Origin of the sequence: Halolamina pelagica (assembly GCF_900115675.1) — an archaeon.
GTDB lineage: Archaea > Halobacteriota > Halobacteria > Halobacteriales > Haloferacaceae > Halolamina > Halolamina pelagica.
In genome coordinates, this window is the sequence record NZ_FOXI01000002.1 from 276,522 (window position 1) to 386,818 (window position 110,297).

At 69.8% G+C, this 110,297-nt stretch carries 113 protein-coding genes and 1 other RNA gene (2 of these 114 cut by a window edge); 50 read left to right on the plus strand and 64 right to left on the minus strand.

What is annotated here, in order from left to right; all coding sequences use genetic code 11:
- A protein-coding gene (locus BMZ83_RS04055) for a DHH family phosphoesterase (protein ID WP_074875893.1) crosses the window boundary here: on the plus strand, window positions 1–1,362 show its 3' portion. 579 nt of this gene lie to the left of the window's left edge; only the last 1,362 of its 1,941 coding nucleotides appear in the window; its start codon lies off the left edge, out of view; its stop codon occupies window positions 1,360–1,362.
- Between the two features lie 57 nt (window positions 1,363–1,419).
- Here the strand turns inward: BMZ83_RS04055 and BMZ83_RS04060 are convergent, their stop codons facing one another.
- On the minus strand, window positions 1,420–3,138 hold the full coding sequence (locus tag BMZ83_RS04060; RefSeq protein ID WP_079990106.1) for a phospholipase D-like domain-containing protein: 1,719 nt from the start codon (window positions 3,136–3,138) through the stop codon (window positions 1,420–1,422).
- A 48-nt stretch (window positions 3,139–3,186) separates the two neighbouring features.
- On the minus strand, window positions 3,187–3,474 hold the full coding sequence (locus BMZ83_RS04065; RefSeq protein ID WP_074875895.1) for a DUF7111 family protein: 288 nt from the start codon (window positions 3,472–3,474) through the stop codon (window positions 3,187–3,189).
- A 90-nt stretch (window positions 3,475–3,564) separates the two neighbouring features.
- On the opposite strand from BMZ83_RS04065, the gene BMZ83_RS04070 reads away from it, so the two are divergent.
- The gene (locus BMZ83_RS04070; RefSeq protein ID WP_079990107.1) at window positions 3,565–4,317 is read left to right on the plus strand and encodes a DUF7547 family protein; all 753 of its coding nucleotides are present in this window, start codon (window positions 3,565–3,567) and stop codon (window positions 4,315–4,317) included.
- On the opposite strand, the gene BMZ83_RS04075 is transcribed toward BMZ83_RS04070, so the two are convergent.
- Window positions 4,318–4,728 (minus strand): OB-fold domain-containing protein, encoded by a 411-nt coding sequence (locus BMZ83_RS04075; protein ID WP_074875899.1) that lies wholly within the window; start codon window positions 4,726–4,728, stop codon window positions 4,318–4,320.
- Window positions 4,725–5,891: a thiolase domain-containing protein gene (locus BMZ83_RS04080; RefSeq protein WP_074875901.1), complete on the minus strand. Its 1,167-nt coding sequence runs from the start codon at window positions 5,889–5,891 to the stop codon at window positions 4,725–4,727. Before BMZ83_RS04080 ends, BMZ83_RS04075 begins: the two co-directional genes overlap by 4 nt.
- 85 nt (window positions 5,892–5,976) lie before the next feature.
- Between BMZ83_RS04080 and BMZ83_RS04085 the strand changes: the two genes are divergently transcribed.
- From BMZ83_RS04085 to ffs, 3 genes are all read left to right on the plus strand, one after another.
- Window positions 5,977–6,396, plus strand: coding sequence for a DUF7548 family protein (locus BMZ83_RS04085; RefSeq protein ID WP_074875903.1), 420 nt, complete (start codon window positions 5,977–5,979; stop codon window positions 6,394–6,396).
- A gap of 44 nt (window positions 6,397–6,440) precedes the next feature.
- On the plus strand, window positions 6,441–7,163 hold the full coding sequence (locus tag BMZ83_RS04090) for a hypothetical protein (RefSeq protein ID WP_218144677.1): 723 nt from the start codon (window positions 6,441–6,443) through the stop codon (window positions 7,161–7,163).
- A gap of 76 nt (window positions 7,164–7,239) precedes the next feature.
- An RNA gene (gene ffs / locus BMZ83_RS04095) (signal recognition particle sRNA) lies at window positions 7,240–7,552 on the plus strand.
- Window positions 7,553–7,645: 93 nt separating this feature from the next.
- Here ffs and BMZ83_RS04100 read toward each other — a convergent pair.
- Entirely contained in the window at window positions 7,646–8,791 is a 1,146-nt protein-coding gene (locus BMZ83_RS04100) for an NADH:flavin oxidoreductase/NADH oxidase (RefSeq protein ID WP_074875905.1), read from the minus strand.
- 134 nt (window positions 8,792–8,925) lie between these two features.
- Here BMZ83_RS04100 and BMZ83_RS04105 point away from each other — a divergent pair, with 134 nt between their 5' ends.
- From BMZ83_RS04105 to fer, 3 genes are all read left to right on the plus strand, one after another.
- Window positions 8,926–9,759, plus strand: coding sequence for a hypothetical protein (locus BMZ83_RS04105; protein ID WP_074875907.1), 834 nt, complete (start codon window positions 8,926–8,928; stop codon window positions 9,757–9,759).
- Window positions 9,760–9,816: 57 nt separating this feature from the next.
- Complete coding sequence (locus BMZ83_RS04110) at window positions 9,817–10,866, plus strand: hypothetical protein (protein WP_074875909.1); 1,050 nt, start codon at window positions 9,817–9,819, stop codon at window positions 10,864–10,866.
- Between the two features lie 80 nt (window positions 10,867–10,946).
- Window positions 10,947–11,600 carry a ferredoxin Fer gene (fer, locus tag BMZ83_RS04115; RefSeq protein ID WP_074875911.1) on the plus strand — a complete coding sequence of 218 codons (654 nt, stop codon included), beginning with the start codon at window positions 10,947–10,949 and terminating at the stop codon, window positions 11,598–11,600.
- A 1-nt stretch (window position 11,601) separates the two neighbouring features.
- Here fer and BMZ83_RS04120 read toward each other — a convergent pair whose 3' ends face one another.
- Window positions 11,602–11,964 carry a hypothetical protein gene (locus BMZ83_RS04120; RefSeq protein ID WP_074875913.1) on the minus strand — a complete coding sequence of 121 codons (363 nt, stop codon included), beginning with the start codon at window positions 11,962–11,964 and terminating at the stop codon, window positions 11,602–11,604.
- 127 nt (window positions 11,965–12,091) lie between these two features.
- On the opposite strand from BMZ83_RS04120, the gene BMZ83_RS04125 reads away from it, so the two are divergent.
- Together BMZ83_RS04125 and BMZ83_RS04130 are read left to right on the plus strand one after the other, a co-directional pair.
- Window positions 12,092–12,436, plus strand: coding sequence for a cupin domain-containing protein (locus BMZ83_RS04125; protein WP_074875916.1), 345 nt, complete (start codon window positions 12,092–12,094; stop codon window positions 12,434–12,436).
- A gap of 50 nt (window positions 12,437–12,486) precedes the next feature.
- A complete protein-coding gene (locus BMZ83_RS04130; protein ID WP_074875918.1) occupies window positions 12,487–12,684 on the plus strand; it encodes a heavy-metal-associated domain-containing protein in 198 nt (65 codons plus the stop codon).
- Between the two features lie 6 nt (window positions 12,685–12,690).
- Here the strand turns inward: BMZ83_RS04130 and BMZ83_RS04135 are convergent, their stop codons facing one another.
- On the minus strand, window positions 12,691–13,770 hold the full coding sequence (locus BMZ83_RS04135) for an FtsZ/tubulin family protein (protein WP_074875920.1): 1,080 nt from the start codon (window positions 13,768–13,770) through the stop codon (window positions 12,691–12,693).
- A 186-nt stretch (window positions 13,771–13,956) separates the two neighbouring features.
- Window positions 13,957–14,220 (minus strand): HalOD1 output domain-containing protein, encoded by a 264-nt coding sequence (locus tag BMZ83_RS04140; RefSeq protein WP_241729546.1) that lies wholly within the window; start codon window positions 14,218–14,220, stop codon window positions 13,957–13,959.
- A gap of 205 nt (window positions 14,221–14,425) precedes the next feature.
- Here BMZ83_RS04140 and BMZ83_RS04145 point away from each other — a divergent pair, with 205 nt between their 5' ends.
- Genes BMZ83_RS04145 through BMZ83_RS04155 form a run of 3 tightly spaced genes read left to right on the plus strand, consistent with a single transcriptional unit; the run spans window position 14,426 to window position 16,296 of the window.
- Window positions 14,426–15,511: a putative sulfate/molybdate transporter gene (locus BMZ83_RS04145; RefSeq protein WP_218144678.1), complete on the plus strand. Its 1,086-nt coding sequence runs from the start codon at window positions 14,426–14,428 to the stop codon at window positions 15,509–15,511.
- Between the two features lie 45 nt (window positions 15,512–15,556).
- Window positions 15,557–15,877, plus strand: coding sequence for a rhodanese-like domain-containing protein (locus tag BMZ83_RS04150; RefSeq protein ID WP_074875924.1), 321 nt, complete (start codon window positions 15,557–15,559; stop codon window positions 15,875–15,877).
- A gap of 2 nt (window positions 15,878–15,879) precedes the next feature.
- Window positions 15,880–16,296 carry a desampylase gene (locus tag BMZ83_RS04155; protein ID WP_074875926.1) on the plus strand — a complete coding sequence of 139 codons (417 nt, stop codon included), beginning with the start codon at window positions 15,880–15,882 and terminating at the stop codon, window positions 16,294–16,296.
- 78 nt (window positions 16,297–16,374) lie between these two features.
- Here the strand turns inward: BMZ83_RS04155 and BMZ83_RS04160 are convergent, their stop codons facing one another.
- Window positions 16,375–16,776 carry a hypothetical protein gene (locus BMZ83_RS04160; RefSeq protein WP_074875928.1) on the minus strand — a complete coding sequence of 134 codons (402 nt, stop codon included), beginning with the start codon at window positions 16,774–16,776 and terminating at the stop codon, window positions 16,375–16,377.
- Window positions 16,777–16,821: 45 nt separating this feature from the next.
- The gene (locus tag BMZ83_RS04165; protein WP_074875930.1) at window positions 16,822–18,456 is read right to left on the minus strand and encodes a thiamine pyrophosphate-binding protein; all 1,635 of its coding nucleotides are present in this window, start codon (window positions 18,454–18,456) and stop codon (window positions 16,822–16,824) included.
- A 109-nt stretch (window positions 18,457–18,565) separates the two neighbouring features.
- Between BMZ83_RS04165 and BMZ83_RS04170 the strand changes: the two genes are divergently transcribed.
- On the plus strand, window positions 18,566–20,833 hold the full coding sequence (locus BMZ83_RS04170) for an AAA domain-containing protein (RefSeq protein WP_074875933.1): 2,268 nt from the start codon (window positions 18,566–18,568) through the stop codon (window positions 20,831–20,833).
- Window positions 20,834–20,854: 21 nt separating this feature from the next.
- On the opposite strand, the gene BMZ83_RS04175 is transcribed toward BMZ83_RS04170, so the two are convergent.
- From BMZ83_RS04175 to BMZ83_RS04195, 5 genes are all read right to left on the minus strand, one after another.
- Entirely contained in the window at window positions 20,855–21,655 is an 801-nt protein-coding gene (locus tag BMZ83_RS04175; protein ID WP_074875935.1) for an aldo/keto reductase, read from the minus strand.
- 67 nt (window positions 21,656–21,722) lie between these two features.
- Complete coding sequence (locus BMZ83_RS04180) at window positions 21,723–22,157, minus strand: cytidine/deoxycytidylate deaminase family protein (protein WP_074875937.1); 435 nt, start codon at window positions 22,155–22,157, stop codon at window positions 21,723–21,725.
- Between the two features lie 35 nt (window positions 22,158–22,192).
- Window positions 22,193–23,491 (minus strand): Asp-tRNA(Asn)/Glu-tRNA(Gln) amidotransferase subunit GatA, encoded by a 1,299-nt coding sequence (gene gatA / locus BMZ83_RS04185; protein WP_074875939.1) that lies wholly within the window; start codon window positions 23,489–23,491, stop codon window positions 22,193–22,195.
- Window positions 23,491–23,778, minus strand: a complete 288-nt coding sequence (gene gatC / locus BMZ83_RS04190) for an Asp-tRNA(Asn)/Glu-tRNA(Gln) amidotransferase subunit GatC (protein WP_074875940.1) — start codon at window positions 23,776–23,778, stop codon at window positions 23,491–23,493. The genes gatA and gatC overlap by 1 nt, the downstream gene beginning before the upstream one ends.
- Before the next feature lie 125 nt (window positions 23,779–23,903).
- Window positions 23,904–25,064, minus strand: a complete 1,161-nt coding sequence (locus BMZ83_RS04195) for an acyl-CoA dehydrogenase family protein (RefSeq protein ID WP_074875941.1) — start codon at window positions 25,062–25,064, stop codon at window positions 23,904–23,906.
- Between the two features lie 150 nt (window positions 25,065–25,214).
- On the opposite strand from BMZ83_RS04195, the gene BMZ83_RS04200 reads away from it, so the two are divergent.
- Window positions 25,215–25,541 (plus strand): hypothetical protein, encoded by a 327-nt coding sequence (locus BMZ83_RS04200; protein ID WP_074875943.1) that lies wholly within the window; start codon window positions 25,215–25,217, stop codon window positions 25,539–25,541.
- A gap of 27 nt (window positions 25,542–25,568) precedes the next feature.
- Here the strand turns inward: BMZ83_RS04200 and BMZ83_RS04205 are convergent, their stop codons facing one another.
- Window positions 25,569–26,552 (minus strand): transcription initiation factor IIB, encoded by a 984-nt coding sequence (locus tag BMZ83_RS04205; RefSeq protein WP_049981489.1) that lies wholly within the window; start codon window positions 26,550–26,552, stop codon window positions 25,569–25,571.
- Between the two features lie 342 nt (window positions 26,553–26,894).
- Window positions 26,895–27,803: a DUF7260 family protein gene (locus tag BMZ83_RS04210; protein ID WP_074875945.1), complete on the minus strand. Its 909-nt coding sequence runs from the start codon at window positions 27,801–27,803 to the stop codon at window positions 26,895–26,897.
- A 113-nt stretch (window positions 27,804–27,916) separates the two neighbouring features.
- On the opposite strand from BMZ83_RS04210, the gene BMZ83_RS04215 reads away from it, so the two are divergent.
- Window positions 27,917–28,237, plus strand: a complete 321-nt coding sequence (locus tag BMZ83_RS04215) for an EthD family reductase (protein WP_074875947.1) — start codon at window positions 27,917–27,919, stop codon at window positions 28,235–28,237.
- Window positions 28,238–28,240: 3 nt separating this feature from the next.
- Here the strand turns inward: BMZ83_RS04215 and BMZ83_RS04220 are convergent, their stop codons facing one another.
- The 4 genes from BMZ83_RS04220 to BMZ83_RS04235 are packed head-to-tail and all read right to left on the minus strand — an operon-like array spanning window position 28,241 to window position 33,152.
- Entirely contained in the window at window positions 28,241–29,548 is a 1,308-nt protein-coding gene (locus BMZ83_RS04220; protein WP_074875949.1) for a DUF5305 domain-containing protein, read from the minus strand.
- Between the two features lie 54 nt (window positions 29,549–29,602).
- Window positions 29,603–30,760, minus strand: a complete 1,158-nt coding sequence (locus tag BMZ83_RS04225) for a signal peptidase I (RefSeq protein WP_074875951.1) — start codon at window positions 30,758–30,760, stop codon at window positions 29,603–29,605.
- 21 nt (window positions 30,761–30,781) lie between these two features.
- Entirely contained in the window at window positions 30,782–31,624 is an 843-nt protein-coding gene (locus BMZ83_RS04230) for a hypothetical protein (protein WP_074875953.1), read from the minus strand.
- A gap of 46 nt (window positions 31,625–31,670) precedes the next feature.
- Window positions 31,671–33,152: a PGF-pre-PGF domain-containing protein gene (locus BMZ83_RS04235; protein ID WP_074875955.1), complete on the minus strand. Its 1,482-nt coding sequence runs from the start codon at window positions 33,150–33,152 to the stop codon at window positions 31,671–31,673.
- 491 nt (window positions 33,153–33,643) lie between these two features.
- Here BMZ83_RS04235 and BMZ83_RS04240 point away from each other — a divergent pair, with 491 nt between their 5' ends.
- Together BMZ83_RS04240 and BMZ83_RS16745 are read left to right on the plus strand one after the other, a co-directional pair.
- On the plus strand, window positions 33,644–34,213 hold the full coding sequence (locus BMZ83_RS04240) for a DUF7344 domain-containing protein (protein ID WP_074875957.1): 570 nt from the start codon (window positions 33,644–33,646) through the stop codon (window positions 34,211–34,213).
- Window positions 34,210–34,758, plus strand: coding sequence for a hypothetical protein (locus BMZ83_RS16745; protein WP_074875959.1), 549 nt, complete (start codon window positions 34,210–34,212; stop codon window positions 34,756–34,758). The genes BMZ83_RS04240 and BMZ83_RS16745 overlap by 4 nt, the downstream gene beginning before the upstream one ends.
- A 16-nt stretch (window positions 34,759–34,774) precedes the next feature.
- Here BMZ83_RS16745 and BMZ83_RS04250 read toward each other — a convergent pair whose 3' ends face one another.
- From BMZ83_RS04250 to BMZ83_RS04265, 4 genes are all read right to left on the minus strand, one after another.
- Complete coding sequence (locus BMZ83_RS04250; protein ID WP_074875961.1) at window positions 34,775–35,980, minus strand: CaiB/BaiF CoA transferase family protein; 1,206 nt, start codon at window positions 35,978–35,980, stop codon at window positions 34,775–34,777.
- A gap of 86 nt (window positions 35,981–36,066) precedes the next feature.
- Window positions 36,067–36,759: an HAD family hydrolase gene (locus tag BMZ83_RS04255; RefSeq protein ID WP_241729547.1), complete on the minus strand. Its 693-nt coding sequence runs from the start codon at window positions 36,757–36,759 to the stop codon at window positions 36,067–36,069.
- Window positions 36,760–36,784: 25 nt separating this feature from the next.
- Complete coding sequence (locus BMZ83_RS04260) at window positions 36,785–38,083, minus strand: erythromycin esterase family protein (RefSeq protein ID WP_074875963.1); 1,299 nt, start codon at window positions 38,081–38,083, stop codon at window positions 36,785–36,787.
- Window positions 38,084–38,341: 258 nt separating this feature from the next.
- Complete coding sequence (locus BMZ83_RS04265) at window positions 38,342–38,536, minus strand: cold-shock protein (RefSeq protein WP_074875965.1); 195 nt, start codon at window positions 38,534–38,536, stop codon at window positions 38,342–38,344.
- 234 nt (window positions 38,537–38,770) lie between these two features.
- Between BMZ83_RS04265 and BMZ83_RS04270 the strand changes: the two genes are divergently transcribed.
- Together BMZ83_RS04270 and BMZ83_RS04275 are read left to right on the plus strand one after the other, a co-directional pair.
- Window positions 38,771–39,856, plus strand: a complete 1,086-nt coding sequence (locus BMZ83_RS04270; RefSeq protein ID WP_074875967.1) for a LeuA family protein — start codon at window positions 38,771–38,773, stop codon at window positions 39,854–39,856.
- A 59-nt stretch (window positions 39,857–39,915) separates the two neighbouring features.
- On the plus strand, window positions 39,916–40,848 hold the full coding sequence (locus BMZ83_RS04275) for an acetamidase/formamidase family protein (protein ID WP_074875969.1): 933 nt from the start codon (window positions 39,916–39,918) through the stop codon (window positions 40,846–40,848).
- 22 nt (window positions 40,849–40,870) lie between these two features.
- On the opposite strand, the gene argF is transcribed toward BMZ83_RS04275, so the two are convergent.
- From argF to BMZ83_RS04330, 11 genes are all read right to left on the minus strand, one after another.
- Complete coding sequence (gene argF, locus BMZ83_RS04280) at window positions 40,871–41,800, minus strand: ornithine carbamoyltransferase (protein ID WP_074875970.1); 930 nt, start codon at window positions 41,798–41,800, stop codon at window positions 40,871–40,873.
- Window positions 41,801–41,813: 13 nt separating this feature from the next.
- Window positions 41,814–42,920 (minus strand): [LysW]-lysine hydrolase, encoded by a 1,107-nt coding sequence (locus BMZ83_RS04285; protein WP_074875972.1) that lies wholly within the window; start codon window positions 42,918–42,920, stop codon window positions 41,814–41,816.
- Entirely contained in the window at window positions 42,917–44,059 is a 1,143-nt protein-coding gene (locus tag BMZ83_RS04290; protein WP_074875974.1) for an aspartate aminotransferase family protein, read from the minus strand. The genes BMZ83_RS04285 and BMZ83_RS04290 overlap by 4 nt, the downstream gene beginning before the upstream one ends.
- Window positions 44,056–44,955 carry an acetylglutamate/acetylaminoadipate kinase gene (locus BMZ83_RS04295; protein WP_074876171.1) on the minus strand — a complete coding sequence of 300 codons (900 nt, stop codon included), beginning with the start codon at window positions 44,953–44,955 and terminating at the stop codon, window positions 44,056–44,058. The genes BMZ83_RS04290 and BMZ83_RS04295 overlap by 4 nt, the downstream gene beginning before the upstream one ends.
- On the minus strand, window positions 44,946–45,992 hold the full coding sequence (argC, locus tag BMZ83_RS04300; RefSeq protein ID WP_074875976.1) for an N-acetyl-gamma-glutamyl-phosphate reductase: 1,047 nt from the start codon (window positions 45,990–45,992) through the stop codon (window positions 44,946–44,948). The genes BMZ83_RS04295 and argC overlap by 10 nt, the downstream gene beginning before the upstream one ends.
- Entirely contained in the window at window positions 45,989–46,891 is a 903-nt protein-coding gene (lysX, locus tag BMZ83_RS04305) for a lysine biosynthesis protein LysX (RefSeq protein WP_074875978.1), read from the minus strand. Before lysX ends, argC begins: the two co-directional genes overlap by 4 nt.
- Entirely contained in the window at window positions 46,891–47,061 is a 171-nt protein-coding gene (lysW, locus tag BMZ83_RS04310; protein WP_074875981.1) for a lysine biosynthesis protein LysW, read from the minus strand. Before lysW ends, lysX begins: the two co-directional genes overlap by 1 nt.
- Before the next feature lie 276 nt (window positions 47,062–47,337).
- The gene (argH, locus tag BMZ83_RS04315) at window positions 47,338–48,828 is read right to left on the minus strand and encodes an argininosuccinate lyase (RefSeq protein WP_074875983.1); all 1,491 of its coding nucleotides are present in this window, start codon (window positions 48,826–48,828) and stop codon (window positions 47,338–47,340) included.
- Complete coding sequence (locus tag BMZ83_RS04320; RefSeq protein ID WP_074875985.1) at window positions 48,829–50,061, minus strand: argininosuccinate synthase; 1,233 nt, start codon at window positions 50,059–50,061, stop codon at window positions 48,829–48,831.
- A gap of 282 nt (window positions 50,062–50,343) precedes the next feature.
- Window positions 50,344–51,603 (minus strand): aminotransferase-like domain-containing protein, encoded by a 1,260-nt coding sequence (locus tag BMZ83_RS04325; RefSeq protein ID WP_074875988.1) that lies wholly within the window; start codon window positions 51,601–51,603, stop codon window positions 50,344–50,346.
- A gap of 87 nt (window positions 51,604–51,690) precedes the next feature.
- Window positions 51,691–52,647, minus strand: a complete 957-nt coding sequence (locus BMZ83_RS04330) for a calcium/sodium antiporter (protein WP_074875990.1) — start codon at window positions 52,645–52,647, stop codon at window positions 51,691–51,693.
- A 177-nt stretch (window positions 52,648–52,824) separates the two neighbouring features.
- Here BMZ83_RS04330 and BMZ83_RS04335 point away from each other — a divergent pair, with 177 nt between their 5' ends.
- Entirely contained in the window at window positions 52,825–53,061 is a 237-nt protein-coding gene (locus BMZ83_RS04335; protein ID WP_074875992.1) for a hypothetical protein, read from the plus strand.
- A 122-nt stretch (window positions 53,062–53,183) separates the two neighbouring features.
- Complete coding sequence (locus BMZ83_RS04340; protein ID WP_074875994.1) at window positions 53,184–53,732, plus strand: hypothetical protein; 549 nt, start codon at window positions 53,184–53,186, stop codon at window positions 53,730–53,732.
- On the opposite strand, the gene BMZ83_RS04345 is transcribed toward BMZ83_RS04340, so the two are convergent.
- The 3 genes from BMZ83_RS04345 to serA form a co-directional block, all read right to left on the minus strand.
- Window positions 53,729–55,123: a M20/M25/M40 family metallo-hydrolase gene (locus BMZ83_RS04345; RefSeq protein ID WP_074875996.1), complete on the minus strand. Its 1,395-nt coding sequence runs from the start codon at window positions 55,121–55,123 to the stop codon at window positions 53,729–53,731. The genes BMZ83_RS04340 and BMZ83_RS04345 overlap by 4 nt on opposite strands.
- A 113-nt stretch (window positions 55,124–55,236) precedes the next feature.
- Window positions 55,237–55,728, minus strand: coding sequence for a molybdopterin-dependent oxidoreductase (locus BMZ83_RS04350; RefSeq protein ID WP_074875998.1), 492 nt, complete (start codon window positions 55,726–55,728; stop codon window positions 55,237–55,239).
- 90 nt (window positions 55,729–55,818) lie between these two features.
- Entirely contained in the window at window positions 55,819–57,393 is a 1,575-nt protein-coding gene (serA, locus tag BMZ83_RS04355; RefSeq protein ID WP_074876000.1) for a phosphoglycerate dehydrogenase, read from the minus strand.
- 164 nt (window positions 57,394–57,557) lie between these two features.
- On the opposite strand from serA, the gene serB reads away from it, so the two are divergent.
- Window positions 57,558–58,196 (plus strand): phosphoserine phosphatase SerB, encoded by a 639-nt coding sequence (gene serB, locus BMZ83_RS04360; protein ID WP_074876001.1) that lies wholly within the window; start codon window positions 57,558–57,560, stop codon window positions 58,194–58,196.
- Between the two features lie 219 nt (window positions 58,197–58,415).
- Complete coding sequence (locus BMZ83_RS04365) at window positions 58,416–59,540, plus strand: MBL fold metallo-hydrolase (protein ID WP_074876003.1); 1,125 nt, start codon at window positions 58,416–58,418, stop codon at window positions 59,538–59,540.
- Between the two features lie 59 nt (window positions 59,541–59,599).
- On the opposite strand, the gene BMZ83_RS04370 is transcribed toward BMZ83_RS04365, so the two are convergent.
- Window positions 59,600–59,818: a YgaP-like transmembrane domain gene (locus BMZ83_RS04370; protein ID WP_074876006.1), complete on the minus strand. Its 219-nt coding sequence runs from the start codon at window positions 59,816–59,818 to the stop codon at window positions 59,600–59,602.
- Between the two features lie 245 nt (window positions 59,819–60,063).
- Here BMZ83_RS04370 and trxA point away from each other — a divergent pair, with 245 nt between their 5' ends.
- Window positions 60,064–60,420 carry a thioredoxin gene (gene trxA / locus BMZ83_RS04375; RefSeq protein WP_074876008.1) on the plus strand — a complete coding sequence of 119 codons (357 nt, stop codon included), beginning with the start codon at window positions 60,064–60,066 and terminating at the stop codon, window positions 60,418–60,420.
- Window positions 60,421–60,486: 66 nt separating this feature from the next.
- On the opposite strand, the gene BMZ83_RS04380 is transcribed toward trxA, so the two are convergent.
- Window positions 60,487–61,662 carry a pyridoxal-phosphate-dependent aminotransferase family protein gene (locus BMZ83_RS04380; protein WP_074876010.1) on the minus strand — a complete coding sequence of 392 codons (1,176 nt, stop codon included), beginning with the start codon at window positions 61,660–61,662 and terminating at the stop codon, window positions 60,487–60,489.
- Between the two features lie 113 nt (window positions 61,663–61,775).
- On the opposite strand from BMZ83_RS04380, the gene BMZ83_RS04385 reads away from it, so the two are divergent.
- From BMZ83_RS04385 to BMZ83_RS04395, 3 genes are read left to right on the plus strand one after another with little or no spacing between them, the layout of a single operon-like run.
- Window positions 61,776–62,087, plus strand: a complete 312-nt coding sequence (locus BMZ83_RS04385) for a thiamine-binding protein (protein WP_074876012.1) — start codon at window positions 61,776–61,778, stop codon at window positions 62,085–62,087.
- A 51-nt stretch (window positions 62,088–62,138) separates the two neighbouring features.
- Entirely contained in the window at window positions 62,139–63,074 is a 936-nt protein-coding gene (gene mch / locus BMZ83_RS04390) for a methenyltetrahydromethanopterin cyclohydrolase (RefSeq protein ID WP_074876014.1), read from the plus strand.
- A 3-nt stretch (window positions 63,075–63,077) separates the two neighbouring features.
- Window positions 63,078–63,584, plus strand: a complete 507-nt coding sequence (locus BMZ83_RS04395) for a hypothetical protein (protein WP_074876016.1) — start codon at window positions 63,078–63,080, stop codon at window positions 63,582–63,584.
- Here BMZ83_RS04395 and BMZ83_RS04400 read toward each other — a convergent pair.
- Window positions 63,581–63,982, minus strand: coding sequence for a hypothetical protein (locus BMZ83_RS04400; RefSeq protein WP_074876025.1), 402 nt, complete (start codon window positions 63,980–63,982; stop codon window positions 63,581–63,583). The two genes, BMZ83_RS04395 and BMZ83_RS04400, sit on opposite strands and share 4 nt — an antisense overlap.
- 45 nt (window positions 63,983–64,027) lie before the next feature.
- Complete coding sequence (locus tag BMZ83_RS04405; RefSeq protein ID WP_074876027.1) at window positions 64,028–65,686, minus strand: GTPBP1 family GTP-binding protein; 1,659 nt, start codon at window positions 65,684–65,686, stop codon at window positions 64,028–64,030.
- 284 nt (window positions 65,687–65,970) lie between these two features.
- Between BMZ83_RS04405 and BMZ83_RS04410 the strand changes: the two genes are divergently transcribed.
- Window positions 65,971–66,339, plus strand: coding sequence for a winged helix-turn-helix transcriptional regulator (locus BMZ83_RS04410; RefSeq protein WP_074876029.1), 369 nt, complete (start codon window positions 65,971–65,973; stop codon window positions 66,337–66,339).
- Here the strand turns inward: BMZ83_RS04410 and BMZ83_RS04415 are convergent.
- Window positions 66,336–67,313, minus strand: a complete 978-nt coding sequence (locus BMZ83_RS04415; RefSeq protein ID WP_074876032.1) for a sensor histidine kinase — start codon at window positions 67,311–67,313, stop codon at window positions 66,336–66,338. The two genes, BMZ83_RS04410 and BMZ83_RS04415, sit on opposite strands and share 4 nt — an antisense overlap.
- A 125-nt stretch (window positions 67,314–67,438) precedes the next feature.
- Between BMZ83_RS04415 and BMZ83_RS04420 the strand changes: the two genes are divergently transcribed.
- The 3 genes from BMZ83_RS04420 (at window position 67,439) to tpiA (ending at window position 69,348) form a co-directional block, all read left to right on the plus strand.
- Window positions 67,439–68,050: a class I SAM-dependent methyltransferase gene (locus BMZ83_RS04420; RefSeq protein WP_206674347.1), complete on the plus strand. Its 612-nt coding sequence runs from the start codon at window positions 67,439–67,441 to the stop codon at window positions 68,048–68,050.
- A gap of 68 nt (window positions 68,051–68,118) precedes the next feature.
- Window positions 68,119–68,643 (plus strand): multiprotein bridging factor aMBF1, encoded by a 525-nt coding sequence (locus tag BMZ83_RS04425; RefSeq protein ID WP_074876034.1) that lies wholly within the window; start codon window positions 68,119–68,121, stop codon window positions 68,641–68,643.
- A 60-nt stretch (window positions 68,644–68,703) separates the two neighbouring features.
- Window positions 68,704–69,348, plus strand: a complete 645-nt coding sequence (tpiA, locus tag BMZ83_RS04430; protein WP_074876036.1) for a triose-phosphate isomerase — start codon at window positions 68,704–68,706, stop codon at window positions 69,346–69,348.
- 24 nt (window positions 69,349–69,372) lie between these two features.
- Here the strand turns inward: tpiA and BMZ83_RS04435 are convergent, their stop codons facing one another.
- From BMZ83_RS04435 to BMZ83_RS04450, 4 genes are all read right to left on the minus strand, one after another.
- Window positions 69,373–69,654 (minus strand): hypothetical protein, encoded by a 282-nt coding sequence (locus BMZ83_RS04435; protein WP_074876038.1) that lies wholly within the window; start codon window positions 69,652–69,654, stop codon window positions 69,373–69,375.
- Complete coding sequence (locus BMZ83_RS04440; protein WP_074876040.1) at window positions 69,654–70,634, minus strand: hypothetical protein; 981 nt, start codon at window positions 70,632–70,634, stop codon at window positions 69,654–69,656. The genes BMZ83_RS04435 and BMZ83_RS04440 overlap by 1 nt, the downstream gene beginning before the upstream one ends.
- A 118-nt stretch (window positions 70,635–70,752) precedes the next feature.
- Entirely contained in the window at window positions 70,753–72,090 is a 1,338-nt protein-coding gene (gene dinB, locus BMZ83_RS04445) for a DNA polymerase IV (protein ID WP_074876042.1), read from the minus strand.
- Window positions 72,091–72,158: 68 nt separating this feature from the next.
- Window positions 72,159–73,454, minus strand: a complete 1,296-nt coding sequence (locus tag BMZ83_RS04450; protein WP_074876044.1) for an NUDIX domain-containing protein — start codon at window positions 73,452–73,454, stop codon at window positions 72,159–72,161.
- A gap of 109 nt (window positions 73,455–73,563) precedes the next feature.
- Here BMZ83_RS04450 and BMZ83_RS04455 point away from each other — a divergent pair, with 109 nt between their 5' ends.
- Window positions 73,564–74,793 (plus strand): MFS transporter, encoded by a 1,230-nt coding sequence (locus BMZ83_RS04455; protein WP_074876046.1) that lies wholly within the window; start codon window positions 73,564–73,566, stop codon window positions 74,791–74,793.
- Window positions 74,794–74,854: 61 nt separating this feature from the next.
- Window positions 74,855–75,835 carry a DUF7351 domain-containing protein gene (locus tag BMZ83_RS17085; protein WP_074876048.1) on the plus strand — a complete coding sequence of 327 codons (981 nt, stop codon included), beginning with the start codon at window positions 74,855–74,857 and terminating at the stop codon, window positions 75,833–75,835.
- 26 nt (window positions 75,836–75,861) lie between these two features.
- On the opposite strand, the gene lrpA1 is transcribed toward BMZ83_RS17085, so the two are convergent.
- From lrpA1 to BMZ83_RS04480, 4 genes are all read right to left on the minus strand, one after another.
- A complete protein-coding gene (gene lrpA1, locus BMZ83_RS04465; RefSeq protein ID WP_074876050.1) occupies window positions 75,862–76,290 on the minus strand; it encodes an HTH-type transcriptional regulator LrpA1 in 429 nt (142 codons plus the stop codon).
- A 101-nt stretch (window positions 76,291–76,391) separates the two neighbouring features.
- Window positions 76,392–77,330: a thiamine pyrophosphate-dependent enzyme gene (locus BMZ83_RS04470; protein WP_074876052.1), complete on the minus strand. Its 939-nt coding sequence runs from the start codon at window positions 77,328–77,330 to the stop codon at window positions 76,392–76,394.
- 3 nt (window positions 77,331–77,333) lie between these two features.
- Window positions 77,334–79,223: a 2-oxoacid:acceptor oxidoreductase subunit alpha gene (locus tag BMZ83_RS04475; RefSeq protein WP_074876055.1), complete on the minus strand. Its 1,890-nt coding sequence runs from the start codon at window positions 79,221–79,223 to the stop codon at window positions 77,334–77,336.
- Window positions 79,224–79,364: 141 nt separating this feature from the next.
- Window positions 79,365–79,586: a hypothetical protein gene (locus BMZ83_RS04480; protein WP_074876057.1), complete on the minus strand. Its 222-nt coding sequence runs from the start codon at window positions 79,584–79,586 to the stop codon at window positions 79,365–79,367.
- A 134-nt stretch (window positions 79,587–79,720) separates the two neighbouring features.
- Between BMZ83_RS04480 and BMZ83_RS04485 the strand changes: the two genes are divergently transcribed.
- Both BMZ83_RS04485 and BMZ83_RS04490 read left to right on the plus strand, forming a co-directional pair.
- On the plus strand, window positions 79,721–82,480 hold the full coding sequence (locus tag BMZ83_RS04485) for a PKD domain-containing protein (protein WP_074876060.1): 2,760 nt from the start codon (window positions 79,721–79,723) through the stop codon (window positions 82,478–82,480).
- Entirely contained in the window at window positions 82,481–83,077 is a 597-nt protein-coding gene (locus BMZ83_RS04490; RefSeq protein ID WP_079990108.1) for a CAP domain-containing protein, read from the plus strand. It abuts the gene before it with no gap.
- On the opposite strand, the gene aroC is transcribed toward BMZ83_RS04490, so the two are convergent.
- The 4 genes from aroC to BMZ83_RS04510 all read right to left on the minus strand — a co-directional run bounded on the left by aroC (window position 83,074) and on the right by BMZ83_RS04510 (window position 88,435).
- Window positions 83,074–84,240, minus strand: a complete 1,167-nt coding sequence (aroC, locus tag BMZ83_RS04495) for a chorismate synthase (RefSeq protein WP_074876064.1) — start codon at window positions 84,238–84,240, stop codon at window positions 83,074–83,076. The genes BMZ83_RS04490 and aroC overlap by 4 nt on opposite strands.
- A gap of 94 nt (window positions 84,241–84,334) precedes the next feature.
- The gene (locus tag BMZ83_RS04500) at window positions 84,335–85,603 is read right to left on the minus strand and encodes an alkaline phosphatase family protein (RefSeq protein ID WP_166623254.1); all 1,269 of its coding nucleotides are present in this window, start codon (window positions 85,601–85,603) and stop codon (window positions 84,335–84,337) included.
- Between the two features lie 81 nt (window positions 85,604–85,684).
- Window positions 85,685–86,989, minus strand: a complete 1,305-nt coding sequence (aroA, locus tag BMZ83_RS04505) for a 3-phosphoshikimate 1-carboxyvinyltransferase (protein ID WP_074876069.1) — start codon at window positions 86,987–86,989, stop codon at window positions 85,685–85,687.
- Between the two features lie 180 nt (window positions 86,990–87,169).
- A complete protein-coding gene (locus BMZ83_RS04510; protein WP_074876071.1) occupies window positions 87,170–88,435 on the minus strand; it encodes a Zn-dependent hydrolase in 1,266 nt (421 codons plus the stop codon).
- A gap of 108 nt (window positions 88,436–88,543) precedes the next feature.
- Here BMZ83_RS04510 and BMZ83_RS04515 point away from each other — a divergent pair, with 108 nt between their 5' ends.
- The 5 genes from BMZ83_RS04515 (at window position 88,544) to BMZ83_RS04530 (ending at window position 95,430) form a co-directional block, all read left to right on the plus strand.
- The gene (locus BMZ83_RS04515; protein WP_074876073.1) at window positions 88,544–91,399 is read left to right on the plus strand and encodes a DEAD/DEAH box helicase; all 2,856 of its coding nucleotides are present in this window, start codon (window positions 88,544–88,546) and stop codon (window positions 91,397–91,399) included.
- A 53-nt stretch (window positions 91,400–91,452) separates the two neighbouring features.
- Window positions 91,453–93,723 (plus strand): AAA family ATPase, encoded by a 2,271-nt coding sequence (locus BMZ83_RS04520; protein ID WP_074876075.1) that lies wholly within the window; start codon window positions 91,453–91,455, stop codon window positions 93,721–93,723.
- An 89-nt stretch (window positions 93,724–93,812) separates the two neighbouring features.
- Window positions 93,813–94,022, plus strand: coding sequence for a hypothetical protein (locus BMZ83_RS04525; RefSeq protein ID WP_074876077.1), 210 nt, complete (start codon window positions 93,813–93,815; stop codon window positions 94,020–94,022).
- A gap of 102 nt (window positions 94,023–94,124) precedes the next feature.
- Complete coding sequence (locus tag BMZ83_RS16750) at window positions 94,125–94,274, plus strand: DUF7550 family protein (RefSeq protein ID WP_166623255.1); 150 nt, start codon at window positions 94,125–94,127, stop codon at window positions 94,272–94,274.
- Between the two features lie 73 nt (window positions 94,275–94,347).
- Entirely contained in the window at window positions 94,348–95,430 is a 1,083-nt protein-coding gene (locus BMZ83_RS04530; RefSeq protein WP_074876079.1) for an enolase-like domain-containing protein, read from the plus strand.
- A gap of 12 nt (window positions 95,431–95,442) precedes the next feature.
- Here BMZ83_RS04530 and BMZ83_RS04535 read toward each other — a convergent pair whose 3' ends face one another.
- From BMZ83_RS04535 to BMZ83_RS04550, 4 genes are all read right to left on the minus strand, one after another.
- Window positions 95,443–96,645 (minus strand): hypothetical protein, encoded by a 1,203-nt coding sequence (locus BMZ83_RS04535; protein WP_074876081.1) that lies wholly within the window; start codon window positions 96,643–96,645, stop codon window positions 95,443–95,445.
- 43 nt (window positions 96,646–96,688) lie between these two features.
- Window positions 96,689–97,915: a DUF4157 domain-containing protein gene (locus BMZ83_RS04540; RefSeq protein WP_074876083.1), complete on the minus strand. Its 1,227-nt coding sequence runs from the start codon at window positions 97,913–97,915 to the stop codon at window positions 96,689–96,691.
- A 51-nt stretch (window positions 97,916–97,966) separates the two neighbouring features.
- Window positions 97,967–100,129, minus strand: coding sequence for a phosphoribosylformylglycinamidine synthase subunit PurL (purL, locus tag BMZ83_RS04545; protein ID WP_074876086.1), 2,163 nt, complete (start codon window positions 100,127–100,129; stop codon window positions 97,967–97,969).
- A 78-nt stretch (window positions 100,130–100,207) separates the two neighbouring features.
- Complete coding sequence (locus tag BMZ83_RS04550) at window positions 100,208–101,059, minus strand: ZIP family metal transporter (RefSeq protein WP_074876088.1); 852 nt, start codon at window positions 101,057–101,059, stop codon at window positions 100,208–100,210.
- Window positions 101,060–101,205: 146 nt separating this feature from the next.
- On the opposite strand from BMZ83_RS04550, the gene BMZ83_RS04555 reads away from it, so the two are divergent.
- Window positions 101,206–101,889, plus strand: a complete 684-nt coding sequence (locus BMZ83_RS04555; RefSeq protein ID WP_074876090.1) for a PHP domain-containing protein — start codon at window positions 101,206–101,208, stop codon at window positions 101,887–101,889.
- Between the two features lie 20 nt (window positions 101,890–101,909).
- Window positions 101,910–103,001, plus strand: coding sequence for an asparagine synthase C-terminal domain-containing protein (locus BMZ83_RS04560; RefSeq protein WP_074876175.1), 1,092 nt, complete (start codon window positions 101,910–101,912; stop codon window positions 102,999–103,001).
- Here BMZ83_RS04560 and BMZ83_RS04565 read toward each other — a convergent pair whose 3' ends face one another.
- The 3 genes from BMZ83_RS04565 to BMZ83_RS04575 all read right to left on the minus strand — a co-directional run bounded on the left by BMZ83_RS04565 (window position 103,002) and on the right by BMZ83_RS04575 (window position 105,884).
- Window positions 103,002–103,469, minus strand: a complete 468-nt coding sequence (locus BMZ83_RS04565; protein ID WP_074876093.1) for an NUDIX hydrolase — start codon at window positions 103,467–103,469, stop codon at window positions 103,002–103,004.
- A 127-nt stretch (window positions 103,470–103,596) separates the two neighbouring features.
- Window positions 103,597–104,493, minus strand: coding sequence for an alpha/beta fold hydrolase (locus BMZ83_RS04570; protein WP_074876095.1), 897 nt, complete (start codon window positions 104,491–104,493; stop codon window positions 103,597–103,599).
- Window positions 104,490–105,884 (minus strand): FAD-dependent oxidoreductase, encoded by a 1,395-nt coding sequence (locus tag BMZ83_RS04575; RefSeq protein ID WP_074876097.1) that lies wholly within the window; start codon window positions 105,882–105,884, stop codon window positions 104,490–104,492. Before BMZ83_RS04575 ends, BMZ83_RS04570 begins: the two co-directional genes overlap by 4 nt.
- A gap of 211 nt (window positions 105,885–106,095) precedes the next feature.
- Between BMZ83_RS04575 and BMZ83_RS04580 the strand changes: the two genes are divergently transcribed.
- From BMZ83_RS04580 to BMZ83_RS04595, 4 genes are all read left to right on the plus strand, one after another.
- Complete coding sequence (locus tag BMZ83_RS04580; protein ID WP_074876099.1) at window positions 106,096–106,302, plus strand: hypothetical protein; 207 nt, start codon at window positions 106,096–106,098, stop codon at window positions 106,300–106,302.
- A gap of 42 nt (window positions 106,303–106,344) precedes the next feature.
- Window positions 106,345–106,572, plus strand: coding sequence for a DUF7123 family protein (locus tag BMZ83_RS04585; protein ID WP_053947813.1), 228 nt, complete (start codon window positions 106,345–106,347; stop codon window positions 106,570–106,572).
- A gap of 61 nt (window positions 106,573–106,633) precedes the next feature.
- A complete protein-coding gene (locus tag BMZ83_RS04590) occupies window positions 106,634–107,068 on the plus strand; it encodes an SRPBCC family protein (RefSeq protein ID WP_074876101.1) in 435 nt (144 codons plus the stop codon).
- A 29-nt stretch (window positions 107,069–107,097) separates the two neighbouring features.
- Window positions 107,098–107,904: a carbon-nitrogen family hydrolase gene (locus tag BMZ83_RS04595; RefSeq protein ID WP_074876177.1), complete on the plus strand. Its 807-nt coding sequence runs from the start codon at window positions 107,098–107,100 to the stop codon at window positions 107,902–107,904.
- A 238-nt stretch (window positions 107,905–108,142) separates the two neighbouring features.
- On the opposite strand, the gene gfo6 is transcribed toward BMZ83_RS04595, so the two are convergent.
- Entirely contained in the window at window positions 108,143–109,243 is a 1,101-nt protein-coding gene (gfo6, locus tag BMZ83_RS04600) for a D-xylose 1-dehydrogenase Gfo6 (RefSeq protein WP_074876103.1), read from the minus strand.
- Between the two features lie 133 nt (window positions 109,244–109,376).
- On the opposite strand from gfo6, the gene BMZ83_RS17320 reads away from it, so the two are divergent.
- The 3 genes from BMZ83_RS17320 to BMZ83_RS04610 form a co-directional block, all read left to right on the plus strand.
- Window positions 109,377–109,508, plus strand: a complete 132-nt coding sequence (locus tag BMZ83_RS17320; RefSeq protein ID WP_255458107.1) for a hypothetical protein — start codon at window positions 109,377–109,379, stop codon at window positions 109,506–109,508.
- 93 nt (window positions 109,509–109,601) lie between these two features.
- Window positions 109,602–109,877: a hypothetical protein gene (locus tag BMZ83_RS04605; RefSeq protein ID WP_074876105.1), complete on the plus strand. Its 276-nt coding sequence runs from the start codon at window positions 109,602–109,604 to the stop codon at window positions 109,875–109,877.
- A gap of 71 nt (window positions 109,878–109,948) precedes the next feature.
- Window positions 109,949–110,297, plus strand: the 5' end (the start) of a protein-coding gene (locus tag BMZ83_RS04610) for a DUF7351 domain-containing protein (RefSeq protein ID WP_074876107.1). The gene runs 539 nt beyond the window's last position; the window shows 349 of its 888 coding nt (coding positions 1–349); the start codon lies at window positions 109,949–109,951; its stop codon lies beyond the right edge, outside the window.

Below are 110,297 nucleotides of genomic sequence, written 5' to 3' on the forward strand. Positions count from 1 at the left end.
GGCGTCAAGCAACTGGAGGTCGAGGACGTGACCGTACTGGACGGCGAGAAGGCTGACGCGGCCCGCGAACGCCTCGACGAGGCCCGTACCGAGCGCGCCGGGCCCGAGAGCGTCGAGCCGCTGGTCGAGTGGCCCGCGTTCGAGAAGCTCCACGGCGATCTCGAGGACCTCGCGCGCCTGCTCCGCCGGACGGTGCTGGAAGGCCGCCCGATCCGGGTGCGTCACCACGCGGACGGCGACGGGATGTGCGCCGCGATTCCCGTCCAGCGCGCGCTGGAGAGCTTCATCCAGGAGGTCCACGCCGACCCCGACGCCGGCCGCCACCTGCTGAAGCGGCTCCCCGCGAAGGCGCCGTTCTACGAGATGGAGGACGTGACCCGGGACCTCAACTTCGCGCTGGAGGGCCGGGCCCGTCACGGCCAGCAGCTCCCGTTCCTGCTGATGCTCGACAACGGGAGCACCGAGGAGGACACCCCGGCGTACCGCAACCTCGCACACTACGACATGCCCATCGCCGTCGTCGACCACCACCACCCGGACCCGGAGGCGGTGAACCCGCTGCTCGACGCCCACGTCAACCCCTACCTCCACGACGAGGACTACAGCATCACCACGGGGATGATGTGCGTCGAACTCGCGCGGATGATCGACCCGGGGATCACCGACGCCCTCCGGCACGTGCCGGCGGTCGCCGGGGTCTCGGACCGCTCCCGGGCCGACGCGATGAGCGACTACGTCGAACTCGCCGCCCAGGAGGGGTACGACCGTGACGACCTCGACGACGTGGGCGAGGCGCTCGACTACGCCGCCCACTTCCTGCGGTACTCCAGCGGCCACTCGGTCGTGAACGACGTGCTCAACGTCGGGTGTGACGACCGGGATCGCCACGAGGAACTGGTCGACTTCCTGTCCTCGCGGGCCGCACGCGACGTCGACGAACAGCTCGACGCCGTCGAGAACCACGTCGAACACGAGACGCTCGAGAGCGACGCCCACCTCTACCGGATCGACCTCGATCAGTGGGCCCACCGCTTCACCTACCCCGCGCCGGGCAAGACCACCGGTGAACTCCACGACACCAAAGTCGAGGAGACGGGCGATCCCGTGATCACGATCGGCTACGGGCCGGACTTCGCCGTCCTCCGGAGCGACGGTGTGCGGCTGGACATCCCCCAGATGGTCGAGGAACTCAACGAGGAGCTGCCCGGCGCCGGCGTCTCCGGCGGCGGCCACCTCGTCGTCGGCTCGATCAAGTTCGTGAAGGGGCGGCGCGAGCAGGTGATCGACGCGCTGGTCGAGAAGATGGGCGAGGCCGAGATCGACGAAGCGCTCTCCTCGACGGCCGCCGCGCTGGACGACTGACCCGGCCGGCGAGGGTCGCCCGGACGGGAGGACTGAGACCCGCTCAGTCACCGGGTATCACCCCTCCCACTTCTCCACCGCCGCGAACGAGAGCGACCGCGTCGCGACGAGTCCGGCGACCAGCACCGCGGCGACGGCGCCCGCGGCGAACAGCCACGTTCTCCCGCCCCCACGTCCGCCCGCCCAGTCGGCGTCGAAGCTCTCGCGGTAGTACGCGACCGGTTCCGGTCCGTGCAGCGCGAGCGCAACCTCGCGGTTCCGGGTCGCGCTGTTCTCGTTCCAGTTGAGCGAGCCGACGACCGCGAGGTCGTCGTCGACCAGCAGCCCCTTCGCGTGGATCTTCTCGTACCGGCCGCCGGGTTCGGCGACGCGAGCCGATAGCGGGGCGTCGTTGCGCGCGGCCCAGTCGTTCAGCCACGAGACCAGCGCCTCGTTCTCCTCGGCAACGTACCAGGCCCCCGAGAGAAGGATCCGGACCTCGACGCCGCGCTGGGCCGCCCGAAGCGTCGCGCGGACGAGCGCGTTGTCCTGACGACCCAGGCTCGGCTGGAGCACGTCGACGCGCGCCTCGGCCGCGTCGATGGCCGCGATCAGTGTGGACTCCGCGTTGCCGGGCGCGGTCAGGAGCGTCACGTTCGTCGCCGTGACGTTGGCCGGAGCCTGCTCGGTGGGGTAGCTCCCGTTCGCGGCCGGGATCGACTCGAACTGTCGGTTCCGGCGGAACGTCTCCCACGCGCTGGTGTCGGCCGCGTCAGCGTCGTTCCGGAACAGGGTAGCGAGTTCGTCGGCGGTCGTGCCGTTTTCGACGCGGACCCCCCACCCGCGACTCGACGCGCCGCCGACGCCCGCTGGCTTCCAGTTCTCGGAGAGCACGAGCGCCTGCCCGTCGGCGACGGCGTACTTCGGGTGGTGGTAGCTGAATCGGTTGGCGCCGACCCCGACGACGCGAACGTCGACGCCCGCGGCAGTGAGGCGGTCGAGCAGGCGTGCCTGGCGCGCCGAGGGGCCCTCGACCGGTTCGGCCTCGACCAGCACCCGCACGTCGACGCCGCGTGACGCCGCGGCGAGGAGTGCGTCGGCGACGCGCTCGGAAGTGAACGTGTAGCCTGCGAGCAGCAGGCGCTCGTTCGCGCTCCGGAGCGTCGAGAGCGGCACCTCGGGCGAATCTGGGAGCAAGAACGCGGTGGCGTTGGCTGGGCCAGTCGCGATCGGCGATCGCGGGTCGAGGCCGCGCGGACGCCACTCGTCGACGGCGGGGAGATAGCGCTCGCCCTCCTCGGTCTCCTCGTAGCGGACGCGGTGGACGGTCTCGTTGTCGCGTCGGAGCACGACCGTCTCGCCCGTGTTCGCCAGCGCGAACGAGCCCTCGACGATCGCCGTCTCGGCGCCGACGTGATCGCCGACGATCACAGGCTCGGGGGTGACGAGGACCCGTCCCGACCGGTTTCGCAGCCGGACCGTCGATTCGCCGTCGGAGACGCTCCAGTTCCCGACGTGAGGGAGTTCGACGATGACGTACTCGCCCGTGTCGCCGTTCCGGACTGGGTCGGGGTAGAGTTCGAGGACGACGGCGGAGCCGTTGGAGGTGTTCCCGGCCCCGACAGGTGGGGGCGAAACGGGCGCGGAACCGCTTGGGGCGCCGTCGGCGGCGACCCCGCCGACGCTCGCGAGTGCGAGTACGAACGCGAGACCGAGGAGCAGACTCGCGACGGGAGTCAGCCACTGACGGGACTCGCGTCCCCGGCGGCGGTCGCTCGAGTGGTGCTGTCGCGCCACGGGCGGGGTGGTCCCCCGATCCTTGATAAACTCTCGCCGGACCGATCGCTACATCCCCATGTCCGCGGCGGGATCGGGGACGGGGAGGTCGTCGACGCCCACGCCGAGCAGTTCCGCGACGTGGTCGAGCGCCATGTCGAAGCCGTAGTAGCGTTCGAGTTCGTCGCCTCCGGGGCCGGTCCTGACTTTCAGCATCGCGTAGCCGTCGACGTTCTGGGCGATCGAGGCAGTCCGCCCCTCGCGCTCGAAGTCGAGTCGGCGTTCGCCAGCTTCCTCGACGTACCGGGCGGTCACGTCGCCCGCCGTCAGTTCGGTCGCGCCCTGGTGGTCGGTCATGGCCGGCGGTTCGGGAGCCCGCGAGTAAGAACCCTCGGTGTCGGCGTCCCGCGGTGCAGGCTTATGGGTCGGCGGCCCCTACGGGGAACTATGACTGACCGCCGCGACCCCGATTCGGAGGAGCTACGGGAGCTCCTCGCGGACCTGGAGTCGACGCTCGTCGACCTCCGCAGCGAGGTGGACGACGACCGACGCGACGTGCCGCGGATCCCGCGCGGGCTTCCGGGCGGCGGCCGACCTGCCCCCCGACCGCCACGACTCCGTGAGGTGCTGCGCTTCACCGAGGAGTACACCATCCCCACGCTCGTCTCCATCCTGGAAGCGAACATCCGACTGCTCCAACTCGGCGGGGCGGCGCTGCGCGCGCTCGACCCGGAGCGCTCGGCAGTCCCCGGTGGCGTTGAGGGTGACGGCGCCGTCAGCCGCGCGCTCGACGCCGGTCGCGGGCTCTCGGCCGACCGTCTCGCGAACAGCCTCGACGAACTGAACGACGCACTCGCGGGGACCGAGGCGCCCGACCCCGAAGCTCGGGAACTCCTGGCCGAGGCCGAGTCGCTCTCCGCGGAGATCCAGGATCGTCTCCGGGAGGCGGGCGACCGCGTCGACGGCGCGCGTCCGGAGCGGGCGGCCGAGCAGCCGGACGACGCCGTCCACATCGACGGTGCGGACGCGAGCGGGGATGACCGACGCGAAGCGGACACGACCGATGAATCCGCGGAATCCCCGGGGCCGGACGTCGACGCCGAACTCGACTCGATCCGGGAGGAGGTCAGGGGAGCGGACGAGGGGAACGGTGGCGAGAGCGAAGGGGACGACGACGCCGACGGGACGGCGCCGGAGTAGCTACTCCTCGACGGGGCGGAACCGGAACCCGTCCCACGCCTGACTCTCGGGCTCGCGGATCCCCGCCTCGGGGTCGCGGAGTTCCTCGACGTGGACGGGTTCGACCGCGTCGCCGATGTCGATGTCCCCGGTTTCGAGTTGCCCCAGCGCGCGGACCGGCCGGCCGTCCACGTCGAACTCCACGATCGCGAGGTGGTTGGGCTGGCGAACGCCCGGCGGCGTCGCCGTCGACGTGGTCCAGGTCACCACCTCGGCGGTGTACTCGCTGAGGTCGACGGTGCCGACCGGCTCCTCACCGTCCGGTCCCCGCGGGTGGCCGGGGTAGGTGACGCTGCCGTCGGGGTAGCGGTACGCGGTCATCTCCGGGTGGCCGGTCTCTGCGTCGGTCGTGTCGTCGTTCTGGTCAGTCATTCTGCCTCCGGGGTTTCGAGGATGGTGGTGGTCACGCAGTTGCCGAAGCCGCCGACGTTGCAGGCCAGCCCGACTTCGGGCTCGTCGAGCTGGCGGTCGCCGGCCTCGCCGAGTAACTGTTCGTACACTTCGACGGCCTGTGCGACGCCCGAGGCGCCGAGGGGATGGCCCTTCGACTTCAGGCCGCCGGAGGTGTTGATGGGGAGGTCGCCGTCGCGTTCGGTCCGGCCCTCCTCGATGGCCTTCCAGCCTTCGCCCTTCTCGGCGAAGCCGAGGTCCTCGAACTGGAGGAACTCGAGGATGGTGAACATGTCGTGGAGTTCCGCGAAGTCGACGTCCTCGGGGGCGCGGTCGGCCATTTCGTAGGCCTGCTCGCTCGACTCGACGACGCCGCGCATCGTCGTCGGGTCCGCGCGCTCGTGGACGACGTGAGTGTCCGTCGCGCCCGCGACGCCGCTGACCACGACGTACTCGTCGGTGATCTCCCGGGCCACTGACTCGGGACAGAACAGCAGCGCCGCCGACCCGTCGGTGATCGGACAGAAGTCGTAGAGCCGCAGGGGGTCGGCGACGATGGGCGATTCGAGGACGGTGTCGAGGTCGACCTCCTTCCGGAACTGCGCTTTGGGGTTGTCGACGCCGTTCTCGTGGTTCTTGACCGCGACCTTCCCCAGGCTCTCCCGGGGCGCGCCGTACGAATCGAGGTAGAGCCGTGCGGTCAGGCCGGCGAAGGAGGGGAGCGTGACCCCGTGTTTGTACTCCACCGGGTGGGTGAGGGAGGCGATCACGTCCGTCGCCTCGCCCGTCGTCTTGTGGGTCATCTTCTCGCCGCCGACCAGGAGCGTGGTCTCGCTGGCGCCGGAGGCGACCGACTGCCACGCGGCGTAGATGCCGGCGCCGCCCGAGGAGGAGGTCTGGTCGATCCGGGCGGTGTAGGCCGGCTGGGCGGCGAGGTCGTGGGCGAGCATGTTCGGGACGCCCGTCTGTCCCTCCAGTTCGCCGCTGGCCATGTTCGAGACGTACAGGTGGTCGACGGCATCGGCGTCGACGCCGGCGTCGTCGAGACACTCGGCGCCGGCCTCCGCGAGCAGGTCGCGGAGCCACTCCCCCTCGCGGTCGCCGAAGGGGGTCATCGACGCGCCGACGATGGCGACTCGGTCCATACCGGGGGGCCGGCCGCGGGTCGCTTACGCGTTTCCCTTCGCGGAACACGAGCGATTTATGGCCGCGCCGGCGCCACCACCGGCCATGAACCTCTCCGACCCCGCCGACGCGGGGAAACTCGCCGCGGTCGTCGCCGCCGCAGTCGCGGTCGTCGTCTTCGCGCCGCTGGTGCTGGTGACCGGGACCGGGGCCACCATCGGCGCCTACTACGCGGCCGGCCCGTTCGGGCTGACCGCGGTGGGCCTGCTCGCGGTCGTCGCCGCCGTCGTGTTCCTCTCGGTCGGGCAGCCACACACCGACGCGCTGACGCTCTCGGGCGTCGGCGCCGTCGTCGCGCTGGGCGTCGTGCTGACCGCCGTCGCGTGGGTGCTCACCCTCGACTCGACAGTCCTGTTCGGCTTCCCTGTGGAATACGCCTGGATCGAGAACCACCGCTGGGCCGTCCTCGGCGGGGCGATCGTGCTGACGGCTGTCTCGGGGCTGCAGGCCCGGACGGTGCTGTGAGTCGTGACCGCGACCGTTATCCTCCCGACTGATCTACCCCGACCGTGACCGACTGGCCACCGGTGGACCCGACCGACGCCGAAGCGATCGCCGAGCAGCGCGACGAGGTCGTCGCCGCCGTCACCGACCACGCCGGGGGGATCGCCTACCAGCTCGCCCGCCTGCAGGGCGGCGACTACGGCCGCGAGACGTTCGAGACGCCCGGCGGCGAGTGGACGGTGAAACACGAGGCCGGCGAGCTCGACTTCCTCAAGTTCGACCCCACGAGCGGCTCGGCGGTGTACGTCGTCTCCACCAAGCGCCAGCCCGACCCCGAGCCCCTCGCCGCGGCGCTTTCGGACTACGCGGCGTTCGTCGATGCCTACCACGAGTACGTCCAGGCGGCCGAGGAGACGCTCGCGGACGTGACGACCGATTTCCCGGAAGCCAGAACGACCGAGAACGCCGTCGCCGAACGCCGACGCGTGCTCGACCGCGTCGAGGGGGTCTGCGACCGGATCGCGGGCGAACTCCGCCGCTTCGAGGGCGGCGACTACGGCACGTACGCCGAGCGGATCGACGGCCTGCGCTGGGAGCTCAACTGGGACCGTGACGGCGTCTCCTACCTCCGTGTCGGGGGCAGCGACGGGGTCTATCTCGTCTCGCAGTACCAGCCGCCCGCGGCCTCGGACGTGCGCCGGTTCGTCCCGAAGTTCCCGGCGTTCGTCGACGCCTACAACGAGCACGTCGACGAACTGGAGGCGACGCTCGAACCCGTCGAACTCTGAGTGCCAGCGGTCGACGCGGCGTCCCGCGTGGGGATCTCTGTCCCGAAAGGGCCTTATGTCCCACCGCATTACTAGTAGGTGGACTAGGTCGGGCGGTTAGGCCCCGCTCGTCACCCCCGAGATAGTCTTCAGGGGGGACCGAACCCCGGGCTCGTCCGGTCAGACCGACGCGGGCCTCGGGAGCCGACGTCGAAGCCTCGTCCGCCGGGGACAGCGGTCCGCGACGCTCGCCCGCAGGGGCGATCCGCCGCGGTTCATCGACGACACTGGGTCAGGCGCGGAAGCGAGCAGCCCACCGTCGGACGCCCGTCGCTCGTCGGGCCGCGGGGTGGAGGAGGCAACCGAGACTCCCCGTGTCGGAACGCCGGGCAACCCCGGCCCGTCCGCCATTCATTCCGTTCTCAGTTCCCGAGCCGACGGCTCGCCGTTCACACGTCAAAGAAATCGTAGACTGTTGGGAAATTCTGAACTGTGCAGGCCGCTCAGGCCCGCTTGTACTGGTCCGGCCACTCCGGCGCGTTCTCGGCGTCGAGTTCGCGGCCCGCGTGCAGCGTGAAGTACGGGTCCCGGAGGTGTTCACGGGCAAGCAGCACGGCGTCGGCGCGCTCGTTGCCGACCAGCGCCTCGGCGTGGGTCGCGTCGGTGATGCCGCCGACGGTGCCGACCGCGATCCCGTCACTGCCGGCCGCCAGTTCGTCGCCCGAAAGGGTCTGGTCCTCCGCGGCCAGCGTCTCGCGGATCGTTTCGGCGTACTGGACCTGGTAGCCCGGGCCGGTCCGGGGGAGCTCCTGGTCGGGGTGGATGCCCCCGGAGGACACGTCGAGGAAGTCGACGCCGATCTCCCCGAGTTCGCTCGCGAGGCGGGCCGACTGCGCCACGTCCCACGAGTCCCGGTCCCGGAGCCAGTCGGTCGCGGAGATCCGTACGAAGATCGGCTTCCCGTCCGGCCAGACCTCGCGGACGCCCTCGCAGACCTCCCGGAGGAGCTTCGTCCGGCCCTCGAAGTCGCCGCCGTAGGCGTCGTCGCGGTCGTTGCTCACCGGCGAGAGGAACTCGTGGAGCAGGTAGCCGTGGGCGGCGTGGATCTCCGGCACCTCGAAGCCGGCGTCCAGCGCGTACTCGGCGGCGTCGACGAAGGAGTCGATCACGTCCTCGATGTCGTCCTGATCCATCCGCTCGGTCGGCGCCGTGTTCGCTCCGTCGCGGGGGTAAGGTTCGTCGGAGGGGCCTTTGGGCGTCCAGCCGCCCTCGTCCTCTTTCACGAGGCGGGGGCCGTCCTCCCACGGCCGGCGGGTGCTGGCTTTCCGGCCGGCGTGGGCCAGTTGGATCGCCGGAACGCTGCCCTGCTCGCGGATGAACTCGGCGGTCGGGGCGAGCGCGTCGGCGTGCTCCTGGCTCCAGATGCCGAGGTCCTCCGGCGAGATGCGCCCGCGGGGCTCGACGGCGGTCGCCTCGGCGATCACGACGCCGGCGCCGCCGACGGCGCGGCTCCCGAGGTGGACGTGGTGCCAGTCGGTCGCCAGCCCGTCGCGGTCGTCACAGGAGTACTGGCACATCGGCGACACAATCACGCGGTTCGGGATCGTCGTCTCACGCAGCGTGAGCGGTTCGAAGAGTGAAGCGTTCACGGCTGACCGTTCGCCCGCGCGGGAAAAGCGCTGTCGGCTCGTGTCCGGATTGCCGATTTTCGCCGACTGCGAGCGCCGTCGGCGCACCGTGCCGGATTCGGGAGCTTTTCACCGACGCCGCGGGGAGAGGGGGTATGGCACTATCCACGGCGGAGATCATGGAGATCAGTCTGGACCTCGTCGGCTGGGACGAGGTGCCGGCAGACAGCGGGATCCACGTCTCGGGCGACGACCTCGAAACCGCGCTGGTCGGGATCGACCTCGAGTCGCCGGAGATCCAGCTCGCCGAGCGCGAGGGGTACGACCTCGTGCTCGCCCACCACCCGCCGGGCGGCGATCCGCGCGTCAACTTCGCCCCAGTCCTCGACAAGCAGGTCGAGTTCATGACCGCCCACGGCGTTCCCGAGGAGCGCGCCGAGGAGGCGGCGTCGGGCATCATCTCCGGCATGGAGCACGCGGGCCACAGCGCGAACTACCGCCACGACCCCTCCATGGCCGAGCATCTCGACATCCCGTACATGAACGTCCACCTCGCGCCGGACGAACTCGGGCGCCGCCGCTTCCGCGAGGTCGCCGACGACCTCGATGACGACGCGACGGTCGGCGAGTTCGCCGACGAACTCGGCGAGATCCCGGAGATCGAGGAGGCCATCACCGACGTGGAGCTCCGGCTCGGCGAGCGAGACAACGACCTCGGCGAGGTCGCGATCCACCACGCCGCGGGCACCAACGGCGGCAGCGACGTGGCCAGCGCCTACTTCGACCACGGCGTCGACACCGTGCTCTACATCCACGTCGGCGCCGGCGACACGGCGGAACTCCGGGAGGAGTACGGCGACACGGGGAAGAACCTCGTCGTCACCGGCCACATCGCCAGCGACGCGATCGGGATGAACGAGTTCATCGACGCGCTCGAGGCGGAGGGCCTGGACTGCGACACCGTCTCGGGCTGTGGCATCGGCCGGTAGGCCGCGCCGTCTGCCGGGCGTAACGTTATAGGTCGCGCTCGAGTATCCGGTGACGTAATGGGGGAACGCGGGAACGACGGACCGTCGAACGCGACGGAGCCGCGACCGATCGGGGGGAACGACTCTGCCGAACAGCACGCGTCGACCGAGAGTGACGCGTCGTCGCCGACCGACGACGAGAGCGACCGGCTTGCGGCGCTCGAAGCCCGCATCGAGCGGCTCGAGGCCGGCAGCGACGACCGAGCCAGTGAGCGGCGGGACGAGCGCGTCGCCGACCTCGCCGAGGAGGTGGCGGCGCTCCGTGAGACCACCGACCGACTGGAGTCGACGCTCTCGGACGCCGTGGACGAACTCGACGCGATCCGGGGATCGGAGTACGGCGCCGTCGACGAGAAGCGCGAGCGGCAGTTCGAGACCGCCGTGAAGTCGATGGTGGCCTTCCACCAGCTCGCGACCGAGGTGCTCGACGTGCGCGTCGAGAACTACGAGCCCGCCGCCGGCCACGCCGACGCCGAGCGGGTCGAGGCAACCCGGGAGCGGATCGCGGACGCACTCGGCGTCGGCCAGCGCGTCGGCGCCGACGACAGGCTCGAACTGGACGACGAGGCCGACTGGCCCGACCCGGAGGAGGCCGCCAACGGGGGCCGCGTGTTCGGTGGTGACGACGGTGGACTCGCCGCCGAAGACACCGTCGACGCCGCCGACACGACACCGGAGTCCGAGGCGCCGGACACCGGCGTCTATCCGCCGATCGGCGGGAGCGAAGGCGCGTCGGGAACCGACGACGATGCGGGATCGGGCCAGGACGAGCCGGCCGAGGGGGGCTCCTTCCCGCGGAGCCTCCGGCCCGACGACGGTGACGAGGCCGGGAACCCGTGGCGCCTCACCGGCGTCGAGCCGGCGACCGCGCGGGACGTTCGCGACACGGTTCAGGCGTCGCGAGCCTCCGGGGACACGTCCGCCGACGCACCCCCCGAGGGCGAGGCGTTCGCCCGGATCGTCGGTGACGCGCCGACCGGAGGGACGGGGCGGTCGACACCGCCGAGTGATGCGGGGGTTCCTGGGGCCGTCGACGACCAGCCAGTCCCGACCGACGACGACGACTGAACCCCGCGATCCCACACGCGCGGTGGCGGTCCGAACCCCGGTTTCGTTCTGCTTAACTCCGCGGACGAGCAAACCCGCGTGTGGATCCCTTCGACGTGCTCGGCGTCGATCCCGACGCCGACGACGCCGAGATCTCCCGGGCTTACCGTCGACGCGTGAAGGAGACGCATCCGGACCAGGGTGGCTCCCGCGAGGCGTTCATGCGACTGCAGCAGGCCTACGCCGCGGTCCGGGACGGGACCGTCGAGGTGAACGAGGACGGGTCGATCACCGAGACGACCGACGGAGACGATTCTGCAGCCACCAGCGAGCCACAGGGTCCCCCGCCGGGCACGTCGCGGATGGAGTACCTCGACTACGAGGTGTTGGCCGACCACGGCTGGGAGATCGACGACGACGACCTGTTCGAGGTGGCGTCGAACGCCGACTTGGGGCCGGGCGAGTACGGCCGCCTGCTCGTCGACCACGAGGAGACGCTGCTCGAGGCCGCGGAACGCTGCGGGTTCGCGTGGCCGTACGCCTGTCGCGGCGGGGCCTGTGCGAACTGCGCGGTGCTGCTCCGGGAGGGGGACGTCGAGATGGCACAGAGCCACGTGCTCCCTGAGGGGATGGTCGACGAGGGGATCCGCCTCTCCTGTCTCTGTCGGCCGCGGAGCGACGAGCTCCAGGTCGTGTACAACGTGAAACACCTGCCGGGGCTGGACGAACTCCGCCTGCCCTCCCAGCAGTTCTGAGCTACCGGCGCCCGCCGGCGGGGTGTTTCCGCCGCCGTTCGACGGCCGGGTTCGTCCACGCCCAGTCGGCGTCGACGTGGTCGAACGCGCGGGCGGGGTCGTCGACGGCCTGGCCCAGCGGGCGGGCGCTGCCCAGGTCCGGGCCGACGTCGGTGATCCGGACCGCCGCGACACAGCGCGTGCGGTCGGAGTAGTACACCGCCTCGTCGGCGCCGGCCAGCACGCCGACGAGCGTTCGGTTCCCAACGTCGGCGTCGAACAGCAGGTCGGCCGTGCGCTTGCGGACGCTCACGTCGGGGGTTCGCGGGCGCAGCGCCCGGACGAGCGCGTCGAACGGCGTCGTGGTACGCGTTCGAGTAGCCATACACCACCCTCGGGAGCACAGCCTAAAGGGAGTGAGCCATCCCCGGAGTGAAAGTGAAGGGAACGGCGAAAGTGAACGCCCCTGCCGGACGCACAACAGTGATGTGCCCGCCCGCCGACTACGGGACATGGAGTACGTAGCGTTCGACGACGCCGAGACGTACGAACCCGACGAGGGCTGGCAGCGCCGCGCGCTCGCCGGCAGCGACCAGTTCACCTTCGAGTGGTTCGAGAAGCCGCCGGGGCACTCCTCGCCGATGCACGACCACGAGAACGAGCAGGTGTGCGTCTGTCTGGCGGGTGAGCTCACGGTCCACACCGAGGCGGAGTCGGTGACGCTGTCGAAGAACGACTCGGTCCACCTCGAGTCCTGGGAGTCACACCGCGTCGAGAACGCGAGCGACGAGCGCGCGGTCGGGTTGGACGTGTTCGCGCCCGGTCGGGGCTTCGACTTCTGGACGGATCGGGAGTAACCACCTCGGCGACCGAAACGTTCTCCACCGCTCCGCCCCTTCCGTTCGCTATGGCACAGACGACTCTCTCCGTCGAAGGGATGGCGTGTGGAAGCTGCGAGGAAACAGTCGAGGACGCGGTCGGGGCGCTCGAGGGCGCCGAATCAGTCGAGGCGGACAACACGACCGACACGGTCGAGATCGAGGGCGACGTGGACACCGACGCGGTTGCGGACGCGATCGAGGACGCCGGGTACACGGTCGCCTAACCCCTATCAGTCGTTTTCTGCGGACGCAGCACCGGCCTCCATCAGCGACGCGACTCGGTCGGGCCGATCCATGCCGGCACAGACCGACAACACGATCAGGTCCATGCCGTCCTCGATCGGCGTGTCACCGCCGCGGACCCCGCCGCCCCCGATCGCCTCGTCGAGGCTGCGGCGGGCGTCGACGATGGCCTCGCGGTTGAGCCACGCCGGCGGCCCCATCGTGACCAGCAGCGCCCGCGTCGAACGCGAGAGGTTGGCCTCGGCCGAGCGGTGACGGAACAGCGAGCGCCGGACCGCGGTCTCGATGGTGCTGTAGCTCTCGATCCCGTCCGGCGCCTCGGCCTTCGAGAGCAGTCGGTCGAGAAGCGAGGGCGGCTCCCTGACCTGTTCGCGCCAGTGGCCGACCGTGGCGTAGCCGCCCTCGCCCAGCGTGGCGATGATCTCGCTGGCGTCGACGACGCTCTCGCCGACCGCCGCGGCGTCGGCGGCTTCCCCCGCGCCGAACAGCGCGCCGGTCCACTCGGCGATCGTCCCGTTGGCAGTCTCGTAGGCGGCAGCGGCCTCCGCGTCCGGCGGACGCTCGGCGGGCGCGTCGAGTCCGGCGTTGTCGAACAGGAGCTGTGTGTCGGCTGTGGCCTCGAGGCCGCGGAGGCCGGCCCTGGCGTTGGCGGCGGCCGCCTCCTCAGCGCCCGGGAGGACGGTCAGCGCGTACACCGGGCGATCGACGGCGTCCCTGAGCGTGTCGATCAGTATCGGTGCGGCGCCCGCGCCGGTCGCCCCGCCGACGCCGACGGGGACGAGCACGGCGTCGGCCGTCGAGGGGACGGCGTCGGTGGCCGCCCGGCTGAGCTCCCGGACGTTCGACTCCGCGGCCGCGCGGACGGCCGCCGCGTCGCCGGTCGATCGCGAGGTGGTGCCGAACGCGTGGCGGTGCTCCCGGGGGACGTCGAGGTCGGCGAGCGATTCGGGGTCGGTGTCGAAGGCGGCGACGGCGGCCACGAACGGACGTTCGTCGGGTTCGGCGGCGGCCAGCGCCGCGGCCAACCGTCCCCCCGCACCGCCGACGCCGAGCACGGCGAGTTTCACGCTTCGAGGTTACGCGCCGAGGGCATAGTTGCTTCGTCGCACAGCCCGGCGCCGGCGATCCGGACGCCCCGGCCCGCTCGTGTGGGGTCGGGGCACGAGAGGGATCCGACGGCTACCGGGGGTTCTGGACGGACACGCCGGGACGGTCGCCCGAACCGGCGGACGGCTCCAAGCGGTCGAAGCCGCTCAGTCGGAGACGGAAGCCGACTCCGCACAGCGGTAGCCGACGCCGTCGGGGTCGACGGTGATCGAGCCCTCATCGGTCACAGTGACCGTACAGCCGGCGTACGCGAAGACGACGTGCCCGCGATTCATCCCGTCGACGACGCCCGCCAGCGCGTCCGGATCGATCGCGTCGTACAGCGGCGGCAGCTCCAACGGGTCTGTTTCCGTCGTTGTCGCGACCGACTTCACGACCCGATCGACGACCGATTCGGGATCTCCCTCCATATGGGGTACCATCACACACACCGCCAAAAACACCCGTCAGACATACATAAATGATCTCATACTTGTTCGCCGTCCGAGCCGGGATCAACGCCGTTTAGAACCGGCATCACGGTCGGCAGACGTAACTACCCAGAGTTGACGACGGGAACGTCCGAGATGCCAGGGTCCGAACGTTGATACGGGTGGACTCGAAAGGAGTGCAGTAGTGGAAACAGCCACCCGAATCTCGCGCTGGCGAGAGCTCTCTCTCTCCCACCGCGAGCTGGCCGGCGCGTTAGGGGATTCGGTTACTGTCCTCCCCATCGTCGTCGCGGTCGGCGCGCTCACGGAGCTCTCGCTGGCGCGGATGCTGCTCGGGTTCGGCGCGTTCCAGATCGTCTGGGGGCTGTGGTACGGGCTCCCGATCTCCGTCGAGCCGATGAAGGCGCTGGCGGCGCTGGCCATCGGCGGCGTGCTGGGCGTCGACGAACTCCTGATCGCCGGGCTGCTCGCCGGAGTCGTCCTGGTCGGCGTCGGCACGACGGGCGCGTTGAGCGGGCTCGCGCGCTACGTCGGCGAGCCGGTCACCCGCGGCATCCAGCTGGCGGTCGCGCTGATCCTCCTGGAGACTGGGCTCGAACTCGGGCTCGGCGACCCGACGCTTGCACTCGCCGGCGTCGCCGCGGCGGGGATCGTCGTCATCGCGGGCTACAGGCGCGCGAGCGCCCTGGTCGTGCTCGCGCTGGGGCTGGCTGTCGCGCTCGCGAACACGGGCGTCCCCGCGCCGTCGCTCCCCTCGCTGGGGCTCGCGTTCCCGGATCCGAGCGGGCTCACCCGTGCGGCCGCCGAGGCGACCGCCGCGCAGTTGGCGATGACCGTGGGCAACGCCGCCGTCGCGACGTCGCTCCTGCTCTCCGAGTACTTCGACGCCGACGTGACGCCGGACGAACTCGCGACGAGCATGGGCGCGATGAACCTCGCAGCGGTCCCCTTTGGCGCGCTCCCGATGTGTCACGGCAGCGGCGGCGTCGCCGGCAAGTACGCCTTCGGCGCGCGGACTGCGGGCGCAAACGTCCTGCTCGGCGGGATCTACGGCGTCGCCGCGCTGGGGACGGCCGTGGTGACGGCGTTCCCGATGGCGGTCCTGGGCGTCGTACTCGGGCTCGTGGCGCTCGAACTCGGCCGGTCGGCGTTCGGGAGCGACCACCTTCCCACGACGATCGCGGTCGGCGCGATCGGACTCGCGACGAACGTCGGCCTCGCGTTCGTCGTCGGCGTCGGCTGGTGGGTCGCCCGGGATCGCCTGCTGTAACCGGTGCCGAAAGCCGCATGGGCCTCGACGGCGTAGCCGCCGGTAATGGCCGACGAACTCGCTCCCGAGGAGCTCCGGCGGAAACTCGAGACCGGCGACGAGCCACAGGTGATCGACGTGCGCGAGCCCGCGGCGTTCGAGCGGGGGCACCTGCCCGGCGCCGAGAACGTCCCGATGACCGAACTCCCGACCCGGATCGACGAGATCGAGTTCGACGACGAGGTGGTCGTCGCCTGCGAGATCGGGCAGGCGTCGCTGCAGGCGGTCCGGCTGATCGAGAGCTTCGAGGGCGCCGAGGGGTCGTCGGTCTGGAGCCTCCAGGGCGGGATGGAGACCTGGGACGGCGAGGTCGAGGCCGACGCCTGAGCGTGCTGGTGCTCTCCCGGGCGGCCTACGACGAGATACTCACCCACGCCGAGGCCGGCGGCGCCGCGGAGGTCTGCGGCGTGCTGGCGGGTGAACGGACCGACGACGGGACGGCACGCGTCGACGCGGTCCACCGCGCCGAGAACGTCGCGGACCACCCCCGGACCCGCTACCGGATCGACCCCGAGGAACAGCTGGCGATCATCGAGCGGATCGAGGACGCGGGCCGGGAGGTGGTCGGCTTCTACCACAGCCACCCGGAGGGCCCGCCGGTTCCCAGCCGGACCGACGCCGAGCGCGCGGCGTGGCCGGGCTACTCCTACGCGATCTGTGTGCCCGGCGACCGACCGTATCTGGGTTCGTGGCGCTGGACGGGGGAGCAGTTCGATCGAGAAGCGGTGGCGCTGCGGCCCGAGTAGTCCGCTCGCCCTGTGCGGCCGAAAGCGTGCCGCCCAGCGCGTCAGTAGTCCTCGTCGGCTGACCGCGTGCCGACGGGATCAGTACTCGTACAGCGACACCACGAACGGCAGCTTGTTGTACATCATCACCGCGATCGGGATGCCGACGATGCTGAGCGTGAACGCGTAGGCGACGGCGGTCCAGAGCCCGCTGGCCCACCAGCCGACGAGCAGGAACCACGCCCCGCGGACGACGAGTCCGTAGCGCTGCTTCCCGGGGTTGCCCTCGGTGTCGACGAAGTCACGCTCCTTCAGCGAGAGCACCTTCGGCGTCGCGTTGATCATCTTGATTCCCAGCGGGAGGCCGACGATGGTGACGTTGAGGAACCACGCGATCCCCAGCCAGATCCCCGTCGCCCACCAGCCGATCAGCAGGAACCAGGCCGCCCGGACCGGGAGGGAGGGCGGCTCGTCGCGGGAGCCGTCGGTTGTCGAACTCATACCTGAACCGAGGCGGCTCGCGGGGAAAGCCCTGACGGCGCCCGGTTAGTTCCCCGAGAGGTAGTCGCTTGCCTGCGGTTCGGCGGGATCGGTCGGCACCTCGACCAGCCGCGGTTCGTCGGCGTCGACGGCGTCGGCGACGGCCTCGCGCACCTCGTCCGGCGTCTCGGCCCGAGTCGCGCCGACCCCCATCGACTCCGCGAGCGCGACGAAGTCGATCGGCGCGTCGCCCCACGCGTACGTGCCCTGGGGGAGCCCGTGCTCACGTTCCGCGCCCTCGCTGATGATCGCGTAGTCGTCGTTCCGGAAGACCACCGTCGTCACCGGCAGGCCCTCCGCGACGGCGGTGTGGAGCTCGTGGACCGCCATCATCAGCCCGCCGTCGCCGGTCAGCGCGACCACGTCGCTGTCGGGGTTTGCGGCCTGCGCGCCCAGCGCCGAGGGGAGGCCGCTCCCCATCGTCGCCCACGAGCCGGGGTTGACGTAGGATCGCGGCCCCATCGCGGGGAAGGTGGTGAGCGCCCAGATCCGGAAGCCGCCGGCGTCGGCGGCGACGACGGCGTCCTCGGGGACGCCCTCCCGAACGGCTCGCAGTGCGCCGGGGGAGGTGAGCGGCGGTTCACCCTCCACCAGGTCGTCGACGCGACGCGAGACCGACTCCCGGAGCCGTGACGCGACTGCCTCGGCCTCGTGGTCGGAGATCGGGAGCTTGCCGTTCAGCGCCGCGAGCGTCGGCTTGGCGTCGGCCACGATCCCGACGGCCGGGTCGTAGTTCGTCCCCAGGTCGTCCGGCGAGAGCGTGACGTGGATCAGCTCCCCGGGGATCTCGAGGGTCCGTCCCCGGGTGACCAGCTCGTCGAAGTCGGTGCCGACCGCGAGCACCGCGTCGGCCTCGGCGACGTACTCGTGGATCTCCGGGGTGGTCGCGCCACAGAGCACGCCCGCCGAGAGCGGGTGAGTCTCCGGGAGCACGCCCTTCCCCTTGTACGTCGTCAGCACGGGGGCGTCGTAGCGCTCGGCGAGGTTGCGCAGTTCCTCGCTCGCGTTCGCAGTCCGGACGCCCCCGCCGGCGATGATCGCGGGCGCGTCGGTGTCGGCGAGGGTCTTGGCTGCGTCGGCGACGCTGGCGGCTGGCGGCCGGACTACCTCGCCTTCCCCGCCGTCGCCGACGCCGCCGTTCGGGGTCGCCGCCGGGAGGTACGACTTCGGGATTCCGAGTCGGACTGGGCCCTTCGGCGCCGTGGTCGCCGTCTCGACGGCGCGTTCGACCTCCGCGAGCACGCCCTCCGGGTTCTTGACCACGCGGTTGGCTTTGGTGACGGTGTCGTACGTCTCGGGCGGGGTCTCGTGGATGCCGTCGCGGCCGCGGACCTCGGGGTCGGTCTCGACGGCGATGTGGACCAGCGGCGTGTTGTCGTTGTACGCGTTCTTCAGCCCGTTCATCGCGTTCATGTCGCCCGGGCCGGGGACGACGACGGTCGCGGCGGGCCGACCGGAGATCTCGGCGTACCCCCACGCCTGCTGGGAGACAGCCGTCTCGTGGCGGGCCATCACGAACCGCACGTCGTCGCGGCCGTCGATGGCCTCGTTCAGCGGCAGCGTCTGCTTGCCCGGGATGCCGAACACGGTGTCGATCCCGTTGTCGACGAGTCGGTCGATGACGGCGGCGGCGAGAGTCATGCTTGGGTGTGGCGCACGGGGAGGGGAAAACTGTATCTCACTTCGAGCGACGATCGGCCGGCGCCGTCGACCCGTACTTTATCACTGAACACGCCCCACCTCCACCCGAATGCCGGATCTCCTCGACGCGGCCGTGGCCGCCTTTCTCGGCGACGACGGCGCATCCCTCCACACGACGACCGGGGTCGACCCGCTCCCCGACGACGCGGACGAACCGCCGATCCGGGACGCACGGGAACGCCTCGAGGCGTACGACTCGCTGGTCACCGACGACGGAACCGTCCTGCTCCCACTCCACGGGACCGATTCCGCGGAACTGACCGGCGAGTACGTTGAGTACCGCCCGAGCGGCCTCGCGCCGTCGTACGTCTACCACGACGCGAGCAAGGGCAAGCAGGCACGGCTGGACCCGGGCGCGATCGGGGACACCACGCTCGGCTGGCAGCTCCGCTTCTGGACCGGCGCGTTCGAGCCGTCGACGGAGCCGACCTACGTCGGGAAATCGGACGCCGAATCGGCGGTCCGTGCCGACCCGGTCCGGACGATGGACGCCGACGAGCGTGCGGCCTTTGCCGACGAACTCGTCGGCACCGTCGAGGAACTCCGCGAACGTGACCGCGAGGACACCCGGGAGATGCTGGCCGAACGAGGGTATCGACACGTCTGCCGGACGGAAGGCGGGATCCGGGAGACGATCTACACCGGCCAGCGCGTCACGGACTCGGACGGCACGGTCGACGTGTTCACCATCCCCGAGGAGGACGACCAGCGGCGCTTCGACATCCCCGGCGAGCACGGCATCTACCCCGACTCGGAAGTGCTCCTGTTGCCGAACCCCGACGCCTCGAACGTCTGGGTCGACGTGGACGACACGCCGTTCCCGGCCGAGGCACGGGTCGCGACCGTCGACGACGGCGCGGTCGGGCTCTCGTTTTTCGAGGATCGCGGCCCGGGCTCCGCGGAGCTCCGGCGCTATCTCCGGGACGACCGTGCGGTGTTCTCGGTGCTCGCGCTGCTCAACGGCGTCCCGTACGACCGCGAGCGGGCAGGGATCCAGGCAGTCCGAGATTCCCCCGAGAAGTGGGACGTGCTCACCGGCCAACGGCCGCTGGGGTTCACACCGGAGTTCACTGTCGATCTCGACACCGAACTCGCCCTCAACGAGTTTCAGGAGACCGCCGCGAAGCGGGCGCTCCGGGCACGGGACGTGTACTGTATCCACGGGCCGCCGGGGACGGGGAAGACCCGGACCCTGATGGCCGTCGTGCAGCAGGCGGTCGCCGACGGCCAGCGCGTGCTCGCCTGTGCACACTCGAACCAGGCGGTCGACAACCTGCTCGTCGGCGCCAGTTCGCTCGCCGACCCCGACCCGGGGACGCTCCACGCGATGGCCGTCGACGACGACCGCGAGGAGATCGACATCCACCGCGTCGGCCACACCGAGAGCGAACTCATCGAGGAGCGGTACACCGAGGGCGTCGTCGCCGGGGCGGACGTGGTCGGGGCGACGACCAGCATGGCCAGCCAGTTCGACGCCGACGAGTTCGACATCGCAGTGCTGGACGAGGCAACGCAGGCGTCGATCCCGGCGAGCACCATTCCCTACGCCTGCGCCGAACGACTGGTGCTCGCGGGCGACCACAAACAGCTCCCCCCGTTCGCGTCGGACGAACTCCAGCAACGGGAGGTCGAGGTGTCGCTGTTCGAGCACCTGCTGGAGACGTACGACGACGGCGTTCGGACGATGCTCCGCCGCCAGTACCGGATGCACGAGGACATCGTCGCGTTCCCGAACCGGGCGTTCTACGACGGGGACCTGGAGACCGCCGAGCGAAACCGGGAGTGGACGATCGACGGGATGGACTCGCTCGTCGCCTACGACATCGCGGAAGGAGAGGAGCGCACCTCGGGGAAGTCGTACCGGAACCCGGCCGAGGCCGAGATCGTCGCCGAGGAAGTGGCGGAGTTGCGAGAACGGGGTGTCGCCCAGTCGGATATCGGCGTGATCACGCCCTACACCGGACAGATCGGCTGTATCCAGAACGCGCTGGCCGACCGCGACGTGCGGACGCGCGGGATCAAGGTCAACACTGTCGACTCCTTCCAGGGCAGCGAGCGGGCGGTGATCCTGCTGTCGCTGGTTCGCTCGAACGACCGGAACGCCTCGGGGTTCCTGACGTTCGGCGACGAGGGGAAACGCCGACTCAACGTCTCGCTGACCCGGGCGAAGCGCCGACTGGTTGTCGTCGGTGACTGGGAGACCCTCGGCACGGTCGGCGACCACCAGTCCCCCGAGGAGTCCTGTGCCGACGTGTACGCGGCGCTCGGAGACGCGTTGTCGCTTCGGCGCCCCTCGATCCAGGGGCCGTCGCAGTGAGAGATCGGGCGACGGTCGTCGCTACTGGTTCCAGGCCGCGGCGTCGGGGTCGACCAGCCGACGCTCCTCCTCGATGCCGTCGATTTTGGCCACGTCGTCGTCGGTCAGGTCGAGTTCGGTGGCCTCGACGTTCGCGCGGATGTGGTCGGGGTCGGTCGACTGCGGGATCGGCACCAGCGCCTCCTTCTCGACCGCCCAGGCGATGCAGACCGCCGCGGGCGTGGTGTCGTGGCGCTCGGCGACCGCCTGCAGCTCGGGCGTGTCGAAGATCTCGCCCTGGCCGAGCGGGCAGTAGCCGACGACGGTGTGGCCGTGCTCGGCGGCGTACGCGCGGAGTTCGTCCTGCTGGAACAGCGGGTGGCACTCCACCTGGTGGGCGGCGATGTCGGCGTCGAGGATCTCCCGGGCCTCGTCCAGCAGCGCCGGCGTGAAGTTCGAGACCGCGACGTTGCGGGCGACGCCCTCGTCGTGGAGCTCCTGCAGCGCGCGCAGGCTCTCCTCGGGCTCGTAGGCGCCGGTCGGCCAGTGGACGTACAGCAGGTCCACCGCGTCGACGCCGAGCCGGTCGAGGCTGTCCCGGCTGGTTCGCTTGGCGTCCTCGTAGCCCAGGTTGTCCGGCAGGATCTTGCTCGCGAGGACGACGTCATCGCGGTCCACCCCGGAGAGGCGGATCCCCGCACCCACCGCGGGCTCGTTGTCGTACATCTGTGCGGTGTCGACGAAGCGGTACCCGGCGTCGAGCGCGGTCCGGACGGCGTCGGCGCAGTCGTGGCCCGTGGCGCCGGAGGTACCGAAGCCGATGTCGGGAAGGTCGAGACTCATGGCTGTGGGCGCGTCATCGAGTCGGCGGGGTAAAGAACTCCGTTTCGCGGCGGATTTCGGCGGTGACTCACCACGGTCTGACCGGGAGCAGGTCGTCGGCACGAACGGTCCGAACTTCGTCCTCGACGGGGACGACCACCCGCATATCGGGGTTGTAGTCCGCGAGCAGCTCCCGGCAGACGCCACAGGGCGGGATCGGCCGCTGTTCGTCGGCGTCGTGCGCCGGCAGCGGGTACGCCACGGCGACGCAGGCCTCGATGTCGTCGTGTGCGTGGCCGTCGGCGATGGCCGCGCTCACGGCCCCTGGTTCCGCACACGTCGACGCGCGACCGATGCTCGCCGGGAGGCTGACGCCGTCGTAGCAGTCGCCGTTGGCGGTCCTGACGCTGGCGGCGACGATGTGTGCACCGTCGAAAAATTCCGGGTCGAACGTCTCGCGGTTCAGGTCGGTTGCGTGCTCGAGGAGGGCGTCGTCCCTGTCGCTGAGGGGAGCAGTCTCCATGCGGGAGAAGTCCCCGGCCCACGCAAGTGCCTTGGCTACTCCAGCGCGCTCGCGGCCCGCACGATGGTCTCCTCGCCGTACTTCGGGCCGATAAACTGGAGTCCGACGGGGAGGCCGTCGGCCTCGCCAGCCGGAACGGAGATGGCCGGCAGGTCCGCCAGGTTGACCGGCACCGTGTTGGCGTCCGCGAGGTACATCGTCCGCGGGTCCTCGAGCCCCTCGCCGAGTTCGAACGGCGGCACGGGCATCGTCGGCGACGCGAGCACGTCGGCCTCGTCGAGCGACTCGTCGAAGTCCTGCTTGATCCACGCCCGGGCGTCCTGTGCCTTCCCGTAGTAGCGGTCGTGGTAACCAGCCGAAAGCGCGAACGTGCCGAGCAGGATCCGGCGCTTGACCTCCGGGCCGAACCCCTCCTCGCGGGCGGTCGCGAACGCCTCGTTCCAGTTGCCGGCCTCCGAGAGGTCGTCGTAGTCGCCCGCCTCGACCGCGTTCAGTCCGTACCGCGTGCCGTCGAAGCGCGCGAGGTTCGAGGAGGCCTCGGACATCGCGATCACGTAGTACGCCGCGACCGCCTTCTCGACGGAGGGCATCGACACCTCGACGTACTCCGCGCCCTGATCCTCGAGCTCGTCGATGGCGTCCCAGAACGTCTCGACGACGCCCTCGTCGGCGCCCTCGACGAGTTCGACCGGGACGCCGATGGTCATGCCGTCCACGTCGCCGTCCGCCGCGGCGGCGTAGTTCGAGTCGTCGCCCTCGTCGACGGTCGTCGCGTCACGCGGGTCCGAACCCGCAATCACGTCCAGCAGGCCTGCCGCCGCCTCGACGGTCGGCGCGATCGGGCCGATCTGTTCCAGCGAGTTCGCGTAGGCGACGAGCCCGTAGCGGGAGACCAGTCCGTAGGTGGGCTTGATCCCGACGACGCCGCAGAACGCGGCGGGCGCACGGACCGAGCCGCCGGTGTCACTCCCCAGGGCGAGGTCGGCCTCGCCCGCGGCGACCGCCGCCGCGGAGCCGCCGGAGGAGCCGCCCGGCACGCGGTCGGTGTCGACGGGGTTCAGGGTCGCGCCGAAGTGGGAGGTCTCGGTCGTCGTCCCCATCCCGAACTCGTCCATGTTCGCCTTCCCGTTGATCGTCGCGCCGGCGTCCTTCAGGCGTTCGACCACGGTCGCGTCGTAGGGCGGGACGTACCCCTCGAGCATCTTCGACCCGCAGGTGGTCGCGACGCCCTCCGTGGAGATGTTGTCCTTGACGGCGACGGTCTTGCCCGCCAGCGGGCCGTCGTCGGCGCCGTCGATGCGCTCCTCGGTGATGTAGGCGTTGAGCTCGGCCATTACGACACCCGTGGCCCCTTGAAGTAGCCGTCCTCGGTCTCGCTGGCGTTGCTGAGTGCTTCCTCCTGTGTGAGACCGTCCTCGATCTCGTCGGCACGCATCACGTTCACGAGGTCGGGTTCGCTCTCGACCTCGGGCACCTCGTCGAGGGTCTCGAAGTCCGCGAGCACCGCCTCGAACTGCTCGGCGAACTGTTCGACCTCCTCGTCGTTCAGGTCCACCCGCGCCAGGTCCGCGACCCGCCGGACCTCGTCTGCAGAAACCGCTGGCTCGTCTCCGTCGCTCATACCCTCCGGTCGCTCCGGACCGGGAGTAAGGGTTTCGGTGGGGCCCGAGCCCGCTGCCGGCCTCGGCCCCCAGCCGGCGGCAGCGGTAGGGGCGGCGTCGATTCAGGAGAGACCGTGTCGCGGCTTCAGAGCCCGATCTCGCGGCCGATGACGAGGTGCTGGATCTCGCTGGTCCCCTCGCCGATCTCCATCAGCTTGGCGTCGCGGTAGAACCGCTGCGGGGCGAAGTCCTCGGTGTAGCCGTAGCCGCCGAGGGTCTGGACCGACTCCTCGGCGACCTCGCGGGCGGCCTCGCTGGCGTCGAGTTTGGCGAGCGCCGACTCGCGGCTGACGGACTGGCCCTGATCGTACGCCCACGCCGCCTTGTGGGTGAGCAGGCGGGCCCGCTCGATCTTCCGGTGCATGTCGACGACCTTGTCCCGGATGGCGTCGAACTCCGAGATCGGCTGGCCGAACTGCTCGCGCTCGGTGGAGTAGTCCCGCGCGGCCTCGTAGGCGCCCTGTGCCACCCCCGTCGAGAGCGCGGCGATGCTGATGCGACCGCCGTCGAGGGTCTTCTTCGTCTGCTCCCAGCCCTCGCCCTCCTCGCCGAGCAGCCGGTCCTCGGGGATGCGCACGTCGTCCAACTGGATCTCGCAGGTCGGCGAACAGTTGAGTCCCATCTTGTCCCAGACGGTGGTGATCTCGAACCCGTCGTCGTTCTCGGGGTCGACGATGAACGTCGAGATGCCGTCGTAGCCCGCGTCGGGGTCGGTGACTGCCTTCACGAGCACGCTGTTCGCGACGTTGGCGTTGGTGATGAACTGTTTCGTCCCGTTGAGCACGTACTCGTCGCCGTCCTTCACGGCCATCGTGTCCATGTCGGAGGCGTCGGAGCCGCTCCCGGGTTCGGTGAGCGCCCACGCACCCATCCCCTCGCCGGCGGCCAGCGGTTCCAGCCACTCCTCCTTCTGCTCCTCGGTGCCGAACATCTCGATCGGCTTGGAGCCGAGCGAGACGTGGGCGGCGTAGGAGAGGCCGATGCCGCCGGAGACGCGGCCGAGTTCCTCGGTGACCAGCGCGTACATCAGCTGGTCGCCGCCGAGGCCCCCGTGTTCCATCGAGACGGGGACGCCCATCATGTCCAGCTCGCCCAGCTGTTCGAAGATCTCCTCGGGGAACCGGTGTTCGTTCTCGATCTCCTGTGCGATGGGTTCGATCTCCGCCTCGCAGAACTCCCGGACGGTGTTGCGGATCATCCGGTGTTCCTCGCTGTCGACGACGTCCAGCAGTCCCTGCTCGCTCATGCACGGGCGTACGAGCGAAGGGAGCAAAAACCCCGCCGGTCCGCGGGCGCCGACATCGTCACCGGCTGATCCCCGACCCGGACTAGCGGCGGACTGTGTCTGCTCGGACCCAAGCGGACGCTTAACTGTCGCGCGAACGAGTGACTCGCTGTGCCCTCCGAGTCCCCTCGCTCAGACGACGACAGGTCGGTCCCGTCCGACCCGACCGACGCCGCCGCCGGTATCGACCAGGAAGCGCTGTACGGCACCGTCAGACGGGCCGTCGAGGACGCCATCCTCGACGCCGTCGGGACGATGCTGGCGGTCGCCGTCGGCACGGCGATCGGGATCGCGGGGGCCAGTTTCCTCCTCCGGACGGCTACGGACAGCGGGCTGTCGGTCCCGGTTCTCGCCGCCGGGGTCTGGCTGACCGCTATCGGGTTCTACGTCGTCGCCTCGACCCTCGGCGTCGTCCAGCCGGTACGGGATTGGTTCTGAGAAGTCAGTGACGCGTCCCCACCCGTCTCAGGGCATGTGGATGCTCTCCTCGGCCTCCAGCAGCTCGTGGTAGCGGTTGCGGATGGTGACTTCGCTGATGTTCGCGACCTCGCTGACCTCCGACTGGGTCACCTTCTCGTTGGTCAACAGCGACGCGGCGTAGACGGCGGCGGCCGCGAGGCCGACCGGCGACTTGCCCGAGTGGACCTCCTGTTCCTTCGCGGTCTGGAGGAGCTGCCGGGCGCGGCGCTCGGCCTCGTCTGAGAGGCCGAGGTCGCTCGCGAAGCGCGGGACGTACTGTTCGGGGTCGGCGGGCTGGATCTCCAGCTTGAGTTCTCGAACGACGTAGCGGTAGGTGCGGGCGATCTCGTCCTTCTCGACGCGGGAGACCGCAGAAATCTCGTCGAGGCTGCGGGGCGTGCCGGCCTTCCGGGCGGCGGCGTAGAGGCTGGCCGTCGAGACGCCCTCGATGGAGCGTCCCGGCAGGAGGTCCTCGGAGAGTGCGCGGCGGTAGATGACGGAGGCTGTCTCGCGGACGTTCTCCGGGAGGCCGAGCGCGGAGGCCATCCGGTCGATCTCGCCGAGCGCCTGCTTGAGGTTCCGTTCCTTCGAGTCACGGGTCCGGAACCGCTCGTTCCAGGTTCGGAGCCGCTGCATCTTCTGTCGCTGGCTGGCCGAGAGCTGGTTGCCGTAGGCGTCCTTGTCCTGCCAGCCGATGTTCGTCGACAGCCCCTTGTCGTGCATCATGTTCGTCGTCGGGGCGCCGACGCGGGACTTCTCGTCCTTCTCGCGGGAGTCGAACGCGCGCCACTCGGGACCGTGGTCGATGCTGTCCTCGTCGACCACGAGACCGCAGTCCTGACAGACCGTCTCACCGTGTTCGGTGTCGGTCGCGAGACTGCCGCCGCACTCCGGACACTGGAGCTCGTCGACGGACTCCTCCTCGGTCTCTTCCTCGCTCTGTGCGGCCTCGGCACGCTCACTGGTGTACGCTTGTACTTTGTCGCTCATTGGATGTGGGTGGGGGGAGAGACAGATGCGTCTGGACTGCAGTCGTCTCACTTCCGGGTAACGCGCCGAGGGTTTTAAATCTACTGGCTCATTTCTCCCACGGAATCTGGGGTATGAAGTCGAAAGAACGGCTGAAACGGCCGAATTTTCGAATTACCCGGAACGCGGGCCGTCCGGCGGATCAGTCGGCGTCGATTACTTGAGGGTTTCGTCCCGAGTAACCGCACCCTTTATTGAGCGTTTCGCCCGGAGGAACCGGCGTAGCTATCCGCGGACGCGGCCGGTTGGCGGCGGCTGCCGGTGGGTATGGCGCTGGTCTCGAAACGGCGAGGCCGGCGGGGGTCAGGCCTGAGCGGTGAGCGCGGTGGTGAGCCGGTGTTCGACCGCGTCAATCCGCTCCAGTACGCGCGTCCCGTCGGCGAGAACGGGGTAGGTGGCGTCGATGTCCTGGTAGAGGTACCGGTAGACGGATTCGCTGTCCCGCCGTTGCCAGCCGAACGCGATGCCGTCCTGGATCTGTTCCTGCCGGCGGTCGAGCGTCGACGCCAGCGAGTCGCGGGCGGTTTCGAGGCGCTCGTAGCGCTGCTGGAGGTCGTCGAACGAGCGCCGGCGGAGCCGCCGGCCGTCGACGGCGTCACAGCGGGCGGCTGCGTCCTCGAGGGCGGTGCCCGCCTCATCGAGCCGTTCGCGCTCCCGGTCGAGCGTATCGAGATACCGATTCCGGCTGGCCAGTCCCTCCCGTGCGCTCGCGATCACGGCTCCCTTGACCCGTGGTGAGAGCGCGTCGTTGGCCAGCACTGCGCTGGCGACGCCGTCGCCGAACTCGTTGGCGATGTTGACGGGGAACGACTCGTCGTAGTCACGGTCGTAGTGGGGCACGTCCATCACCGTCTCTCGGTAGGCGGTCCGCACCTCCCCCATCCCGCCGGCCCGTCCCGTCGTCGCGCCGACGACGCCGACGCCGCCCGCCTCAACGGTCGACTTCGGCCCGGACGGCGAGAGCTGTTCGACCCGCGAAACGAAGGCCTCCAGGGCGTCCTGCTCGGCGGTGATCGCCTCGTACTCCACCCGGAGCGCCTCGAGCGCCGCCCGCACGTTGGCCCGCGGGGCGAACAACAGTCCCGTCGCGAGGCCCGCCCACAGCACGAGCCCCACGAGCGAGCCCGCGAGTGCTTCCAGACAGCCGAACGCACCGCTGCAGGCTGCCACCTCCCCCTCGATCCTCGGCGCGAGACTGTACGAAGCGGGCATCTGGTGTGTGAAGAATCACCGTGGAACTACTTGAAACAATCGACTCCGGCGACGATCGACCGATGGCGGCCGGACCGACAGACCGAAGGTCGCCCCCGCCGGCGTGTCCGGGCATGGTCAAGATGGTCGTCCTGCTGGTCCGGAAGGAGTCACTCAGCTACGAGGAGTTCCTGACCCACTGGGAGGAGGAACACGTGCCGCTGGTCGAGGAACTCCCGGGCGTCGAGCGCTACGTCACCTCCCACCCGACCGACCCCGAGAAGAGCGCGTACGACGGCGTCGCCGAGGTCTACTTCGAGGACATGGGGACGCTGGGCGCCGCGTTCGAGTCCGGCGCCGGCGAGGCGCTGCTGGCCGACGCCGAGGCGTTCTCCGATCAGGACGTCGGCGAAGTGCTCTACATGGAGGAGGAGACGCGGTTCGTCGCGGAGTAACCCTCACTCGCCGGACGGGTTGTCGGCCGTCGATTCGTCCCCGGCCCCTGACTGCTCCGCGGCGGTGTCGGCGGCGCCGTCGCCGGTGGCCGCATCGTCGTCGACCGCACCCCCAGCGGCCGACTCATCCCCGCCGTTCTCCGAGCGCCCGTTCTCGCCGGGGGCGATCGACACGCCCGCGACGTCGGCGAGCGCCTGGTCCCCCTCGGCTGTCCCGCCGGACTCGGTCTCGCCGTCGCGCATCTCCGCCCGCGCCAGCCGCGGCGGGTCGTAGACGACGGCCAACTGCTCGGTCAGCGCGTAGAACCGCCCCGAGCCCGGGTCCTCGACGACGCCCGCCCCGGCGTCGATGGCGAAGTCGACCACGTCCTCGAGCGACTCGGCCTCCGCCTGTGTCCGCCCGTCCAACTCGGGCGAGAGGCGGGCGCGCACGATCCACTCGTCGAACTCCGCACGGTCGTCGCGGAACGCCAGCAGGTCACGCTCGGCTTCGGAGAGGCTGAACGTGTCCCGGCGGCGGCCGACAGTCAGCGCCGCGAGCCCCGCAGCGCCCACGAGGAACAGCAGCGGCCCGCCGAGCGACCAGAACGGCCCGTACTCTTCGGTCGTACTGACGGTCCGCGTCGTGGTCATCGGTTCGCTGCCGGCCTCCTCGGGACCGACCGTGTACGACTGGCCGTCCACGGAGACCGGAAGTCGGTGCGTGAAGGAGAGGTCGGCCGACCCTCCGTCGACGGTTCCCGCGACCCCCACGTCGACTACCACGAACGTGGATATCTCCCCCTGTGTGTCACCCAGCGCGGACTGGATCGCCGACCGGCGCTCGGCCACCTCGGTCGCGTTCAGCGCGAAGCCGAGGCCGACCGACTCGCCCGGCGCGACCGAATCGACACTGGTCGAGTCGAGCCCGGTCCGATCCCGCCAGTAGACCGTCCCGTCGCTGCTCGACTGGATCACCAGCGACGCGTCCAGGGTCACCGACGCCGACGCCGCGTCCCGGCCCGTGTAGGTCAGCACGTACTCGCCGTCGAGTTCCGGCGACACTTCGGTGTAGTACGTCGAGCGGTTCGAGAGCGTCGAGCCGACCGGGAAGACCGGGTTCTCGCCGGTCACGTCGGCGGCGTGGTGGAACGTCCCGTCGGCCGCCCAGTGCGTCCGCTCGACCTGCTCGCTCGTCCGTCCCGGATCCACGTGGGCAGTGTACGCCGCGGCCCCGCCGACGAGCGTGAGGGCGACCAGAACCGCCGCCAGCACGACGAACCACGATCCCACGATCGCCCGTCCCCGGAGTCTGCTCCTCCCCTCAGTCATGGGCGTGGTTGTGGGATGACGTTACATAGGCCTATTGGTCAACCGACAGGACCGTCACCGCGTGAGATACCGGAGCAGCCGACGCCACGTCGACCGGTCGTGGCGTGAACTCCGGTTCCGAACTCTGACGCGGCGGCCACCGAGCACGACCAGCCCCAGCAGCGCGACGACGCCGGCGAGTCCCGCGTCGATGACCAGGATCGGGAGCCACGGGTGTACGTCGTACAGCGCGTCGATCACCGGCGCCGGAAGCAGCGCGAGGTAGCGGTGTTCGATCACGAACCGGCGGTAGTAGCCGGTTTCCGGCGGCGCCGTCAGCGTCATCTCGACGGTGGCCTCGCTCCGGCCGCCCACGCGGACGCGCTCCGGGTCGATGGCGACGCCCTCGCTCCCGGGTTCGACGTAGGCCACGACGGGCACCAACCCCGCGTTCGGCACGGTGTAGGGGAGCGTCGCCGATCCGCCCTGCTCGATCACGGTCGGGTTCTCCGAGGCGAACTCCGCGCTCACGACCCCGAACTGCTGGGTTCCGGCCGGCACCACCATCGCGGCCGTCGCCGCCGTCACGAGCACCGCCGCGAGGACGAGGACGACGACCGCGGGCGAGACCCCCTGCTGCCGACTCCGGTCACGCTCGCGCTCGCGGTTCCCGCCGGCGACGAGGTCGTAGAGGTACAGCAGCATCGAGAGCCCGAGCAGCAGGTACGCGAGGCCCTGTGTCCCCATGAACGCCCGGGAGCCGGTCAGCACGGCGAGTCGCTGTTGGACCGTCGTAAAGGCGCTCTGGAGCCCGGTAACCAGCGTCCCGAGGTTGGGGATCACCACGACGCTGCCGCCGATCTGGAGGGCCTCAGCGACGATTTGGCCCTCCTTCACCGGCGGTTCGTCGCCGTCCTGGTCGGTGAATGGGTTGGCGTCACCCCGCGTGATGTACCCCCGTTCGGTTTCGCCGACGACGCGGTGGGTCGTCAGCCCCCCGCCCTGCAGCTCCTCGGCACGGAACACGATCACGTCGCCCTCCTCCACGTCGCCGGCGACGGCGGCGGGGACGGCGACGAACCCGTCGCCGGGTTCGAGCGTCGGCTCCATACTCCCCGTCTCGACGTAGCCCAGCAACACCGGCGTGCCGAGCACCTGGCCGAGCAACAGTGACGCGACGACGAGTACGACCGCCGCCTCGGCGCCGAGGGTCAGGAGTCGTCGGGGAGACATCAGGCCAGCTGAACTGTTGCGTTAGTCTGACAAAAACCCTCGGTCGGCGGCGCCGTCGACCACGCCGGCCACGACCGCGCTGTAGGGGACGATGAACCCCAGGCAGAAGCCGAGCAGGTGGAGGTAGACGTTCACCACCCCACCGTCGGCCGTGACCGTACTGAACCCGACGTACTGGTACCCCAGCAGCGCGACCGCGCCGAGCACACCGGCGTCGAGCCACCCCGCCTGAACGTTGACGGGAGGGTCGCCCCTGGGCGACCGGCGGGCCGCGATCACGTAGACGGCGGCGAGGACGACGCTCGCGACGCCGACGCCGCGTGCGGTCCCGCTCGGGAGCGCAACGACCGAGATCGCCACGATCGCCGCGAAGAACACGGCCGGGGCGTCCCGAACGCGGATCCGCCTATCGAGCCGCGCGCCGTAGGCCACGAGCACCAGCGCGAGCAGCCCCGAAAACGCCATGTTCACCCCCGAGAGGCCGTATCCGACGGCGTTCCGTGGCACCGCGAGGTTCAACCCGGAAAGCACGGGGGGGAACGCCACCAGAAACGTCGCGGCGGTGATCCCGAACAGCCGCCGATAGTCCGCCAGTCCGGCGAGCACGTACGCGAACCCGGTCACCAGCACGTAGCCGAGCAGGTTCGCGGCGAGGTGGCCGGGCTCGAAGTGGACGACGTGCGCGGTGTAGGCGGTGAGAATCGAGGGGTCCCGGTAGGCGAACGCCAGCGACTCCCGGCGCTCCGCCGGGAGCGCGAACGTTGCGAGTGCCAGGGCAGGAACTACCGAAAGGGCGAGACAGTCCCGGAGTCGGACGGCGTCACGTAGCGCCGCGGTGAACGACCTGTCGCCCGGCCGAACCATGTCTCACCGAACGACCCACCTTATGAAAAGGCTACCTCCTGGGGAGTCATGGCCGCGGCGTGCGTCGGGCCAACACCAGAACCACGGCGAGGAGGGTGAGTAACCCGACCAGCCCTAGCAGGCTCTGTAAGCCGAAGCCGCCGGGCTCCGCAACCGGTGACTCGGTCGCGCTGTCGGTCGACGCCGGCGATTCGGTCGCGCCGTCGGTCGATACCGGCGATTCGGTCGTGTCGTCGGTTCCCGTCTCGCTCCCGGCGTCCTCGGCGGCGACGCTGAATGTCCCCGTCTCGACGCCGTCGACGGTGACGGTGTACTCGCCCGTCTCGTTCCGCACGACCGGGAACGCGACTGTCTCCGTCGCGCCGGCCGCCACACCGACCGTTCGCACGGCGGCGACGTCCTCGTCGATCCGCACCGTGACGGTCCGCTCGCCGGCGAGCGAACCGGTGTTCGAGACCGACGCCGTCACGGTGACGGGTTCGCCGGGGGCGACGGTCGTCGCGGAGAGGTCGGCGTCGGCGACGGCGATCCGGGGGCGCTTGACGGCGATCACGAACGTCGTCACCTCGGACGTCTCCGACTCGAAGGTGAGGCGGCCGTCGCGTTCGCCGGTCATCGCCACGTCTAGTTCCGTGAGCGTCCCGTCGGCGGCACGGTAGACGGCGAGGTTCTCCGGGTCGATATCCCGGTCGTCGAAGTACGTCGCCGGGACGCTGAACTCCATCGTCGCGCCGGAGACGTTGCCGGTGTTGACGGTCATCCGGACCGCGCCCAGCGGTTCGGCGCCGGCCTCGACGACGACCGACTCCGCCTCACCGACGTTCGTGGTCTCCGCAGTCACCGAGTACGATCTGTCGGGGCTCGTCGTCGAAAGCCGGTCGAGGGTGAGTTCGCCGGCGCTGTCGAGCGCCAGTCGGCTGGCGTTGAACTCGGTCGTACTCCCCGGCTCCGCACTGAGGACCGTGAACCGCCGCGAGTGCTCGGTTGGCGCCACCGAGCGCTTCGAGAACGCCTCGACCCCCGCAGTGAGGGCCGTGTCGGCGTCGGCCGTGACGGGCTCGGCCACCCGCGAGTGGATCGTGATGTCGTCGACGAAGCCGTCGGTGGATCCGGTCGTGTCGACCGTGAGCGAGACGGCGACCGACTCGTTCGGCGCGAGGGTGACGTTGTTCGTCTCGGACTGGATCGGCTGGCCGTCGGCGGCGAACGTCACCGCGTCCGAGCCGTGTGTCAGCCAGACGTGTGCGTACTGGGAGCCGTTGTACCGGATGCGGAACACGTCACGGATGGTCGTCCTGCCGTCGGCGTTGACACCGTCGCCCTCGAGATCGGGATTGGCCGGCGAGAGGTCGACGACCAGCTCGTCGTCGGCGTCGAGGTAGGCGTAGTCACTGCTCGGTGCGAGCGCCACGTCGTCCCCCAGTCGGTCGCTCGGCCCGGCGAACAGCGGCGAGGCTGCCGACGGGAACGCGAAGGTTCCCGCGAGGACGAGCGTGATCACGAGCGCGAGCGTTCGGCGGTCTGTCACTGTCGGATCGTCTCCTTGTTGTGCACGTCCGAGTCCCGCGAGCGGGTGGACTCATCTCTCAATTAACCGGCACGTACTGTAGTATTGGTACTGCTGAACTCGTTCAGGGAATGCTTGTTCCACTGCTCGTCCCGACCGCGATGGTCGGATCGTCGACGACTGGCGGGAACGACGACGGTGAAACCTTCACTTACAGCTACAAGTGAACGACGGGCGTCTGACGTTCTATGAGCGGAGCTTCGCGTACAACAATCCCGGCGGCGTCCATGGATTTCGGCCGAAATCGCCGTTAGTATCAGATTAGGATACAAGATGGCAAAACCGAAATATACCGTTCAGGGGCTTCCTGAGGCCGCTTCCGGAATTTCTCGACTTTATCACTAGCCCACCTATTTACTAAACTATACCTAGTGTTTATGTGGCACTACACTAACACTCTTCATGTGTCATCTTCAACACAGAGTCGGCAACAGGGGGAGGTTGCCGGTGGGGTGGTCTCGGGATCGGTCGGGACGGATTCCCCGGACCTCTCCGACGACGAGCTGTTCGAGGTGCTCTCGAACCGCCGTCGTCGATACACCGTCCACGCCCTGGAGGAGACAGATGGCGCTGCAGAGATCGGCGACGTAGCCGAACAGGTCGCGGCCTGGGAGTACGACGTCGACGTCGAGGAGGTGTCCTACGAGGAGCGCAAGCGGGTGTACACGGCGCTCCAGCAGTCTCACCTCCCGATGATGGACGAGGCGGGCATCGTGGAGTTCAACAAGGACCGCGGGCTGGTCGAACCGACGGAGTCGCTGAACGACATCGAGGTGTACATGGAGGTCGTCCAGGGTAACGAGATCCCCTGGAGCGTCTACTACCTCGGGCTCTCCGGGGTCGCTGCCACACTCACGGCGGCGGTGTGGCTCGACGCCTGGCCGTTCGCGCTCCTCCCCGACATCGCGTGGATGACTGCACTCACGGCCATGTTCGCCGTCTCAGCAGTCGCCCACACCTACTTCGCCCGCGGACAGCGCATCGGCGAGACGGACAAACCGCACGAACTCAGAAGAGAATGAACTACCGACGCGCGGTCAGTGTGCTGCTCGCAGTGACGGCGGCGACGATGCTCGTCACGGGGAGCTTCGGCTTCACCAGCGTCAGCGCCGACCGCGGCGTCTCGGTCGCCGTCGTCGAGTCCGAGAACGCGTACGTGGGCGTGTCCGTCTGTGAGAAGGACAACGGCACCGGTAACGGCTCGGACCCGGTCAAGGTGACCGTCACGAACCGGTTCTCCGAACCGTTCACGGTCGACGAGATCAGCTGGAGCGATTCCGCTCACCAGAGCAAGGACCGGTTGAACCCCAAGAAAGGAACCCTGGCTCCCGGCGAATCGCGGACGTTCAACAAAACCTTCGGTGAGCAGGAGGTGACCGTCGAGGTGACCGGGGGGCTCGACGCCACCGTCACCGCGGAGGTCGGCGACCGATGCAACAGCGCCAACGAGGAGGGAACGGGAACGCCCACCGAGACGGCGACCCCGACTTCGAACGAGACTGCCACTGAAACGGCAACTCCGACGCCTGACACGACGGAGACACCGACGCCGACCGACGACGCCTGATTCGCCTCCCGACCGTTCAGACCGCGCCGTCTTCCTGCAGTCGTTCGATCTCCTCGTCGCTGTACCCCAACTCCGCGAGCACTGCCTCGGTGTGCTCGCCAAGCAACGGCGGGTGTCGTCGCGCGGTCGCAGTGTAGTCCTCGAACTGCATCGGCGATCCCGGGAGTTCGACCTCGCCGGCGGTCGGGTGAGAGACGCGCTGGCGCATCCCGCGCGCCTCGGCCTGCGGGTCGTCGAACGCCTCGAGCACGTCCCGGATGCGCCCGACAGGCACGTCGTTGGTCCGGAGCAGGTCGACGACCTCGTCGACGGTCTCGTCGGCGAACGCGTCGGTCAGGATCGACTCCAGCTCGTCGCGGTTCTCGACGCGTTGCTCGTTGGTCTCGAAGCGCGGGTCGTCGACGAGATCCGGGCGGTCGAGCGCCTGACAGAGGCGGTACCAGATGGCCTGGCTCGCGCAGGCGACGACGACGTAGCCGTCAGCCGTCTCGAACGCCTGATACGGCGCGATGTTGGGGTGTCGGGAGCCCATACGTTCGGGCGCCTCACCGGAGGCGAAGCCGTCGGTCGCCATGTAGGTGAGCCAGCCCAGCAGCGCGTCGAACAGCGCCACGTCGATGCGGTCGCCCCCCTCGTCCGCGAACTCCCGGCGGAACAGCGCCGCCAGGATCGACTGCGTGGCGTACATCCCCGCCGCGAGGTCGGCGACGGCGACCCCGACGCGGACCGGCGGCCGCCCCTCCTCGCCGGTGATGCTCATCATCCCGGCCTCGGCCTGCATCATCAGGTCGTACGCCGGCCGCTCGGCGAGCGGCCCGTACTGGCCGTATCCCGTGATGGAGCAGAACACCAGTCCGGGGTTCTCCTCGCTGAGCGTCTCGTAGTCGATGTTCCACTCCGCGGCCTTGCCGACCCGGAAGTTCTCCAGCACCACGTCGGCCTCGGCGGCGAGATCACGGAACGTCTCGCGGCCCGCCTCGCTGGCGAGGTTGAGCGTGATGGACCGCTTGTTCCGATTGATGCTGGCGTAGTAGGAGGCCACCTCGTCGCCGAAGGCCGGCGGGGTCCAGTGGCGGGTCTGGTCGCCGCCGTCGGGTCGTTCCACCTTGATCACGTCGGCACCGAGGTCGCCGAGTTGCATCCCGCAGAACGGGCCGGCGAGCACGCGCGAGGCGTCGAGCACGGTGACGCCGTCGAGCGGGCCGGTCGGATCGTCGGTCATGCCCCGACGCCGGCGGCCCAGCGGCTTAGTGGTTCCCACATTACTGGCGCACACCAACGATGGGGCGGACCCCTTCCCGAGGCACCCTACCGGTCGACGACGCTGGTCCCGGCCAGTCGGTCGGGCAGCGGCCGCAAATCGCCGTCGACAGGGACGTAGCGCCCACCGTGGCGGTCGATCCCGCCGTCGGCGTCGCGATCGTCGCCGACGTGGACCAGTGCGTCGACGCCAACGCCGAGTTCGACAGCGATCGCGCCGAACGCGCGGCGGTCCGGCTTGCGCCATCCCACGTCGACGCTCGTCACGACCGCGTCGAACTGGTCGAGGAGGCCGACCTGCGAGAGCGTCCGGGGGACGAGGCCCGGAACCGAACAGTTCGAGAGCACGCCCGCCGGCGCGTCGACGGCGGCGAGCCCCTCCTCAGCTCCCGGAAGCACCGCGGCGTCGCGATCGAACGCGTCCAGCACGGCGGCCTCGACCGCCGAAGGTTCGGCGTGGATGCCGCGACTCGAGAGTGCCTCTCGGGTGTGAATCGGGAGCGAAAGCTCGGCTCCTTCGGGACAGTCGACGTGGCGTTCGGCGTACGCGGATTCCCAGTCCGCCGGCACGGTGACGCCCCGCTCGGTCAACTGGGTCGCGATCGCCCGGGCCGGGCTGGGCGGGCGGGGCACCGAGACGAGCGTTCCGAAGCAGTCGAACGACGCCGCACTGCCGTCGGCAAGGTGGTCGTCGCTCGCCGATCGGTCCACGTCGGCGGCCGACGCCCCATCCTCACTCATCACTCGGGTTCGGGCCCGGAGTCCGCTAAGCGTTTTGGCCCCGGGTCTCCCCGATCGGTCGGGTCGGGGTCGACTCCGGCAGGACGAGCAGCCAGTCGTACGATGCCGGCAGAACCGTCCAAGCGAAGCTCCCCCCGTCGCCGGCGTCGGGATCGAACACTGAGCCGACGTAGCGTGTCCGTCGCTTCGAGGTCAGCCACCCGTCCAGACGCGGGTCGTCGGCTCCGCCCCGGAGGTCGAGCAGGTACGGGGCGTCGTCGACCGCGGCGAACGCCGCCGTCGCGCTGTCGGCGGGAGGTTCGCCAACGGTGAAGGTTTCGACGTCACCGCTCCCGACCCCGACAGCGCGGAACGAGCCACTCGCGAAGTCGAACCCCACCGGTCGGTAGTCGTCGCCGAGTTCGCGGGCGAGTCGGTCGCCCATCGTCGTCACGTCCTCCCAGGGCGTGCCGTCGTCGAACGTCCCCCGCTGGACGTGGCCGTCGTGGGCCCAAAGCGCGACCCCTGCACCGGAATCACGCTCCAGGGCCCACAGCGCGTTTTCGGCCATGAACCGATCCCGCGCCGCCATCCCGTCCGGGTGGGGGCCGGGCTCTCGATGTCGGATCCGTGCCCACTCGCAGGCCTGCCCGACCACGCGGCAGAGATGGCTGGCGGTCTGCCACGCCGTTGCCGACGACGCCGCCTCGTACGGGTCGCGGTTCGCGTCGAGTCGGGCAGCGAGAGTTGCTGTGGCCGCGGCCACCGCCTCCAGCGTTCGCTCGCGCTCGTCAGCGTCGTCGGGGAGCGTGGCGTCGGCGACGGTCTGGAGTGCCTCGCCTTGGGCGGCGTCTGGATCGACGCGTTCGAAGTACGCCCGCAGCGGCTGGACGGGCGCCGCCGGCGTACTCAAGTCGACGCCCCGGATCCGGACCTGGTCCGGGAGCTGTCGTTCCGCGTTGAACTCCCGGAGCCAATCGAGCAGCCCGCGGACGGACTCGGTCTGCCACTGCCACATGTCGAGTTCGGCGAGCGCCGAGTCGGCGTCAGCCGCGGTACCGACGACGGGGTCACGACCGTCTCGGACGTAGGCGTCAAGCACCGTCGCCGCGGCGGCGTCGGCCTCGAACGCGATCGTCCGGAACCCCAGCTCCGTCACGAGTCGCTTCACCAACCCGTGTTTGGTTGTGAAACACTCACGCGTCCCGTGGGTCGCCTCCCCGAGGCCGACGATCCGTGCGTCGTCGACGGACCGCGCAACTTGTGGCGGGAACGGCGTCGACGCTGTCGGCGCGATGGATACGGCGTGCTCTCGGAGCGCCCGTCCGATCCGGTGGCCGACCATACAACCCCACTGTGACCACCGCTTCAAGAACGATCATGGTTTGGAGCAGCGGGGTGAATCACGCCAACATTTACCACTCCCCACGCCACATACTGAGTCGATGGTCGGTTCCCAGTTCGTCTGTCGGGAGTGTTCTCGGACGGTGAGCAACCGCTCGTACCGGGCGCTCTGCCCGGACTGCGGCGGCGACCTCGGTCGACGGCGACGGGCCTAACGGGTGCACTTGGCCGTCGGACCGAAGAAACCGGTCGGCCGCCGCTACAACCGTTCCAGGTTCGTCGCGCGCGGCCCCTTGTCCGCCTGTTCGATCTCGAACTCGACCTCCTGGCCTTCCTCGAGGTCGGGGCCGCCGACGTCCTCCATGTGGAAGAACACGTCGTCGTCCGCGCCCTCGGTCTCGATGAAGCCGTACCCTCCGGTGTCGTTGAAGAACGCAACCTTGCCTGTCGCCATCGCTATCCCCGTCGGATCGGTTGTGCGTTCTTGGACATATATGTGTGGGTGAGTGGCACGGGTTCGTTGCGTGGCCCGGTATCAAGACTGAAGTGGGTCCACAGCCTCGAACGGGGTAATGTACCGTGCCAAGATCTACCTCAACTTGGACGCCGGATGCATCCCGAGCAGGGTGACCGACGCGCTGGGCGACGAGGCCGCGGAGCGCCAGCGACGCCGTGAGGCCAACGCGGCATGACCGGGACGAAGCTCCTCGACCTCACGCTACGGGAGGGCGAACAGCGCCCCGGCGTGGAGTATTCCGTCGACCGGAAAGTCGCCGCCGCGCGCGAACTCGACGAGCTGGGGGTCGACTACCTCCAGATCGGCTTCCCGGTCGCCGGCGAGCGCACCCGAACGGTCTGTGACCGCCTCGATATCGCGGCCGACATCACCGGGCTCGCCAGGGCCATCCCGAGCGACGTGGAGGCAGCGCTCGACGCCGGCGTCGACGTGGTGGACCTGTTCGCCCCGACCAGCGACGCGCAACTGGACGCTGTCCTCGGCGCCTCCCGTGAGTCGATGGTCGAGTCCGTACGGGAAGCCGCCGAACTCGCCCGGGAGGGCGGCGCCGACGTGCAGTTCACCGCGATGGACGGCTTCCGCACCGATCCGGGCCACCTCGACGACCTGTTCGCCGCCGTCGACGCCGACTGGTACACGGTCGCGGACACGGTGGGCTCCCGAACCCCGGCGGGCGTCGAGCAGTTCCTCGCCGACCTCGACACGGACCTCGCCGAGGTCGGGGTCCACTTCCACGAGGACCTCGGCGTCGGCACCGCGAACGCGCTGGCGGCGGGCCGCGCGGGCGCCGGAAAAGTCGACGTGTCCGTCGGCGGCATCGGCGAGCGCGCCGGCAACACGCCGACCGAGGAGTTCGTCGCCGCCGCCGCGGTCGGCGAGGAACCGATCGAGCTCGCGGTCGACGAGTCCCGGCTGTTCCCGGTCGCCAAGCGCGTGCTGGACGCGCTGGGTGAGGACGTGGAACCGACGAAACCGCTGCTCGGCGACGAGGTGTTCTCCCACGAGTCCGGCCTGCACACGGCCGCGATGCTCGACGAGCCGTCGACGTTCGAACCGTTCGACCCGGCCCGCTTCGGCGGCGAGCGTCGACTCCTGTTCGGGGGGAGTACCGGCCGGGGCGCCGCTCGAAAGCTGCTCGAACGCGCCGGCCGAGAGCCGACGGACGCGCGAGTGGAGGCGCTGCTGACCCGGCTCGCGGAACTGGACGGGGAGGCCGGCGTCGACGAGGCCGTGGAGCTGGCCGCGAAGGTCGACTGAAGCCGCCGAGTTCGCCCGCCGACCCCACCTTTTTGCTGGCGCGAGCCGACTGGGCCCCCATGGCCAGAGAGACGATCAGCGACGACACCCACGGCGTCGTCTACGAGTTCGCGCCCGAGATGGACCCGGTCCGGACGGTCGAACCCGACACCAGCCTCACCTTCGAGACACGGGACAGCCTGAACGGCGCGATCCAGAGCGACGACGACCTGCTCGACCAGATCCCCGAGGAGGTCAACGCCGCCACCGGCCCCGTCGCCGTCGAGGGCGCCGACCCCGGCGACGTGCTCCGGGTCGAGATCGAGGACGTGCGCCTCGCTGAGGATCGCGGCCGCGTCGTCACCACGCCGGGGTTCGGCCTGATGCAGGACGACGAGGACGTGGAAGCGCCGTTCACCCGGATCACGCCCGTCGAGGACGGCGGGAACTACGACGACGGCCGGCCCCGGGTCCGGTTCGGCGAGCGAGCGATCCCGGCCGATCCCTGTATCGGCACCATCGGCGTCGCCCCCGCCACGGAGTCCTACACGACCCTCGTCCCGCACGACCACGGCGGCAACCTCGACACCAACGACGTGACCGCGGGCTCGGTGCTCTACCTCCCGGTGTTCCAGTCCGGCGCGATGCTCGCGATGGGTGACTCGAAGGCGGTGATGGCCGACGGCGAGATGTGTGGGACGGGCGCCGAGATCGCGACCGACGTGGACGTGACGCTCGACGTGGTCTTCGACCCCGAGTTCGACCTCGAACGGCCGCTGATCGACACCGGCGACCAGTGGAAGACCGTCGCCAGCGCCGAGACGGTGGAGGAAGCCGCCAAGCTGGCCCACAAGGACGCGATGAAGCTGCTCTCGAAGGAACACGGCTACAGCCTGACCGAGGCCCACACGTTCGGGAGCCTCGTCGGCGGCCTGGAGATCTCACAGGTCGTGGACCCGCTGGTGACGGTGCGGAACGCGATCCCGGACGAGCACGTCTCCTCGCCGTTCTGAGTCGGTTCGCGGTCTCCGACCTCTATTCGCCGAGTAGTTCCAGCAGCAGCGCCTGCTGGGTCGGCTTGCGGTTGCCGGCCTGCTGCCAGACGACCGACTGCTCGCTCTCCAGCGCGTCGTCGGTCACCTCCTCCCCGCGGTTGGCTGGGAGGCAGTGCATGAGCTTCGCGCCGCCACCGAGCAGATCTTCGCCGACCTGGAACCCCTCGAACGCTGGCAGCTTCTCCGCGCGACTCTCGCCTTCGCCCATGCTCATCCACACGTCGGTGTAGATCGCGTCGGCGCCGGCGACGGCCGCCTCGGCGCTGTCGAACAGCGTGGGCTCGCCGCCCGCAGCACGCGCGGCCGCGACGGCGTCGTCGTCGACGCCGTACCCCTCCGGCGTCGCCACGCGCAGGTCCACGCCCGCGAGCGCACAGCCGACGACGAGCGAGCGTGCGACGTTGTTGCCGTCGCCGACCCACGCGAGCGTCACGTCCGAGAGCGAGCCGCCGGACTCGGCGGCGAGCTCACGCAGCGTCAGAAGGTCCGCGAGCGTCTGGCAGGGGTGGGCGCGCTCGGTCAACGCGTTCACCACCGGCACGTCGGCGTGTGCGGCCAGTTCCGTCAGGTCGTCGTGGCTGTTCAGCCGCGCCACGATGGCGCCGACGTACTGTGAGAGCGCGCGGGCGGTGTCCTTGATCGGCTCGCCGTGGCCGAGGTGGATGTCGTCCTGCCCGAGGAACGTCGGGTGGCCGCCCAACGCCGTCACGCCGGCCTCGAAGGAGGTCCGGGTGCGGGTCGAGGGTTTCTCGAACACCATCGCCACGGTCCGGTCGTCCAGCCGTGCGGCTTCCTCGCCGGCCTTGATCCGGGCTGCCCGGTCGAGCAGCCGCGAGAGCGCCGCTGGCGAGAGCTGGTCGATCGTGAGGAGATCCGTCGGGAACGTGGGTTCGGTGTCGTTGTCGTACATCGGTCTGAATCGGTCAATCGGTGAGCTGCGCACAGGCGGTCGTCAGGACCGTCACCGCGCGGTCGAACTCGGCGAGCGGGAGGCGCTCGTCGGGCGCGTGGTCCAACTCGGCGTCGCCGGGGCCGTAGGTGACCACAGGCACGTCCCAGGCATCGGCGTAGAGGTTCGCGTCGGCGGTCCCGGTCTTGTGGAGGTGGGTCGGCTCCCCGCCGGCGTCGCGGATCGCCTTCCGGAGCGCCGCCGGCAGCACACCGCGGGGCGAGGCGACGTGGGGCGGGATCGACTGCCCCCACGCGACTTCCCCCGCGTCGAGGCAGTCGTCGACGAGTGCACGAACCGAGTCCGGCGTCTCGCTGGCTGGGACTCGGAATCGCGTCGCCATCGACGCAGTGACGGCCGAGCCGTCGGCAGCGAGACCGCCGTCGACGGACGCCGCGGTGGCGGTGATCGTGTCGAAGCCGCCCGGTTCCGCCTGTCCGTTTGCGTCGTCGACGGCGGCACGCACTCGCTCCCACCACGCCGTCGCGTGGTCGATCGCGTTCGCCTCGGGGCGCGCGCCGTGGCCGGCGGGGGTCGACGCCGCGTACTCGCCGCCGACGATGCCGCGGTAGCCGAGCGTGATCGCCTCCCAGCCCGACGGTTCCCCGTTGATCACCGTTTCCGGCGCCTCGCGGTCCTCGATCAGGTAACGTGCGCCGCGGGAGTCGGTCTCCTCGCCGACGACGCCGACGAAGGAGGCGCCGGTTTCGACCGCGGCGACGGCCATCGCAGCCAGCGGGCCCGTCGCGTCGACGCTGCCGCGCCCCCAGAGAACGGGGCCCGCAGCGCCGAGTTCCTCGTCACCCTGCTCGACGCGGACCGGAACGTCGCCCGGGACGGTGTCGACGTGGGAGGTCAGCAGCACCGAATCGTCGCCCGGGGCGCGGACGTTCCCGGCGTCGTCGACCCAGACCTCGCGGCCGCGGTCCTCGAAGAACGCTGCGAGACGACTCCCGGCCGCGGATTCCTCCCCCGAGGGCGACGGGACCGGGACGAGGTCGGCCAGCAGTCGGCGACCAGGGGTGTCGAGCACGCCGTCGGCGCCCGGGATCTCGGTGTCGAGGGGGGCGGAGACGGTCACGAGAGCACCTCCACGAGGCTCGCGACCACGCTGTCGGCGTCTCCCTCGTCCACCGTCAGCGGCGGGAGCAGGCGCACGACCGAGCGACCCGCGGGGAGCGCGAGCACCTGCTCGGAGAGCGCTAGATCGCGCAGGACGCGCATCGACCCGCGCTTGACCTCGATCCCGATCATGAGGCCCTCGCCGCGCACCTCGCGCACGGGGAGGTCGTCGGCGTCGACGGCCGCGCGTAGTTCCGTACGGAGGTACTCCCCGACTCTGGCGGCGTTCTCGGGGACGGACTGCGCCTCGATCTCGGTCAGCGTCGCGCCCGCGGCGGCGGCGACGACGGGGTTGCCCGCGAACGTCGAGCCGTGGTTCCCGGCGCCCTCGGCGATCCAGTCCGCACACAGCGTGACCCCCAGCGGGAGGCCCGAGGCGACGCCTTTCGCGGCGGTCAGCACGTCCGGAACGACGCCGGCCGACTGACAGGCCCACATCGTCCCGGTTCGGCCGAGGCCGGTCTGGATCTCGTCGAGGACGAGCGCCGCGCCCGCCGCCTCGGTCGCCTCGCGAGCAGTCTGGAGGTACGAATCGCCCGCAGGGTGGACGCCCCCCTCACCCTGTATCGGTTCGAGGAAGACCGCCGCCGTCTCGTCGTCGACGGCGTCGGCGAGCGCCTCGGCGTCGCCGTAGGGGACGAACTCGACGCCGTGCGGGAGCGGGCCGAACGGGTCGCGGTACTCGTCCTTCCAGGTCAGCGAGAGCGCGCCCAACGTGCGGCCGTGGAACGCGCGTTTCGCGACGACGACCTTCTCGCGGCCCGTCGCCGAGCGCGCGAACTTCAGCGCGGCCTCGTTTGCCTCGGTGCCGGAGTTGGGGAGCCAGACTTTCGAGAGGTCGCCCGGACCAACGTCGGCCAACTGCTCCTGTAGCGCGGTGCGTGCGGCGACTGGGTAGGAGCCCTGTACGTAGAGCAGGTCCTCGGCCTGCTCGGAGATGGCGTCGACGACCGCCGGCGGCGAGTGCCCCAGCGGCGTGCAGGCGTAAGAGGCGCCGAAATCGAGGTACTCGGTGCCGTCCGCGGCCGTGAGCGTCGCGCCCGCGCCGGACTCGATCTCGATGGGCTTCTCCGAGAAGACGAACCCCTCGCCGGTCACGCCGACTCACCCCCAGTCGTCGCTGTCGTGTTGTCGGCGACGGCCGCGGGGTCCAGCCACGTCCCGTGCCCCTCCAGCGCGGCGAGCAGGGGTTTGCGGAGCGTCGCGTCGGAGACGACGACGCCGGCGGCGCCGCCGGTCAGCGCCTCCTCCGCGGCGTGGACCTTGCGGCTCATGAACCCCGCCGCGGCCGCCTGGACGGCCTCGAATTCCGCCGGCGTCGACGCCTCCTCGATGAGGGTGTCCGGATCGTCGGGGTCCTCGTAGACGCCCGCCACGTCGGTCAGGAGCACTAACTCCGCGCCGAGCTCGGCCGCGAGCAGCGCGGCCACGCGGTCGGCGTCGGCGTTGGCGGCGGTGCCGTCGTCGGCCAACATCGGCGGCGAGACCGTCGGCACGTAGCCGTCGGCGAGCAGGTCGGTCAGGAGGCCGGCGTTGACCGACTCGGGCTTGCCAGCGTGATCGCCGCGGCGGATCTTCCGCTTGCCGTCCTCGACGACCCGGACCGCGGACTTGCGCGGGCCCGTGACGAGGCCGCCGTCGACGCCAGAGAGCCCGACTGCGTTGACCCCCGCGGCGCGGAGCTCCGTTACCAGTTCGGTGTTGAGCTTGCCCGGGAGTACCATCGAGAAGACCTCCAGGGTCTCCTCGTCGGTGAAACGCCCCGAGACGCCCGCGGGGGTCTCGACGTACTCGGGCTCCTTCCCGAGTGCGTCGAGCGTGTCGTCGACGGCCGTTGAGCCGCCGTGGACGACGACGACCTCGCGGCCGCTGGCGACGATGTGGGCCACGTCCTCGATCACGCCCGCCGGATCGACTGCGCGGGCGCCGCCGATTTTCACCACGAGCGGGGGCTGCTCTGGGCCAGCGGCCGCGTTGGACTCGCTCACGGCGATCCCACCGGGTGGAACCCCGTCTGTGTCAGGCCGGCCGTCTCCTCGAGGCCGAACGCGAGGTTCGCGGCGTGGACCGCCTGCCCAGCCGCGCCCTTCATCACGTTGTCGATGGCCGCGAAGGCGACGACGCGCTCGCCGTCCGCCGCGAAGCCGACCTCCGCGAGGTTCGTGCCGGCGACCGACTTCGGCTCGGGGTAGCGATAGACGCCGCCGCCGCCCGCGACGAGGCGGACGAACGGCTCCCCTTCGTAGGCGTCGCGGTAGGCGCTCCAGAGGTCGGCCGTCTCGACGCCGCCCTCGACGCTCGGGCCGGTCGGGAACGTGTGACAGGTCGCGGCGGCGCCGCGGACCATGTCCACCGCGTGGACCGTGAAGGAGAGCGAGAGGCCCAGTTGCTCCTCGATCTCTGCCTCGTGGCGGTGGCCCGTGGGCGCGTACGGACGGACGACACCCGAGCGCTCCGGGTGCGATGAGGCCGCGCCGCCGCCGGCGCCGCCCTCGGAGGAGCCGACCTTGAGGTCGGCGACGACCTGGTCGTCCGGCTGGAGCAGGTCGGCGTCGACGAGCGGCTTCAGCGCGAGCATCGTCGCCGTGGCGTTGCAGCCGCCGGAGGCGACGATGTCGGCGTCGGCGAGCCCTTCGCGGCCCAACTCGGGGAGCGCGTAGGTCGCGCCATCGAGGTACTCCGGCGCCGTGTGTCCGTCGTACCACTCGTCGTAGGCCGCCTCGGTGCCCAGGCGGAAGTCCGCCGAGAGATCGATCAGGCGCTCGGCGGCGCCGAGGTACGACTCGACGTTGGCCATCGAGACGCCGTGGGGCGTCGCCGCGAACAGTGCGTCGACGCTCTCGAGGCCCTCCGGGTCCGAGAACCGCAGGTCGAGTTCACGCAGGTTCGGGTGAACGTGGCCGACCGTGCGGTTCTCGTACTCGCGGGAGGTCGCCTGCACGACCTCGAACTCGGGGTGGGCCGACAGCAGGCGGAGCAGTTCCCCGCCCGCGAAGCCGGAGGCGCCGACGACGCTCGCGGTGAGCGTCACGGCTGTACCTCCGCCGGCGTGGCGTCGGTCCCGACCTCGGAGTCGGCGACTTTCGCCTCCAGCCAGTCGATGACCGTCGTCGCAACGTCCACGTCCACGGCGGCGTTGAGCGCCTTGAACTCGACCGTGTGGTTGACCTCGTGGACGGTGTACTCGTCGCCGCCCTCACCGCCCAGTTCCATCAGGTCGACGCCAAGCAGTCCGCCGCCGACCGCTTCGCTGGCCTCGCGGGCCAGACGCTCGACTTCGGAGTCGAGCTCGAACGACTCGGTCTCGGCGCCGGCCGCGGCGTTGGTGAGCCAGTGGTCGGAGCTGCGGCTCATCGCCGCCACGGGCTCGCCGTCGACGGTCAGCACGCGCAGGTCGCGGCCGGGCTTGTCGACGAACTGCTGGACGTAGAAGACGCTGTGTTCGTAGTGGCCGAGCGTCTCCTTGTGTTCGAGCACGGCCTCCGCGGCCGAGCGCGATTCGAGTTTGGCCATCAGTCTGCCCCAGGACCCGACGACGGGCTTCAGCACGCAGGGGTAGCCGAACGCCTCGATCGCCTCCAGCGCCGACTCCGTCGTGAACGCGACGGTGGTCTCCGGCGTCGGGATCCCGGCCTCCGAGAGCGCGAGTGTGGTCTCGACCTTGTCCGAGCAGAGCTTCGCGGTCTCGGGGCTGTTGACCACGGGCACGTCGTAGTGGTCAGCGAATCGCCCCGCGTAGCGCGAGCGCGAGGTCGCCATGCAGCGGTCGAGCACCACGTCACACTGCCCCAGCGGCTCGGGCGGCGCGTCGAGGCCGAACGTCGCCTCGCGCACGTCGACCTTGTGGACCTCGTGGCCGCGCTCGCGCAGCTCCGTCAGCAGGAGCTTCTCGTCCGGGCGGATGCGGGAGTAGAGCAGACCGACCTCCATCACTCCCCCCAGTCTTCCGCGAGGTCGGGCGCCTCGGCCAGCTCGGCGGGGTCGACGCCCACGACTTCCAGTTCCGTGCCACAGCTGCCGCAGTCGACGATCTCGCCGACCTCGGCGTCCTCGGGCAGTGCGACGCTGTCACCGCAGGTCACGCAGTCAGCTTCTGACATCGTACTCCGAAGGATGTGACGGGGGTACTTTAATCCGTCTATTTAATTACTGCAAAATATACGTATAGCCGCTCCTATCCGACGAATTCGGACGAATCGGTGCCGCGCGAAACCGGCCGCGACGGCGCGAAGTGAGTGGTGGCCCGGGTGGGCCGCGGCCGCCGCCGCTGGAAGCGGGGCGACCGCGCCGGGAGCCGTCGACCCCGGTTCGGCCGCGGCCGCCAGAGCCGTGGCTGGCGTCGCCGGAACTGCGGGAGCGGGGGCGCCGATACGAGCTCAGACATACTCGCTCACCTCCGACGCGAGTCGGTCGTCGGCGGCCGCGAGCGCCTCGCGGTTGGCGTCGACGGCCGCCGCGTGGTCGGCGTGTGTCTCACGCATGCGGGTCAGCGACGCCTCGACCGCCGAGGCAGCGGGCCCACCCTGCGAATCACGCGCCGCGACGCTCCCGGCGGGCGAGAGCAGGTCTTCCAGCGTCTCGCGGTCGACGTAGGTCGCGAGCGAGTCGTCGAGGACGGCCGCCGCTGCGGTCTCCAGTGCGTCGATCTGCGCGTCGGTCTCGGCCATCTCCGCGTCGTCGAGGTCCGTCGCCGCCTCGGCGACGAGTTCGTGCGCGGAGCGGAACGGGAGGCCCGCAACCGCGAGCGCGTCCGCGACGCCCGTCGCCGTCGAGAACCCCGCGCCGGCGTCTGCCGCGCAGGCGTCGGCGTCCCACTCGGCGGTCGCGACGGCGCCCGCGGTGACCTCGGTCGCCTCGGTGACGATGTCGACGGCGTCCCACGCGTGGGGCGTGGCGCGCTGGAGGTCGCGGTTGTAGGCGCGGGGCAGCCCCTTCAGCGTCGAGAGCAGTCCCGTCAGGTCGCCGACGGCGTCGCCGGCGACCGCGCGGACCAGCTCCAGCGAGTCGGGGTTCTTCTTCTGGGGCATGATCGAGGAGGTCGAGGCGTAGGCGTCGTCGAGGTCGACGTGGCCGTCCTTCGCGCCCTCGATCAGGTCCGTCGCGAGCCCCGAGAGCGTCGCCGAGAGCGCGGCGAACGCGCCACAGCCCTCGACCAGGAAGTCGCGCGCGGTCACCGCGTCGGCGGCGTTCTCGATCACGTCGTGGAAGCCCAGCAGGTCAGCAGTGCGCTCGCGGTCCACGTCGAACGTGGTGCCGGCGAACGCGGCGCTGCCGAGCGGCGAGCGGTTCGTACGCTCGTAGGCGGCGAGCAGGCGTTCGGTGTCGCGCGCCACGGCGCCCGCGTAGGAGGCGAGCAGGTGCCCGACTGTGGTGGGCTGAGCGTGCTGGCGGTGGGTGAAGCCGGGGACGACGGTCCCGGTCTCCGCGGCCGCCGCGTCGAGCAGGGTCCCGCGGAGTTCGATCGTGGCCTCGGCGGCGTCCAGCAGGTCCTGGCGGAACCGGTAGCGGATGCAGGTCGCGACCTCGTCGTTGCGCGAGCGTGCGGTGTGCATCTTCCCGCCTGCGGGCCCGACTTCCTCGACGACGGCCGACTCGATGGCCTCGTGCACGTCCTCTCCCTCGGGGAGCGCCTCGTGGCCGGCTTCCGCCACGGTATCGAGCGCGCCGAGGATGGCCCCGGCGTCGTCGTCGCCGACGATCCCCTGCTCGGCCAGCATCACGACGTGTGCGCGGTCGACTGCGAGGTCCGCCGCGAAGATGCGCTGGTCGGCGTCGAGGCTCGACATGAACGACCGCGCGGGGCCGCCCGCGAAGCGCTCGCGGCGGACGACGGTTTCCGCGGTTCCGCTGGGGTCGTCGCCGGTCATCTACTCCCCGCCGTCCGTCGAGAGCGTGGCTTTCTCCTGTTCGTCCTCGGTCTCTGCGCTCTCTTTCACCTGGTTTGCCAAGCGCTCCTGGAAGCCGTGGTACTTCGCGACACCGGTCGCGTCGGCCTGTTCGATGCCGTTCACGGTCTCGGTGTTGAACGAGGCCGCGTTCTCGGAGTAGACGCCGTACTCGGACTCGCGGGCGACCGGACGGACGTGCCCGCCCTGCAGCTTCACCGTCACCGTGCCGGTGACCTTCTCCTGTGAGGCGTCGAGGTAGCCGTTCAGGCTCTCCGTCAGCGGGGAGAACACCAGCCCGCGGTAGGCCTGCTCGGCCCACTGCTGGTCGATCTGGGGCTTGAAGTCGCGCTCGGTCTTCGTGAACACCAGCTGTTCGAGCGCCTCGTGCGCGGTCAGGAGGACGGTCGCCGCGGGGTGCTCGTAGTTCTCGCGCACTTTCAGCCCGAGCATGCGGTCCTCGAGCATGTCCGTGCGGCCGACGCCGTGGGCGCCTGCAAGCGCGTTGAGCTCCTCGATCAGGTCGACGGGGTCGAGGTGGTCGCCGTCGATCGCGACCGGATAGCCGTCCTCGAACTCGATCTCGACGAGTTCCTCGCCGCCGCTGGGGGTCTCGGTCCACTCGTAGATGTCCTCGCTCGGGACGTGGCCGGGGTCTTCGAGGTCCCCACCCTCCACGGAGCGGGACCAGAGATTGGTGTCGATGCTCCAGGTCCCCTCGTTGCCGGCTTCGACGGGCAGGTCGCGCTCGGCGGCGTACTCGACCTCCCACTCGCGGGTCAGGCCGAGTTCGCGGACGGGGGCGATGACTTCCAGGTCCGAGCCGCGCCAGACGGTCTCGAAGCGGAGCTGGTCGTTGCCCTTCCCCGTACAGCCGTGGGCGATCGCGTCGCAGTCCTGCCCCTCGGCGACCTCGAGGATCGCCTCGGCAATCACCGGGCGTGCCAGCGCGGTCCCGAGCGGATAGCCTTGATACGTGGCGTTCGCGCGGACCGAGTCGAAACACAGCGACGCGAACTCCTCGGTGGCGTCGACGACGTGGATGTCCAACCCGAGCGCGTCGGCGGTCTCTCGCGCCTCGGCGAACTCGGCCTCGGGCTGGCCGACGTCGACGGTCACGGCGACGACCTCGTCGTAGCCGTACTCCTCTTGCAGTAGCGGGACACAGACGGTGGTGTCGAGTCCACCGCTGAACGCGAGCGCGACTTTCGTCATACCTACGTCTGATAGCTGCTGCTGGATAAATACACCGATTTAGGGTTTGAAAGAAAACGTGCTACGACACGCTACGCGAACGAAGAACTGGTAAACAGCGGCGAAACCGTGACGATGGGGGAAGGTTGAGTTGGGCCTAAGCGGCCCGCGGCCGGAACGCGACCCGTCGCTGTCGAACGGCGTCGACAGCGATGTCGACGGCGGATGGGCCGTCGACGGCGATGGTCGCGTGAGTCACGGGTATGGGTGTGAGCCGTGGGTAAATAGATGTTTCGTCGGGCGCTACTCCAGGTACGCCTCGGTCGCTCGCGCCAGCGCGGCGATCCCGTCGTCCAGTTCCTCGGGAGTACAGTGGCTGAACGAGAGCCGTGCCGACCGCTTCCCCCCTGTCCGGTCATCGACGGGCTCGGCGGCGGGCTGTCGGCCGCCGTCGCCGACGAAGAACCGCTCGCCCGGGAGGTAGGTCACGCCCTCCTCGGCCGCCAGGGGGAGCATGTCCTCCGCGTCGACGCCCTCGGGGAGCGTGACCCAGAGGAAGAACCCGCCCTCGGGTTCGGTCCACGACGAACCCGGCGGGAGGTGGCGCTCCAGCGCGTCGAGCATCGCGTCGCGACGTGTCTCGTACCCCTCGAGCAGGCGCTCCAGCGTCGGCTGGTAGTGGCCGGCGTCGAAGTAGCGCCCGAGCACGCTCTGGGTGAACGTGTTCGTGCCGCCGGCGGCCATGGTTCCGATCTGGTCGGCCAGCGCCTCGTCGGCGACGATCCAGCCCGTCCGGACGCCGGGGGCGATCGTCTTCGAGACGGTCCCGACCCGGATCACCCGGCCAGCGTCGTCCATCGCCGCGAGCGGCGGCGGCGACTCGCCCCCGAAGCGGAGTTCGCCGTAGGCGTCGTCGGCGACGATCAGGAAGTCGTACTCCGCGGCGAGTTCGAGCACGCGCTCGCGGCGCTCGCGGGTGAGCGTCGCGCCCGTGGGGTTCTGGAACTCCGGGATCGTGTACAGCAGCTTCGGCGTCGCCTCGCCCGCGGCCTCGCGGGCGTCGAGCGTCGCCTCCAGCGCGTCGGGATCGAGGCCGTCCTCGTCGAGCGTGACACCCGTGAGTTCGGCGCTGCGGTTGTCCAGCACCGCGAGGCTCCAGACGAACGTCGGCGACTCGACGAGCACTTCGTCGCCGGGGTCGAGGAACGTCGAGGCGATGGCGTCCAGCGCGTAGGTCGCGCCGTTGGTGACGATCAACTCGTCGCGCGTGGCGTCGATCCCCCGATCGTGTTCCCGGGCCAACAGCCCGTCGTGCAGGCGCTCGACGTACTCGCCGCCGCCGTACTGGAGCACGTCGGCGCCCTCCTCCTCGAGAACGGTCTCGGTCGCCGCGACGAGTTCGGCCGTCGGGAACGATTCGGGGTAGGGGAAGCCGTACGTCAGCGGAACCGCGTCCTCGGCTGCGGGCGAGGCGCTGCTACCGTACCCCCCGCCGTCGAGACGCTCGCGCACCGTCGACGCGAACAGGTGGTCGAACCGGTCGTCGCGCGCTTGCTCGGCCATGGGTGGGGTCGGCGGCGCCGCGGGATAAAGCCACCCGTGGCGGAAACAAGCGTCCACGTCCGGGGCTACAGCGACCACCGGGCCGACTCAGCTCAGCAGTCCCAGCACCCACCGAACGACTTCCGACCCGGCCAACAGGCCGCCCTCGACTCGCGAGAGCTTCCGCCCGGTCCAGAGGGCGGCGACGACCAGCACCGTAATCGCCGCCAGCCACGCGAGCGTCGAGAGCGCGGCCGCGCTCACCGAGAGCGGGTTGATGGTCGCGGCGAGCCCCAGCACCACGAGGAGGTTGAAGAGGTTGCTGCCGACGAGGTTCCCCACCGAGACGCCGAGGCTCCCGCGTCGGACGGCCACCAGCGAGACCGCGAGCTCCGGCGTCGACGTGCCGGCGGCGACGACGGTCCCGCCGATCACCCACTCCGAGACGCCGGCACCCCGGGCCAGGTTCGAGGCGGCCCGAACCATGAGGTCGCCGCTCACGAGTACCAGCGCCAGCCCGCCCACGAGCAGCACGGCGTCGCGCCCGCGGAACGAGACCCGTTCGGTCACCGCCCGCGTGACCGCGTCGGGGTCCGCCTCGGCCTGGCCGTCCCGCCCCGACTGGAGCAGATACAGCGTGTAGAGCACGGACAGGCCGGTCATCGCGACCCCCTCCGGCCGAGTCAGCGCGAGATCCAGGAGGAGCCCGCCGCCCGCTGCCGTGCCGGCGAGCAGCGCGATCCCGTCCCTGTGCAGGAGCGACCGGTCGATCGGGATCACGCGGATCAGCGCGACAACGCCCATGACGAACGCGAGGTTGTAGACGTTCGAGCCGAGGACGTTCGCGACGGCGATGGTCTCCAGTCCCTTGAACGCCGCGTCGAGTGAGACGGCCAGTTCCGGCGTCGACGTGCCCGCGGCGACGACGGTCAGCCCGATCACGAGCTCCGAGAGCCCGAACCGCCGAGCGAGGCGCACGACGGCGTCGACGAGCAGTCGCGCGCCGACCCCGAGGCCGACGACCGACGCGAGGACGACGGCCAACTGGCTCAGCGTGCCGTCCATCGGTCGAACTCCTGGATGTCGGGGGACGGTTCCAGCGGGCTGGGCATACGCGCGCTGTCTCCTTCCACCGGTATATCGGTACTGGCGAGCCGGATCACCCGGCGAAAAGCGTGTTACTTTCGCAGGTTGACGGATCGGAAAGGAGGGTTTTGAGCGGCCGCAGCCCAACAGCCGTGCATGACCCGGACGACGCTGACGCGACGTGAGGCCCTCCGTGTCGGCGGCGCCGCCGCACTGGCCGGGATCGCCGGCTGTTCCGGCGGCGTCGGCGGGAACGCGAACGCGACCGTCTACGGCGAGTGGACGCCAGAGCGCGACGGCACGGGCGCGGAACCGGGTGGTGAGTCGATGTGGGCGATGGAGCCCGTCGACTTGGCCGAGACCCGTTACGCGCTCGGCGACCGTACGACCTGATGGCCGCGTTCCTCGAACCGCCGGTGCCGACGATGGAGTTCGGCGAACTCGACGCGGTGTACTACACGGGCGGGTGGACCACGTCGCTGTACGGCGTCGAGGCCGAGTTCGATTAGTCGACGATGATCACTGCCTCCCGGGAGGCGCTCGACGCCGAATCCGTCAACAGCACCTACCGCGACTACGAGTTCTACCGCGTCGACGCCACGCTGCACTCGTACCTCGTCGGCGTCGCCGATGGCCGGATCGCCATCTCGGCCAACGGCGGCCGGGACCGGGCGGCGCTCGAGTCGCTGATCGACGCCCGCGAGGACGGCGCGGGTCGGGTGGAGAACGACGGCCCGCTCGCGTCGATCCAGTCGGCGGTGGGGCAGGAGTCCTACACCCGGATCTCGATCGGTGACGAGGTGGGGATCCAGGTGGGCGAGACCACCCCGACCGCCGTCGCGACCGGGTTCAGCGTCACGGACACCGAAGACGAGCTGGTCCGCATCACTACCGGGTTCGTGCTGCCGGAGACGGTCACCGATCCCGAAGCCGCGGTCGAAGGGCGTGTCAACGGTGACGCGGCCGTCGGGGTACTGCGCTTCGGCGACGCAGAGGTGGGCACGGAGGCCGGCGTCGTGATCGCGACCGAGGAACGCCCGGTCGCCGACGCGCTCTCGCTCTAAGCGCGGTCGAACAGTTCGACGCTCGTCCGGACGCCGCTCCGGAAGCAGTCGAGCGCGAGGTTCTCGTCGGGCGAGTGGTTGTTCTCGTCCTCGTTCGCGTAGGGCACCGTCACGCAGGGCAGTCCCAACTCCCGCTCGAACACCGCCGTCGGGAGCGAGCCCCCGAGCGTCGGCTTCAGGATCGGCTCGGTCGGCCACGCGGCCGCGACGGCCTGCATTACGGGCTCGCGGATCGGGTGATCCAGCGGCGTCCGCTGGGGGTGCATCTGTCCCATCTTCGTGACTTCCACGTCGCAGACGCCGGTGGCGTGCCGGTGGACGTGGTCCTCGAAGGCCTCGTAGATCGCCTCGGGGTCCTGGTCGGCGACCAGGCGCATGTCCATCTTCAGCGTCGCCGTCGACGGCAGCACGGTCTTGCTTCCCTCGCCGCCGTAGCCGGAAGTGAAGCCGCAGATGTTGCAGGTCGGGTAGTAGAGCAGTTTCTCCAGGTAGCTCTCGCCCGGCCCCTCGGCGAACCGGTCGATGCCGAGGTCGGCCTTGATCGCCGCCTCGTCGAACGGCATCGCCGCCAGCGCCTCGCGGTCCTGCTGCTCGATCGGTCGCACGTCGTCGTAGAAACCGTCGATGGCGACGCGGCCGGTCTCGTCCTTGAGCGAGGCGACGATCCGGACCAGTTCCCACGCGGGGTTCGGGACCGGACCGCCGTAGTTCCCGGAGTGGAGGTCGCGGTTGGGTCCCGTTACGTCCACTTGGACGTACTGCATCCCGCGAGCGCCCATCAGGACGTGCGGGCGCCCCGACTCGTCGATGGGGCCGTCGGCGACGTACGCGAGGTCGGCGTCGCCGAGCACGTCGGCGTACTCCCGGACGACGCCGTCGAGGTTGGGGCTGCCGCTCTCCTCCTCGCCCTCGAGCAGGAGGGTGACGTTGGTCGGCAGGCCCGTGGTCTCCCGCAGCGCCCGGACAGCACAGAGGTGGGCGAACCACTGGCCCTTGTTGTCGCCGGCGCCGCGGGCGTGGATGCGTTCGCGGCCGTCCGGGCCCTCGCGGACCGTCGGCTCGAACGGCGGTGTCGTCCACTCGTCGGGGTCGGCCGGCTGCACGTCGTAGTGGCCGTAGACGAAGGTGGTGGGGGCGCCGCCGTCGGCAGTCGCCTCGTCAACTGCCGCCGCGTCAGCCTCGGCCCGGGCGATCACGGCCGGCTGTCCCGGCGTCTCGACGCGCACCACGTCGTCGAACCCGTACTGCAGACAGAGGTCCTGGACCAGGTCCACGCAGTCGGCGACGCCCTCGCCGGTCGCGCTGATCGAGGGCTGGGAGAGGAGTTCGAAGAGGTCGTCCACCTGCTCGGCCTCGTGGTCGGCGACGAACTGCCTCGCGGCCTCGCTCATCGGCGCTCACCCGGGGTCGTGTGCATGTGTATTCGTGACGGGGCACGGGGTAAATCCCCATCGAACCCGGCGACCGACGGTCGCGCTGCGGTGATCCCCGGGCCGGCACTGGCTCACTCGACTCGGCCCAGCGCGATCTCGCGAGCGGTGTCGTCGGGGGGTTCGGTCGTCAGTTCGATCGTGTCCACCCACTTGACGCTCTCCCAGCAGTCGGCGTCGGCCGGCTGCACGAGCCGCGCCGGGCCGCCGTGTGCCGTCGGGAGCGGTTCGCCGTCGAGTTCGAGCGCCAGCACGGCGTCCTCGAGTCGGTCGAGCCGGAAGGAACAGGCGTAGTCGCCGTCCATCGCGTGGACCAGCGCGAACTGGCTCGCCGGGGTCGGGTCGACCATGTCTAGGAGGTCGCCCACACGGACGCCGCGCCAGGAGAGCCCTTTCGCGATCCAGCCGGCCTCGCAGTCGAAGTCGCCGGTGAACGACGCCGTCGGGAGCGCCGCGAGGTCGTCGGCGTCGAACCTCCGGGGACGCCCGACGCTCCCGCGAACGGTCAGCGTCCAGTCGTCGGTCGTGACCTCCTCCGGAACGTCGTGGCTGGGGAGTCCGGCCATCGGTCGGGGTTGTGGCTAGTGACGCATGAATCCCGGCACGAACCAGTACGGGCGGGGTTCTGCCGGGCGATACGGTTGTCGCCGGACCGGTCAGAGCGACAACTGCGTCACGTCGATGATCCGACCGTCGCCCGTCAGTTCCGCCATCGCCGAGTCGGGCACGACGTCGTCGAGGCTGTACACCGTCAGCGCCTCGCCGCCGATGGTCTCCCGGGCGTTGTACATCCCCGCGATGTTGACGCCGTGGTCGCCGAGGACGGTCCCGATGTGGCCGATCACGCCCGGTGCGTCCTCGTTGCGCGCGACGAGCATCTGGCCGTGGGGGAGCGCGTCGACGCGGTAGCCGTCGATCGAGACCAGTCGGGGTTCCTCGCCGGTGAACAGGGTGCCCGACACCGCGAGGTCGTCCGTACCGTCGCCGACGGTCACGGTCAGCAGGCTCCGGAAGTCCTCGGAGCTCCGGGTCTTGGTCTCGGTCACGTCGACGCCGCGCTCCTCGGCCACCCGGGGCGCGTTGACCGCGTTGACCTGCCACTCGAGCGGTTCGAAGGCCCCCTGCAGCGCGCTGGCGGTGACCAGTTCCACGTCCTCCTCGGCGATCTCGCCGGCGTAGGACACCTCGATCTCCTCGATGCGGCCGTCGAACAGGCCAGCGGCCACCCGGCCGGCGGTCTCCGCGAGCCCGATGTACGGTTCGATCCGCGGGAACGCGCTCTCGTCGACCGACGGCGCGTTGAGCGCGTTCATCACCGGTTCGTCGTCGAACGCCGCGAGCACCTGCTCGGCGGTGGCGACGGCGACGTGCTCCTGTGCCTCCGCGGTGGAGGCGCCGAGGTGGGGCGTGAGCACGATGTCCTCGACCTCCCGCAGTCGGGAGCCCTCCGGCAGGGGCTCGTCGGCGAAGACGTCGAGCGCCGCGCCGGCGACGACGCCGTCCTCGACGGCGTCGGCCAGCGCGGCCTCGTCGACGACGCCCCCGCGGGCGACGTTGATCACGTAGCCGTCCTCCATCCGCGCCAACTCCTCCTCGCCGATCAGCCCCTCCGTCTCGTCGGTCAGCGGGACGTGGACCGTGAGGAAGTCGGCGCGGTCGATACACTCGTCCAGGTCGACCAGTTCGGCGCCCATCTGTTCGGCGCGCTCCTCGCTGATGTAGGGGTCGTACGCGACGAGATCCATCCCCAGCGAACCCAGCCGCTTGGCGGCCTCCTGCCCCACGCGGCCGAGGCCGACGATGCCCAGCGTCTTGCCGTCGAGTTCGGTGCCGAGGAACTCCCCCTTCGCCCAGGCGCCCTCGACCATGCGCCCGTGGGCCTGCGGGATCGAGCGCGCGGTGGCGAACGTCATCCCGACGGTGTGTTCGGCGGCCGCGCGGACGTTCCCCTCCGGTGCGTTCGCGACGATCACGCCGTGGTCGGTGGCGGCGTCGATGTCGATGTTGTCGACGCCGATGCCGGCGCGCCCGACGATCTGGAGGTTCGGCGCGGCCGCGAACAGTTCCTCGCTCACGTCGGTGCCGGAGCGGACGATCAACGCGTCGGCGTCGCCGACGGCGTCCAGCAGTGCCGTCCCGGCGACGTCGTAGGCCGTAACTACCTCGTGGCCCTCCCCTCGAAGCCGCTCGATCCCGGCGTCGGCGATCGGATCCGTAACGAGTACTCGCACGGGCGGAGTGAGCAACCCGCCGGGGTTAACGCTTTCTCCACCGTGGTACCGACCCACGCCCGATATTGGACACGATCGTGGATGTATGTGGAGGAGACCCTCTCGTTCTGTTCAGTCCTGTGCGCTTTCACAACAGGAATAACCCCGGCGCCCACAGGGAGGGTATGAGCCTCGTCGCCTTCGACTTCGACGGCACGCTCTCGGACTCCGAGATGCTGATCGCGCTGGGCGAGCGCCACGGCGTCGCCGACGGGATCGGCGAGATCACCGCCCGCGCGATGCGGGGGGAGATCTCCTACGCCGAGAGCCTGCGGGAACGCGCGGCGATGGTCGCCGGACTGCCCGAACACGAGGCCGCCGCGGCCTACGAGGAGACAACGCTCCGCCCGGGCGCCGCCGACGTGATCGAGCGACTGAACGACGCCGGCCACACCACCGCGATCCTGACGGGCGGGTTCACGCCCGGCGTCGAGGCGGCGCTGACGCGCGACGGCGCGAGCGTCGACCGCATCGTCGCGAACGACCTGCCGGCGGCCGAGGGGGAACTCACCGGCGAGGTCGAGGGGCCGCTGATCGAGGGGACCAAGGACGACGCGCTGCGGGACCTCTATGAGGAGTACGGGGTCGACGTGGCGAACACCGTCGCGGTCGGCGACGGCGCGAACGACCTGCCGATGCTGCAGGCGGCGGGTCACGCCGTCGGGTTCGAGCCGAAGGACGCCGTGGAACCCCACTGCGACGACGTGGTGACGACGATGGACGCGCTGGCGGTACTGTTCGAGCGGACGGGGCTGCTCGACTGAGGAGCGGGACCCGAGGGCGCCTACGCCACACCGGGGAGAACGAGTACCGAAACCGATCGGTTGTGGCTGGATCGTGAACGAATCGCGGGTGTCGATATCGCCCGACGGTGATCAGGTGTATTTTGCTTGCAGGTAGAGCCACGAAATGTCGGCAACGAGGGGGAACAGGCGTCACCGCCAACAAGTTTATGGCTTCGGCAGTTCGTAATATTGGACGTAATGAGCAAGACCGATATCGACGCTGCTGAGGTCGCACGTCGCATCGCGGAGGACGACGCGGAGGAGCCGTTCCTGCTCGACGTACGGAACGAGTCGGACTACGAGGAGTGGCAGATCCCGGGCAGCACCAACCTCCCGGTGTACGACGAACTCCTGGCACACGACTTCTCCGGCCTCGAGTCCCACCTCGACGACCTCCCCGAGGACACCGAGATCGCCGTCGTCTGCGCCGCGGGCGTCACGTCCGCGCGGGCCGCGGATTTCCTCCGCGACCACGGCTACGACGCCAAATCCATCCCGGACGGGATGAACGGCTGGGGACGCGTCCACCGCGAGTACGAGGTCGACGACGCCGACGGCGTCGTGCAGATCGTCCGCCCCGGAACCGGCTGTATCTCCTATCTCGCCCACGACGGCGACGAAGCCGTCGTCGTCGACCCGACACAGTACGTCGATCGGTACCTGAACGCGGCCGACGAGCGCGATCTCGAGATCGTCGGCGTCGCCGACACGCACGCCCACGCCGACCACGTCTCCGGCGCGCGTCGACTGGCCGGCGAACTCGACGTTCCCTACTACCTCCACGGCGACGACGCGGGCGACCTCGAGGACGTGACCGAGGTCGCGGACGGCGACACGGTTCCCGTCGGCGATCGCGCTCTGGACGTTCACTTCACCCCCGGCCACACGCCGGGCAGCGTCTCCTTCCGGTTCGGCGACGCGCTGCTCTCGGGGGACACGCTGTTCCTCCGGAGCGTCGGCCGGCCCGACCTGGAGGACAGCTCGGAGGAGGCGGTCCGCGAGGCGGCGAGCCAGCTGTACGACAGCCTCGAGGGCCTGACCGAGCTCCCGGACGACACGGTCGTGCTCCCGGGTCACTTCAGCGACGAGGAGGTCCGACCGCTCGCGACGAAGCTCGGCGAGCTACGCGCCGAGACGACGAACGAACTCCTGAGCTACGTCGCCGACGGCGACGAGGAATCGTTCGTCGAGACCATCGTCGAGAGTCTCTCCGACGAGCCCGCGAACTACAACCAGATCAAGCAGATCAACTGGGGCAAAGAGCAGCCGAGCGGCGACGTGGAGTCGCTCGAACTCGGTCCCAACAACTGCGCAGCCAACTGATCGGCCCGATCAGCTGCTGAGAGCGACGCGCCCTGTCGCTCGAAGCGGTTTCGCCGCTTCTACCGGCCCGAGAACGTGTCGAACCCGAACACGCGGTGGATCAGACACCGCTGAGTGAGTCCGGTCCCGGTGAACACCACGCCGACGACGAGCAACACGGCGCCGACGATCGTTCCGCCGGGAATCGCGTCCAGCAGCGCCGCGACCCCCAGCAGCGCCAGTAGCGGTCCGGCGACGAGACGAGCGGTTCGGTCGAATCCGCCGACGTTCTTCTCCATACTTCGATTCTTCGTGCACTCGAGCATAAATGTTCGGCCCGTATTGTGTGGGTAGTTCAAAACCCCTCCCGAACGGAGCCCCGGAAGCTACGCGACGGGCGAACAACAGACACTCGATGGGTGCGGTATCTCCCGCTATCTCCGACCGAGTCGGGGGGCGACGCTCTTCGCGGCTATGTGCACCACGAGCCAGTATTGCCCAAAGAGTCCAAATCTATAAACGGGAGGGGAGCGTAGTACGTCCGATGGCAACCGAACCTTCGGACGGACACGCCGCTGCGACCGACGAACCGATCTACGTGGACGGGGAGGAGGCGCTGGACCAGATCGTCGCAGGGAACGACGTGGTGCTGGCGGACTTCTACGCGGACTGGTGTGGCCCGTGTCAGATGCTCGAGCCGGTCGTCGAATCGCTGGCCGAGGAGACCGAGGCCGCGGTGGCGAAAGTCGACGTCGATGCGAACCAGATGCTCGCGAACGCCTACGGCGTCCGCGGCGTCCCCACGCTCGTCCTGTTCGCCGACGGCGAGCAGGTCGAGGAGATCGTCGGCGTTCAGGGCGAGGACCAGCTCCGCTCGCTGATCGAGCGCTACGCGAACTGATCGCCCGTACTGAAACAGCGAGCCGTCACCGGGACGGCTCGACGCGGTAAGCGGCGGCCGGATGGACTACCGGCCGAGCTCTTCTTCCGCCGTTTCGACGCCCGTAGTCGTCGCCACGTCGACGCCCACCTCCTCGAACGCCTCGCCGATCGTCCGGATCCCGCGGAGCAGCTGCTCGTCGGTGATGGTCCCCATGTTGCTCACCCGGAAGATCTCGCCGCCGAGGTGGGCCTGCCCGCCCGAGATCGAGACCCCCCGATCCGACACGGCGTCGAAGAACGCCCCGCTGTCGTCGTCGCGGGCGCCCTCCGGGAGTTCGATCGCGGTCAGCGTGTTCGAGTAGTCGGTCGCGTCGTTCAGCGCCGGGAAGGAGTCGAGCCCCATCGCCCACATCGCCTCCCGGAACGCCGTCGACTGCCGACGGTGGCGAGCGATCCGCTCGGCCATCCCTTCGGCCTCGATCTCCTCGACGGCGACTGCGAGCCCGCGGAACAGCGGGACGGCGCTGGTGAAGGGCGTCTGGTGTTGGTCCGCCTTCCGGCTGTGCCAGTCCAGATCCTCGTAGAACGGGGCCGACTCACCGTCGATGCGAGCGTCGACGCCGTCGGCGACGTAGAGCGCGGAGACGCCCGGCGGCGCGGCGAGTGCCTTCTGCCCGTCCGTGACCGCGATGTCGACCCCCCAGTCGTCGATCCGGAACTCGTCGCCGCCGATCGAGGTGACGCCGTCGACGACGAACCGGGCGTCGTGGTCGTCGGCGATCTCGCCGATCTCCTCGACGGGATTGAGGAGGCCGGTACTGGTCTCGTTGTGGACGACCGTCACGACCGCCGTCCCGTCGCTCACCGCGTCGGCGACGGCGTCGAGGTCGACCGGGTCCCCCCAGTCGAACTCGACGGGCGTGACCTCGCAGTGGCGCTCGGCGATGCGCTTGAACCGCCGGCCGAACTTCCCGTTCACGACCGCGACGAGTTCGTCGTCCTCGTCGACGAGGTTCGCGACCGCGGCCTCCATCCCCATCGTCGCAGTCCCGTTCAGGATCAGCGCCTCGCCGCCGCTCGCGGTGGCGGACTCGTCGAGCGTCGACCGCTCGAACACGTACTCGAGGCCGTCCTGTGCGCGCTCGTAGACCGCCTCGAACGCGGCCGAGCGGTGGGAGACCATCGGCTCGCTCATGGCCTCGCGCGCCGCCTCGCTCATCGGTACCGGCCCCGGGTTGAGCAGCAGGAAGTCGTCTCGCATGTGTGGGCCTCCGCCGCGGTGGTGTTAAGCCCCTCGTTCGTGTGGTGGTGTATCGCACACGGCTCTGACGGGGCGCCGATAGAGCAAAAACCGCTCGCCCCGTACGGTGGGGCATGACCGTCGTCGCGTTCCTCTCAGTCGCACCGGCGACCGACGAGTCGATGAGCCCCGAAGTCGCGAAGGCCGTCGCGGCGCTCGACGACTTCGACGTGTCCTACGAGACCACGCCGATGGGGACCACCATCGAGGCCGACACGATCGACGAGGTGTTCGCCGCCGCGCAGGCCGCCCACGAGGCCGTCGACGGCGACCGCGTGAGCACGTTCCTCAAGATCGACGACAAGCGGACCAGCGACGCCGACGCGGGGTCGAAGGTCGCGTCGGTCGAGCGCGAGTTGGGCCGGGAAGCGCGAAAGGACGCCTGACCGCGAGCACGGGACTGAAAACCCTTTACGCGGGGACGCGGGAGTACGCGTATGGAGAGTATCAACCGGATGGCGGTCGAGCTCGTCGACGAGGCGCTCGACTTCGCCGACGAGCTCAACGTCACGCCCTACGAACTCGACTCGGGCGCGACCGTGCTCGACTTCGGCGTCGAGGTCGACGGCGGCGTCGAGGCGGGCGTGCTGCTGGCTGAGATCCAGACCGCGGGGCTGGCGACGATCACGACCCGGACCGGCCGGGTCGACGGCGCGCCCGTCCCGCACGTCGAACTGTCGACCGACCACCCCGGCGTCGCCCTGCTCTGCTCGCAGAAGGCGGGCTGGGAACTGGACTTCGAGTTCTACGACGGGCTCGGCTCCGGCCCGGCCCGCGCGCTGGTCGGGCAGGAGACCGAGTTCGAGGCGGTGGGCTACTACGACGAGTTCGACCTGACCGTCCTCGCGGTCGAGAGCATCGACCTCCCCGACGAGCGGGTCGCGAGCCACGTCGCCGACCTCGCGGGCGTCGAGGAGAGCGGCGTGTTCCTGCCGACGTTCGCGCTGGGCTCGATCTCCGGTTCCGTCGCCGCCGGCGCACGCGCACCCGAGTCGGCTGTCTGGCAGCTGTTCGAGGCCGGGTACGACCCCGACGACGTGCTCTCGGTCTCCGGGAGCGCGCCGGTCGCCCCGGTGGGCTACGACGAGAGCGAGGCGATGGCCCGCACCAACGACGCGCTGGCCTACGGCGGCGAGGTCCACCTCACCGTCGCCCGCGACGACGAGGACGCGTTCGAGGCCATCATCTCGACCGCCGGCGAGGAGTTCGGCGAACCCTTCGCCGAGATCTTCGCCGCCCACGACTGGGACTTCGAAGCGCTGCCTGAGTCGGTGTTCGGCCCCGCCGCCGTCACCGTCGACGTGGTCGACGGGCCGACCTACCGCTTCGGCGAGCGGAACGAGACGCTCCTCGCGGAGAGCTTCGGCTTCTGAGGCATGCGGCTCAAGCCGCTCCCCGAACTGCCCGCGGACCTCGAGGACCGGACCGTCTTCGACGCCGTCGCCGCCGCGCAGTCGGCGGTGCCGCTGGTCCCGGGCACCGAGAACGACTGCTGTGCCCGCCTGATGCGCCGCGAGGGCTACGGGAGCCGTGACGTGGCGCGGTCGTGGCTCACGTTCCTCCGCGCGCTGGAGCTGGCCGAGGAGACCGACGCCGGGTTCAAGCGGACCGACCACGACCCGACCCCGGGGAACGTGCGCGAGTCGTTCCGCGAGCGCGTGTTCGGGGCACCGGAGACCCTGGCGGTGCTTCGGGAGGCGGAAGAACCACTCACCGCCGGGACCGTGTTCGATCGCCTGCGCGAGACGGTTCCGGGCTGGGAGCGCCACCGCCGGAACTCGTGGGTGGACCACTGGGAGGCACGGACGGAACGACTGCTCGACTGGCTGGTGCTGCTCGATCTCGCCGACCGCGCTGACGACGGGTACATCGCGACCGACTAGCGCGGGTCCCCGTCGACCGCCTCCCGCCCGAGCACGAGCGCGCGGGCCGCGGTCCCGCCCAGGTACGTCGCGGCTGCGCCGCTGCCGACCGTGAGCATCGACGCCACATCGAGCGTGAGCAGCAGCGCGACAGTGCCGACACCCATCGCGGTGCCGATACCGCTCTCGCCCAGCGCCAGGAGCGCTCGCGTCCGGAGCCGATCGACGCGCGAGAGTGCCGGGTACGCGCCAGCCAGGAGCAGGGGCATGCCGACGCCCAGGCCGACGACGACGGCGTACGGTTCGGCGTCGACGACCCCCCTCCCGTCCAGGAGGAGCTGGACGATCGCAGTCGCGCCCGCGGTGAGCAGGACGCCGCCGCCGAACAGCGCCAGCCGTCGCTTCGCGGTCGGCTCCATCGCTTCGGAGGTTACCGGCCGGCGCGAAAAGCGTTCGGGCTCGCCTCACTCCGTCTCGATCGACCTGACAGTCCCGACGCCCTTGCTCCGGCCCTCGCGGAAGACGAACCGCTGGCCCGCCTCGACCAGGTAGGGGTGGAACTTGAACCGGATCGTGGTCCGGCCGTTGTCACCCGGGAGCAGGTGCCCGCCCTCCGGCGTGAAGATCGCGGCCTCGCTCAGGGTCTCGAGGTGGACGACCGGCTCGTACCCCTCGCCGATCTTGGTCGGGTGGTTCAGCACGACCACCTCGGCCTCGAACTCGCGCACCGGCTGCGGGTCGGCGTCGCGAGGGACCAGCGCCATCCCGCGCTCGATCTCCGACTCCTCGACGCCCTTCAGCGCGATCCCCACGATCTGGCCCGCGCTGGCCTGATCGACGCGGTGGTAGTGCATCTCGATCGAGCGCGCCTCGACCTCCCGGAAGCTCCCGTCGGCCATCGGACCGAGCAGGAGCTCGTCGCCGGCCTCGACCGTGCCCGCGTTGACCGTCCCGGAGGCGACGGCGCCGACCCCGGTGACGCTGTAGGAGCGGTCGACGTACATCCGGAACGGCGCGTCGGCGTCGGACTCGCGCTTGGGCAGCGCCTCGAACAGCGTGTCGAGGTCGTCGAGCCCCGCGCCCGAGACCGCGCTCGTCCGGAGTATCGGGACCGTGGTGCCGATCTCCTCGATCGCGGCGTCGACGCCGTGGCGCGCGACGGGGAGGGGCGTCTCGCCGACCTCGCGGAGCATCGCCTCGACCTCGTCCTCGACTACCTCCACGCGCTCGTCGCCCACGGCGTCGACCTTGGTGATCGCGACCATCGTCGGCAGTTCGGTCGCGAGCAGGATGCCGAGGTGTTCCCGGGTCGTCTTGGTCGGCCCGTCGTCGGCCGCGACCGCGAGCAGGCCGTAGTCGAGTTTCTGCCCGACGATCCCGCGGATCGTGGTGCGGAGCCACGGCTCGTGGCCGACGGTGTCGACGAAGCTGACGAGCCGGTCGGCCTCCCGGACCACGCGAGCGCGGTCGCTCTTGCGGTCGGGGTTGTCCATCCGGACCGGGGCGTCCTCGTCGTCGAAACCGTAGACGGCGTAGGAGAGGTCCGCGGAGAGCCCCCGCTCGACCTCGTGGGGCTGCACGTCGAGGAACGACCGCGTGCCGCCCTGGCCGTCGTCGCGCTCGCCGGTGACGAGCGTGCCGACGAGCGTGGACTTCCCGTGATCGACGTGGCCCGCGGTGCCGACGACGACGTGTTCGTCGTCGTCCTCCCGGTCGAGCATCGCGCCCTCACGGAGCGTGGCGACGCCGACGAGGCCGTCCTGGTCGCCCACATCACCAGGTTCTACCTGGTTGCCAGAGGAGCTCTGCTCCTCGATGCCCCACGTCTCCACGTCCTCGATGTGGGCGTCGGCCTCCTCGGCCAGCAGGGAGAGCACGTCCATCGACTCCGAGAACGCCTCGGGGGAGATCCCCGCGATCGCGCCGTCGTCGTCGACGCCGACGACGTACGTCGCCTCACCGTCGCCAGAGAGCACGCGGTGGCGGAGTTGGGCGGCCAGCGACTCCATCCGACCGTCCGCGAGGTGGGTGTCGCGGGTGAGCCGCGTCTTGAACTCGATCGGGCCACCCTCCTCCTCGCCGCGCTCCAGGGCCCGCCGGAGCGGGGCCCGGTCTGCGCTCATGAGGCGGGGTAGGCGCCGCGGACGATATATGCCTTTTCGTGTCGTGTCTCACCATGCCACGGGCCGGTGTCGCACGGCATCGACGCCGACGGAACCGAGAGTGGCAACCCGCGGTGGGGGTGGCAGAACCGACGCGGGTTCGACGCGCTGCGAACGGCTCGACGGACGCGACGAGCGCGTCGCCGCCGAGGCCGGAGGACCGAACGAGCCGGGAGGTGCGCCGACCGGCGAGTGTCTTCCCCAGGGGAAGCCGTTATTGCTGTCGGCGTACAACCGGGTAACAGATGTCCACCGATATCGAGGAAGCCGGGGCGGCCTTGGAGAGTCAGGCCGACGACGTCTGTCCGGTCGTCGACGCCGTCGAACAGATCGGTTCCCAGTGGCGGCTCGTCGTGCTCCACGACCTGACGGACGGGGAGAAACGGTTCAACGAGCTCAAGCGGTCGACCGAGGCCAACGCCCGCACGCTCTCGCGCGTGCTCGACGACCTACAGGAGTCGGGGTTCGTCGAACGCCGCCTCGAGGAGGACACGCCGGTCGCGACCTACTACTCGCTGACCGGGAAAGGCGAGTCGCTGGCGCCCGTCTTCGACGAGATCGAGTCGTGGGCCAACGAGTGGATGGAGAGCTGTCAGGCCGCGACAGACGACTAGTCGGTCCTGACCTCGACGCGCGCGCCGCCGTCGGTGGTCGCTCCGATCTCCCAGCCGTGGGCGTCGGCGATCCGCCGGACGATGCCGAGCCCCGCGCCCTGCCCGCCGTCGGTGGAGTAGCCCCACGCGAACGGGTCGCCGCCGCCGAACCCCGGGCCGTCGTCGACGACGGCGAACCCGGCGTCGGTGTCGATCACGCGGACGGTCACGCCCGCGCCGGCGTCGGTCCCGCCGTCCGTGGTGCCGTGCTCGACGCTGTTGCGGATCAGGTTCTCGAGGAGTAGCGTCACCAGCTCCGGCTCGCCCCGTACGCTCCCGTCGGCGTCGACGTGGATCGACGCGTCGGGGGCCCGGACGCGAGACGCGGCGTCCTCGCCGGCCGTATCGAGCGGAACCGGTTCGGGATCGTCGACCTCGCCGGCGGCGATGGCTTCGGCCTCGTCGGCCAGTCCCTCGAGCCGATCCAGCGCGTTCCGCAATTGCTCGACCGTCGGCCCCTCGAGCGAGTCGACCGCGAGTCGGGCCGCACTGAGGTGGTTCCGGAGCTCGTGGGAGACGGTCTCGCCGTAGGACGCCAGCGGGTCGTGTTCGACCGCGGGCTCCGCCGCCGTGGCCGTCGCCGCGAGCAGCCGCTGTCGGATCACCGACGCGGCCGCCTCGGCGCCCGCGGGCGCCTGTTCGACGCCCGGCGGGAGCTGGCGGGTTTTCGATCCCACGAACACCCCCGGGAGTTGGTGTCCCCGGCGCGCGGCGGCCCCGAACACGTCGCGGGGGCCCCAATCGCCGCCGTCGACGACGACCAACAGGTCGACCGCCACCGCATCGAGCGTGGCGAGCGCCTCGGGTGCTGATGCGGCCCGCGTCGCGTCGACGCCGTCGGCCGCGAGCGTGCGCACGAGCGCCGCCGCTCTGTCGCCGTTCCCGAGAACGAGAACGCGACGGTCGGCGAGCGACGACTCGTGAGTCCGCGTCACACGGGTGTGTTTGCGCCCGTCCTGAATAAACGCTCGCTCTGAATCCGTGATCTGATAACCGAACCGTGCGGCGTGTTCACGTGGGTTCGGAACACGTTTCACGCCGCGGTGTCCACGCCGACGCCGTGGACGAACGCCGATCGACGGTCCGCGCGGGCTACGACGCCATGGCGGCGACCTACGACGACCAGCGAACGAACGCGCCCGGGGACAACGAGGGGCTCGTCGCCCTGCGCGAGTCGCTTCCGGCGCGGCCGCGGGTGCTGGATCTCGGCTGTGGCGCCGGCGCGGGGCCGCTCCAGTTCCTCCCCGCCGAGCGCGCGGTCGGGCTCGACTTCTCGTCCGAACAGCTCCGGCTCGCCCGCGACCGCGTCGAGGCCGACCTCGTCGCGGGGGAGCTGACGGCGCTGCCGTTCGCGGCCGACAGCTTCGACGCCGTCACCGCCTTCTACTCGGTGATCCACCTGCCGATCGGGGCCCACGCTGACTGCTACGCCGAGGTCGCACGGGTGCTGGCGCCGGGCGGGGAGTTCCTGTTCAGCATCGGCGACGACTGGGCCGGCACGAACGACGACTGGCTCGACACCGGCGAGCGGATGGCCTGGTCGTTCCCGCCGCTTTCCGAGACCGAGCAGTTGTTGGCGGACGCCGGGCTCACGGTCGTTGACCGCTACGGCGTCGAGAGCGAGGTGGACGACGACGAGTGGCCGTTCCTGCGGTGTCGGCTCGGGACCTGACCCGCCGACGCGTCGACCCGTGCCGGCGCTGCCGGTTCCTTTTTACTGCCAGACCCGGTACGTCGCGTATGGCCCAGTGTGAGATGTGCGGCGCGGAGAAGTCCTCGCTCACCACGACGAAAGTCGAGGGCGCGGAACTCGAACTCTGCGACGACTGCAAGGATTTCGGGACGGAGGTCAAAACCGAGTCGAGTTCGACCACCTCGACGAAGTACTCCACCTCCTCCGACGAGAGTTCGTCGTCGTCGAGCGGCGGAACCAGCACCGGCGGCGGGGGCGGCGGCGGCCGCCGTCGCGACATGTTCGACCAGATGGACGAGATCGCCGGCGACTACGACGAGCAGATCCGGAGCGCCCGCGAGCGCGAGGGGCTGAGCCGCGAAGACCTCGCGAAGGAACTCAACGAGAAGGCCTCCCTGATCAGCAAGCTCGAACGCGGCGACATCCTCCCGAGCGACGACGTGCGCGGCAAACTCGAGAAGCGCCTCGGCGTCTCGCTCTCCGAAGGCTCCGACGACGACACCGCCGACTGGGAGACCGACTCCTCGATGAGTCAGACCCTCGGCGACGTGGTCGAGCGCAAGGGCGAGTAACGACCCTCGGGTCGCGGAGAACCGCCTACCTATTTGCTGATCGGGGCACGGCCTTCCGACGTGTTCATCCTCGTCAACCTCAAAGCGTACGACTGTGATCCCGTCAGCGTCGCTGAGACCGCCGCGGATGTGGCCGACGACACCGGTGCCCGCATCGCGGTCGCCCCCCAGGCCGCGCGCCTCGGCGCCGTCGCGGCGACGGGTGTCGAGACGTGGGCCCAGCACGTGAGCCCCGTCGATCACGGCAGCCACACCGGCAGCACCCACGCCGCCGCCGTCGAGCGCGCGGGCGCGGTCGGGACGCTGCTGAACCACTCCGAGAAACGCCTGAAACTCGCGGACATCGACGCCGGGCTCGACGCCGCCGGGGAGGCGAGCCTGGAGACGGTCGTCTGTGCGAACAACCCCGATCAGATCGCCGCCGTGACGGCGCTCGACCCCGACGCCGTCGCCGTCGAACCCCCGGAGCTCATCGGCGGCGACGAGTCGGTCGCCACGGCGGATCCGGACATCGTGCGCGACGCGGTCGACGCCGCCGCGGAAGTCGATGACGGCGTCGAGGTGTTCTGTGGCGCCGGGATCGCGACCGGCGAGGACGTGGCGGCCGCGCGGGACCTCGGCGCCGACGGCGTCCTCCTCGCCTCGGGCGTCGCGCTGGCCGACGACCCCGAGGCGGTGCTACGGGACCTCGTCGCTCCGCTCTGAACTGCTAGCCGGTATCGGACCGTCTCACTCCTCGCGTTCTTCGATCACGTAGTGATCCTCGCCCTGCTCGACTAGCGTCCCGCCCTCCCGGAGCGTGACGATATATCCAGTCGGCGTGTGTTCGATCTCGTGGGGGGGACGCACCCGGACGAGGTTCCCGATGAACTGCGCAGCGGGCGGTTTCTGGGCGGCGCCGCAGTCGTACACCGTCACCAGTTCGTCGCCGGCGTCGGCCTCGTACACGACGAGGCGGGCGTGGCGGTCGAGTCGCCAACGACCCTGCCCGGTCTCTGGGAGCGCGCGCATCACTCGAGGTCGGCCGCGGCCTCGATGGCGTCGACGGCGTCCCCGACGGTCCGGCCGTCGGCGTTGCCGTCGAACGCTTCCGCAACGAGGTCGGGCAGCGCGTACCGGTACCGCCCGGCGCCCTCGTGTTCGATCACGCCCGCCTTCCGCAGGGTGCGGTTGCGCGCGTAGGCGTACTGTCGCTCGCCCGAGCCACCGGCGGCGACGTGGGCGTCGACTGGCGCCGCGTCGCCGGCCTCGCGGTAGTGGGCCAACATCGCTCGAGTCACGCCGTCCAGCGCCTCGATCCCGTCGACGAACGCGTCGATCACCTCCTCTTCGTCCCGGCGCTCGGCGCGCCGGACGAGACGGCTGAGCCGTTCACCACGGTCGGCGGTCGGGTCCGGTAGTGCTGTCCCAGTGGCCGAGTCGTCCCTATCGGCGCCCGATTCGGCCGTCCCACCTGTCGCTTCTCCCCTTTCGGCCGTCTCGACGCGGGCGGAGCGGGCGTCGGTGGTGCTCCCGAGCGAGCCACCCGTCAAGTCCGAGCCGGCCTCCATCGTCACGCCGGATGGTTCGTCGTTCTCGGCTGCCGGCTCCCGGGCCGTCGGCTCCCGGTTCTTCTGGGGGGTTCGGTTCCCCGAGGAGGCCGTCCGGACGGGTGCGAGCCCGGAGTCGTCGACGGTGGCCGTCGACTCGAGGGACGGCGTCACCCCGTCCCGATCGCCGTCGGGCGTGGCAGCTCCGGCGTCCCGGAGCGGGTCGGTCGCCGGCTCCCAGTCCCCGGGCGACCGCGGGTCCGTCTCGCCGGATTCGTCCGCCCCGTCGGGATCCGTCGCTTCCCCGTCGGGGTCGAGATAGCGCCGATCGAGTTCGGCCTCGAGGCGCTCGATGCGGTCGGCCTTCGCGTCGATCTCCGCTTCGAGCGCCGCGAAGGAGTCGATGAGCGGGAGCGAGACGGCGTCGTCGCCGTGGTCGTCGTGGTCGGTGTCGTCGGTCATGGGTGGTGGCGTCGCCGTCGCCCCGGTTGTGGCGCCGGGCGAACGGCCGTGAGCGACCGTGTCGGTCGCCGGAGTCGTCGTATCACACCCACCGCGGCCACATAGGGTTTCCGACGAATCACTCGAACTCCTCGAGCGAGAACTGGCCCGACCGATCTTCGCCCACAGTTGGCCGGTCTGCAGGTTCCGCGGTCGCGTTCTCGGAAGCGTCCGGTTCGGCCGTGCTGCCGTCGACGACAGCCTCACCCCGCGATTCGTGGCCGTCGAACCCGTCGAGGCTGGCCTGCTCGCCGGCAGTGAAACTCAGCTTCGAGACCCGAACCCCGAGCTTCCGGACCTCGCTGTCGGCGAACTCCTCGAGCAGCGAGAGCGCGACCTCCTCCACCAGTTCGGGCTCGTCGACGGGACCCGAGAGCGATTCGGCTCGCGTGTTCACGTCGTAGGGGGTCGTGACGACCTTGATGCCGATGGTCCGGTAGAGCGCGTCCTTCGAGCGGGCTCGCTCCGCGACCGCGGCGGCGAGCGCGCGAACCTTCTCCCGCATCGCCTCGCCGTCCGTGGTCGCCTCGGCGAACGACGACTCCCGGGAGAGGCTCTTCGGGAGCCCGGTGGGGGTGACCTCCCGGTCGTCGACGCCGCGGGCGCGGTCGTACAGCTCCCGGCCTCGGTCGCCGAAGCGATCCTGCAGGGTCCGAGGGTCGGCCGACGCGAGGTCGCCCGCGGTCTCGATGCCCAACTCCCGGAGGTCGCTCGCCCGGACGGGGCCGACGCCGTGGATCTCCTCAACCGGCAGCGGCGCGAGGAAGTCGGTGACGTCCCCCGGCGGCACCACGGTCAGGCCGTCCGGTTTGTCGTGGTCGCTGGCAACCTTCGCGGCGGCCATGTTCGGCGCGACGCCGACGCTCGCCGGCACGCCCACCTCGCGGGCGATGCGCTCGCGGACGTGCCGGGCGAGCCCCTCCGCGAGCGTGCGCCGCTCGGCCGCGCCCGAGGCGCTGGCCGGCGCGTCGACGGTCGCCCACGACGTGCGGTCGGTCACGTCGAGGTACGCCTCGTCGATGCTCACCTCCCGGACCGTGTCGGCGCAGTCGTGGAGGATCGCCTTCACCTCGCCGGCGACGGACTGGTAGAACTCCATGTCCACCGGGCGGTAGTGGCCGCGGTCGTCGTCCGCCGAGCCGAGGTCGGGGCGTTCGACGGGGGGCAGTCGCTCGACGGCCCGGGAGATGGGCTGGGCCGAGTCGACGTCGTACTCCCGCGCCTCGTAGGAGGCGGTGGCGACGGCGCCGATGGTCTCGCCCGCCTCGTAGCCCATGCCGACGACGACCGGTTCGCCGCGGAGTGCCGGCTCTCTGAGGCGTTCGCAACTCGCGTAGAAGCAGTCCATGTCGACGTGGAGCACCACCCTGTCGGGCGACTCGTCGTCGCCGGTCCCCGGGAGGGTGCTTCCGCTCATACGCCGTGTTCGGAACGGGACGGAGAAGAGGGTTTCCCGCGCGCGGTGGAAGTGAAGTCGAAGGCGTGTTAGCCCCACTCGGCCCGTCGTCGATGCGCCACAGCCACCGCCCGGAGCTCGTCCCCCTCGAGCACGCCGTCCTCGGTGACGATCGCGTCGAACCGCTCGCCGGGCGTCGCGCCGAACGTCGGGTTCTCGGCCGCGACGTCGGCGTCACCGTCGGAGACCGCTGCGGGGTCGCGCTCCTCGCGGTCGAACGCTACGTCGCTCCCCTCACCGCCGTCGTTCGCTGCGGGCCGAACTTTGTCCCTCGTCGTGACCACGTAGCAGTCCGCCCCCTCCGCCGCCGCGACAGCCACCGCCCCGCGCGTGCCGACCTTGTTGACCACACGGCCGTCCGGGAGCACCGCGTCCGCGCCGACGAGCAGCGCGTCCACCTCGCGCTCGGCCAGTAGCTCCCCGAACGCGGCGTCGGTCGTGACGACCGTTTCGGCGGCCGTCTCGCCGGCGAGTCGCTCGGCGGCGGCAACGCCCTCCCGCGCCGGCCGCGACTCGGCGACGAGAACGAACTCGGGCTCGGCGTCGGCGAGCGCGGTCAGTACGGTCCCCGACCGGGAGAGCGTCGCCACGCGGTCCGGCAGGCGGTCGGCCGCGCTGCCGGCCGACCGTTCGTCAGCCGCAAGCGCGCGGTCGATCTCCTCGTTCGCCGCCTGCTCGACAGCTTCGGGGGTCGCCTCGTCGTTCGAAGCGTCCATCACCCGGTTCACGCGGTTGGCAACGACGGTCATCGACGGGCGGGCCTCCCGGAGCGTCCGGGCCGTGGCAGTCAGTTCGTCCCATTCGGTCCTCCCGCACTCGACACCCAGCGCGGCTTCGTCACGGAGGTGTTCCAGCGCGCGGACGGCGAGGTAGCTCGATCCGTGGTCCCGGTCGTCGGCGACTGTCTCCACGGTCGGCCGCAGGCGGTCGTAGGAGGTCCACAGCTCCGGGACCGTCTCCCGACGGATTATCTCGGTCGGCGGTACCCACTGGGCTTCCGTGGTCTCGTAGTTGGTGGTCACCTCGCGGATCCGGGCGTCGAACAGGTACGGGTGGACGACCCACCGCGTCCCGAGATCCTCGTCGGCGACCTCGAACGGGGCAGCGCGACGGACGAGCGTCACGTCCGCATCCGGATCGAGTCCGGTCTCCTCCCGGATCTCCTCGCGGGCAGCGTCGTCGGGATCACTCTCGACGTGGCCGGCCACCGCCCCCCACTGGCCGCTGTAGGAGCCGACCCCGTCGCTCCGCCGGAACAGGAGCGTGTCGGCGTCGTGCCGCAAGAACACAGTGACGACCGGTGTCGTGTCTACCTCGTCGCTCATACTCCCACTCCGGCGGCCGACCGTATCAGCGTCCGGGGATAAATGTCCGATACGCTACCAAAGATCATTGCCGGGAATACATTTCCACTGTGAGGCCCCACAGTCGATCATGGTCTCGGTCATCAGGCGCTACTACGCCTACCGGGCGACGCTCACCAACGGCTTCTACCTCCCGGTCTCGGTGATCTACATGGAGGCCCAGGGACTCGGGCTGGCCGACATCGGCTTCGTCCAGGGCGTCTTCCTGTTCGGGATGGTTGCCGGCGAACTCCCGACGGGGTACCTGGCGGACTACCTGGGCCGAAGGCGGACGCTCGCGCTCGGAAACGCCGTCACCGCGACGGTGATGGCGGGGTTCGTGTTCGCCTCGTCGACGGTGGGGTTCACCGCGCTGTTCCTGCTGTGGTCGCTGGCGTGGACGCTCCGGAGCGGAACCAGCGACGCGTGGCTGTACGAGCTGCTGGCCGAACAGGATATCGACGGCGAGTTCGCGCGACTGAGTGGCCGGGCCGAGTCCGTGCTGCTGGTGGTCTCTGCCGGCACCGCGCTGACTGCCGGCGTGCTGTACACCGTCGATCCCGCGCTGCCGTTCGTGGCCAACGCCGCCGTCGCCTCGCTGGGGCTGCCGATCCTGTTCACGCTCCCGGGAACGGGGGCGGCCGACGACGCCGACGACGAGCCGACGATGACGGTCAGCCGGGCGGCCTCGCTGCTCCGCGAACAGTTCACGCGCCCCTCGATCGGCTGGCTGGTGGTCTACGCCGCCCTGTTCAACGTCGTCTTCTCGGTGACGCGGGTGTTCGAACAGCCGGCGCTCCGGGCGGTCGGCGTGCCCGTCGCCGGCCTCGGCGTGGTTTACGCCGGCTTCAAGCTCGTCTCGGCGGTCGCGACCGGCGCCGCGGGAGCGGTGCAGGACCGCCTGGGAACGCGCGGCGTCATGCTGTCGCTGATCCCGATCTTCGGCGTGCTCTACGCGAGTTTCGCGGTCGTCCCGCTCCTGCTCGTCCCGGCAGTGTTCGCGCGGCGGGCGGTCTCGCAGTTGGTCAGGCCGGTTCGGAACGAGTACCTCAACGACCGGCTCGGCGACGTCGGCCGGGCGACGGTGCTCTCGGGCGTCTCGATGGTGCTCTCGCTGGCTTCGGGGTCCGCAAACGTGCTCGGCGGCCGCGTCGCCGAGGGAGTCGGTCCGGTCACGTTCCTCGCGGCAACCGGCGTCGCCGTCTCCGTCGCCGCGGGCGTGCTCTGGCTGCTCACGTCGCCGGTTCGGGACGATCCCGAGCCCGCGGCTCCGGCCTCTGTCGGATCTCCCGAACAGTCGTCGGCGACCGCTGATCCGTAGGTTCGTCGTTCGACGCTGAACCCACCGAAAACGCTACCTCCGCGCTCCCCAAGCGTCACCCATGCGGGAACGCGACGAGCCACGGACCCACGGCCGGCTCCCGCCGGAGACGGCGCTGTCGCTGCTGTCGAACGAGGTTAGGGCGGCCGTACTCTGGCAACTCAGCGAGGCCCGCGGCGGCGGCGGGCCCCCGCCGCTGCTGTCGTTCTCAGAACTCAAGGCGCTGGCCGCGCCGGACGTCGACAGCAGTCGGTTCAACTATCACCTCCAGCAGCTCGTCGGCCCCTACGTCGAGCGCGTCGACGACGGCGACGCCTGGGGGGAGGCCAGTCGTCCGGTACCGGGCATGGCTGGCGACCCGGAGGAGGGGTACCAGCTCACCCCCGAGGGGACGACGCTGATCCGGACCGTCCGTGCGTGGTCCGCGGAGGGCGAGATCGACCGGGAGCTGGCGATCGACCACGACTGCGACTACTGCGGAACCGGGCTGACAGCGCGCTACGAGAGCGCGATCCTGGCCGTCCAGTGTCCGGGCTGTGAGTACCTCTACGACTACAACCTCACGCCGCCGGGCGTGCTCGAAGGGGCCGACGACGGGTTCGCCGACGTGGACGACGGGGATGTGCTCGACAGGGCCGCGGCGTACAACCGTGCCATCCGCCTCGCGTTCGCCCGCGGCGTCTGCCCGTACTGCGGCAACGGCGTCGACGCCGAGTTTCAGGACCCGGAAACCACTGGCTATCCCCGCGGGGACCGCCGCGCGGCGCTGATCCGCCGTGGGTGTTCACACTGCGGGAACAAGGACAACCTCACGGTCGGCGAACTGCTGCTCCGGGAACCGCGGCTGGTCTCGTTCTGTCTCGACCACGGGCTGGACGTGACCCGAACGCCCATCTGGGGGATCGAGTTCGCGGCGACCGACCGCCACACGACGGTCCGCTCGACCGACCCGTGGGCGGTCGCGGTCGACGTGACGTTCGCCGACGACCGACTGACCCTGGTCGTCGACGAGTCGCTGACCGTCGTGGAGGCGGGAGAGTAGGGGAACCGCCGGAACGCCGCGAGAAGCTACTTCAGCCGCTCCTGCAGGAAGGTGGGGTGCGCCGCGGTGATGCCGTCGATCTCGAGAACCTCCTCGTTGATCACGTCGCCGAGCGAGTCGCCGTCTTCGGCCCTGATCTCCGCCATCAGCATGTGGTCACCCGAGGAACTGTACAGCGACTCGACCGACTCGAGCTGCTTGAGCGCGTTCGTGGCGTCGACGTACTGCTCGCTGTCGACGTCCATCCCGACCAGCGCGATCGACTGCCCCGTGAGCTTCTTGGGGTCGACCTCGGCGGAGTAGCCGACGATCACGCCCTCGTCCTCGAGTTGGCGGACGTACTTCCGGACCGTCGGCTTCGAGACGTCGGCGCGCTCGGCGATCTCGGAGACCGACGCCTGCGCGTCCGCCTCCAAGATCTGCAGGATTCGGTCTTCCGTGGCCGACGTAGTCATGGAAGTTGATTCAGCGTGCGGGGAAAAATGCCTTGCGAAGCGGAAAGCGATGATCGAACGGAACGAAGGGCCGGCAGCGGCGAGCTACCGAGCCGCGGTGTTCACTTGTGGTCGTCGATGAACATGTCGGCGGAGCGCTCCCAGTCGTAGTCGTCGTCGAAGTAGCGCTCGGCCAGCGGTTCCTCGGGCATCTCGCCGATCTGCTGTTTCTCCTGCTGGTAGGACGGGCGGTCCTCGTCGACGTAGTACTTGCCGGTGAGGACTTTCCCCTCGTGGAGCGCGTTTTCGGTCTCACGCATCATTTCCGCCGCTTCCTCCCGGTTCGTCGGGTCGAAGTCGTAGTCGTCGTTCTCGTTGACGTCGATGTACGGGACGTACTGCTTCGCGTCCTTGTTCCAGGTCGGACACTGGGTCAGGAAGTCGATGTGGGCGAACCCGTCGTGCTCGATGGCCTCCTTGATCAGCTCCTTGGCCTGGTTGGGGTTGACCGCAGCGGTGCGGGCCACGAACGACGCCCCCGCGGTGAGCGAGAGCGAGAGCGGCCGCACCGGCTCCTTGGCGGAGCCGTGGGGCTGGGTCTTCGACTTGTGTCCCTTCGGGGAGGTGGGCGAGGTCTGGCCCTTGGTGAGGCCGAAGATCTCGTTGTTGAACACGATGTAGGTGAAGTCGTGGTTCTCCCGGGCGGTGTGCATGAAGTGGTTCCCGCCGATCCCGTAACCGTCGCCGTCGCCGCCGGCGGCGATCACTTCCAGCCCGGGGTTCGCGAGCTTCGCGGCCCGCGCGACGGGCAGGGCGCGCCCGTGGATCGTGTGGAACCCGTAGCTGTTGAAGTAGGAGTTCAGCTTGCCCGAGCAGCCGATCCCCGTCACCGTCAGGGTCTCGTCGGGCGTGCGCCCGGCCTCCGGCAGGGCGCCTTTCAGCGCCTTGAGGACGCCGAAGTCACCACAGCCCGGACACCACGTCGGCTGGGGCTCGATGCCCGGCGTGTACTCGTCCTGGTCGATCTCGCGTTCCTCGCCGATTGCGCTGAATGCACTCATGGGTCAGTCACCTCCCGCGGGTACGAACGTCGTCTGGTGGTCAGTCGGTTCCTCGTCGGCGACCGTGTTGTGGAACCCTTCGACGACCTCGCCGGGTTCGAACGGGTTGCCGTTGTACTTCAGGAGGCTCGACAGCTTCGGCCCGTACTCGCCCAGGTGTTTCTGGGTGAGCCCGCGGAACTGTGCCGAGGCGTTCATCTCGACGACCATGACGCGGTCGACGCTCTCGATGAACTCCCGCACCTCCTCCTCCGGGAACGGCGCGAGTTCCCCGACGGCGAGCGCCTTCACGGACTCGTCGTCGTCGTTGAGTCGGTCGACCGCCTCCTCGACGGTGCCGACCATGCTGCCGAACGCGAGCACGCCGTAGTCGGCGTCCTCGGGGCCGTAGGTCACGTTGAGCCCGTTCCCGTCGAGGTCCTCCCGGATCGTCTCGAGCTTCCGGGTCCGTCGATCGACCTGCGCGACGCGGTTGTCCGGGTCCTCGCTGATGTGCCCGGCCTCGTTGTGCTCGTTACCGGAAGCGAGGAACCGGCCGTCCTTCTGGCCCGGCACCGAGCGCGGCGAGACGCCGTCCTCGGGGTCGTGGCGGAACCGCTGGAACTTCCCGCCGGGCTCGTGGGGCGCGTCGGCGATCTGCTCCTCCGTGAGCGTCTGCCCGATATCGGGGTTGGGCTCGCGGTCGAAGTGGCTCGCCGGGACGTTGCGGTACTCCCCGGAGAGCTTCTGATCGTAGAGGATGATCGTCGGGATCTGGTACTCGTAGGCGATCTCGAACGCCCGCCGCGCGTGGTCGTACGCCTCGGCCGGGTCCGCGGGCGCGAACACGACGCGGTTGGAGTCTCCCTGCGAGGTGTACAGGACGTGCTCCAGGTCGGCCTGCTCGGGCTTCGTCGGCATCCCCGTCGACGGGCCCGCTCGAGCCGCCTCCAGCAGCACGATCGGCGTCTCCGACATCTCCGCCAGTCCGAGTGGCTCGGACATCAGGGCGAAGCCGCCGCCGGAGGAGCCGGACATCGCCTTCACGCCGGTGTGGGCGGCGCCGATGGCCAGCGACGCGGCGGCGATCTCGTCCTCGACCTGCTCGGAGATCCCCCCGACGTCGGGGAGGACCTTCGACATGATCGTGAACACTTCCGTCCACGGCGTCATCGGGTAGCCGGCGATGAACCGACAGCCCTCGTCGAACGCGCCGTAGGCGATCCCCTCGGAGCCGTTGACGAGCACCTGCTCCTCCTCGTGCTCGCCGTCGGGACAGGAGACCTCGACGCCGGAGAGGTCGTAGTCCTCCAGCACCGCATCGTACGCCTCGTTCAGGATCTCCAGGTTCGGCTCGAGGATCTTCTCCGGCATCGCGTCCTCCATCAGCTCCTCGATGGCCTCGACGGGGATGTCGGCGATGGCGCAGGTGGCGCCGACGCCGGCGGTGTTGCGCATCACCTCCCGGCCCTTCTCGCGGGCCAGCCCGCGGAGGTCGAGCGGGAACACGTGCCAGTTGTTCTCCTCGACGCGCTGGTCGAAGTTCGGTACCTCGTCGGCGTCGATGAGGCCGGAGTCGTAGACGATCACCCCACCCTCCCGGAGATCGTCGAGGTTCTCCGAGAGCGGCTTGATCTCCTCGGTACCGTAGTACGCCTCCTCCTGCGGGTTGCGCGCGAAGGAGTCCCCGAGCGCGAGGAGGAAGTCGTAGCCGTCGCCCCGCGAGGTCACGTCCTCGGGCGCGGCGCGTACTTCCGTGTACGTGTGACCGCCGCGGATCCGCGACGGGTAGTGTCGGTGGGTGAATACGTCGAGCCCCGACCGCATCAACGCTTTCGCGAAGTTCTGGCTCGTCGAAGCGATTCCGTCGCCGGAACCCCCTGCGATTCGCCAGATGAGTTCGTCGTCAGTCATGAGTGGTACGGCGACCCGCATCGGGTCGCGTCTTCATGGGCCTTCCCACGCCGAACTCAAAGCACTTGCTATGAGTTGTCGTGGAAAGATCGTGAGGAATACCCCTCCGGAGAGAAAGGAATTCGACCCGGCAGTCGCGGTTCAGTGGCCCCCGTCCCGGTCCGGGAGGTCGTCCAGGTAGCGAGCGAGTAGCAGGACGCCGCCGACGATGACGGCGCCGCCGACGGCCTGCAGCGGTTGGGCCAGCGCTGCGTTGTGCATCCCCATCTCGGTGCCGAGTTCGACGCCCAGCAGCAGGACGGCGAGCCCGACGGTCATCGCACCCGTGAGCAGGTAAGGCATCGAGGACTCGTTCTCGATCATGGCCGGAGACGGGGGGGCGAAGCGTAAATAACGCACGGACACGTCGCGGACGTCCCCCTGCCGCGCCGCCCGTCAAATCTCACCTTCTCCACGGAATTTAAGTGCGATAGCAGTATGAAGAATCTCACGTTTCGATGAAACTACGTTCGATCGCGCTGGCCGCCCTCCTCGTGGTCGCAGGTGTGACGGCCCCGGTGGCTGCCGACGACGACGGTCGCCCGCTCGCGGACGCGGGACTCGATCAAACCGCGACGGTCGGGAGCACGGTTTATCTCGACGGCGGTGGCAGCCTCGATCCCGACGGCGAAATCGTCGCGTACCGTTGGTCGATCGAAACGCCGAGTGGCGAGTCGATCACACCCGTCGATCCGACTTCGGTAACGACCCGCTTCGTCCCCGAGGAACCGGGACGGTACTACGTCCGGCTGACCGTAACCGGTGACGACGGGCGACGCCACAGCGATACGCTGTACGTCGACGTGGAGCGGGCACCCGACCCGCAAACGCCGACACAGTCGGGAACGGCGACGCCGCCTTCGCCTCCCGAGCCGACAACGGACTCGGAACCGACGCCCGATCCGATATCGACTCCCGAACCGACACCGAACTCGGGACCGACGGCCGAGCCAGTATCGACTCCCGAACCGAACCTGACGCCGACAACGCAGAACGATGACGACGAGCCGACAGAGACGACGAACCAGCCACCGAACGGAGCGATCCACGGCCCGGCGTCGGTATCCACAGGATCGTCGGTGACCTATACGATCGACGCGAACGATCCGGACGGCGAGATCGTCGACCGCTGGTGGCTCCCGACGGCACTGTCTTCCTCGCCTGCCGGGCAGGGGGAACTCCGGAGTCGCACGCGGAGGCTCACTGTCGACGGGACACCCAAAACCAGTGCGGAGATCGCGGCGATCGTCGTCGACGACGACGGGGCGACCTCGACGCTGACGAAGACCGTCGAGGTGCGGAACACGCTGCCGAGCGCCTCGATCGAAGGGGACAGTACCGCAGTCGTGAACTCGACGAAGGAGTACCGACTCGTCGCGTCCGACCCCGACGGGCAGATCACGTCGGTGAGCCTGACGAGCCCTGACGGTGCGGTCGAAGCCGTCGAACCGATGCCGTGGGACGGGCCCACCAGTAGTGGTGAATGGGCGCGCTCGTTCCGGTTCGCGGAGATCCCCGAAGACGACGGGACGGTTACGTTGGAGGCGGTAGTTCGTGACGAGTACGGTGGGGTGACGCGGGTGGAGAAGGAGGTGACTGTGGTAAAAAGTGAAGAAATGAGGGTTGCGGATCCGGTGGTCCGGCAACCACCTGAAATCCTCAGTTTAGAGGCCTCGTTTATAGATAGTCCTGAAGGAATTAACAGCAGGCAGATTCTGTTTAGTGCTGTCGCGACCGACAACGATTCAGATCAACTGGTCTTCGATTGGCGAATCGGCGAATCTGCGATGCTCAGTAACAGGGCAGGTGGTGACCCAGCCCGAGCCAACATTTCGTACTCGCTCGAAGATATGCAGTTTGAGGACGGGACAATTGACGTGGCTCTCACAGTTACTGATCAGAATGGTCACCAGCGGAAACTTACCAAAACCTTCGATGTCGAACGTCCCAACCCGAGTGGTGGCAATATTGGGCGAGCTAATCAGATCCAAATCTCGCATACACAGGGGAGGACTGTTTACGGCAGTTATCAGATGAACTCGATACACGCTGGTGAACAAATATTCATTAGTTTCGGTGACGCTCACTCTGATACATACACGCTTGGGGACACTCGATCTTATCAGTTTAAACATAAGTATTCATCAGCGGGCCGATACGCTATCTCTGTAAGCCCCAGTTGGACGTCCGACAGTGCTACGACTCCGCTCGATATCTCCAACCAAACCTACACTGTCTGGACCTACGAACAGAACGAAACAGAAGTACTCAGAACCGAGGCTGCCGAAAGCCCTGGCGAGGATTGGACCCGAGACGGTATCGCTCGCATCGATCGGAAACAGGTCGGCGTCGAAACGACGAAGACACGCGCTATCGACGATAGAGCGATAACGAGCCCCGGAAAGGAGTGGACTCGGATAGGGACGACGATCGAGTACCACACGGAACAGCGGACAACTGAAAGTACCAGCCATCCCGGCGGGGACTGGACCCTTACGGAGCGGAACGTCGATCAGAAACGAGTGTTCGCAGGCTGGGAACACACAACGGTTCCTCAGCGTGGGCTCCTCGGTGCCGACTGGGAATACGTTGAAGCAGTTCCGTACACCGTCGAACGAACCAAAACGGAGCGATCTGCGGACCGACCGAGGGGAAGTGGTTGGAGCCGCGGTGAACAGGTGGGGCGAACTCAGGTAGACTACGACACGCGATGGGTCGACTATCGGTTCCACGCCGACGCCGACTGGCAGTACCTCGGAGGAGACCGATACATCAGTGGCTACGACACGACGACGACGTGTGTCGAGTACGTCCAACTCTATCGGACTCGTCACTGCATCGAAGAGGAAACCAACTACCACCCAGAGTACGATTATCGCTACGAATATCGAGTTCCGAAGTACGACCCGGTGTACGAGTGGGAACGTACTGTTGAGGAGACGAAGTACGCGTACCGTTACCGCGCAGCCACGTTCGAGACAGAAGCGGTTGACGCGTATACGAAAGAGGTCCGCGTAGGGACCGAGTACGTTCAGTGGGAGCGACCAGTGTTCGAAAAGACGGACATCTATCGCTGGAAGAACACCCGATACACGTGGGAAGAATCCCGGGTCTTCAGCAAGCCGTCCGGTGACGTGCGTAACCTCTCCAAAGTAGTGAAGGAGTGTGGAACAGAACCCGCAGACCAGGAACCGAACCTCTGTTCGGAGGGGACCTGAATGAGAGGAGTAACGATCGCGGTTTGTGTGCTGGTGCTCACTGCCGGCTGTCTCGGAAACGGGGGAATTCATGCCAGTTCCACTGAAACCGAAGAAGCGGTTACAGAGGCAAAACCGACACCGAAACAGCCGACGACGCCGTCGTCACAGAAGTACAATGTCGATGTGGAGCGAATCGAGGACATCATCCACGAGAAGATGAACGAGCGTCGGGAAGAGAACGGTCTCGAATCGCTCGCTCGGAACGAAACGCTCGACGTCGTCGCACGATACAAGTCATGGGATATGGCACAACGGGACTATTTCGCACATACTGGTGCGAACGGGACGAGACATGCGGAATTACGGAATCAGTTTGACACACACTGCAAATATTCTGGACAGAATATCTATAAAGACAATTGGGCAAAAAATAGCCAGAATGTGCATCTTGCACTAACAAATAATGAAAAAATTGCTAGTGCAGCGGTTCGGCTACTTCTCACCTCCCCGGGCCACCGCGAGAACGCACTCTCTCCCCACTACGACTCCCAAGGAATCGGCGTCTTCGTCGACGAGAACGGCACGGTCTTCCTCACCCAGGAGCTCTGCGGTTAGTCGTTCCGCGGGCTACTCGGGTGATACGGCGTGTCGTACTCGCCCGGGTTGTCGTCCAGTCGGTCCGGGTTGATCCGGCCACCGAGCAGCATGAAGTCGAGAATCGTCAGGTACAGCATTGCCTCGACGACCGGGACCGCCCGCGGCGGCAGCACCGGATCGTGGCGACCGACGACCTGAATCTCCTTCTCCTCGCCCGTCTCCCAGTCAGCGGTCCGTTGGGTTTTGGGAATCGACGTGGGGGCGTGGAGCGTGAGTTCGCCGTAAATCGGCTGGCCGGTGGTGATGCCGCCCTGCAACCCACCGTGGTCGTTGCCCACCGGCGTCGGATCGGGATCGTCCTCGCCCTCCGGGAACTCCCAGTCCTCGTTTCGCTCCGTACCCGTGACCTCGCGTGCTTCGCGGCCGAGTCCGTACTCGACGCCCGTCGACGCCGGCACCGAGAGCATCGCCTGGCCGAGCCGGGCTGGGAAACTGTCGAACCGCGGCGCGCCGAGGCCGCGGGGGACACCCTGCGCCTCGAACTCGACGCTACCGCCGATGGAGTCACCCGCCTCCTGGTACTCGTCGATCAGGTCGCGCATCTCCGCGGCGGTCTCGGGGTCCCCACAGCGGACCTCGTTCTCCTCGCTGTGTTCGAGCATCTGTTCGAAGCTCACGTCGGGCGCCTCGATGTCGCCGATCTGGTTGACGTGGGCCTTGACCTGTACGTCGTGCTCGCTCTGATCGAGCACCTGCTTGGCGACGGCGCCGGCGGCGACCCAGTTCACCGTCTCGCGGGCGCTGGAGCGGCCACCGCCGCCCCAGTTCCGCGTGCCGAACTTCGCGGAGTAGGTGAAGTCTCCGTGACTCGGTCGGGGGGCTGTGACGAACGGTTCGTACTTCCCCGAGCGGGCGTCCTTGTTCTGGATCGTCATCCCGATCGGCGTTCCGGTCGTGTAGCCGTCCTGGAGTCCCGACTGGATGGAGACCTCGTCAGGCTCGCCGCGGCTGGTGGTGATCATCGACTGGCCGGGTTTGCGCCGGTCGAGGTCGCGCTGGATGTCCGCCTCGTCGAGTTCGACGCCGGCGGGGACGCCGCTGACGGTACAGCCCATCCCCGGGCCGTGACTCTCGCCGTAGGTAGTCACCTGGAACAGGCGACCGAAGCGATTGCCGTTCATGGGCGGACGTAGAGAGCCGGGCTTATAGTCGTTGCAGAAGCGGCCGGTCGCCGCGGCGTCGACGCCGGCGAGCAGGCGGTGTAGTCAGGACCAGTCAGTCCTGCAGGTCGCTCGCGCGAGCGGCGGCGAAGGGGACGAACATCTCCTCGGGCGTCATCCCGCCGTGGACGCCGATCTTGTCGTCCGCCTCGTGCCACATCGTCGACTCGCGGTGGACCGCCAGCAGGTCGGGCGCGCGGCGGTCGAACGTCTCCCCCGGATCTGCGTGATTGCTCCCGAAGAGCCCACGCTCGCGGTACTCCGCTTCGGAGAAGGTCAGCACGTCGTCGCCGGCCACGCGGTCGAGGTAGTCACGGAGGTCGGCGACGCGACCGTCGGCGACGTGGAACTGGACGTTCCGTGGGCCGCCGACGGGTGGGATCGGCTCGCCGTCGGCGCCCCGCGCAAGACAGTCCTGCACTTCCGAGACCGAGAGGTCGACCGGAACTTCCTCGCCGACGTTCGTGTGGCCGTGATCCGCCGTCACGAGCAGGGCGGTCTCCGCGGCCGTCTCGGCGTCGAGGTCCTCGAGGAAACCCGTCCGGATCGCCGCCGTGATCATCCTGACCTGCGCGTCGTAGCGGTCAGTGTCGGTCCCGGTCACGTGCGAGATCGTGTCGACGTTGGGCACGTACGCCGTCACGTGTGTCGGGTCATCGCCGTCGGCGACGATATCTCGGAGCGTGACGGCCATCTCGGCGACGTTCCAGTAGGCGTGCGTCTCCGCGCCGGCCGTCGTGAGCTCGGAGGAGATCGAACCGGCGATGTGCTCGGGCTGGGTGACGTGGGTGTCGACGCCGGCGGCCTCGGCGTCGCCGTAGATGGTGTCGCCGTCGAACAGTTCGCGGGGGTTCGCCAGCGGGTACTCGTCCTGCACGGGCGTGCCGTCCTCGAGGAGGTACGGGAGCGTCTGGATCGACTCGCCGATCGAGTCGAGGTACTGGTGCCAGCCGAGCAGGCCGTGTTCGGCCGGGAGGAGCCCCGTGTGTAGCGTCGTGATCGCGGCCGCGGTCTCGGAGGGGTAGGTGGAAGTGAGCGGGGTGACGGTGCCGTCGGTCTCGAACGCGTCGAGCAGTCGGAGCTCCTCGCGCAGGCGGGCCCACTGGTCGAGGCCGAAGCCGTCGACGACCAGGAGCACGACGTTCTCGATCCCGCCGTCGAGCAGTCCCGTGAACGCCTCGTCAGGGAGGTTCTGCGGGAACGAGTCGGAGAGCAGCGAGAGCGCGCTCGCGGGGGCGTCGGCGAAACAGCGGTCCCGGTACGCCGGGAGGACGTAGCCGGACTCCTCGTACGCCGCACGGAGGTCGGGGGCGAGTTCGGTCACGATCTGACTCGCGGATCGACGGAGAAAGAGCTACCGACACGACCGGACCGCGAGCGGGCGCCGCGGGAGCGCCGAGACCCCTCAGGCGTCGGTAACGTTCGCGCCGAGTTCGTCGAGGACGGTCCAGAAGTCGGGGAAGGAGACGTCGACGTGCTCGGCGCCGGCGATCGTCGTCGTCCCGTCGGCGACGAGCCCGGCGACGGCGAGCGCCATCGCGATCCGGTGGTCGCCGCGGCCGTCGACCTCGGCGCCGACGAGCGAGGAGTCGCCGCCGTGGACCGTGAGCGTGTCCCGCTCCTCGGTCACGTCAGCGCCGAGTTTTCCGAGTTCCTCGGCCATCGCGGTCACGCGATCGGTCTCCTTCAGCCGGACGTGCTCGCAGTTCACGATCCGGGTGTCTCCCTCGGCGACGGCGCCGACCGCGGCGATCGTGGGCAGGAGGTCGGGCGTGTCGCCCACGTCGACTTCGACCCCGGAGAGGTCGCCGCCCGCGGCGCGGAGTTCGCCGGCGTCGCGGTCCCAGTCGATTTCGGCGCCCATGCGGTCGAGCACGTCGACGATGGCGGTGTCACCCTGTGCGCTGGGGTGGGCACCGTCGACGACGACGCCATCGCTTCCCGCGTCTGACGCGACGGCGCCCGCGGCCGCGAGGTAGGAGATCGAGGAGAAGTCGCTGGGGACCGCGTAGCTGCCGCCGTCGGGCGAGTACGACTGGCCGCCCGCGACGCGGCACCCCGAGTCGGTGCGCTCGGCGTCGACGCCGAACGCGTCGAGCACTTCGACGGTGATGTCGACGTACGGTGCCGACTTGAGTTCGGTCTCGAGATCGATCTCGATCCCCGCCTCCGTGACCGCACCGGCCATCAGGAGCGCCGTCACGAACTGCGAGGACACGTCGCCGGGCATCGAGACGGTTCCCCCCGAGAGTGAGTCGCCGATGACCAGCGGCGCCTGCCCGTTCCGGCGGGTGCTCTCGGCTCGTGCGCCGAGTGACTCGACGGCGTCCAGGAGCGGCCCGTGGGGCCGCGAGCGCAGGGAGTCGTCGCCGGTGAGGACCGAGAGGTCCTCCCCCAGCGCCGCCGCCGCGGTGACGAGTCGCGTCGTCGTTCCGGAGTTCTCGCAGTTGATCACGTCGTCCGGCGTCTCGGGCCGGCCGTCGAAGCCGTCGACTTCGAGGACGCCGGCATCGAGCGCGGAACGATCGACGTGACCGCCGAACGCCGAAACGGCGCGCATCGTCGCCTTCGTGTCGGCGCTGACGAGCGGGTCCTCGACCGTCGCCCCGTCGGCGTACCCTGCCGCGAGAATTGCCCGGTGCGTGTAGCTCTTCGACGGCGGTGCGCGACAGCGTCCGTCGACACTCGACTGTGAGACGTGTTTCTTCATGCACCCCTGTCAGACTGCCGGGGAGATGAGTCCACCGGAGCCCGTTTTTGAAGTACGGTGACGGGGCCACCATCTCCGTGACCTGACTGCTGCCGTGAGACGGTTCGCGAGTGTGTGGCCAGCCGTCTCACGAGGATTTCGGCCACCTGTTCGTACGGGGACGCCAGCGCTGCGGCGGGGCTACTCCCCAGCGGCGTCAGCGCCTGCCACGTCGGCCATCGCCCCGGCCATCACGCGGGTCGCGTTCGCGCAGTCCTCCCAGTCCGTCCACTCCCGCGGGTTGTGGCTGATGCCGTCCTCCGATGGCGCGAAGAGCAGCGCGGCCTCCGTCACGTCGGCGAGGTGCATCGTGTCGTGGGCGGCACCGGAGTGCAGGTCCATCGTCCGGATCCCGGCCTCCTCCCCCGCGCGGTGGGCAGCCCCCCGAAGCGACTCGGACATCGGCGTCGGTTCGAGGTCGAACGGCCGGGAGAACGAGGTCTCCACGCCGCGGTCGGCTTCGACGACGGCGAGGCTCGATCGCGTGGCGTCGACGATGGTCTGCATCGACTGGTACTCCACGTCCCGGATGTCGACGCCCATCTCGACCGTCCCGGGGACGACGTTGGTCGCGTTCGGGGAGACCGAGAGCGAGCCGACAGTGCCGACTGCGGTCTCGCTCTCCTCGGCGACGACCTCGTTGGCCGCGGCCTCCACGTCTAACACCACCTCCGATGCGGCCGCGAGCGCGTCGGTGCGCTCGTCCATCGGCGTCGCACCGGCGTGGTTCGCCTCGCCGACGATCTCCGCCTCGCAGTGGGTGATCCCGGTGATCGTGGTTACCACCCCGACCGGGACGTTCTCGCGCTCCAGTTGGGTGTGCTGTTCGACGTGGAGTTCGTACCACGCCGCCCACTCGCTGGCGTCGAGTCGGCCCTCGCCCTGGAAGCCGATCCGCGAAAGCGACTCTTCGAGGCTGATCCCCCCGTCGTCCTCGATCCCGAGCGCCTCGTCCACGGTTCGCTCGCCGACGGCGACCGAGGAGCCGAGCAGCCCGTCGGCGAAGCGCTGGCCCTCCTCCTCGGTGAAGGAGACGACGACCAGCGGCCGCGCCGGCTCGACGCAGGCGTCCTGCATCGCGCGAACCGCCTCCAGCGCGGCGTAGACGCCGAGCGGGCCGTCGAAGATCCCGCCCTCGGGAACCGAGTCCACGTGGCTCCCGGCGGCGACGGGTGCGGCGCCGGGGTCCGCCGATTCGGGGACCCATCTCCCGGCGATGTTCCCCACCGCGTCGACGGTCACGTCCAGCCCCGCGTCCTCCATCCGCTCGACGAGCCTTTCGCGGGCGGCCCGGTTGGCGTCGGTTCCGGTGAGAACGGTCCGGCCGCGTCCTTCCTCCACCTCGATCTCCCCGTGCTCGGCGTTGGCCTCGATGTCCGCCCGGAGGCGGTCGGCGTCGACGTGCATACTTGACCGTGGCGGCGCCGACGCCCTTACGTGTACCCTTCGGGGCAGCCGGCGAGGACACCCCCGGAGTCGTGGTGCTTAACCCCGACGACCGTCTCCGTCCGATAGATGCAGAACGCCGGAGCTGACGCGTTCACCCACCTCGGACCGGCGGTTCGGGAGGCCCTCTCCGAACGGGGGTTCTCGACGCCGACCGAGCCACAGCGACGGGCGATCCCCCCGCTCGCGGCGGGCGAGAACGCACTGGTGATCGCGCCCACCGGGACTGGCAAGACCGAGACCGCGATGCTCCCGGTGCTCGACCGGATCGCGGCCGCCGAGGAGCGCCACGGCATTTCGGCGCTGTACATCACGCCCCTCCGCGCGCTGAACCGCGACATGCTCGAACGGCTGGAGTGGTGGGGCGAGACGCTGGACCTCGAGGTCGACGTGCGCCACGGCGACACCACCGACTACCAGCGCAGCAAGCAGGCCGACGACCCGCCGGACGTGCTGATCACCACGCCCGAGACGGTGCAGGCGATGCTGACCGGCGAGAAACTCCGGAAGGCGCTCTCGGACGTCGAGCACCTGATCGTCGACGAGGTCCACGAGCTCGCGGCCTCCAAGCGCGGCGCCCAGCTGACGATCGCGATGGAGCGCGTCCAGGAGCTCTCGGGGCCGTTCCAGCGGATCGGGCTCTCGGCGACCGTCGGCGACCCCGACGAGGTCGCGAAGTTCCTCACCGGCGCCGTCCAGGACGAGCGCCGAACCCGGCGGGACTATCGGATCGTCGAAGTCGACGCCGGCTCGAAGATCGACCTCGACGTGGTCCGGCCGGAGATCACCGACTCGGACCGCCGACTCGCGGGCGAGCTCGCGACCGAGCCGGAGATCGCCAGCCACGTCCGGTTCATCCGGGACGTGGTCGCCGAGAACGAGTCGACGCTCGTGTTCGTCAACACCCGGCAGACCGCGGAGGCGCTGGGATCGCGGTTCAAGAGCCTCGACGCGCCGATCGGGATCCACCACGGGTCGCTCTCGAAGGACGCCCGCATCGAGGTCGAGGAGGCGTTCAAGGCCGGCGAGGTCGACGGCCTCGTCTGCACGTCGTCGATGGAACTGGGGATCGACGTCGGCCGCGTCGACCACGTCGTGCAGTACGGCTCGCCCCGCGAGGTCGCACGCCTGCTCCAGCGCGTCGGCCGCGCGGGGCACCGCCGGGATCAGGTCTCGAACGGCACCGTCGTCGTCTCCGACGCCGACGACGCCAGCGAGGCGATGGCGATCGCCCGCCGAGCCGCGGCCGGCGAGGTCGAACCCGCCGGCATCCACGAGGGGAGCCTCGACGTGCTCGCGAACCAGATCGTCGGCCTGTTGATGGACCACGGCGATATCGACGCCCGCGAAGCCTACGAGCGGATCAAACGCGCCTACCCGTTCCGGGACCTGCCCGAGGCGACGTTCCGCGAGGTCGTCCGGGAACTCTCCTCGAACCGCCTGCTCTGGCTGGAGGAGGACCACGACCGCATCGAGAGTTCGGGCGGGACGTGGCAGTACTACTACGCGAACCTCTCGATGATCCCCGACGAGGAGAAGTACGAGGTGTACGACGTCTCCTCCCGGCGCGGGATCGGGACGCTCGACGAGCGGTTCGTCGTCAACTTCGCGGAGCCGGGCTCGGTGTTCGTCCAGCGCGGCGAGATGTGGCGCGTCGACCGCGTCGACGACGAGGAGGAGCGGGTCGAAGTCTCGCCCGTGCAGGACCCCGGCGGCGAGGTGCCGACGTGGGTCGGCTCCGAGATCCCCGTCCCCGCGGCCGTCGCGAACGAGGTCGGCGAGCAGCGCGAGGTAGCTGCCCGGCAGTTCGAGACCGGCGCCGACCCGTCGGCCGTCGGCGCCGACTTCACGAACCGCTACCCCGTCGACGCCGCGACGGCCGAGACCGCGCTCGAACCGGTCGAACGGCAGGTCGAGGCTGGCGCGCCCGTGCCGACGGCGGAGCGGCTGGTGCTGGAGTCACAGGGGCGGACGGTCGTGCTCAACAGCCCGTACGGCCACCAGGTGAACGAGACGCTGGGGAAGCTCTGCTCGGCGCTCGTCGGGCAGCGAACGGGCTCCTCGGTCGGGATGGAGGTCGACCCCTACCGGATCGAGTTCGAGGTCCCGGGCGGCGTCGGCCTGGCTGCGTTCGACGAGGTGCTGCGGGAGACCGACCCCGACCACGTCGAGGCGATCCTCGAACTCGCGCTCAAGAACTCGGACGCGCTGAAGTTCACGCTCAGCCACGTCGCCGCCAAGTTCGGCGCGCTCAAGCGCTACCAGGGCCAGGGGCGCTTCGGCGCCGACCGGCTGCTCGCCGCGCTCGAGGACACGCCCGTCTACGAGGAAGCGCTCCGGCAGGTGTTCCACGAGGACCTCGCCGTCACGGCGACGAAGGACCTGCTCGACGCGATCCAGTCCGCGGACGGCGACGTGGAACTGACGACCGCCCGCGAGCGCACGCCCATCGGCGCCGGCGGGCGCTCCGCGGGCGGCGAGTTCCTCGTCCCGGACGACGCCGACGCCAGCGTGATCCAGACCGTCCGGGACCGGCTGGAGGGCGACCGCGTGCTGCTGTTCTGTGTCCACTGCAAGGACTGGAACCGCCGGCAGGAAGTGGGGAAGATCCGCGAACCGATCAAGTGCCCCGAGTGTGGCTCCACCCGGGTCGCGGCGCTCAACCCGTGGGCCGACGAGGTGGTGAAGGCGACCCGCGCCGACGAGAAGGACGACGAGCAGGACCGCATGACGCGGAAGGCGTTCAGGTCCGCGAACCTCGTGCAGGAACACGGGCTGAAGGCCGTGCGGGCGCTCGCGGCCCGCGGCGTCGGCCCGCAGACGGCCGCGCGGATCATCTCGAAGTTCCGCGAGGACGAGGCCGACTTCTACCGGGACATCCTCGAGCAGGAGCGCCAGTACGCGCGGACCAAGAGCTTCTGGTGATCGCTTCTCGTTCGTCCGGCAACGCTTTGGGGCGCCCGACCCCACCCCCGGCCATGACCGACTCCCTCCGCCTCACCGTCCGCGCCGCCGAGAAGCGCGACGCGGGTCGGGGTATCGCCCGGCTGCCGGAAGCCGCCAGACAGCAGTTGGGCCTGCTCTCGGGCGACACCGTCCTGATCGAGGGCGAACGCGAAACCGTCGCGAAGCTCTGGCCCGCGCGGGGCGACGTCCCCGACGGCGTGGTCCGGATCGACGCCGACAGCCGCGCCAACGCCGGCGTGAAAGTCGGCGACACCGTCCGCGTCGCCGCGGCCGACCTCCCCGAGGCCAGACGCGTCACCCTGCGCGCCCCGGCGGCGCTGGGCGAAGTCGACGTGGAGCGCGACTCCATCGAACGCCTCGTGGCCGAGGACGTTCGCAACCGGCCCGTCGCGCCCGGCGACCGACTCCACCTCGAGCGCCTCTCAGACATCGGGTTCGCCGTCGACGACACCGACCCCGACGGCCGCATCCGGGTCACCGAGGAGACGACCGTTCGGGTGGTGATCGAGGGCGAGGCCGACACGTCGGGGCACCTCGGCGAGATCGGTCAGTCCGCGGGATCGACCGCGGAAGCGTCGTCGTCGGATACTGACGAGACGGAACCTGGCGGTACGAGCGTCGAGGTCGAGGGCGGCGCCGTCGACGTGGACGGTGCCGGCGACACGACGACCGGCGTCGCCTACGAGGACATCGGCGGCCTCGACGAGGAGCTGGACCTGGTTCGCGAGACGGTCGAACTCCCCCTCTCGAACCCCGAACTGTTCGCGCGGCTGGGGATCGACCCGCCGAAGGGGGTGCTGCTCCACGGGCCGCCCGGCACCGGGAAGACCCTGATCGCGAAAGCCGTCGCCAACGAGGTCGACGCGACGTTCATCTCCATCTCCGGTCCGGAGATCATGAGCAAGTACAAAGGCGAGAGCGAGGAGCGCGTCCGGGAGGTGTTCGAGGCCGCACAGGACGACGCGCCGGCGATCGTCTTCTTCGACGAGATCGACTCCGTCGCGCCCAAGCGCGAGGATGGCGGCGACGTGGAGAGCCGCGTCGTCGGCCAACTGCTCTCGCTGATGGACGGACTGAACGCCCGCGGGGAGGTGGTCGTCATCGGCGCAACCAACCGCGTCGACGAGATCGACCCCGCGCTCCGGCGCGGCGGGCGGTTCGACCGCGAGATCGAGATCGGCGTCCCCGGCGAGACCGGCCGACGGGAGATCCTCGACGTGCACACCCGGAACATGCCCCTCGCCGACGACGTGCGCGTCGACCGGCTCGCGGAGCGGACCCACGGGTTCACCGGCGCGGACCTCGCCTCGGTCGCGAAGGAGGCGGCGATGTCCGCGCTCCGGCGGGCGCGCCGAGAGGGAACCGAGACCGCCGACGCGGACCCCGAGACGGCGATCGCCGCCGCCGACCTCACGGTCACCCGTTCGGACTTCGAGTCGGCGATGGCGGCGGTCGAACCCAGCGCGATGCGGGAGTACGTCGCCGAGTCGCCGGCGGCCGACTTCGACGACGTGGGCGGACTGGACGAGGCACGGGAGACGCTCGAGCGGGCGGTCACATGGCCGCTGACCTACGGGCCGTTGTTCGACGCCGTCGAGGCGTCGCCGCCGACCGGCATCCTGCTCCACGGGCCCCCGGGGACCGGGAAGACGCTGCTCGCACGCGCCATCGCCGGCGAGAGCGGCGTGAACTTCCTCCAGGTCGCCGGGCCGGAACTGCTCGATCGCTACGTCGGCGAGAGCGAGAAGGCGGTCCGGGAGCTGTTCGAACGCGCCAGACAGGCGGCGCCCGCGGTGGTGTTCTTCGACGAGATCGACGCCGTCGCCACGGCCCGCGACGGGGGGAACGACTCAGAGGTGGGCCAGCGTGTGGTCTCACAACTGCTGACCGAACTCGATCGCGCCGCGGACAACCCCAACCTCGTGGTGCTCGCAGCCACCAACCGGAAGGAGGCGCTCGATCCGGCCCTCCTGCGGCCAGGCCGGTTCGAGTCCCACGTCCACGTTCCCGCGCCGGGCGAGGACGCCCGCCGAGAGATCCTGGCGGTCCACGTGGCGGGCAAGCCCCTGGCGGACGACGTGGATCTGGACGCCATCGCGGCCGCGATGGCGGGCTACACGGGCGCGGACGTGGCGGCGGTCGTCCGCGAGGCGACGCTGCTGGCGGTCGAGGACGTGGCGGATCGCTACGACGGCGCCGAGGCCAACGAGCACGCCGACGAGATCGTGCTGTCCGGCGACCACTTCGAGCGCGCGCTCGATGCGATCGTACCCTCCATCTGATCGCTGTTACAGCCACTCGGTGGCGTCGCCGTGTCCGAGACTGGCCCGGTGCCGGGTGGCTTATGCCACTCCAGCCGTACGCTCCGGTAATGGTGTTCGGCCTCAGCAGGCGCGCGACCGCGGCCGTCGTCGCCGTCGCGCTGACGGTGGCGGGGATGACGGTCGGGACGGTGTTACTGCTGGTGACTGGCCGGACGAACGTCGGCTGGTTCATGTTCGTGCTCTCCTTCAGCGCGTGGATGTTCGCCGCCGTCGGCGGCATGCTGCTGGTCTGGGACTCGGGGTACTTGGACCGATAGCGGCCGTGACTCGTCGGCGGCCCGCGAAACCGCCACCGGGACTTCCGGACGTAGCGCCACGGTTCCGATAGGCCAAAGTGCACGCCCGCCACAGTCACCCCTATGGACGACCACGGCGACGATCACAGCGACGACGAGGGGCGCGTGACCGCACCGATGCAGGAGTTCTCCACCAGCCAGGTCGGTATCGGCTTCGCGGTGCTGGTCGTCGGCCTCGTGCTGACGTTCGGCGTGGCGCTCACCCTCGCCTGAACCGGACGGGTTCGGCGTCGCGATCGCCGCTTCTCCCGCCGGAGTTAACCCCCGGCGCCCGCTTCTCCCGACGATGACCGACAGCTCCGCCCCGGCAGCGTACCGTACGATCGCCGACCTCCCGCTGGCGGTTGCAGGCGTCGACTACGAGCAGTTCGAGCAGGACACCTCCTCCGGCTTCACCCGCGTCACGACCGTCTTCGAACTCCGCGGCGACGGCGCGACGGGCCGCGGGGAGGACGTTACCTACGACACCGAGGACCACGAACGGCTCGCGGCCGCGATCGACGACGGCGCGTTCTCCCTCCCGACCGGGTCGTTCACGTTCGGCGAGTTCTCCGCGGCGCTCGACGACGCCGAGCTGTTCCCCGCTGAGGGCCCCGAACGGGAGGACTCTCGGGACTACCGGCGGTGGGCCGTCGAGTCCGCGGCGCTGGATCTGGCGCTCCGGCAGAACGGGACGAACCTGCCCGCCCTGCTCGACCGGCGACACCAGCCGGTCCGCTTCGTCGCCAGCACCCGGCTGGGCGACCCGCCGAGCGCCGACCGCGTCGACGCAGTCCGGGCCCGGAACCCCGATATCGGATTCAAACTCGATCCGACGCCGGACTGGAGCGACGACCTGATCGACGACCTGCGCGCCCGCGACGCCGTCCGGATCGTCGACCTGAAGGGTCACTACGAGGGGACCGAGGTCGACAACGACGCCGACACGGCGTTCTACCGCCGGATCGTCGACGGCTTCCCGGACGCGGTCGTCGAGGACCCCCGACTGACCGACGGGACCCGACCGGTGTTCGACGGCGAGGAGGGGCGCGTCTCGTGGGACAGTCCGATTCACGGCCTCGACGACGTGCGTGCACTGCCCTGGGACCCTTCGTGGCTCAACGTCAAACCCTCCCGCTTCGGCACCGTCGAGTCGCTGTTCCGAACGCTGGCGTGGGCAGTCGATGCCGGCGTGAACCTGTACGGCGGCGGCCAGTTCGAACTCTCGGTCGGCCGCGGACAGGCCCAGGAGCTCGCCGCGCTGTTCTACCCCGACGGCCCGAACGACCTCGCGCCGAGCGTCTACAACGAGTCGTCGCTGCCCCCGGAACTCCCGCGGAGCCCCATCGCCGTCCCCGCTCACGGCGATCACGAAGGGTTCGGGTTCTGAGAGGCGGGCCGGCTACGCGGCGGACTCGTGTTTCGCGACGATCTCGACGCCCGAGCCGCGCTCTCCCCTCGCGTTCGCGGCTCGGACGAAGGACCGCTCCCCGAGGTAAACGACGGTGGTCCGGTTCGTCACCCGCTGTAGTCGGTAGGTTGCAGACCCTGCGTCCTGGTACCAGACGCTCCCGTTCCGCGTCGCCTTCGCGTCGAGGAAGCGCTCGAACGCCGCCTCGAACTCGGTCGCGTTGGCCGCGTCGTCCCAGCGGAGCACCCACGCCGTCCCGACCTCGCCGTTGCGGACGAACGTCACCCGTCGGTCGTCGCCCCAGCCGTGGGCGGCGTCGACGGCCGCCGAGCGGTTCAGTTCGGTCCGGAGCGCGACCCGTAGGAACAGTTCCCCCTGCCGGTCGCGGTCGCGTTCGGTCCAGCCGCTGGTGGGGCCGACTCGGACCGTGAGGTCGGCGACGGGGTCGTCCGAACCGTGGAGCACCTGTTCGGTCGACGTCGGCGGATCGTGGTGGAGCGCTTCGAGGCCGGCAGGCGAGTCCGCACGGGCGGCGACGTACTCGGCACCGTAGTGGTAGCGTGCGAGCAGGAGTCGCGCGTACGCCGAGGCGTTCCCGTAGGCCGCCGCCTGGTGGGCCATCGCCGGCTGCCGCTCCCGGAGGTACCGACGCTCGTAGACCGTCTGGGTGTAGGTCGCTGCCCCCTCCCGCAGGAGCAAGTACGTCGTCGCGCCGTCGTAGCTCAGGTCGCCGTCGATCCGTGGCTGGCGACGGAGCGCCGCCTCGTCCCAGCCGTGCTGGAACTGGACGACGTGGACGAACTCGTGGGCTAGCGTGGACTCGGTCAGTCCGGCCTCGTCGAGCACCCACTCGTAGACCGTGACCGACTCGCCGTCGACCCCTGTCGCGCCGTGAGTCCTGACGTGGGGCCCAGTCGGATCACCGGCGGAGTGTGGCGTGACGCCCAGCGCGACCCAGAACCGCGGCAGGTCCGGTCCCGTCGACGACTCGTCGGCCGTCTCGACGGTCACCGTCGGCGGGTCGGCGCGCTCGTCGAGCAGGCTCACCACGCGCTCGAAGACGGGCGTCGGATCGACGGGGAGCTCGCCCTCGACGGCCACCTCGTCCGGGCCGCCGTCCGCCGGCGTCGGGGCGACGACGCCGCCGCAGCCAGCGACAACCAGCAGCACGCACGCGAACACGGCGCGACGCATCGGACGAGGGTCACTGGGCGCGACGGAAACAGTTGGCGCCGAGTCAGATCTCGATATCGAGTACGCCGTCCCGTGTCGCCTCGACCGTCGCGGCCCGGACGAACGCCTCGTCGCCGAGTAACACGACCGTCGTTTCGTCGTTCGCCTCGACGACGCGGTAGGTGGCGTTCCCGTCGGACTGGTACCAGACCCCGTCCCGCTCGATCGCTTTCGCGTCGAGGAAGCGCTCGAACGCCGCCTCGAACTCGGTCGCGTTGGCCGCGTCGTCCCAGTGGAGGGTCCAGGCCGTCCCCGTCTTGTTGCCGCGTTCGAACGTGATCCGGCGGTCCTCTCCCCAGCCGTGGGCGGCGTCGACGGCGGTCGACCGGTTCAGTTCGGTCCGGAGCGCGACCCGCAGGAACAGTTCGCCCTGCCGGTTCCGGGTGTGCTCGGTCCAGTCGCCCGTCTCGGAGGTGGTGACGATCAGGTGCTCGACGGGGTCAGTCGAGTTGTGGAGCACCTGCTCGGAGGATTCGGGCGGATGCCGGTGCACGCCGGCGAGCTCCCGGGGCGAGTCGACGCGCTCGGCGACGTACTCGGCGCCGAGGACGTAGCGTGCGAGGTTCAAGCGCTCGTAGGCCGAGCCGTCGCGGTAGTCGGCTCGCAGGGGATCCTCGCCGTCAACTCCCGGGACGAACTGTCGTACGTAGTGGTCCTCGACGTACTCGCCGGCGCCCTCGATCACCAGGTAGTAGGTGAGTTCCCGGTCGTAGCTGATCCCCCCGGCGTCGAAGGCCGGGTCGACGCTCCACACCGACTCGTGCCACCCGTTCCGGAACTGGACGACGTGGACGAACTCGTGGGCCACAGTCACCTCCGCACTCGTCTCGTCGCCCAGTATCCCCTCGTTGACGTGGACCGCGTTCCCGTCGGTCGGCGCGTACGCAGCGAGCTGGAGGCGTTCGGCGTCGGTCCGCGCCGGCGGCACGACGCCGAGCGCCGTCCGGAACTGCGAGCGGCGGCCGTCCAGTATCGTCGACGACATCTCCGCGGGCGGTTCGACGTAGACGACCGGTCCGGCGACGCGTTCGCCGGTCAGGTTCAACACGCGGTCGAACACGACCGTCGCGTCGAGCGGCAGCTCGCCGCCGATGACCTGGACGTCGGTCGCGGGGGTCGCCGTCGGCGTCGCCGTGGCGTCGGTGCGAGGCTCGGTGACCGCCACGTCGGCCACCCCGCCACAGCCGGCGAGGACGACGAGGAGGGCGGTCAGGACGGCGGCGGGGCGCATGGCCGTACTGTCAACCAACGAGTCACATAAGTTGTGCGGGAGGCTTCCCGATCAGTCGAGTTCGCGAGCCAGCACGTCGCGCAACTCGCCGATCTCGCCCGCGTCGACCACGATCGACTCCTCGCCGACCGAGAGCGACAGTGCCCCGTCCGCGGTCGCGGTGCCCAGTTCCGTCACCGCAGCGTCGTCGCCGACCGCGTCACGCAGCGCGTCGGCGTCGGTCGTCTCCACCACGACCCGCCCCGGCGCCTCGCTGAACAGCGCCCGAGCCTCGGCGAGGTCGGCGTCGACGCCTGCCTCGTCAGTGACCAACTCCGCCAGCGCCACCGCGAGGCCGCCGTCGCTCACGTCGTGGGTCGCGAACGTCGAGTCGAGCCCGGCGACGCGGCCCAGCGCGTCCACGAGCGCGCCCGGATCCGCGGGAACCGCCGGGAAGCGGTCCGAGCCGCCGAACTGCGAGAGGAGCAACGAGCCGCCGAGGGCGTGCGGGTCGTCGCTCCCGATCCCGGAGCCGGCGACCCACTCGGCCGGCTCGACGAGGACCAGATCGCCCTCGCCCGAGACTGTCGCCGCGGGGGCGTCGTAGCCCGACTTGGTCCCGAGCACCGCGAGCGTCGGCGTCGGCGCGACGGGGCCCGTCTCGGAGTCGTTGTAGAGCGAGACGTTGCCGCCGACGACCGGCACCGAGAGGTCGGCGCAGGTTCCGGCCAGTCCATCGACCGCAGCCGCGAAGCCGTCGTAGGTCTCGGGGTCCTCGGGGTTGCCGCCGTTGAGGCAGTCCACGGCTGCGAGGGGCGTGGCCCCCTTCGCGGCGAGGTTGGTCGCGTTCTCGACCGCAACGGCACGGGCGCCGGCCTCCGGGTCGCAGTCCGTCCAGTGGGGGTTCGCCCCCGACGAGAGCGCGATGGCGTGCTCGTCGTCCGCGTCGCCCGCCCCGTGGAGCGCGAGCACGGCGGCGTCGTCGCCGGGTTCGACCGCGGTCCGCAGGCCGACCTCGTGGTCGTACTGCCGGTAGACCCACTCCTTGCTCGCCGCAGTGGGGTCGGCGACGACCGCCTCGAACGCCTCGGCGAGGTCGAACTCGGGCAGGTCGCGCTCGGGCGCCGCCGGGGCTTTCCGGCCGAGATCGTTCAGGGGTGCGCCGTCGGCGAGGTACGCCGCGGGCGCGTCGACGACGGTCTCCCCCTCGAACTCACAGACGTAGTTCCCCTCGGTCACCTCGCCGATGTCCGAGCAGCCGAGGTCGAACCGCTCGGCGATCTCCGCCACGCGCTCGACGTTCTCCGGCGCCACCTCGTAGCACATGCGCTCCTGGGACTCCGCGAGCAGGATCTCGGTCGCGTTCATCCCGGGCTCGCGGGTGTGGACTGCTTCGAGGTCGATGTCGGCGCCGAAGCCGCCCTTCGCGACCAGTTCGGAGGACGCGCCGCCGAGGCCGGCGGCGCCGAGGTCGCGGGCGGACTCGATCAGGTCCTCGTCCAGCAGCGCCTCGTTGCACTCGATCAGGAGTTTCTCCGAGTAGGGGTCGCCGACCTGGACCGCGGGTCGGTCCTCGGTCTCGGCGTCCTCCGCGAGGTCCTCGCTGGCGAAGGACGCGCCGCCGAGGCCGTCCCGCCCCGTGGCGTTCCCGAGGAGGACGAGTCGGTTCCCTGCGGCCTGGGCCTCCGCAGTCACGAGTCGCTCCGGCGTTGTTTTTCCGACGCAGGCGACGTTCACGAGGGGGTTGCCGACGTGACTTTCCTCGAACGCGACGCTGCCGGCGACGGTCGGGACGCCGATGGCGTTGCCGTAGTCCGAGATGCCCTCGACGACGCCCTCGAACAGGTACCGCGAGTGCTCGCGGTCGAACGGGCCGAAGTACAGCGAGTCCGCGAGCGCGATGGGGTAGGCGCCCATCGAGAGCGTGTCGCGGACGATGCCGCCGATCCCGGTGGCGGCCCCGTCGTAGGGGTCGACGTAGCTGGGGTGGTTGTGGCTCTCGATGCCGAACGTCAGCAGCGTGTCGGTGCCGGGAACCCGGACGACTGCGGCGTCGTCCCCGGGGCCGATCTCGACGTGTTCGCCCCCGCTCTCGAAGTTCGAGAGCAGCATGCGCGAGGAGCGGTACGCGCAGTGCTCGCTCCAGAGGTTCTCGAACAGGTGTTCTTCGGCCCGGGTGGGCTCGCGGCCGAGTTCGTCGACGACGAGGTCGTGGTCCGCATCCGCGAGAGGCATTCACCTGTGTGGTCAGCGTCGGGGTGCAAAGGGGTTTCGTTGTGCACGTTCGTGGCTATCGTCGCCGACGGGTCGGGATCAGACCGAGAGCAGCGGCAGCATGGCCAACACGCCCGCGGCGAAGCCGATCACCAGTGCGCTGCGACCGCCGTCAGGCAGGTCCCGGCCGGTTTCGAGCGCCTCGGGAACGAACTCCGTCGCGACCAGGTACACCATCGCCCCCGCGGCGAACCCGTAGCCGAAGGGGAGAAACGCCTGCGCCCAGCGGACGAACGCGAACGCGATCACGGCGCCGATGGGCTGGGGCAGGCTGGAGAACACGGCCGCGCCGACCATCCGCCACTTCGAGAGGCCCATCGCCCGCATCGGGATCGCGATCGCGGTCCCCTCGGGGATGTTGTGGATCGAGATCGCGACGGTCATGAAGACCGCGAGCACCGGGACCGCGAACCCGAAGACGCCGACGCCGCCCTCGAGGCCCAACTCCGCGAAGGAGACGCCGACGGCGACCCCCTCCGGGAAGCTGTGGACGGTGAGGATCCCGAGGATGAGCGCGAGCTTCTTCGGGTCGCCCTCGGCGAACGCCTCGGCCTCCAGTCGGTGCTCGTCGTGGTCGTCGTCGCCGTGGTCACCGTGCCCGCCCATATCGAGCCAGTCGAGTATCCTGTCGGAGAGTTCGACGAGCACGACGCCCGCGAGCAGGCCGACGCCGAGCAGCACCGGCAGGCCCGACGTGTAGGCCAACCCCTCGTTGAGCAGGCCGAACAGCGACGCCGCGACCATGATGCCCGACGCGGTCCCCCAGAGGCCGACGTTCCAGCGGTCGCTGAACTCCTCGACGAAGAAGAAGGGCAACGCCCCGAGCCCCGTCGCCAGCGCGGTGATGAACCCGGCGACGAACACGAGCACGAGGTTCCCGATGAACGCCATACGTCGACTCGCACACGCCGAACGATTAGTGTTTCGGAATCGCAAAATAAATTTGGCTATCCTAAAACCCGATCAGCTTCCGTCGGCCCGGCAGATCTCGCCCCCCTATCGGTTTCCTTTTTACCGGCGACCGCAAATCACGGTCCGTGCTTTCGGCCGAGCTGCACTGTCACTCCGAGCGCTCCCACGACGGCCGGGACCCGGTCGACCTCCTGGTCGAGCAGGCCGCGGCCGTCGGGCTGGACGCCATCGCCGTCACCGACCACGACGAGATCGACGCGAGTATCGAGGCCGCCTCGCTCGCCGAGGAGTACGGCCTCGTCGGCATCGTCGCGATGGAAGTGACCTCCGCGGCCGGCCACGTGCTCGCGCTGGGGATCGACGAGCAGATCCCGCCGGGGCTCAGCTACGACGAGACGCTCGATCGCATCCACGCACAGGATGGGATCGCCATCGTCCCCCACCCGTTCCAGAGCTCGCGCCACGGCGTCGCCGCCCACATCTCCGACGAGCAGCTCGCCAACGCGGACGCGATCGAGGTGTACAACTCCCGACTCCTCACGGGGCGGTCCAACCGGCAGGCCGAACGGTTCGCCACCGCCCACGACGTGCCCAAGACCGCCGGCAGCGACGCCCACATCTCCGAGATGGTCGGGCAGGCCGTCACCGAGATCGGCGTCGAGGAGCGCAGCGTCGACGCGATCCTCGACGCCATCGCGTCGGGGCGAACCAGCGTCGTCGGCCAGAAGACGCCCTGGCGGATCTCGTTCCGGCAGGCCGCCGGCGGCGTGAAACGCCGGATCCAGCGCGGCGTGCGCGAACTGTTCTGATGGCTCCCGACGGGACCACCATCCGGGGCGCCGACGCGGCGACGGTTCGATCGGCGATCGAGTCCGGCGACCCGCTCCCCGGAACAGCGGGCTTTGCCGGCGAAGCCGACGGCCGACTCGTCCGGGACGTGCTGGGTCGCGAACCGCTCTACGTCGACGCCGCGGCCGACGACTGGGGCTTCGACCCCACTGACCTGACCGATCCCGAACTCCTCCACGCCGGGACGGTGGTCGACGCCGCGGGCGACCGACGCGAAGCCTGGTCGCTCCCGACACCCACAGTCGAGACCGCCCACGAGGTCGCCGTCGACGCCGTCAGGGAGGCTGTCCTCGAGAGCGTCCGCGAATCCGACCCGGCGGGGCTCGCGGTCGCCTTCTCCGGCGGCGTCGACTCGGCGCTCGTGGCCGCAGGGGTCCCGGACGTCCCCTGCTACGTCGCCGGCTTCGCGGGCGCCGAGTCCCACGACGAGGCGGCCGCCCGCGAGGCCGCCGCGGCGATGGACCGCGACCTCCGGGTGGTCGCGTTCGACCACGACGACATCGTGCGCGCGGTGCCCGAGATCGCCCGCGCCACCGGTCGGACGAACGCGATGGACGTTGGGATCGCGCTGCCGCTGTACTTCGCGGCTGAGCAGGCGTCGGCGGACGGCTTCGACCGGCTCGCGGTCGGGCAGGGTGCCGACGAACTGTTCGGCGGCTACCGGAAGGTGGTCGACCCTGCGTCGGACCACCGCGTCGACGCTGACACCGTGCGCGGCGCCACGCGGGAGGTGATCCGGACGCTTCCCCACCAACTCCCGCGGGACGTGCTGACGCTCCGGGCCGCGGGCGTCGAACCGGTCGCACCGCTCCTCCACGACCGCGTCGTCGACGCCGCGCTCCGGCTGCCGGCGGACTTACTCGCGACCGACGACGAGCGGAAGATCGCGCTCCGGCGCGCCGCCGAGGGCGTGGTACCAGAGCCCGTGCGGACGGCGGAGAAGAAGGCGGTCCAGTACGGCACCTACGCGGCGCGGGAACTCGACCGGCTGGCCAGACAGGCCGGCTACAAGCGGCGGATGGAGGATCACGTCGGGCAGTACGTCGACGCGCTGGTCGCGGGCGAGGCGTAGCTACGCGTTCTCGGCGGTGTCGATGGCTCTGCGCGCCAGCGCTCGGGTGTCGGCGTCGATGTGGCTCTCCCGGAGGTCGTCGCGGTCGTACCACTCCCACGCCTCGACGCCCGCCTCGCCGGGATCAGGGTCGATTTCCCGACTCGGGACGGTCGCGAAGTAGACGTGGTCGACGTGCTGGTGGTAGATGCCGTCGCCGTCAGCGTCGATGTCGTACAGCAGTTGCTCGCGCGGTGTCGGGAGCGTCTCCCCCGCGGGCGCGCCGACGGGGTCGGTGTCGTCGAGCAGCGTCGGTTCGAGCCCGGTCTCCTCGCGAGTCTCCCGGAGCCCGGCCTCGTGGGGCAGTTCGTCGCGATCGACGTGCCCGCCCGGGGGGATGTGGATCTCCAGTTTCGGGTGGTAGTGGAGGGCGGCGGCGCCGTCGTTGACGACGTAGACGGTGGCGGTGAAGTGGCGCGTGGTCTCCATACCTGCCCGTTTCGGGCGCGGGGTTTCGGGGTTGCGGTTCGATGGGGCCGGTACCGTGCCACGACGACCGGTGGATTCACGCCCGGTAGCGAGGGTCGTCCCGCTCAGTCCTCGCCACAGCGCGGGGTCAGCGTTCGAGGTGCTCCAGGAGCGACGCCGTCACGCGGTCGGTCGCCTCGTGGGGGAGCCAGTGTGTCGCGTCGGGGAAGCGCTCCAGGCGGCCGTCCTCACAGTAGTCGACGCTCCGGGGGGCCATCTCCGGGATCAGCGCCTGATCGTTCTCGCCCCAGAGGACGAGCGTCGGGGCGGCGACTGTCTCGCGCGGCGGGTCCTCGTTGTGTCGGAACAGCGCTCGGTACCAGTTCACCATCGCCGACACCGCCCCCGGTTCCGCCCACGCACGCCGGTACCGCTCGAAGTCGACCTCGTCGAACGTCCCCGGTTTCGAACCCTCCGCCATCGCGGTGACCATGAAGTCGTACTCGTTGCGCCGGACGTACCAGTCAGCGACCCCCGAGAGTTGGAAGAAGAACATGTACCAGCTCTTTCGCAGCTGGGTGAGGTTCGAGCGCAGGGTGTTCTCGAACACCGTGGGGTGGGGGACGTTGACGATGCCGAGCCGATCGACCGCGTCCGGATGCCGCAGTGAGAGGTCCCACGCGACTGCGGCCCCCCAGTCGTGGCCGACGACGTGCGCGCGCTCCCGGCCCTCGCTCCCGATCAGTTCGACGACGTCCCGCGAGAGGTCGCTGATCCGGTAGGCGCGGACGCCGTCGGGTTTCTCGCTCCGGTTGTAGCCGCGCTGGTCGGGCACGAGGACGCGATACCCGGCGTCGACGAACGGCTCGACGTACTCGCGCCACTCGTACCAGAACTCGGGGAACCCGTGGAGGAACACCACGAGCGGCGCGTCCGGCTCGCCGGCGGCGACGACGTGCAGCGAGACCCCGTTCACCTCGCGGACGGACCGCTCGGCGGCCGGGCCCTCCGGCAACGGGGCGCTCGCCTCGATGTCGTGACTCATGTTCTGTCGGTCGTCACCGTCGGCCCCTCCACGCTGAACCCTTCGACGACCGGCTCGGGTCGAAGCGTGCGCCATACGGTTCTGGGGCGGAGCAACGCCGTCGGCGGCCGCTCCATCCCGACGACTCTGTAGTAGGCCTCCGCGAGCTGCTCGTCGGTGTGCGCTCGCCGCACCAGCCTGTTCAGGTACCGGTTGAACAGCCCGGCGCCGGTCGGGGTCGGCCCGGACGTGGCCTCGAACTCGCTGTCGGCGCCGACGGCCATCGACCACGCGATGTCGACGACGTCCGCGGCGGCCGCGAAGAACCGCTGGCTGATCGCGTCGGTGTTCCCCGACGCGAGGAGGTGGTGCAGCTGGATTGCCTCCAGTGCCGCGACGGACATGCCCTGCCCGTAAATGGGGTTGAAGCTCGCGATGGCGTCGCCGGTCACGACGAGTCCCTCCGGGAAATCGTCGAGGTCCTCGTAGCGGCGACGCCGGTTCGACGGGAACGGGTACCGGTCGACGCCGTCCGAGACGACCTCGCGCTCGGCGACGAGCTCGCGAACCCCGTCGATCGGGAGTCGGTCGGCGTACGTCTCGAACGCCGCCACCGTCGACGGCGGGTCGCTGTCGTGCATCCCGCCGAGCGTCACGAGCCACTCGCCGTCCTCGATGGGGAACGCTGCCCCGCCGGTGGTCCGCGGCGCGGACTGCGGGGCAAACAGCATCCGACGGGCCTCCCTGGGTCGGTCGATCCGGATGGTGCTGTACGTGAAGTCGATGTCGACCTCGACGGTGGGCGGTATCTCGTAGCCGTGCTCCGTCAGCCACCGGGGCGTCCGACTGGTCCGCCCCGTCGCGTCGACCACCAGGTCGGCCGGGATCGTCCCCGTGTCGTCGTCCGCCCGGACACGGACGCCCTCGACGCGGCCGTCGTCGACGACGTAGTCCGTGAACCGACACCCTCCACGTAGTTCGACAGCATCGAGAGCCCCCAACCGGTCGCGGGCGACCCCCTCCAGTAGCGGTCGACTCGCACAGTACATCTCCATCCGCGTCGCCGGTGGCGCCAGGAACCCGCCCGCCTCGTACTGTTCCAGGTCTTCGCCGACGTTGATGATCAGCGCACCGGCGTCGATCAGGTCCTCCCCGTAGCCGGGAAAGAGGTCACAGAGCGTGGCCCGGCCCGCTTCGAGCAGGACGTGCACGTGGTGACCCTGTGGGACGCCACGCCGTGGTGTGGGCGTCGACGGGATCGGATCGCGTTCGACCACGACCACCTCGTCGTAGGCGTCCGATAGAACACGTGCTGCCAGCAGTCCGGCCATACTGCCACCCATCACGACCGCGGACCCCCCCTGTCGAGACACCCGATCGGGGTCGTAGCGTGTTGTTGTGGCGAGCGTCATCGTTCTCCGTCGATCGGTCCGTGTTTTCCGGATCGGCCTCGAACACCGAATGAATAGTTACCAATCAACTATAAATTCTGTCTATTTTTTCGGCGGGACTGGCGCTGAGGGACCCGGTACCCACCCGGCGGCTTCGATCACCGGGCTCCTCAGTTCGATCCCCGATGTTGCGTTCGCAAGAACTACTTACCACGCCGCCGGAAGCCAGCGTATGGCACACGACAGTTCCTCAGATATCGGCCTCGGTGTCGGTCTCACCCTCACCGTGGTCGCGCTAGCCGCCGCGGCGTGGCTGGCGATGACCTCCCCGAGCGCGACGTTCGAGAGCGGGACCCACGTCGCGGCGGTTCCCTTCGCCGTCGCGATGACCGTCGGCGTCGGCGCCGTCGCCGCGATCCACCTGCTCTGGGGGGAGTAACCGGGAAACCGTTAAGACCGCGAACGCCCTACCCCAAAGCGAATGACCGACTACACCGAGGAGGAGGCACGCATCGTCGCGTACCTGCGCCACAGCGTCTCCTCTGGGGACCGGTACTTCCGGGCCAAGAACATCGCCGAGTCCATCGGACTCTCGGCCAAACAGGTCGGCAGCCGGCTGCCGACGCTGGCGGAGAAGTCCGACGACGTGGAGATCGAGAAGTGGGGGCGCTCGAAGTCCACGACGTGGCGAGTCGAACCCCAGGGGTAGCCACCCCGACCTCGCTGTCGCAGTCCCTACCCGTTATCACCCCCCGCCCCGTAATCCGGGTATGACCGTCCGTGTCGAACGGACCTTCACGTTCGATGCCCCGGCCGAGCAGGTGTGGGAGTTCATCGCGGACCCCGCCAAGCGGGCCGAGGCGATCAGCGTCGTCGAATCGTACGAAGTCAACGACGAGGACGGCCGGGAGGCGGTCTGGCAGGTCAGCCTGCCGATCCCGGGCATCGGCGCCACCGTCGCCGTCGAGACCGAGGACGTCGAGCGCGACCCGCCCTCGTACGTCGAGTTCGTCGGGAAGTCGAAGGCGCTTCGGGTGACCGGCAGACACACCATCGAGTCGGACGGCGAGACGACGACGCTGCACAACGAGTTCGTCGTCGACGGCCGGCTCCCCGGCGTCGAGCGCTTCTTCAAGAAGAACTTCGAGAAGGAACTGGACAACCTCGAAGCCGCGCTCCGCGAGGAGTTGGGGCTGAAAGCATGACTGCGGGCATCGGCGCCGCCGCCGACGCGATCACGGTCGCGTTAGCCCAGCACCGCGTCGAGGCGGGCCGCGTCGAGCGAAACGTCGACCGCGCGGTCGAAGCCATCGAACGCGCCGCCGCCGGCGCCGACCTCGTCTGCCTGCCCGAGATGTTCAACGTCGGCTACTTCGCGTTCGACGCCTACGCGCGGAACGCCGAGCCGATCGACGGCCCGACGCTCAACCGCATCGGCGACGCGGCCGCCGAACACGGGGTCGCGGTCCAGGCCGGCAGCGTCGTCGAGGATCTCGCCGCCAGCGCCGACGCAGGGTTCGACACGCCCGAACCCGACGGGCTGGCGAACGCCTCCGTCTTTCTCGACCGCGCGGGCGAGGTGCGGGCCGTCTACCGCAAACAGCACCTGTTCGGCTACGACTCCGCGGAGACCCAGCTGCTCACGCCCGGCGAGTCGCTGCCGACCGTCGAGTTCGAGGGGTTCACGGTCGGCATGACCACCTGCTACGACCTGCGCTTCCCCGAACTCTACCGGGAGCTCGCCGACGAGGGCGTCTCGCTGGTGCTGGTCCCGAGCGCGTGGCCGTACCCCCGCGTCGAGCACTGGCGCACGCTCCCGCGCTCGCGGGCCATCGAGAACCTCGCGTACGTCGCCGCCGTCAACGGCGCCGGCGAGATGGGCGACGACGAACTCGTCGGTCGCTCGACCGTCTACGACCCGTGGGGGACGCCGGTGGCCACCTGCGACGACGACCCCGAGCTGGTGACGGCGTCGCTCTCCCCGTCCCGGGTCGAATCGGTTCGCGAGGAGTTCCCGGCGCTGCGAGACCGCCGACTGTAGTCGCGGCGGCGACACTGGTCGTTCACGGGCCGGGACCCGTGGATTTATGTCTATGACTCGGGTACGCTCTACCGTCGACGCGAACGGCGCTTTTCTCGCCGTACCGTCGACAGCCAACCGCGCTCGACAACGTGGCGAGGGGTCCGCCACCATCGGCGCACCGTCGGACCGACCACGGGGGCCAACCGGTCCGACTCATCCGCCTCCGCCCGCCTTCCACCGCACTCCCCCTCTCGACTCACTGACGCTCGACAGCGACGCGTCCGCCGGTCGCGGCCGCCTCGTAGGCGGCACCCATGACGGCCACGTCGGTCAGCCCGTCCCGGCCGTCGGGCTCCGGCGGCGTGCCCGTCAGCACGCAGTGGGCGAAGTAGTCGAACTCCTCGCGGGTCTCGTCGGCGCCGACGCCGGAGAACTCCACGTCGCCGGCGTCGGTGCTGAGCCGGACGGTGCGCTCGCCGTCCGGGACGAACGCGTTCTCGACCCTGATCCGGCCGTCGCTCCCGACGAGTTCCAGCCACGTCCCCGCCTCGCCGCTGAAGCTCGCGGTGAACTCGCCGACGACGCCCTCGGGGAACTCGGCGAGCACGTGGACGTGTTCGTCGGCGAACCGCGGACTCCCCGGGTCGTCGGGCCGATCGCCGAAGGGCTCGCTCGCGCGAGCCATCGCCTCGACGGCGCCGGGGTCGGCGCCGAGCAGGTACCGGGTCGTGTTCAGCGGGTAGACGCCCACGTCCATCAGCGCGCCGCCGCCGGCGAGTTCGGCGTCGAGGCGCCACTGCTCGGGGCCTTTCGAGCCGGCGAGGACGGGGAACGTGAACTCGCCCATCGCCTTCGTCGGCTCACCGATACCGCCCGCGGCCACGAACGAGCCCAGCGCCCGGATCACGGGGTCGGCCTGCATCCGGTAGGCGGTCATCAGCGTGACGCCCGCCTCGTCGCAGGCGTCGACGGCCGCGGCGGCCCGCTCGGTGGTCGCTTCCAGCGGCTTCTCGCAGATGACGTGCTTGCCATGGCCCGCCGCGGCCCGGATCTGGTCGAGGTGGATTCGGTTCGGCGTCGCGACGTAGACCGCGTCGTAGGCGCCGACGGCCTCACCCTCGACGTAGGCCTCGTAGTCGAGCGCCACGGCACCGTGTTCGTCGGCGACGCGGGCCGCCTTCTCCGGGTCGCCGGAGACGACGGCGCCGAGGTCGGTGTAGTCGCCCGCCCCGATCGCCGGGATCGAGACGTTCCGCGCGTAGTTCCCGAGGCCGACGACCGCAACCGAGACGGTGCCGTCGGGGTCGGTGTCCCAGTCGCGTGTCGACGCGGCGTCGACGAGTGCCTGCAGGTCCATAGTTCCAGGTCGGAAGCCGGCGGGAAAACGGTTGGCGAAGGGGAAGGCGGGAACGGGTTGCCGGGGCAGGGAGCTTTCACCTCGGCGACGAACCCCCCGCGTATGGAGCCAGTGAACGATACGGGATCCCGACGTGACCGTCTCCCCCGACTCCGTCGAGGTCGGCGTCTTCGCCGGGTCGCCCCCGGGCGGCGAAACCGAACGCGACGTATCGGGCTACGACGAGCGAGGGAGTGACGTACCGTACTGGGACGACGACTGCTGACCGCGGGTTGCTTAACTCCGCTTCAGTAACGACGGTTACAGAAACATAATTCAGATTACTCTTTTGGTGGTGGCACCCCCTACTGGGACGTGTATGACCGACCCTGATCCAGTCGTTCCGAGACTCGTCACGTCCGGCACCCGGGAGCCGGTTCGAGGTGATCCGCCCCGCACCCTCGGCGGCACGCTGGCGACAGTGGCGCTCCTGGCGGGCGTGCTGTTCGCCGCCGCGGCGCCGCCGGCGCTGCTCGGCGGCCTCCTGCTCGGCGTCGCCGTCGGCGGCGGCGCTGCCGTCGTCGCGGACCGGCGCAAGTCCGATCACACGATGCGGCTCTGCCTCCCGCGGGCGGGCGTCTGTGTCCGGCTCTGAAAACCAGTCGCACAGCATACACAAACGAAGTTCACCGAACACTTTTTCGGGTGTGCTCCCTGATTTCGTCCATGAGCGAGAGGCTCCAGTCGATTCAGGAGTGTGGGGACTGCGTCGAACCCGCCGACGCCTTCGGGCTGGTCGCCAACGAGACGCGGCTCTCGATCCTGGAGGCGCTCTGGAACGCCGAGCAGTCGCCGGTGCGTTTCAGCGACCTCCGGCAGGCCGTGGAGATGCGTGACAGCGCACAGTTCAACTACCACCTCGACAAACTAACCGACCAGTTCGTCCGGAAAGTCGACGACGGCTACGAACTCCGCCACGCCGGCGAGAAGGTGGTCCGGGCGGTGCTCGCCGGATCCTTCACCGAACACCCGACGCTGGACCCCATCGACGTGGGCGATCCGTGTGTGGAGTGTG

Coding starts and splice junctions, on each gene's coding strand:
- BMZ83_RS04065 (WP_074875895.1), bottom strand. CDS start 3,474: ATGACCGACCACCAGGGCGCGACCGAACTGACGGCGGGCGACGTGACC.
- BMZ83_RS04070 (WP_079990107.1), top strand. CDS start 3,565: ATGACTGACCGCCGCGACCCCGATTCGGAGGAGCTACGGGAGCTCCTC.
- BMZ83_RS04075 (WP_074875899.1), bottom strand. CDS start 4,728: ATGACTGACCAGAACGACGACACGACCGACGCAGAGACCGGCCACCCG.
- BMZ83_RS04080 (WP_074875901.1), bottom strand. CDS start 5,891: ATGGACCGAGTCGCCATCGTCGGCGCGTCGATGACCCCCTTCGGCGAC.
- BMZ83_RS04085 (WP_074875903.1), top strand. CDS start 5,977: ATGAACCTCTCCGACCCCGCCGACGCGGGGAAACTCGCCGCGGTCGTC.
- BMZ83_RS04105 (WP_074875907.1), top strand. CDS start 8,926: ATGGCACTATCCACGGCGGAGATCATGGAGATCAGTCTGGACCTCGTC.
- BMZ83_RS04110 (WP_074875909.1), top strand. CDS start 9,817: ATGGGGGAACGCGGGAACGACGGACCGTCGAACGCGACGGAGCCGCGA.
- BMZ83_RS04120 (WP_074875913.1), bottom strand. CDS start 11,964: ATGGCTACTCGAACGCGTACCACGACGCCGTTCGACGCGCTCGTCCGG.
- BMZ83_RS04125 (WP_074875916.1), top strand. CDS start 12,092: ATGGAGTACGTAGCGTTCGACGACGCCGAGACGTACGAACCCGACGAG.
- BMZ83_RS04130 (WP_074875918.1), top strand. CDS start 12,487: ATGGCACAGACGACTCTCTCCGTCGAAGGGATGGCGTGTGGAAGCTGC.
- BMZ83_RS04140 (WP_241729546.1), bottom strand. CDS start 14,220: ATGGAGGGAGATCCCGAATCGGTCGTCGATCGGGTCGTGAAGTCGGTC.
- BMZ83_RS04150 (WP_074875924.1), top strand. CDS start 15,557: ATGGCCGACGAACTCGCTCCCGAGGAGCTCCGGCGGAAACTCGAGACC.
- BMZ83_RS04160 (WP_074875928.1), bottom strand. CDS start 16,776: ATGAGTTCGACAACCGACGGCTCCCGCGACGAGCCGCCCTCCCTCCCG.
- BMZ83_RS04165 (WP_074875930.1), bottom strand. CDS start 18,456: ATGACTCTCGCCGCCGCCGTCATCGACCGACTCGTCGACAACGGGATC.
- BMZ83_RS04170 (WP_074875933.1), top strand. CDS start 18,566: ATGCCGGATCTCCTCGACGCGGCCGTGGCCGCCTTTCTCGGCGACGAC.
- BMZ83_RS04175 (WP_074875935.1), bottom strand. CDS start 21,655: ATGAGTCTCGACCTTCCCGACATCGGCTTCGGTACCTCCGGCGCCACG.
- BMZ83_RS04180 (WP_074875937.1), bottom strand. CDS start 22,157: ATGGAGACTGCTCCCCTCAGCGACAGGGACGACGCCCTCCTCGAGCAC.
- gatA (WP_074875939.1), bottom strand. CDS start 23,491: ATGGCCGAGCTCAACGCCTACATCACCGAGGAGCGCATCGACGGCGCC.
- gatC (WP_074875940.1), bottom strand. CDS start 23,778: ATGAGCGACGGAGACGAGCCAGCGGTTTCTGCAGACGAGGTCCGGCGG.
- BMZ83_RS04195 (WP_074875941.1), bottom strand. CDS start 25,064: ATGAGCGAGCAGGGACTGCTGGACGTCGTCGACAGCGAGGAACACCGG.
- BMZ83_RS04205 (WP_049981489.1), bottom strand. CDS start 26,552: ATGAGCGACAAAGTACAAGCGTACACCAGTGAGCGTGCCGAGGCCGCA.
- BMZ83_RS04210 (WP_074875945.1), bottom strand. CDS start 27,803: ATGCCCGCTTCGTACAGTCTCGCGCCGAGGATCGAGGGGGAGGTGGCA.
- BMZ83_RS04215 (WP_074875947.1), top strand. CDS start 27,917: ATGGTCAAGATGGTCGTCCTGCTGGTCCGGAAGGAGTCACTCAGCTAC.
- BMZ83_RS04220 (WP_074875949.1), bottom strand. CDS start 29,548: ATGACTGAGGGGAGGAGCAGACTCCGGGGACGGGCGATCGTGGGATCG.
- BMZ83_RS04225 (WP_074875951.1), bottom strand. CDS start 30,760: ATGTCTCCCCGACGACTCCTGACCCTCGGCGCCGAGGCGGCGGTCGTA.
- BMZ83_RS04230 (WP_074875953.1), bottom strand. CDS start 31,624: ATGGTTCGGCCGGGCGACAGGTCGTTCACCGCGGCGCTACGTGACGCC.
- BMZ83_RS16745 (WP_074875959.1), top strand. CDS start 34,210: ATGAACTACCGACGCGCGGTCAGTGTGCTGCTCGCAGTGACGGCGGCG.
- BMZ83_RS04250 (WP_074875961.1), bottom strand. CDS start 35,980: ATGACCGACGATCCGACCGGCCCGCTCGACGGCGTCACCGTGCTCGAC.
- BMZ83_RS04255 (WP_241729547.1), bottom strand. CDS start 36,759: ATGAGTGAGGATGGGGCGTCGGCCGCCGACGTGGACCGATCGGCGAGC.
- BMZ83_RS04260 (WP_074875963.1), bottom strand. CDS start 38,083: ATGGTCGGCCACCGGATCGGACGGGCGCTCCGAGAGCACGCCGTATCC.
- BMZ83_RS04265 (WP_074875965.1), bottom strand. CDS start 38,536: ATGGCGACAGGCAAGGTTGCGTTCTTCAACGACACCGGAGGGTACGGC.
- BMZ83_RS04270 (WP_074875967.1), top strand. CDS start 38,771: ATGACCGGGACGAAGCTCCTCGACCTCACGCTACGGGAGGGCGAACAG.
- BMZ83_RS04275 (WP_074875969.1), top strand. CDS start 39,916: ATGGCCAGAGAGACGATCAGCGACGACACCCACGGCGTCGTCTACGAG.
- argF (WP_074875970.1), bottom strand. CDS start 41,800: ATGTACGACAACGACACCGAACCCACGTTCCCGACGGATCTCCTCACG.
- lysX (WP_074875978.1), bottom strand. CDS start 46,891: ATGGAGGTCGGTCTGCTCTACTCCCGCATCCGCCCGGACGAGAAGCTC.
- lysW (WP_074875981.1), bottom strand. CDS start 47,061: ATGTCAGAAGCTGACTGCGTGACCTGCGGTGACAGCGTCGCACTGCCC.
- argH (WP_074875983.1), bottom strand. CDS start 48,828: ATGACCGGCGACGACCCCAGCGGAACCGCGGAAACCGTCGTCCGCCGC.
- BMZ83_RS04320 (WP_074875985.1), bottom strand. CDS start 50,061: ATGACGAAAGTCGCGCTCGCGTTCAGCGGTGGACTCGACACCACCGTC.
- BMZ83_RS04325 (WP_074875988.1), bottom strand. CDS start 51,603: ATGGCCGAGCAAGCGCGCGACGACCGGTTCGACCACCTGTTCGCGTCG.
- BMZ83_RS04330 (WP_074875990.1), bottom strand. CDS start 52,647: ATGGACGGCACGCTGAGCCAGTTGGCCGTCGTCCTCGCGTCGGTCGTC.
- BMZ83_RS04335 (WP_074875992.1), top strand. CDS start 52,825: ATGACCCGGACGACGCTGACGCGACGTGAGGCCCTCCGTGTCGGCGGC.
- BMZ83_RS04340 (WP_074875994.1), top strand. CDS start 53,184: ATGATCACTGCCTCCCGGGAGGCGCTCGACGCCGAATCCGTCAACAGC.
- BMZ83_RS04345 (WP_074875996.1), bottom strand. CDS start 55,123: ATGAGCGAGGCCGCGAGGCAGTTCGTCGCCGACCACGAGGCCGAGCAG.
- BMZ83_RS04350 (WP_074875998.1), bottom strand. CDS start 55,728: ATGGCCGGACTCCCCAGCCACGACGTTCCGGAGGAGGTCACGACCGAC.
- serB (WP_074876001.1), top strand. CDS start 57,558: ATGAGCCTCGTCGCCTTCGACTTCGACGGCACGCTCTCGGACTCCGAG.
- BMZ83_RS04365 (WP_074876003.1), top strand. CDS start 58,416: ATGAGCAAGACCGATATCGACGCTGCTGAGGTCGCACGTCGCATCGCG.
- BMZ83_RS04370 (WP_074876006.1), bottom strand. CDS start 59,818: ATGGAGAAGAACGTCGGCGGATTCGACCGAACCGCTCGTCTCGTCGCC.
- trxA (WP_074876008.1), top strand. CDS start 60,064: ATGGCAACCGAACCTTCGGACGGACACGCCGCTGCGACCGACGAACCG.
- BMZ83_RS04380 (WP_074876010.1), bottom strand. CDS start 61,662: ATGCGAGACGACTTCCTGCTGCTCAACCCGGGGCCGGTACCGATGAGC.
- BMZ83_RS04385 (WP_074876012.1), top strand. CDS start 61,776: ATGACCGTCGTCGCGTTCCTCTCAGTCGCACCGGCGACCGACGAGTCG.
- mch (WP_074876014.1), top strand. CDS start 62,139: ATGGAGAGTATCAACCGGATGGCGGTCGAGCTCGTCGACGAGGCGCTC.
- BMZ83_RS04395 (WP_074876016.1), top strand. CDS start 63,078: ATGCGGCTCAAGCCGCTCCCCGAACTGCCCGCGGACCTCGAGGACCGG.
- BMZ83_RS04400 (WP_074876025.1), bottom strand. CDS start 63,982: ATGGAGCCGACCGCGAAGCGACGGCTGGCGCTGTTCGGCGGCGGCGTC.
- BMZ83_RS04405 (WP_074876027.1), bottom strand. CDS start 65,686: ATGAGCGCAGACCGGGCCCCGCTCCGGCGGGCCCTGGAGCGCGGCGAG.
- BMZ83_RS04410 (WP_074876029.1), top strand. CDS start 65,971: ATGTCCACCGATATCGAGGAAGCCGGGGCGGCCTTGGAGAGTCAGGCC.
- BMZ83_RS04425 (WP_074876034.1), top strand. CDS start 68,119: ATGGCCCAGTGTGAGATGTGCGGCGCGGAGAAGTCCTCGCTCACCACG.
- BMZ83_RS04435 (WP_074876038.1), bottom strand. CDS start 69,654: ATGCGCGCGCTCCCAGAGACCGGGCAGGGTCGTTGGCGACTCGACCGC.
- BMZ83_RS04440 (WP_074876040.1), bottom strand. CDS start 70,634: ATGACCGACGACACCGACCACGACGACCACGGCGACGACGCCGTCTCG.
- dinB (WP_074876042.1), bottom strand. CDS start 72,090: ATGAGCGGAAGCACCCTCCCGGGGACCGGCGACGACGAGTCGCCCGAC.
- BMZ83_RS04450 (WP_074876044.1), bottom strand. CDS start 73,454: ATGAGCGACGAGGTAGACACGACACCGGTCGTCACTGTGTTCTTGCGG.
- BMZ83_RS04455 (WP_074876046.1), top strand. CDS start 73,564: ATGGTCTCGGTCATCAGGCGCTACTACGCCTACCGGGCGACGCTCACC.
- BMZ83_RS17085 (WP_074876048.1), top strand. CDS start 74,855: ATGCGGGAACGCGACGAGCCACGGACCCACGGCCGGCTCCCGCCGGAG.
- lrpA1 (WP_074876050.1), bottom strand. CDS start 76,290: ATGACTACGTCGGCCACGGAAGACCGAATCCTGCAGATCTTGGAGGCG.
- BMZ83_RS04470 (WP_074876052.1), bottom strand. CDS start 77,330: ATGAGTGCATTCAGCGCAATCGGCGAGGAACGCGAGATCGACCAGGAC.
- BMZ83_RS04475 (WP_074876055.1), bottom strand. CDS start 79,223: ATGACTGACGACGAACTCATCTGGCGAATCGCAGGGGGTTCCGGCGAC.
- BMZ83_RS04480 (WP_074876057.1), bottom strand. CDS start 79,586: ATGATCGAGAACGAGTCCTCGATGCCTTACCTGCTCACGGGTGCGATG.
- BMZ83_RS04485 (WP_074876060.1), top strand. CDS start 79,721: ATGAAACTACGTTCGATCGCGCTGGCCGCCCTCCTCGTGGTCGCAGGT.
- BMZ83_RS04490 (WP_079990108.1), top strand. CDS start 82,481: ATGAGAGGAGTAACGATCGCGGTTTGTGTGCTGGTGCTCACTGCCGGC.
- aroC (WP_074876064.1), bottom strand. CDS start 84,240: ATGAACGGCAATCGCTTCGGTCGCCTGTTCCAGGTGACTACCTACGGC.
- aroA (WP_074876069.1), bottom strand. CDS start 86,989: ATGAAGAAACACGTCTCACAGTCGAGTGTCGACGGACGCTGTCGCGCA.
- BMZ83_RS04510 (WP_074876071.1), bottom strand. CDS start 88,435: ATGCACGTCGACGCCGACCGCCTCCGGGCGGACATCGAGGCCAACGCC.
- BMZ83_RS04515 (WP_074876073.1), top strand. CDS start 88,544: ATGCAGAACGCCGGAGCTGACGCGTTCACCCACCTCGGACCGGCGGTT.
- BMZ83_RS04520 (WP_074876075.1), top strand. CDS start 91,453: ATGACCGACTCCCTCCGCCTCACCGTCCGCGCCGCCGAGAAGCGCGAC.
- BMZ83_RS04525 (WP_074876077.1), top strand. CDS start 93,813: ATGGTGTTCGGCCTCAGCAGGCGCGCGACCGCGGCCGTCGTCGCCGTC.
- BMZ83_RS16750 (WP_166623255.1), top strand. CDS start 94,125: ATGGACGACCACGGCGACGATCACAGCGACGACGAGGGGCGCGTGACC.
- BMZ83_RS04530 (WP_074876079.1), top strand. CDS start 94,348: ATGACCGACAGCTCCGCCCCGGCAGCGTACCGTACGATCGCCGACCTC.
- BMZ83_RS04535 (WP_074876081.1), bottom strand. CDS start 96,645: ATGCGTCGCGCCGTGTTCGCGTGCGTGCTGCTGGTTGTCGCTGGCTGC.
- BMZ83_RS04540 (WP_074876083.1), bottom strand. CDS start 97,915: ATGCGCCCCGCCGCCGTCCTGACCGCCCTCCTCGTCGTCCTCGCCGGC.
- purL (WP_074876086.1), bottom strand. CDS start 100,129: ATGCCTCTCGCGGATGCGGACCACGACCTCGTCGTCGACGAACTCGGC.
- BMZ83_RS04550 (WP_074876088.1), bottom strand. CDS start 101,059: ATGGCGTTCATCGGGAACCTCGTGCTCGTGTTCGTCGCCGGGTTCATC.
- BMZ83_RS04565 (WP_074876093.1), bottom strand. CDS start 103,469: ATGGAGACCACGCGCCACTTCACCGCCACCGTCTACGTCGTCAACGAC.
- BMZ83_RS04570 (WP_074876095.1), bottom strand. CDS start 104,493: ATGAGTCACGACATCGAGGCGAGCGCCCCGTTGCCGGAGGGCCCGGCC.
- BMZ83_RS04575 (WP_074876097.1), bottom strand. CDS start 105,884: ATGACGCTCGCCACAACAACACGCTACGACCCCGATCGGGTGTCTCGA.
- BMZ83_RS04580 (WP_074876099.1), top strand. CDS start 106,096: ATGGCACACGACAGTTCCTCAGATATCGGCCTCGGTGTCGGTCTCACC.
- BMZ83_RS04585 (WP_053947813.1), top strand. CDS start 106,345: ATGACCGACTACACCGAGGAGGAGGCACGCATCGTCGCGTACCTGCGC.
- BMZ83_RS04590 (WP_074876101.1), top strand. CDS start 106,634: ATGACCGTCCGTGTCGAACGGACCTTCACGTTCGATGCCCCGGCCGAG.
- gfo6 (WP_074876103.1), bottom strand. CDS start 109,243: ATGGACCTGCAGGCACTCGTCGACGCCGCGTCGACACGCGACTGGGAC.
- BMZ83_RS04605 (WP_074876105.1), top strand. CDS start 109,602: ATGACCGACCCTGATCCAGTCGTTCCGAGACTCGTCACGTCCGGCACC.